Origin of the sequence: Haloterrigena salina JCM 13891 (assembly GCF_000337495.1) — an archaeon.
In the GTDB taxonomy this organism is placed as follows: domain Archaea; phylum Halobacteriota; class Halobacteria; order Halobacteriales; family Natrialbaceae; genus Haloterrigena; species Haloterrigena salina.
Map to the genome: position 1 here is coordinate 1 of NZ_AOIS01000057.1, position 115,343 is coordinate 115,343.

Consider the following 115,343-nt stretch of genomic DNA (forward strand, 5'->3'; position numbering starts at 1 on the left):
GAGCTCCACGTGCCCTTCGGCGGCTACAAGGATTCCTCGACGAATACCTACCGCGAGCAGGGCGATGCGGGACTTGACTTCTTCACGTCGACGAAGACGGTCTACCTAAACTACTGACCCGTCGTCGACCCCTCCCGTAGCGCGCGGTTCGAGTTCGGATCTTCTCGGCGATCGATTCGCTGCTCGACTCGACGTCGTCACCGTTCGGTATCGGTTAACCGGTCCTCAAGGGTCCCGTCCCGGAACGGGCGCGATTTTCTTGTTCCTGGTGCACCGACTGTACTGAGGAGGATGGGATGGTCCTTACTCGACCCCCTTTCCCCACGGACTGTCTTCGGTGCAGATGTCAGTATTCGACGCCGGTTGATCGAGGGCTCGTCTATCGCTGGCTTTGTATCGTCACGCGAAACGATCGATCGCCGGTTCTCGTCGGCAAAACGACGCTAAGATCCACTGACTTCGAGGTACCTATGCCGTGCGGGGTCAGTTTTAGCCGATGGGTTTATGTTGGACGCAATACTTCCTGCTATTATGTCATTGCCAGTCGAGCAGGTGCGGAGCCGTCTCCGTGGCGTTGCTGTCGGTCTTCTGACACCATTTGACGACGACCTCGAGATCGAACACGAGAAAATCGCGGAAAACGCACGGGAGCTGTACGACGAGGGAATACGGACGTTTCTGGCGACCGCGAACATCAGCGAGTACCACTCGCTGTCGGCGAGCGAGCGCGTCGACGTCGCCGAGACGAGCGTCGAGGCGCTCCCGTCGGACGCCTGCGTCCTCGCGGGTGTCGGCGGCAGCACGCACAACGCCACGGAACTGATTGAGGCGTACGATCGCATCGACGTCGACGCGATGATGATCATGCCGCCGGATCACACCTATCTCCACGAGAAGGGACTACTGGAGTACTATCGTAACCTCGCCTCGGCGACGGAGACGCCGCTCGTTCCCTACGTCCGCGGCTTCGATCCATCCGTCGACTACCTCACCAGCCTCACCCGCGTCGAGGGCGTCGTCGGGATCAAGTACGCGCTGAAGGATCCGGTCAAGCTCGGCGCGGCCGTCGAGGCCGGCGCCGACGACGTCGTCTGGGTCGACGGTCTCGCGGAACCCTACGCCGTCTCGTACTGGGCGGAGGNGCCGTCGAGGCCGGCGCCGACGACGTCGTCTGGGTCGACGGTCTCGCGGAACCCTACGCCGTCTCGTACTGGGCGGAGGGCGCGGAGGGATTCTCCGCGGGCGTCAGCAACTTCCGCCCGGAGATCGGGCTCGAACTGTTCGACGCGCTCTCCGAGGGCGACTGGGAGCGCGCCTGTGAACTTCGGAACATCTGCCTGCCCTTCCAGAACTTCCGGGACGAAACCGGGCAGGACAACGCGATTGCCGGCGCAATCAGCGTCTCGGCGGTCAAGAAAGGACTCGAACTCGCCGGTCTCCACGGCGGCAACGTCCGCGAACCGATCCGCACGCTCCAGCCCGAAGAGGAGCGGAAGGCCGAACGGCTCTACAACCAACTTGACGACGACATCGAATCCCTCATCAACTAACTCGAGATCCCCGAAGCGAACAGCGGCTGAGAGGAGAGTGTTTCCAAGCGCCTTCGTTTTGCAGCCAGTGTGAGTTCGTCACGAGACGAGGGCGAGCCAATCTTGTCGCTGTGCAGAACTGCTCACGTCTGGTAGCTGCTACTCGCTAGCACGTCCGGGTTCGATCCGTACGACGGCACGCGATCACCACCATTTCGTTCCTCAGGGAGGAACGGTTTCAGCCGCAATCAACGAAATGGACGCCGATCGAGTTCACACGGCGGTTGCTCCACGGCTTGTGATACGACGCTGGAGACCGCCTTTATCCTTGTTTCCTCCTAATTCTTCGCTGGACGGGTAGTGATTAGTGCCGAAAGCTATCGGAATCGATCCTTGCCGTTTGTCATTGTCACTTTGAAACGGCCTTTTCGACACTTCGTGTTCGGCCATCAGGAATCGTTAGCTTCAGTCGTCCCTCGGCCATATTTCGAGCGAATTGTTATTGGTTTATATCATACTCCGGCGGCGGTTCATACTCGGATCGGATCAGTTACGTTCTATTCGCATTTTCCTTCCGAGATCAATTACGAACGTACTACTGTAAACGTCCCGTGTAGGAGAACTGATCGTGGACTTGGCTGGATCGGATTCTCGCCACAATTCAACGAGAACCGTCCACTGGTATCGGCCTGATCGGAGTGGACGATGTAAACGGAGACGAAACAATCCTCGAGGACGCACAGTAGAGCGAGGTGATGACTGGAAGCGAACGCGCCGAGTCCATGTCCAAGCGGGTGGAGGAGATGAGTCCCACCCTCACGACCCGGGCTCAGACAGCCGGGAGCAACCCGAGATATCGATGTGGTAGTTGCTCGCATCGTCGTATTTGTGGTGCACGTGTGCTGCGGACGAAATTCCTGCCTACTTTAGTTCCGTTCTGAATTAGCACAGGTGACCGGATATCTGGGACTCAAAACACTCTTGAAAAGAACAACGTTCTCCGCAGTAGCGTCGGTTTGATGCCGGCATAGTGCCAGTCGTCCCACGACCTGCCGTAGAAGTTTCCGCACCACTTTCCATCGGTGTACGCTCCGATCCCACCAGGTGGTTTGCTGTTATTGGGGACGAAACCGATGCTTTCAGCGATTCGATTGCGATAGGCCTCCAGGTATCCCGTCCACTCCCGCTACTGACCATCGTCGATAGCGGAATGATATCAGTCATTCGACCCGAGATACCAAGAATAGATAGATTATCTCGTCGAGAACAACGTTTACTATAAATTTCGAAGAACCGTTTAACCGCTTCGTCGAACTTCGTGTCTCGCCACGTAAACCCGCGGCTCGCCAAGCTGTAGTCACAGCCGTAGCCGCCGAAGGCTCGATCGAACTGTTCTTCGTCATTATAGCTGTTTCTGTCCGCATTGCCGAAGTAAAGGTGGGCGAACCGCTCGGTCCGATCGACGTCGATCCCGTCGTCCGGCGTTGACTACGCCTCAAGGTTCCCCTTCGAGTCCAGAATCTCGGTGAAGAGGTCGACGAACAGCGACGTCCGCTTGGGATAGCCGTCGTCGGTCGTCTCCTCGAGCGGCGCGTTCTCGAGGTTCGTCACTAGATCCGGCGTGTGTGGAAGTCTCCCGACGACCTCGCGGACCTCGAACGTGATCGCGTTCTCGTCGTCCGTATCGAGCCACGCGGCCGCGCTCTGCTTGTCGGTGTACTCGATAGTGTACGTCTCCCCGCCGGCCAACTCGACGATGTGGTCCATGGAGCCGATCTCGAGGCTGTGGTCGTCGCGCTCTAGGTAGAGCGTCCCGTCGTCGATCCGCGGTTCGTATCGGGGTTGGTCCGTCATTGTGTGGTAACTGAAGCCATAGGGCACGGAGACATAAATGATGTGTTCTTTCCCGTTTCTTGTCCCGGCTCGATCCGACGACGGACCTCGAGTCACCGAAAAAAGATCGATCGTCCGCGGCCGAACGGTTCCTTGCGCGCAGATCGGTCGGTCCGCGCCCGACTCCAATCGTACCGCGACTCTTCGCCCGTGTGATTGGGCCCCGACTATTCGACGTCGCGTGCTTTTGCGCGCAGCCAGGCGTGCGTCCCGTTCTGTGGAACGTCCAGCCGCCGCCGATTGACCTTGAGGCCAGGATAGCCGCCAACCTCCTCCTGACTGTCGATGTACGAGCCGTCGCCGGAACGGAGTTGCTCGAGAACGCGCTCGTCGTGGGCGGTGCGATCGGCCGGCCGCGCGCCGACGTTCTCGAGATTGTGTGCGACGACGTCGTCCGAACCGAGGACCTCGAGGTCCTCGGGCCAGAGCGGCCGCGAGTCGAGTCGCGTGATCCCGTCGCCGACCATCGGGTTGTCGCCGCCCTCGAGGACGTTGTCGGCGACGTACGCGTCGCCGTCGCCGAAGACGTTGGGTTGGTCGCTGACCGGCCGCCGGAAGACGTTCCCTTCGATGCTCGCTTTCGTGTCGGGATCCATCCACGCGCCGTCACGGTAGTGGTACATGACGTTGTTCGCGACGACGGTTCGGTTCCCCTCCTTGAGGCGCGGATTCCGATCGTAGTTGTGCGCCCAGACGTTGCCTGCGAGCGCGACGTTCTCCGCGTTGTTACCGATCAGCGAGCCGTAGCCGTGGTCCCCCTTGTGGTGGGTCGCGTCCTGCAGCGGCTCGGCGATCAGGCAGTTCGAGACCGTCGTGTTCTCGGTGTCGTAGCCGACCGAGAGGTTCTCGTCGACCGCCCACGTCGTCGTGCAGTGGTCGATGACGTTGTTCTCGGTTCGATCCCCCGTTCTGATCCCGTCGGGCTCCCAGTCGCTCTCCTCGGTCAGGTTGGCGTCGCCCGGCCGGACCCGCAGATGCTGGACGACGCAATCGTCCGCGTCGATCCAGAGATCGCCGTGCGTGAGCGTGATGCCCGGCGAGGGGGCCGTCTGTCCCGCGAGGTAGAGTTCGTCGTTGACCACCGTCAGGCGCTGCTCCTCGAGATCGATCACGCCGCTGGTCTCGAAGACGATCAGGCGCGGCCCGTCGACCCCGACTGCGGCCGACAGCTGGCGTCGCGTCGGTTCGGTAATTTTGATGATGGGCGTGTCGTCGTCCAGCCACGGCGCCGGATCCGCGAATCCGTCGGCGAGATCGACGTGCGACGCGCTTCGCGGCCCGTTCCGGACCGTCCGGCCGTTCGACCGACCGGGCGTCCCGATCGTTCTGATCGACCCGGTCGTCCGATCGCCGTCGCTCGTCTCGATGACCGCGCGGTACTCGTAGTACCGCCTGCTCGTGAGACCGTCGAGGCGGACGCTGAACGCTCCCGGTTCCTCGAGCGTTCGCGCGGCGGTCGCCGTCCAGGACTCGGTCGGCACCTTCCGGTACTCGACGTAGCAGTCGGCCGACTCGGCGCCGCCCAGATCGGTCAGTTCGCCGCGTACCGTCGCCCCCGTGGCCGTCACGTCGGTCGCGTCGCCAGTCGAGACGAACGGAACGCCTTCTTCGACGTCGACGCTTCCGGCGACGTCGACGTCGCCGATATCGCGGTTGGCGGTCGGTTCGAGTCCCGTCAGATCCCGCAGTTCGGCCGTACAGAGCGTGCCGACGTTGTGACTCGTCACGGGGAGGCCGACGTACGCGTCGTCGCTCAACTCCACGTGTTCCGCGTCGACGTCGGCGATCAGCGTCCAGTTCTCCCCGTCGTTCGAGCCGTACGCCTCGAAGATGTCGCCGCTCCGCCGCAGGCGCAGCCACTCGGCCTCGAGGCTCCCGCCCTCGACCTCGCTCTCGTCTTCACCGCCCGACGTCGTGCTGAGCGTATCGCCGCCCGCGTCCGGCCGCCACTGGAGCGACGCCTTGCCATCGGGCGTCCGCCGGAGCATCACGTTCTTCGCCGCGGGATCCAGCGACTCCCGGATCATGATGCCGGTCTTCGCATTCGGATCCGTGTTCTCGAGGGTGGTGTTTCGTACCTGTACGTCGACGTCTCCGCTAACGGCATCGTAGTAGTAGTGGAACGCGTCTGCCGCACTCCAGATGTCCGCACCGCCGCCGCGAATCGTGATGATTGTCGCCGCTGTGGCTGTACCGCTGGTAACCGCCGCTGCCGTCAGTCCGAGGCTTCCCGCACCGATCGCTCGCAGGAAGGATCGTCGCTTGTGTGTCATGGTATTACACCACTCGGGACGACAATATATTCAGTTATAGGCCTTTCTTCTATTACTATACACTTCCAAAAGTATACTAATGACTATTACCGAAGACGAATCGAGAAATGTCCCTTCTGTGGCAAACGTGACTGATACTTCGTCGCGATCTCGACACAACGAACGTGGATCCATCCCGTACTCGGGTTACGAGAACTTGGTGTTGAGTTCGATGACGTTGGCTGCTCGCTGGACGCTCTCGGCGAGTTCACCGTGGAGGTAGTCGTCCGTGATCCGACTGGCTGGGCCGCTGACACTGACGGCGCCGACGACCGACGTCCCGCTCCGGACGGGCGCGGCCACACACCGGAGCCCCTCGATGTTCTCCTCGTCGTCGATCGCATACCCTCGCTCGGCGATTTCCTCGAGTTCCTCGTAGAGACGGGCCGGGTCCGTGATCGTTTTCGGCGTCTTCCGCTCGAACGCCGCCTCGGTGACGATCTCCTCTTGCCTGCTGGAGGGAAGAAATGAAAGGATAGACTTCCCGAGCGAGGTCGAGTACATTGGTTGTTTCCCGCCGACGCGCGAGGCCGTCTCGACGGCCTGATTCCCCTTCGCCTTGTAGAGGTACGACACCTGGCCGTGTTCCTCGAGTCCGAACTGCGCGATCTCCCCCGTTTCGTCCGCCAGCTCGTCGACTGCGTCGACGATCACGTCGTAGTTGGCGACCTGATCGCGAACGTCGTTGGCCATGTCCAACACCTGGAGGCTCAGCCGGTAGCCATTCGTTTCCCGAACGATGATCTCCTCGTTTTCGAGGGTCCGGAGGTGATTGTGGATCGTGCTCTTCGAGTGGCCGAGTTCGTCGGCGAGTTCGGTGACGCTGGGCCGATCATTCTTCCGAACGGCATCGAGAACGGTAAAGGCAATCTCGACTGATTTGATCCGGGATCCGGTTCGGTTGCGGGGGGTATTTGTCATATCGGAACATAGCGGGTTTTAGCTACATAAATCTGTTCTCCAGAGGCGAACCCTGTTCTCGTCACATTCACTGGGTTCCGAGCAAGGAAAATCGCTCGCTCGGTCCCACGGCGCAGTGTTTTTCCGCGCGTTATGGGTTGTGACACTCCCTATCGGGGGGTATGCTGTCCCAGACCATTGTCGAACGGTCGACCGGTCGTCACCGATCGACTCTCTGTGGCCCGATCCAGTATTTTCCACACGCGAACACCGGCTACTCTCCCGAATACCGGACCATCTCCGTCTGGCGATGCGATATAGGATCCAAACAATCATTATGCATTATTGAAGCTTTCTCCCGTTTACATCTGTATGATCGTCACAGAAGGCACTACTCTGTTTATCAAAGTACGATTGTAAAATTCGGCGGGTGGGAACCGGCTGTTGTCCGATCCGGCGCCGCGGGGAGTATCGGTACTATTCGTCTCGCCGAGCGAACCGTTCGAACGCGCTCGCGAGACCGATTCGAACGCGCTCACCGTACGTCGTTGCGGCTGCGACCGGGTGGCCACCGAGCGGTCTCGAATCAGGATCGCTGGTACCTCGACGTCAAGCACGGCGTCGTAGACCTGCCGTCCGCGGACCGTTTCCAGGTCGTCAGGCCGGAGAGGGCGCCGGGAGACCATCCTGATGCCGTCCCCGTTTCCGGTCACCGGTATCGACGACGGATCGGTCTCGTGGGACGCGATGTAGGCCGTTATCGGCCCCTTCGCGTCGGTATCGGTCGTACCGGTGACGGCTTCGCCTGCGGACGTGCGCGGCCCAGCACGGTAGTAGTTCTCGTCGATGCTGGCGATCGTCTCGTCGCCGATGTCGACACCGGGGTTGAGCGCGTGTCCGAAATGAGATCCCGCATTGTTCGCGACGACCGAATTTGTTCCCCTCTTGCGTCGCAGGTGGCGATCAACCGAGTTCGTCCGGAGGTCCCCCGCGACGGCGACCCGCTTGCTTCGATCTGTCACCAGCGTCCCGTAGGCGTGGGATTCCTTCGTGAATCGAGTCGTTCAGGCACCCCGTGACGAGGTTGTTACTGAACGCGATGTCGAGTTTCTCGGGGCCGCCGTTGGTCGAGACGCTCTCGTCGGCCCACCCGTTCACCGAGCACTGATCGACGCCGCTGCCCTCGAGGATGCCGATTCAGGGTCCACATCGGTCGATCGCATCCCGGAGCGGTCCCTCGTCGGCGCCCTCGAGGTCGTCATCCAATACGTCTTGAGCTCGGTTTCCGCGAGCCACGCGGCGTCGGCGAACCCGTCGGTCGCACCGACGTGAGAATTCGCCAATGAACTACCCGTTCTCAAACCTTCGTGGGACGATACCGCACTACACTGTTCGATTCCGATCGATCCTGATCGAATACTAACCGAGCACCCAAGTGACCGCTCCCGTACTGGGAGAGTACGATGGGTTCGACACTGGCCGACGAGTGCCTCGAGACCGTTCGCCGTCACATCGACGCGGCGTTGACGGCCGGACGCGACCGGTACGGCGAGCGGGAAACGCCGCTGCTCGCCGACGCGATCGATCCCGACGCCGAGGAGGCGGTCGCCTACGACGCCCGCGACGTCGCCGCGGATCGGCGCCTCTCGAACGTGGCGACCCAGCAGGAGTTCCTCCGGACCCTCGTCGCCCTCAGCCGGATCGACGGCGACGAGCGCTACCGGGACGCGGCCGTCGAAATCGTCGACTGGTTCCTCGAGCACCTCACGGACTCCCGGGGCCTCCCCTACTGGGGCGGCCACGTGGCCTACGACCTCGAGGCGGACGCGCTGGCGACGAACAAGGACGGGCCGCACGAACTGAAGTTCGAGTATCCATTCTACGACCTGTTCTGGGAGGTGGACCCGAAAGCGACGCGACGCTTCGTCGAGGCGTTCTGGGACGCTCACGTCTACGACTGGTCGATCCTCGATTTCAACCGTCACGGCGACCTCAACGAGTGGCGTAACGACGAGTACGACTACGCCGACGGGGAGACGAGCGATTTCCCGTCGGCGGCCGGCGCAGCGATCGACGATCCGTGGGACCGCGCGTACGAGGGCGGCGACGTCTTCTTCTGGGGCGACGGGCTGACCTTCGTCAACACCGGGAGCGACCTCTACTACGCCGCGGGTCGGCTGGCCGAACTCGACGGCGACGCCGGCGATGACGCTGATCGCGGCACCGATGGTGGCGACGGTGACGGCACCCTCGACGGACCGCTACGCTGGGCCCGGAATCTGGCCCGCCGCTATGTCGAGACCCGCGGGGAGACGGGCATCAGCGGCTACCAGTTCAGCCAACACCCAAGTTACTGCAACGGGCCGGAGATCCGGGGCGATCGCGCCCAGTACCAGTTCGCGCCGTACGTCCACGGCGACCACCGCGTCTACGAGGGGACGCTGTTCCGCCCGCGCCCGATCGTCCAGCGCCGCCAGCTCGAGCTCGGCGAGCGCCTCGGCGACCGCGGCCGGGAATTCACGCGGTGGGCCCTCGAGGAACTCCGCGCGTGGCGCGAGGCGGCCTACAGACCGGAGCGAAACGAGTTCGAGCCGATGCTGACCGACGGGCGCAGCCTGGAGGGGTTCGTCGTCCGCCGCGAGGGTTATTTCGGGCCCAAGGGTCGCGTCATCGGCCCGATCGAGGCCGACGCGGACTTCCTCTGGACGTACGCGACGGTCTCCCGGGCAACGGGCGACCGGATCTGCTGGCGGACGGCCCGCCACATCGCGCGAGGACTGGACCTGGGTGATATCGGCGCGCTCGGCGGTACGGACGAGCACGGAGACGCGGCGGGCGACGGCGTCGTTCTCGAGTCTAACCCCGTCCTCGAGACCGATCCCGATCTCGATCCTACCCCCGATTGCGACGATTTCCGGGCGGTGTACGCGCTGCTGGAACTTCACCGGGCGACGGGGCGCGACGCCTACCGCGACGCCGCGGCGCGCGTCGGCGAGAATTGTCTCGAGGCGCGCACGAACGACGACGGGCTGTTCGTCGACGGCGAGGGACGGATCGTCCTCGAGGATCCGGTCCCGCTGGCGCTGTTGCACCTGGCGGCGGCGCTGCGCGGCGATGATCGCGGGAAGCTCCCGACGCCGGTCGGCGATCGACGATCGCCAGAGGGCGGCGTGTAGGGCTGGGCCGGGGACGACCGGAGGTCCGAGAGCCGGCAGAATCGTCACCTAATGCCAACCCTTTTGCCGCGTACCGTCCGTGCGAGAGACGTATGCACCAACTCGGTAGCCGTTCGATCGAAGAGCCCCCTCGCGTGAAGATCGGATACGTCGGGGGCGGCAGCCAGGGGTGGGCCCACACCCTCATCAACGATCTCGCCCAGTGCGGGGACGTCGCCGGATCGGTGGCGCTGTACGATGTCGACCACGAGGCCGCGATGAAGAACGCCGAACTCGGCAACCGGGTCGTCGAACGCGAGGACGCCGACGGCGACTGGACCTTCGAGGCCTACCGCGAGCTGGACGACGCGCTCGCGGACGCCGACTTCGTCGTCTGCTCGATCCAGGATCCCCCGGAAGAGACGTTCGTTCACGACATCGACGTTCCCAAGGAGTACGGCATCCACCAGCCGGTCGCCGACACCGTCGGCCCCGGCGGGATCCTGCGCTCGATGCGGGCGATTCCTCAGTACCGCGAAATCGCGGCGACGGTTCGCGAGCAGTGTCCCGACGCCTGGGTCGTCAACTACACGAACCCGATGACCGTCTGCACGCGGGCGCTCTACGAGGAGTACCCCGACGTCAACGCGATCGGGCTCTGCCACGAGGTGTTCAAGTTCCAGGAGCAGTTTGCCGACATCGCCGAGCGGTACGTCGACGACGCCGAGGACGTCGCCCGCGAGGAGATCCACGTCACCGTCAAGGGGATCAACCACTTCACGTGGATCGACGAGGCCCGGTGGCGCGACACTGATCTGTTCGGCTACCTCGAGGCCGAACTCGAGGAGCGCAAACCGCTGAAGGACTTCGAACCGGGCTCGATGGCCGACGCGTCCTACTGGGTCAACAACTACAACGTCGCCTTCGACCTCTACGACCGCTTCGGCCTGCTCGGCGCGGCCGGCGACCGCCACCTCGTCGAGTTCGTCCCGTGGTACCTCCAGCTCGACGACCCCGAGGGTCTCCATCGGTGGGGGATCCGGTTCACGCCGAGTTCGGCCCGTCTTCCCGTCGACGACGGGCCGACGCAGACCGAGCGGTACCTCTCTGGCGACGAGGCGTTCGAGTTCTACGAATCCGGCGAGGAGGCCGTCGACATCTTCCGCGCCCTGCTGGGACTCGAGCCCGTCGAGACCCACCTGAACTACCCCAACGAGGGGCAGGTCGCGGGACTTCCCGAGGGCGCCGTCGTCGAAACGAACGCGTTGCTCACCGGCGACGACGTCTCGCCGCTGGCCGCCGGCTCGCTCCCCCGCGAGATTCGATCGATGGTGATGACCCACGTGAACAATCAGGAGACGCTCGTCGAAGCCGGATTCGAGGGCGACCTCGATCGGGCGTTCCGGGCGTTCCTCAACGATCCCCTCGTCTCGATCGAACGCGACGCCGCCGCGGACCTCTTCGCCGAACTCGTCGACCGCGAACGCGACTACCTCGAGGCGTGGGACCTCGAGGACGCCGACGTCCTCGCGACGTCTCGCTGAGCGCAGCTTCGACCGCAGCCACAACGGGAACGGCCATTACGACAGTTAGGCGGAGTCCGGTGACGACTCCACGCTCGAGGTCAACACCGCCTCGCTAGTATCGCACCTGTGTTGCCATCGTTTCGGCGGGCGGCCGCCATCTCGTCCGCCGGTTCGCCGTCGCCACCGAGGAGCGGAATCGCCGGCCGGCGGCGAACCGCCGACGACGCAACGTTTATTTCCGTACTCCGAAATACCCAGACGATGGCAGGACCTGACACGGACGGATTCGACATCCGCGAGTACGGCGCGACCGGCGACTCGGACGAGCCCGATACCGAGGCGATCCAGGCGGCGCTCGACGAGTGCGCCGAGTCCGGTGGGACGGTGTACGTCCCGTCGGGCACGTACGTGACCGGCCCGCTCCGGGTCGGCGACCGGACGACCCTGTATCTGGACGCGGGGGCGACGCTCCAGTTCGTCGGCGACTACGAGGCGTTCCCGACGGTCCAGAGCCGCTGGGAGGGGTGGAACCAGTACGGCTTCCACCCGTGTTTGCTCGTCGACGACGCCGAGAACGTCTCGATCACCGGCCGCGGGACGATCGACGGCGGCGGCGAGTACTGGTGGCAGTTCTACGACGCCCCCGAGTCGGAGATCCCCGACGGGCTCCAGGAGCGACTGGCCGAATTCGAGGAGAAAAACGAGAAACAGGACGACGTCAGCAGCTTCACCCATCGGCCGCCGCTGTTCCAGATCTACGGCTCGGAGAACGTCTCCGTTTCGGGCGTGACCCTCGAGAACTCGCCGTTCTGGAACACCCACGTCGTCTACTCCGAGAACGTCACGATCACCGACGTCAATATCGCGAACCCGGCGGACGCCCCGAACGGCGACGGGATCGACATCGACTCCTCGCGGTACGTCCGGATCAGCGACACGTACATCAACGCTGGCGACGACGCGATCTGCATCAAGTCCGGGAAGAACGCCGAGGGGCGGGAGGTCGGCGAACCGGCGTCCCAGATCACCGTCACCAACTGTACGGTCGAGGCCGGTCACGGCGGCGTCGTCATCGGCAGCGAGATGTCCGGCGACGTCCGCGACGTGACGGTCACCAACTGCACGTTCACCGACACGGACCGCGGCGTCCGGATCAAGACCGCGCGCAACCGCGGCGGCGTCGTCGAGGACCTCCGGTTCGACAATATCGTCATGCGGCGGATCGCCTGCCCGTTCACCATCAACGGCTACTACTTCATGCCCCTCGACAGCGATTCCGAACCGGTCGACGAGGGGACGCCGATGGTTCGGAACGTTTCCTTTACCAACATCACCGCCCGTCAGGTCGAGACCGCCGGCTTCTTCGCCGGCCTCCCGGAGCAGTACTTCGAGGGAATCTCCTTTAGTGACGTGCAGATCGACGCCACCCGATCGCTGGACGCGACGGACCTCGATCCCGCGATGGCCTACGACTACGAGCAGACCCACGCCCTGTTCTGCAAGTCAATCGCCGACATCTCGTTCACCGACGTTCGGATTCGAACGCCCGGTAGTCCGGCCATGCAGTTCGAGGACACTGAGGACGTGACGATCGACGGCCTGCGGGTCCCGGACGACCAGGACGCGCCCGTCGTCTCCCTGACGAACGTCGGCCGAACTCGAGTCCGCGGCTGTGCGCCCCAGTCGGAATCAGAGGGCCCGTTCCTCGAGGCCAGCGGACCGAAAACGCGCGAAATTTCGCTCGCCGGCAACCACGGATCGCTGGCCGACGACGTCGACATCGCCGACGACAGCGATGCGACGTTCGAGCGCCCCTGAACGCGACCGCCGACTCAAAACCAGCCGGTTGTGACGGATATTGGATCGGCGCGTCTCACATATTGCAACGCTGATACGCTTATTATTCTATCCCGCTGGAGAGATGTATCGCTGATCGTCCGATCAGCGCGTGTCCGTCCGCCTTCGACTCGGGATCGGCGACCGCGATAGCGACTCGCGACCTCGAACCGTACAATTCGATCGTCGAGAACGTTGGTAACTGTGATTCCCGTTTTCTATACACACGCCGGAATTCATCACCATGAATCGAGGTTAGAATAATGAATAGGTGGGAGAGATGCCCGTCGACTCCGGAACCTGATATCGCCGCTCGGCCGCTCGCACCGACTTCGAGTTCGAGTCCCCTCTCATCGAGTCCACCGTTCTCAACCCGGTTTCTGCTCCCGACTGTCGATCGCACCGTTTCTCGGTTCGGACTGTCGCGCGTGTCCGACTGACATCATACCTATCAATAACAGACACATACACTCGAGATGATTATTCGTCGAGCGAGGCGGGCGACTCGAGCGTCTTGACAAATCCCGAAGCGGAACGCGCTGACCCCGACGATCGCTGCCGGCCCCGTCCATTGCGGTGGTCGGTCTCGAGACGGACGTGGCTGCGCGAACGAACCCTTCGATGCCCACACCGACGAGGGCGGGAACTTCGTCGACACGGCCGCCGAGTACGACGACGGGCGGGCCGAGCGGTGGACCGGCAACTGGCTCGCGGACCGTGTGACCCTCGAGGACCTGCGGGGGTCGAGCGAACAAAACAATTATAGTCGGTTTGCCTGTATGCGTGACTACGACATGGTCGATTCATCAGCAGCAGATCTCCGCGTCGGACTCGTCGGGCTCGGGAGCCTCGGCGTCCGACTCGGACGACAGTTCGAGGCCGTGCCCGACGCCGAACTGGCCGCGATCGCCGACGTCAGCGAGGCGAACCTGGCTGAGGCGGGCGACGAACTCGAGGTCCCGTCCTCGAACCAGTTCCTCGATTACGAGACGATGCTCGACGAGGTCGACCTCGACGCGGCGGCGATCGCCACGCCGAACGGGCTCCACTACGACCAGACCGTCGCAGCGCTCGAGCGCGATCTCCACGTCCTCTGCGAGAAGCCGCTGGCGACGAACCTCGAGGACGCCCGCGATCTGTACCGGCGCGATCGGGAGACCGATCGGGTGATGATGCTGGGCTATCAGCGACACCTAAATCCGGCGTTCATCAACGCCCGCCAGCGGTGGGCGGAGGGCGACGCCGAGCCGACGTTCATTACCGGTGAGATCACCCACGACTGGCGGTCGTACTACGAGAACATGGACGACTGGCGGATGGATCCCGCCCTGAGCGGCGGCGGCCACCTGCTGAACGTCGGCTCGCACGTCATCGACGCGATCCTCTGGGTGACCGGCCTCACGCCGACCCACGTCAATGCCAACGTCGAGTTCCACGACGACGAGCAGCTCTTCGACACGCAGTCCTCGATCACCATCGAGTTCGACAACGGGGCGATCGCCAACTTCTCCGACACCGGAATCGTCGCGTGTACCCGGGAACACATCCACATCTGGGACGACGACGGCGCCGTCTACCTCGAGGGTCGGGAGTGGGACGAGCGCACCGGCTACACGATCGACGCCGAGGGCACCGAACACGACCGCCACCTCGACTACCACGGCCGCGAGACCAAGGCCGAGGCGTTTACCGAGTCCGTCCTCGAGGGCACCGAGCCGCCGATCTCGGTCCGGGACGCGTTCCGGACGCTGGTCGTGACGATGGCCGCCTACGAGTCCGGTCGTGCGGACGAGCGCATCGATCTCGCGGAGCGGTATTCGTTCGTCGGCGACGGCCTGCTCGACTGAATCGATTCCTTCTCTTTGCCGTCCGTTTCGTCCGTCGCGACCGATTCTCCGCGAATCGATCCTGCGAGCGTCGCCGACATTCCGATCGATTTCCACAGTAAATCCCATTATTGTTCAAAGATAATGGTCTATTATCATGTCTCCTAGCAAGATTTATTTGGGGAGCGGAATATTTCGTGGTGGGATATGAACGTAGTCTGGTCAGCGGAGGCGGTTCGGGGTGAGTAGCGACCGGTCGATCGGGGGACGGATCGCTCGGACGATCACGCCGTCGGTCGTTCGACGGCGGTTCGCGTACAAACTGGGCGTGTTGCTGTTCGTCGTCGTCGTCGTGCTCGCGCTCGTCGGCGGCGTCGGGTACGTCCGTGCGAACAACTCCGTCGAGGAGAACGCGGATCAACAGATGGAGTCGGTAGCGTCGATCCAGAGCGACGGGACCGGCGACTGGATCCAAGAGCTGAAACGCCAGACGAGCGCGTTAGCCACCGACGACGAACTCGCAGCGGACGACCCCGAGACCATCGAGGGGCAGTTAATCGCTAGATCGAACAATATGCCCCAATCGGTCAGGGAAATCCACGTGATCGACCGCGAGCAGGGGGCGCTCGTCGCTTCCCATTCCAAGGGCTCGAGCGGGGAAACGCTCGACGAGATCGACGAACCGTGGGCGAACGCCTCGCAGTATCAGGACATCAGCGATTCGGTGTACCAGGTGGACATGAGCGAAACCTCGTACGAGGCCGCCGACGGTCGCGCCGTTTACTTCTCCACGCCGGTGATGGGCGACGAGGACAGGGTCGTCGTCCTCGTGGGCGGGATCAAAGAGCAGGTGCTGGGACTCCACCAGCCGTTCGAGGAGCAACAGACGACGATCGTCAGCGACGACGACGTCTCGGTTATCGCCGGGGCCGAGGACGCGCCGCTCCCGGCCGAGGTTCGCAACGGCGAGGCCCAGCCGGGCATCGAGTCGATCGAGACGATCGAAAGCGACTCGCACGTCCACGCGGTCACGTCGATCGTCGGCACCGACTGGCTGCTGGTCACGACGGTCCCGAAATCGGTCGCGTTCCAGACCGCAAACATCGTCGGTCAGTCCATGCTCGGCGTCGTCGGCGTCGGGCTGATCGCGCTATTCGGGATCACCATCGTCATCGGGCGCCAGACGTCGGGACCACTCACGCGCCTGCGAGACAAGGCCCGGACGATGGAGCAGGGCCAGCTCGATGTGAATCTGGAGACGTCCCGGATCGACGAGATCGGACAGCTCTACGACGGGTTCGGCTCGATGCGCGACGCGTTGCGCGACCAGATTCGCGAGGCCGAAACGGCCCGGGAGACGGCCGAAACGGCGAAACAGGAGACCCAGCGCACCAACGAGCAACTGGAACGCAAAGCCGACGAGTACAGTCGGGTCATGCGCGAGTGCGCCCGGGGCGATCTCACGCAGCGGATGGATCCCGACAGCGACAACGACGCGATGGAGTCGATCGCCCGGGAGTTCAACGAGATGATCGGCGCCATCGAGGAGGCGACCGCACGCGTCAAGCAGTTCGCCGCGGAGGTCGCGGCCGCCAGCGAGGAGGTGACCGCCAGCTCCGAAGAGGTCAGGAACGCCAGCGAGCAGGTGACGGAGTCCGTCCAGCGCATCTCCGACGGCGCGGAGCGCCAGCACGAACACGTCCAGGAGGCGACGAGCGAACTGAACACGCTCTCCTCGACGACCGAGGAAATCGCGTCCTCCTCCGACGCCGTGGCGGACATCGCTGAACGGACCGCGACGGCCGGGGACCGCGGTCGAGAGGCGGCCAACCAGGCCGCCGAGGAGATGACCGTCGTCGCCGACGACACCGACGACGTCGTCGAGCAGTTCGAGCGCCTCGAGCGGGAGATCGAACAGATCGACGAACTGACCGAGTTCATCGACGAGATCGCCGAGCAGACCAACATGCTCGCGCTCAACGCTAACATCGAGGCCTCCAGAACGCACGGCGACGGCGGCGACGGGTTCGGCGCCGTCGCCAAGGAGGTCAAGCAGCTCTCCCAGGAGACGCGGGAGGCGACCGACGAGATCGAACAGCAGTTGGCCAGCCTGCAGGCGGCGGCCGACGACGCCGCGACGGTCGTCGGGCGAACGAGCGAGCAGGTCACCAAGAGCGTCGACACCGTCGAGGAGGCCGTCGAGGCCTTAGCGGAGATCCCACCTACGCCGAACGGACAAACGAGGGCATCCAGGAGATCAGCGCGGCCACCGACGATCAGGCCGTCGCCGTCAGCGAGACGGCCAGCGTGGTCGACGACGTCGCGATGATCAGCGAGCAGACGTCCCAGGAGACGGAATCCGTCGCCGCCTCCGCCGAGGAACAGACGTCGGCGCTGACCCAGGTGTCACACAACGCCAGCCGACTGGCCGAACAGGCCGGACAGCTGAGCAACACCCTCGACCGGTTCGACACGACGGTCGACGTCGCGGACGAGGGGGTCGTCGCCGACGACCTGCAGAACGTCGAGACCGACACCGCCGTCGACGACGAGGCGACCGACGACCGCGAGGAGTCCGCGGACAACGTGTTCGAGTACGTCTCCGACGATGAGACCGACGAGACGGCCGCGGACGCCGGTGCCGACCGGGACGGGCAGTCGAATCCCGCGCCCGACGAGTAGGCGACCCGCCGGACGATCGGTTCCGGTGGACCCAAGGTCCGCCCGCCCGTTTCGTTCGACCGTGACTCGAGGAGGCTCGTATCAGACGTTCGTTTGTTCGGCCGGGAGCGGCGGCGACGGTATCGTCGCCGCGACGGTGGCTCCTGACGGAACGCTGACCGAACGGGCGCGCACGCCCGCGCCGGATCCGATGTTTCTGGCGCTCCGTCCCGACGGGGAGACCCTCTACGCCGTCGAGCGCGTCGACGGCGGGCGCGTGTCGGCCTACCGAATCGACGCCGAGACCGGCGGACTCACGCGGCTCAACGGTCGCTCGAGCGAGGGCGGCGCACCATGTTACGTCAGCGTCGACGCGGCCGGCCGGTACACGTTCGTCGCGAACTATCAGGGTGGGACCGTAGCGGCGTATCCGCTCGCGGACGACGGTCGGCTCGGCGAGGTCGCCGACGTCGTCGCCCACGAAGGCTCCGGACCCGACCCGGAGCGCCAGGCGGCTCCGCACCCGCACGCGATCGTTCCCGGCCCGGAGCACCGGTTCCGGTACGCGCCGGACCTCGGGACCGACCGCATCGAGATCTACCGCTCCGACGAGTCGGCCCCGCTCCGGTCGGCCGAGTCGGGACCGGCGACCGCTCGTGCGGGGGCGGGACCGCGTCATATCGCCTTCCATCCGACCGAACCCTACTGTTACGTCGTCGACGAACTCGAGTCGACGGTGACCGCGTACGAGCGCGACGCCGAGACCGGCGGGCTCGCAACGATTGATCGGACGAGCACCCTACCGGCCGCGTTCGACGGAGCCAACGAGCCAGCCGACGTTCACGTCCATCCGTCCGGTCGGTGGGTGTACGTCTCCAACCGGGGCCACGACAGCGTCGCCGTCTTCGCGGTCGACGCGTCGACGGGTCGCCTCGAGCCCCTCGTATACGAACCGACACGCGGGGAGACGCCCCGCGACATCGCGCTCGCTCCCGACGGCGAGGTGCTCCTCGCGAGCAACCAGCACGGCGACAGGGTCGCGAGCTTCGCGATCGACGAGACCGGACGCCTCGAGCCGCTCGCGGAATTCGACGTGCCGAAACCGGTCTGTGCGACGTTCCTCGAGTCGGCGTGACACGGGGGAGTTAGGTGTGCTCCTGCAGGTCGCGCACTTCGTCGACGCGCACGGGTCGATCGAGTTCCGCCGAGGCGTAGGCGGCGAGGACGACCTCAACGGCGTCGCGGGCGTCCCGACCGCTGACGATCGGGTCCCGGTCCTCGCGGACCGCCCCGACGAAGTCCCGAATCTGTCCCTCGAGTCCCGTCCCACAGGGCGGTTCGACGAGGTCGGGCTCGACTTCGTCGTCCTCGAGGACGAACGTCCCCGAGTTGTACGAGCCCTCGGTGCCGTTCAGTTCGACGCGCTCTCGGCCGCCGCGAACGCCGGTCGTGGCCGCGACCGTGCCGCGCGCGCCGTTCTCGAAGCGGAGGGAGACGACCGCGACGTCCTCGCACTCCATCTCGTGGGCCATCGTTTCGGTGTCGGCGGTCACGCGCTCGATCCCGCCGGTCAGCCACTGGAGCAGGTCGACGAAGTGGATCGCCTGCTGCATGAGGACGCCGCCGTCGAGGTCGCGCTGGCCGTGCCAGTGGTCCTCGTAGTAGCGCTGCGGTCGGTGCCACTTGACGGCCGTGTCGGCGAGAATTAGGTCGCCGAACCGTCCCTCCTCGACCCACTGCCGGGCGGTCCACCGCTCGGGCGTGAACCGGCGCTGGAAGATCCCGCCGAGCCGGACGTCATTACGATCGGCGGCCTCGATCATCCGGTCGACGCGCTCGAGGTAGACGTCGAGCGGTTTCTCCGAGAGAACGTGAATCCCGGCCTCGGCGGCGGCGACCGCGATTTCGGCGTGGGTCCCCGAAGGCGTACAGATACTGACCGCATCGAGGCTCTCGTCCGCGAACAGTTCCTCGTAGTCGGTGTATGCCGTCGCGCCGTAGGCCGTCGCGAACGGCGCGATCGACTCCTCGCTTCGGGCCGTGCCTGCGACGACCTCGGCGCCGTCGACGGCTTCGACCGCGTCCGCGTGGTTGCTGCCGTACCCCGTCGCTCCGACAATCCCGTATCTGACGGTTTCCATGCGATACCGTCCCGACTGTTCGGTCGCACTTCAAGTTTGGTCTCAGTGGACCGATCGGTGCGCGACACCGAGGGGTCGCACCACAGGCACTACAGGGGTGGGCCCCTCGCGGCCGCTCTCGCCTGCTGCGGCGTCAAGGTTTATTCCCACGGCCGTTCCACGGGATGACATGGAATCGTTCGAATCCGACGACGGACACGTGATCGTCCGTCTCGACCGCGGCGACATGGTCCTCGAGTCGATCGAGCGGGCCTGCGAGGACCACGACGTCGACACCGGTGCCGTCGTCACTGGTATCGGCACGTTCAGCACGCTGAACATCCACTACGTCGATCGGACGGACCTCCCCGAGGACCAGTCCGACCGCAACGTCGACCTCGAACTCGAGGGCGCCTGGGAGGTCACCGACGTCAACGGCGTCATCGCGGACGGCGACCCCCACCTTCACGTGACCGCGTTCGACGGCGACCGGACCGTCGGCGGCCACCTGGAGGAGGGCTGCGAGATCAACGTCCTCGGCGAGATAACGATCCGGAAAATCGACGGGCTCTCCCTGGAGCGGCGGCCGGGCGATCGAAACGTGTCGCAGCTCGCCCGGCGCTGATGGTGCGGTTCGATTCGCTGCGAATCGGCGTGGAGCGGAGTCGGTCGTTTTCGCCCGTCGACGTTACCGATCGCGAACGCAGCGGTAGAGCAGTATCGATCGAGTATGAGACGCCGCCTCGGGTCGCGGACTCACCGTCGCCGCCACCAGATGATGCTGTAGAGTCCCAGTCCGACGAGGATCAGTCCGGATCCCCAGACGGCGAAGATCGCCGCCCAGATCCCCATCAGCTGGCCGTCTCCCGACCCCCACGTGATCCCGTTCAGCACTGCGCCCAGCGCGACGAAGACGGCGCCCGCCGCCGTGAGTCGCAGTAGAACGGAGTCGAAGATCGAATCGAAGACCGTTTCTCGAACCCGAGACGTCGTTTCCGGATCGTTCGCTCGTTGCGTGGAACCCATTACCACGATCTTCGCGTCTCCTGTATAAATTAGTTAGGGTTCGATGGTCCCGCTTCGACCGGCGGGATCGTCGGTGTGCGTGATGGGGATTTTGCCGGAAAACGAAGGTTGGTGTGGAGAACACCGAAACGACTAGTCCGAATGCCGACAGCGCATCGTAACTACGTTGATGGTGAGTGGGTCGAATCGCGTTCCGGAGAGACGTTCGAGGTACTGAACCCCGCGAACACGACCGAGGNAGTGGGTCGAATCGCGTTCCGGAGAGACGTTCGAGGTACTGAACCCCGCGAACACGACCGAGGTCGTCGGCGAGTTCCAGTCGTCGACGTCCGAAGACGCCGAGGAGGCGGTCGAGGCCGCGGTCGCCGCCGAGGACGAGTGGGCGTCGACGCCCGGTCCGGAACGAGGAGCGATCCTCAAGGAAACCGCCCAGATCCTCGAGGACCAGAAGGAGGATCTGACCGAGACGCTGACCCGGGAGGAGGGGAAGACGCTCGGCGAAGCCGGCGGCGAGGTCCAGCGCGCGATCGATATCTTCTACTACTACGCACAGAAGGCCAGCGACCTCGGGGGTACGGTCAAGTCCCCGAGCGGCGAGGACAAAAATCTCTACACGAAGAAAGAGCCGCTGGGCACCGCCGCGCTGATCACGCCGTGGAACTACCCCNGGTCAAGTCCCCGAGCGGCGAGGACAAAAATCTCTACACGAAGAAAGAGCCGCTGGGCACCGCCGCGCTGATCACGCCGTGGAACTACCCCATCGCGATCCCGGCCTGGAAGCTCGCCCCCGCGCTGGCCGCGGGTAATACGGCCGTCCTCAAGCCCGCCTCGGCGGCGCCAACCGTCTCTTGGAAGCTAATCGAGGCGCTCGACGACGCGGGACTGCCCGCCGGCGTCGCGAACTACGTCACCGGCTCCGGGAGCGAAGTCGGCGGCGTGCTGACCGACCACGAGGGCGTCGACGCGGTCTCGTTCACCGGGAGNTCGAGGCGCTCGACGACGCGGGACTGCCCGCCGGCGTCGCGAACTACGTCACCGGCTCCGGGAGCGAAGTCGGCGGCGTGCTGACCGACCACGAGGGCGTCGACGCGGTCTCGTTCACCGGGAGTACGCAGGTCGGGACCGCCGTCGCCCAGGCCGCTGCGGACGACCTCAAACGCGTTCAGTGCGAGATGGGCGGGAAGAACCCGACGGTCGTCATGCCCAGCGCCGACGTCGACGAGGCCGTCGACATCGTCGGTGCCGGCGCGTTCGGGACGACCGGTCAGTCCTGTACCGCGGCCTCCCGCGCGATCGTTCACGAAGACGTCTACGACGAGTTCGTCGCCGCCATCGCCGACTACGCCGAAACCCTCGAGGTCGGGCCGGGCGTGGACGATCCGGACATGGGTCCCCACGTGACCGAGAGCGAACTCGAGGGCACGCTCGAGTACATCGACGTCGCCAAAGACGAGGGCGCGGAACTGGTCGCCGGCGGCGACGCGCTCACCGAGGGCGAGTACGCTGACGGCTACTACGTCGAGCCGACGGTCTTCTCGGACGTGGAAAACGACATGCGCATCGCCCAGGAAGAGGTCTTCGGGCCGGTGCTGGCCGTGTTGAAGGTCAGCAGCTTCGAGGAGGGCCTCGAGCTCGCTAACGACGTCGACTACGGCCTCTCGGCGAGCATCGTCACGGACGATCTCACCGAAGCGAACCAGTTCGTCGAGAACGTCGAGTCGGGCGTCGCGAAGGTCAACGAGAAGACCACCGGCCTCGAGCTCCACGTGCCCTTCGGCGGCTACAAGGATTCCTCGACGAATACCTACCGCGAGCAGGGCGATGCGGGACTTGACTTCTTCACGTCGACGAAGACGGTCTACCTAAACTACTGACCCGNGAGCTCCACGTGCCCTTCGGCGGCTACAAGGATTCCTCGACGAATACCTACCGCGAGCAGGGCGATGCGGGACTTGACTTCTTCACGTCGACGAAGACGGTCTACCTAAACTACTGACCCGCCGTCGACCCCTCCCGTGGCGCGCAGTTCGAGTTCGGTTCTTCTCGGCGATCGACTCGTCGTTCGGTTCGACGCCGGCATCGTTCGGTATCGGTCGATCGGTCGCTCGATTCGGTCGTCTCGGCTCGAGGCGGCGACGTTCTCGATACGACGGCGCCCGTTCACGCGCTGACCGGACCGCTGTCGTGCGATCGGCTCCGCCGGCGATCAGCGGACTGACAGAACGGTACAGAATCACTGACTCTCGTTAGAGAACGAACCGCGTGTTCTAGGGAACGCCCGCGACGAGCGAGACGACCGCGATCCCGCAGTTTCGCGGCTCGAGCCCGATCCTCACTCGTCTTCGAGGTAGGCTGGCGGGACGATCCCGGGCTGGCCGAGTCGGAGCCGGTCGCCGACCTCGATCTCCTCGATGATTCGGGGGTACTCGAAGGTCGTCGCGGCCGCCGAGAGCGCGCCGGTATCGGCCTGGATCGACCGCCAGCGCCGCGAGTGCTCCGGCACCAGCCGATCGATCTCGAGGGCGTTGGCGGCCTCCACGATTTCCTGGGCGTCGTTGTACAGTTTCCGACGCTCGACCTCGCCATCCATCCTGATGCGGCCGCTGGTGCCGTAGGAGAGCATCCCCACGTCGACGTCGAACTCCGCGCCGATCTCGCGGAACGCCTCGCAGGGACGGTTGTCGCCGCCGTGGAAGATCGTCCCCTCCTCGTGTTCGAGCACGTAGGTGACGCTGCCGTCAGCGTCGGGGTCGCGGCCGTCCCGAACGTGAATCGTCAGGTCGCCGACCGCGTAGCTGTCGCCGGGTTCGACGACCGTCTGCTGGTCGTCCACGATCTCGCTCACGTCGTGGTTCTCGTAACACTCGGCCGGCGCGTGGACCGAACCGCCGTGGTCCAGCAGCGGCCCGAACGACGGCGGCCAGAAGTGATCGCGGTGGTCGTGCGTACAGAACACGGCGTCGCAGGCGTCGGCCCACTGCGGCTCCATCGGCACCGGTGGTATCCGGGCGACGTACTCGCGGTCCCGCTCGGTGCTGAAGTAGGGATCGATGTAGACGGCGGTCTCGGGGGTTCTGATCGCCCAGCCGGCCACGCCGAGGAACCACAGCGAGACGCCGTCGACGTCGGCGCCGTTGATCTCCTCGCGGATCCACCACTCGCCCCAGTCGCTGTCGATCGTCATCGAGCCACCCGATACTGCGCGCTGTCGGTTTCGCTCGCACGGTCCATGCGGAACGGATCCCCTCGCGAGAGCCTAAACCTTTCGACGCCGTTCGGGCCGGCACCGTCGCTACTCCGGCGGCGCGTCCCACTCCTCGCCGTCGTCCTGCGGATCGTAGCCGATCCGCGCGCGAGCGTGCTCGAGGTCGTACCAGCGCCGGCGGTTGTCGCTGACGCCGCTGAAGATGTCGAACTCGACGCTGTCGTCCCGCAGACAGCAGTCGATCTGGTGGGCGAAGTCCCGGCGGGACTGCCAGGTCGCCTTCATCCGCGCGACCTGCTCCTCGTACTCGTCGCTGCCGCACTCCCAGTCGCCCTCCTCGACGCCGATTTCGGCGTCGCCGTAGGGGTGGTCGTACTCCTCGCTGCGGACGCTACAGATCCGGAGCGCGTAGAACTGTTTCGGGTACTCGCAGTCCTCGATGTAGTACCGCCCGAGGTCCTCGCCGAAGCTCTTGGAGGCGCCGTAGTAGGAGTCGGGGCGAACGGGGTCGGTGTGATCGATGACGAGGTCGTGATCCCGCTCGTAGATCTCGGGGGCGTTCTCGATCTCGTACATCCCCATTACGTGGTTGGTCGAGCCGAAGATCACGGACTCGACCTCGGCCTCACGGGCGGCCTCGAGGACGTTGTACATGCCAACGATGTTGGGCCGGAAGATGTCGGTCCAGTCGCCGTCGGTGTAGGGGTAGGCCGCAAGGTGGACGACGGCGTCCTGTCCCTCGCAGGCCTCGCGGAGCGTCTCGTAGTCCGCGACGTCGCCGACGACCGTCTCGTACTCGGCGTATGGGCCTTCCTCGCGGTCGGAGCGATTGAAGTAGGTGAACTCGTACCGATCGTCGTCGTGCAAGTGATCGATGATCGCGGTGCCACACCGGCCGTACGAACCGGTCACTAGTACGTCCATACGTCTACCCCTTCCCCGGAGACCATCAAAATATCGGTCGCATGGCGGGATTCACTCGGTGCGAGCGGCCGCCGGTGCGGTTCGCGATCGGCCGTCGGTGCGGGCCGCGCTCACTCCATCAGGACGGTCACCGGTCCGTCGAAGTTCAGCAGAACGCGCTGGGCGAGGTCGCCGAAGATCGCCTTCCCGGTCGGCGAGCGCTTCTGGCCGACGAGGAACGCGTGATCGCAGGCCAGCCGCTCGGCCGCTGAGAGGATCTCGTCGTCGAGGTCGCCCTCCTCGGTGATGATCGTCTCGATCCGAACGTCGATGTTCGGGTCGACGTCGCTGAGGACGTCCGTGCTGAATTCCTCGGCGAACTTCCGGGTCATCGCCGTCGCGTCGGTCTCCTCGAATTTGGTCCCCTCCATCCGCTCGACCCACTCGATCGCGTCGTTTCCCTCCTCGGCCGCTTCGGGCGTCGTCCACGCCAGCACGACCAGTTCCGCGTTCCCGTTCTTGGCGAACTCGCCGGCTTCGGCGAGGAGTCGTCTGTGAGCCTCGGTGTCGTCGATAACGACGAGCGCACGTTGCATACCACGCACCTCGTCCGGCAGTCTGATAAAGCTACCTCCGATCGGGGCCCACGGAACACTCGCGAAACGGCGTTTGCTCCGCTCTCAGTCGTCCGCTTCGGCCGCCTCCGCTTCCTCGCCGTCGCCGGTCTGGGACGCCCAGAGATCGGCGTACGCGCCGCCATCCTCGACCAGTTCCCGATGGGTGCCGGTCTCGATCACGTCGCCGTCTTCCATGACGACGATGCGATCCGCGTTCCGGATCGTCGACAGGCGGTGGGCGATGACGAACGCGGTCCGATCCGCCGTGAGTTCGTCGAGGTTGCGCTGGATGAGGTTCTCGGTCTCCGTGTCGACGTCGCTGGTCGCCTCGTCGAGGACGATGATATCGGGATCGTTGAGGACCGTCCGCGCGATCGAGACGCGCTGGCGCTGGCCGCCGGAGAGCTTGACTCCGCGTTCGCCGACCATCGTGTCGTACCCCTCCGGGAGCTCCGTGATGAACCGGTGGGCGCCGGCGGCCATCGCCGCGTTCCGGATTCGCGCCTCGACGTCCTCAGGTACCTCGCCGGGATCTGCCTCGAGAACGGTCTTGAACGCCTCGCCGTCGCCGTACGCGATGTTCTCGCGGATCGTCCCGGAGAACATGTACGGGTCCTGCTCGACGACGCCGATCCGGTCGCGGAGCGTCTGCAGCGAGTACGTCCGGACGTCGTCGCCGTCGATTCGCACCGTGCCCGAATCGACGTCGTAGAACCGCATCGGGAGCTTCAGGAGCGTCGACTTGCCGGAGCCGCTGGTCCCCGCGAAGCCGATCGTCTCGCCGGCCTCGACCTCGAGGTCGATCCCCTCGAGAATTCGTTCGCCGCCGTCCGAGTAGCTGAACGTGACGTCCTCGAAGGCGACGTCGCCGTCGAGAGAGACCGGATCGGTCCCGTCCGTCGGCGACTGGATGTCGGCCTCGTAGCCCAGCACGCCGAAGACGCGCTCGGCGCTGGATTTGGCCTTCTGGTAGTTGTTCGCGGTCTTGCCGATCCGGGTCATCGGGCCGTCGAGCTGCTGGAGGTAGACGAAGAAGGCGACGAACGCGCCGGTCGACAGCCCGCCGGCGGTGATCGCGTCCCGGCCGCCGACGATGAGGATCGTGACGAACATCGCTCCGACGATCAGGCGCAGGGACGCGAAGAACGCCTTTCGGACCGTGATCGCGTCGATCTTCTCGTCGCGGTAGCCGCGACTCTGCTCGGCGACCCGCCGGTTCTCGACCTCGTAGCGGTCGAACGACTTCACGATCGCCGCGCCGCCGAGGTTGTTCGCCAGCCGCGTGTTCAGTCGCGCGACGAGTTCGCGGATGCGCTTGTACTTGGGTTCGATCCAGATGATGAACTTGGCCGTCACGAGCGCGATGATCGGGACCGGGAGTAACACCAGGGCGGCGAGCCGCGGCGCCGTGTACAGCATGTAGCCGCCGACGAGCGTGAGGATCATCACCGCCTCCGTGATCTGGCGGATCTCGACGTTGAAAAAGTCTTCCAGACGGTTGATATCGCTGTTCAGGATCGACATCATCCCGCCGGTCTGGTGGTTGTTGAAGAAATCCAGCGAGAGCCGCTGCATGTGGTCGTAGGTATCCAGACGGAGATCGTGTTGCAGCCGCTGGGCGGTCGTCTGGAAGAAGTACCGGGAGCAGTAGTGGCTGACCGCCTGCACGAGGTAGGCGATTACCGTGAGCCCGCCGAGGTAGTACAGGAGGTTCAGCCGCTGGTCGACCCGCTCCGCCGGCACCGGTTCGGACGGAACGAGCCCGACGACGGCGAGGATCCCGTCTCCTGTCCCCGACTGCGTGACGACCAGATCGATCGCGGCCGCGATCATCAGCGCCGGGAACAGCCGCGCCGCGCGGTTGATCATCGTCGAAACGACGCCGACGGCCAGCGGCACCCAGTAGGGGAGGGCATACCGGAAGGCGTCCAGCATCGGGTTCCCGTCGACCTCGTCCCGAATGTCCTCGAAGCTTCCGTGTGCGTCTGATGAATCCATGCGTTGGTGGCCTCACGCTCCAGTTCCCGGTCAAATAAGGGGCCGTGAAACGGAAACGTTCGCTCCCTTCACGCATATTGTCGTATCGGCGAGAGTAGAGCTTCGAGAGTCGAGGACGGACGCCGGGTCTGCGGCCTCCGTCAGCGACGATCCGCCGCTACCGGCTCCGGCTCAGTCGGCGCGGTAGCGCTCCAGCGCGTCCCGATCGATCTCGATCCCCAGCCCCGGCTCCTGCGGGACGTCGATCGTGCCGCCGGCGGGATCGAACGGCGTCTCGAGCAACTCGCTGCGCATCGGGTTTTCGCTGCGGTCGAACTCGATCAGCATCGGTTCGGGGACGTTGCGCGTGTGAGGGTAGTTCGAGATGCTGGCGGCGAACTGCACCGCGGCGGCCATGCCGACGGCGCTGTTCCAGATGTGGGGTCTGACGGCGACGTTCTCGGTCGAGGCCATGCCGGCGATCAACCGCGCCTCCGAGAGGCCGCCACAGCGGCCCAGGTTCGGCTGGGCGATGTCGACCGTCCGGTCGTCGATCAGTTCCTTGAACTCGAACCGGCCGTAGTGGGCCTCGCCGGCGGCGATCGGGATATCGATCTTCCCACGCAGTTCGCGGTAGCCCGACGCGTTTTCCGGCGGGACGGGCTCTTCGATCCAGGTCACGTCGTACTCCTCGATGGCCCGCGCGGACTTGACGGCCTGGTGGGGCCGGTAGTTGCCGTTCATGTCGACCATCAGGTCGGCGTCGTCGCCCAGGATCTCCCGCGCCGTGCGCACGCGCTCGGCGTCGGACTCGGGGTCGGCACCGATCTTGATCTTCGCGGCGGTAAAGCCCTCCTCGACGGCCTCGCGAATCGGCTCCTCGATCGGCCGGTCGGCCTCGGTGTAGTACATCGTCGAGGCGTAGGGCGTCAGCTCCTCACAGCGCGTGCCGCCGAGCAGCCGGTGGACCGGCCGGCCGACGCTCTGCCCGATGATGTCCCAGCACGCGACGTCGATCGCGCTGACGGCGCTCTGGACGACGACGTCGCCGCCGAAGTGGTACGGATCGGTGTAGGAGTTCTCGGCGAGCGATTCGACCTCGAAGGGGTCCATGCCGACGACGTCGTCGGCGAACATCGTCTCGATCGTCGCGGTCGCCATCGGTCCCGGGGCGAACGCCTCGCCCCAGCCGACGGTCCCGCCGTCGGTCTCGAGGCGCACCAGCGTCGTCCCGCGGTCGGTTCCGAACCCTCTCGCGTCGCCGAGCCCCGCTCCGTCGGGCAACGAGTGTGCGAGCGGAATCGCCTGAACGTCCGTGATCTCCATAGCGAATCCGACAGACTCGCGTCCAATATAGCTTGCGCTGCCTCGAGCGTCCGGCGACGGAGCCGCCGGAGCGACTCGAGGGGCGGGGATACATTTATCACCGCAGTTCGTCGTAGTACCGACCACGACATGCCCAGAGCTAGCCTTAGCGAGCGCTTCCAGGACGTCGCCTTCACCACCGCCGTCCCGTTCGGCGACGACGGATCGGACGTGCTGGTCGACGCCCTCGCGGACAACCTCGCGAAACAGTACGATGCCGGCGCGCGCCTGTTTATCCCCTGTGGCAACACCGGCGAGTACTACTCGCTGACCGACGAGGAGCGGATCGAGATCGTCGAGACCCACGTCGAGGCGACCGGCGACGAGGCGACGATCGCCGGCGGCGTCGCCGGAAGTCTCGCGGAGGTGAAACGACTCGCCGACGCCTACGAGGACGCCGGGGCGGACGCGATCATGGTGATGCACCCCGACCACACCTACCTGCACCGGCGCGGGCTGGCGAACTACTACCACCGGATCTGCGACGCGACCGACCTCGGCGTCGTCATCTACAAGCGCGGCCCGGAGGTCCCCCGCGAGGTCCTCGTCGACCTCTCCGAGCGCGAGAACGTGGTCGCGGTGAAGTTCGCGGTCAACGACATCAAGGAGTTCTCCCAGACCGTCGCCGACGCTCCGGGTGAGGTCACGTGGGTCAACGGTATCGCCGAGCGATACGCACTTTCCTTCGCCATCGAAGGGGCGGAGGGATACACTACCGGTCTCGGTAACTTCGCGCCGGAGGCAACGCTGGCGCTGTTCGACGCCGTCGAGGACGAGAACTGGGAGCGAGCCCGATCGATCCAGCGGCTGCTCCGTCCGATCGAGGACCTCCGCGAGGAGCCCGGCGAGGGCAACGCGCTCTCCGGCGCGAACAACGTCTCCGTCGTCAAACGCGGGATGGACCTCGCCGGCTACACGGGCGGTTCCCTTCGCGATCCGCTGGTCGACCTCTCCGCGGACGACGCGTCGCGTCTCGAGGAGCACTACGAAACCCTGCAGTCGGCGCCGCTGCTGGAAGCGGCCTGAGAACGGGGGTGCAGCGATAGCCGACGGCCGGCCCCCTCCGAGAAAAGCGTCATTCCGCGGCTTACTCGTCGTCGTAGTGGAACTCCGTCCACGGCCCGTCGACGAACGGGTACTCCTCGAGGACGTCGAGGTCGACGTCGACGCCGAGTCCGGGGCCGTCGGGGACCGTCAGGTGCCCGTCCTCGATGGCCGGCTGGCCCTCGATGATGTCGTAGGCGAGTTCGAACGGGTACATGCCGGGATCGATCTCCGCGTCCGGGAGCGCCGGATCCTCCTCGAAGACGGGGTACTCGAGCAGTCGCACGTCCGGCGCCGCGGCGACGAGGTGGGCGTTGGCCTGCAGTCCGAGCCAGGTGCCGAAGTTGTGCGGGACGAATTCGACGTCGCGGCCGTCGCAGTACTCGATGGCGCCCCGGCAGCCGGTAAAGCCCTCGTGGTGGCGCACGTCGCCCTGCAGGAAGTCGACCGCGCCGGTCTCGCCGAGTTCGACCAGTCCGGCCGGCGACTCCTCGCTCTCCCCGCCGGCCAGCGGCGCGCCGGTTTCGGCGAGTTCGACGTACCCCGCGTGGTCGTCTGGCTCGACCGGCTCCTCGATCCAGTAGGCGCCCCGCTCGGCGGCGTGTGCGACCAGTTCGCGGACGGTGTCGCGGCCGTAGGCCTCGCCGAGCTTCCACCACGTGTGGACGTCGAGCATGATCTCGATGTCGTCGACCGCGTCGGCGAGCAGGTCGACCGTCCGCCGGTCACCGTCGGGCCCGATCCCGGGTCGGTACTTGTAGCCGAAGAAGCCCAGCTCCTCGAGCGCCTCGGCCTGTTCGACGTATCCCTCCGGCTCCATGTACATCCCGGCGCTGGCGTACAGCGGTAGCTCGGTCGTCGGCTCGGTGCCGTACTCGTCGGCCAGCAGTTCGTAGATCGGCGCGCCGAGTTCCTTTCCGCGGATGTCGTACAGCGCGACGTCGACGGCCGAAATCGCCTCCGTCCGGAGGTGGGCCGGCAGATTCGTCTCGCCGATCAGCTCGTGAGCGTCGGTGATCTCGTCGATCGACTCGCCCTCGAGCGCGCCGGCGACGGACTCCTCGACGACGTCGGCGAACGTCCCCTGCGAGTCGCCCTCGAAGTACTCGCGCATCGCGGAACTGCTCGCGCCCGCCGTCGCGAACCCGTGTTGCCCGTCTCGGGTCTCCACGACGACGAGGACGACGTCCCGTTTGCGAAGGCGTCGGACGCCGCCGTGAAACGGCCGTTCCTGTACCGGATCGATCGGTGAGGACAGAGCGTACCCGCTGACGTTAGCGATATCCATATCCGCCCTATTTTCACCCGACCGTATAAATCATCCGAGTGACTGACATGGAGTCTCGGTCGTGGAGACGACGGGAATCGGTTCCGACGCCTCGGTGCGTGACATCGTCCGAGTACCGACCGCCGCTACTGGGCCATCGTACGGAGGTGATCGGTCGATGGACGCCTCTCCGCGGAACCTGTTATTGAGATCACGAGAAGAGCGGATTTTGTTCCCGCCACGGGAACTGGGGAGTCGTTCGGACGGATTCCGTCGAACGAAAGGTACACCGTTCGGATCGCCGCCAGCGAGGTCAGCCGAACCGCTGAAAGCGGTCGAACCGGCGAATTTCGGGGGATTTGAGCCATTCGCGAACAACGAACGCGCCACTGGAAGTCTCCCGCAACGGTCGTCAAGTTTCGGATCGGAACGCCGAGTTATCCGCGGTGCAGACCCGTTTTACCCTCGTGAGCGACGCTTCCAAGGGGTCGATGCCGACCTGCGAGAAATAGCCCTGTTCGAGATTTCCCTGCTGCGAATCGACCGGTCTCGGGCATCGTGAGCCGTTTCGATCCGGTTTTCGTCGATGGAACCGTCCCTCTGTCGATCGACTGGGCCGCGGTATCGATTCACACACTATATATTTACATCCATACTGTTGTAATTCTACCTTACAGCCATACGGCTGTAACTTTCCCGAATGGGGAACGGATACGCCACGAGCAAACGGTGAAACTGTCCTCGAGGCGCTCCCTCGTCACCGGGACGAGCCGAACGTTTTTACTGGCTAATAGTGTCTTTCCAACCGAACGTGCTGAAAGACGAATTTCGAGACCTCAAGGAACAGATTTCGGGTGGGATCATCCCCACGACGGCGAACCCGTGGACGCCCGACTACGAACTGGCCAAAGACAACCTCCGCTGACACGTCGACGATCTTGTTTCCGTCGACGGCATCGAAGCGGTCATCGCCAACGTCCACACCGGCGAGGCGAAGATGCAAGGCGTGTTCGAGCACGACACCGTCCTGCCGCCACAGGAGCAGATCGATCACGAGGAACGGGAGGAACTCCGCCAGCTCCTCGAGGACCTCGATCGACTGTAATCGGCCTTGCCGTTTGGTATCGGTCACGTCCGACGGTCTGACGGGAGGAGACGACTCCTCGAGAGACGGTCGGTCGGGTTCCGAGCGGCCACCACCGACCCGCGATACCCGTCACACTGTGCCCAGCGATGGGACACTTCCGGGTTCCGTTCCGATAGTGGACCACGAAGCCAGAAATGATGTTATTTTAATTATAATAAAATTTAACACCAGTAGCGTTGGCGCAAATCTCATGGTTGATACCAATGCTCGAGAGAGCAGACGGCCGGTAGTGCGCAGACGAATGATCGGCCTCGTCGGCACGGGATTGCTCGGCACAGTAGCGGGCTATAGCGGCGACGGAAAGGCGAGTTCCGGGACGAGTGGAGCGACGGACTGTTCCGCGAGCGACGAGTACGATATCGTCGTCGCACAGGACGGCAGCGGCGACTACGAGACGGTCCAAGCCGCCATCGACGCAGTTCCGTCGGACACGTCCGAGGAGACGCGGGTGTACATCAAGGAGGGACGCTACAAAGAGAAGCTAGAGCTCCCCGCCGACCGGACCGACGTGACGTTTATCGGTGAGAGCGTCGAGGAGACGGTGCTGACGTACGACGATCACGCCGACAAGATCGGCGACGATGGCGAGGAGATCGGGACGAGCGGGTCGTCGAGCTTCTTCGTCTACGGATCGGACTTCACCGCGAAGAACATTACCTTCGAGAACGCCGCTCCCGACGTCGCCCAGGCCGTCGCGATTCGCATCAAGGCCGACCGAGTCGCCTTCGAGAACTGCCGCTTCATCGGCAATCAGGACACCCTCTATAACTTCGGTCGCAGGACGCGCCAGTACTTCGAGGACTGCTACATCGAAGGCGACGTGGACTTCATCTTCGGTCGCGCGACGGCGTTCTTCGAGGACTGCGAGATCCGCTGTAAGGACGAGGGATTTATCGCAGCGCCCGCGCAGCCGGAAAACGTAGCGCACGGATTCGTGTTCAGGGACTGCGACGTGGTCGGCGACGCGCCGAGCGAGACCGTCTACCTCGGCCGACCGTGGGAGCCGTACGGACAGACCGTCTACATCGACTGTGACCTCGGCGACCACATCCGACCGCAGGGCTGGGAACCGTGGGACGAACCGGAGCACGGCGACAAGACGAAGACGGCCTTCTTCGCGGAGTACGACAATTCCGGTCCGGGGTACACGCCCGATCAGCGCGCGGACTGGAGCCACCAGCTCAGCGAAACGGAGGCCGAGCAGTACACGATCGAGGCCGTCCTCGACGGCTGGGACCCCCAGAGCCGTCTCGAGAAACGGTAATCGTCACGCTCGAGGACAGAGGACTTATCCCGGATCACCTGAAACGAACCGCACATGCCACTACAGGTCACGGTCTGGAACGAGAACGTCCACGAACTTGAGGAGCCCGAGGTCGCCGAGCGGTATCCCGACGGCATTCACGGGGCCATCGCGGACGCGGTGGACGGCGACGACCGCACCGTCCGGACAGCCACGCTGCAGGAACCGGAACACGGCCTGACCGAAGATGTCCTCGCGAACACCGACGTCCTGCTCTGGTGGTCGCACTGCGCCAACGACGAGGTGGCCGACGAGGTCGCCGACCGCGTCGTCGACCGCGTCCACGAGGGGATGGGCTTCGTCCCGGTCCACTCCGGGAAGAACTCCAAGCCGTTCAAACGGCTGATGGGAACCACCTGTAACATCAAGTACCGCCACGGCGGCGAGACCGAACGGATCTGGACCGCCGACCCCGGCCACCCGATCGCCGACGGCCTTGAGGAGTCGTTCGAGGTCCCCTCGACGGAGATGTACGGCGAGCCCTTCGACATCCCGGAACCCGACCGGACCGTCTTCATCTCGTGGTTCGAGGGCGGCGAGGTGTTCCGCTCGGGCGTCTGTTACCGTCGCGGCCGCGGCCGGATCTTCGCGTTCCGGCCGGGCCACGAGGAGTACCCGATCTTCTTCCAGGACGAGATCCGGACGGTGCTCGACAACGCCGTCGCTTGGGCGGCGCCGACGGAGGGGGCCGACGCCGTCTGGGGCGAGGTCGAACCGAAGGAATCGCTGGACGACTAGCGCCGCTGCTCGAGCGCAACCGAATATCGACGCGTTCTCAACCCCTCGTTGCTGCGATCGTCCAGCGAGTCGAGGGCCGCATTTTTGCGACGCGCTCGGTAGAGCCACGACCCTCGATACTGCCGTGAGCGTTTAGCGATGAGCAACCCGGAATCAGTCGCTGAGACGCATGCGTAATCTTTTCTGTAACTCTGTAATCGGTTGTTGTGGTGTAGCATGAAACAAACGCGAAGAACGTACCTGAAAGAGACGGCAGTATCGACACTGATCGGTGCAGGAGCGCTCGCCGGCCTCTCCGGGTCGGCCACGGCACAAGCGGCCGGGTCCCACTTCGGCCCTGAATCCGGCTTTGCGGACACGTCGTGGCTCGAGAGCGAGGACGTACAGGTGTTCGCGATCACGGAACCGACGCGCGAAGCTGTCGAGGAAGCGTTCCACGCCGACGGACCGCGCTTGGTCGTCTTCGAGACGAGCGGGACCATCGACCTCGGCGGAAACGATCTAGCGATTTCCGAGGACTACTGCTGGGTGGCCGGACAGACGGCGCCTTCGCCCGGTATCACGTTCGTCAACGGCCAGTTCCAAGTCGACGCCGACAGCTGCGTCGTCCAGCACATCCGCTCGCGGATCGGTCCCGGCTCCGACGGCTCGATCCAGAGCAACGACTCGTTCAACACCGCAGACGACACCCAGAACAACGTCGTCGACCACGTCACCGCCTCGTGGGGTACCGACGAGTGTCTCTCCGTCGGCTACGACACGCAGGATACGACGGTGACGAACTGCCTGGTCTACGAGGGACTGTACGATCCCTACGGCGACGAGGCCGACCACAACTACGGGAGCCTGATCGGCGACGGCGCCGAGAATGTCACCCTCGCTGGCAACGTCTGGGCGAAGGTCCGCGGCCGCGTCCCCCGGTTAAAGGGCGGCACCCGCAGCGTCCTCGCGAACAACCTGATGTACTTCTTCAACGAGGCGACCAACATGGACGGGGACTCGGAGGCCTCGATCGTCGGCAATCTCTACGTTCCCCAGGACATCGAGGACACGCCCATCGAGGACGGCAACGCCTACCTCGAGGACAACGTCACGGAGCCGAGTTCGACGCCGCTGACTGGCGGGACCAACGAACTGTCGAGTCCCCCGCTGTGGCCGAGCAGTCTCGACGCGATGCCGTCCTCGCGGGTCGAAGCACACAATTTGGTTCACGCGGGCGCACGACCCGCCGACCGCACCGCCAACGACGACCGAATCGTTCAGGAGATCCGCGACCGCGCGGGCAACGACCGGCTCGACGATCCCTACGAATACTGGCTTGCTCACCCCGACGACGTCGGCGGCTATCCCGAACTTCCCGTGAATACCCACTCGCTTACCGTCCCCGAGTCGGGGCGTCGACAGTGGCTCGCGGCGAAGGCACGACGTGTCGAGCGGGGTGCGTCGCCGTCCGACACGGGCGGAAGATCCGGTAACGGTTCCGACGTCTAGCCCGGGAATAACGCCACCGATAGCATCGCCGAGACACTTCTCCGGGTATCACAGTAACCGTCGTCCATTTGACTCACCGCTCGCCGACGCCGTCCGGGGCGAGGTTGAACCGAAGGAACCGCTGGACGACTAGCGCCGTCGCTCGTGATCGGCGCCGGCGTCGAGGTGCGGCACTTTTTGTTGTGTTGGCTCACCTTCTGCAGAGACCCCGTCTGGACAGGGGTATCGCCGCTCCTGTCCGTTCCCAGACGAACCGACCCCTCCCGTTAGCAGTGACACGCCTCGCGTCGCTCTCGCTACTGCAGTTCTATCCCCCGACATTATTACTATATTTATATTATTCTAACATGGAAAGTTACTTACGAGTGATTGCACTTGTTGTGTCTGGGTAGCATGAAACAGACACGACGCACCTACCTGAAAGGAACGGCGGCATCGGCACTGATCGGCATCGGCGCGCTTAGCGGCCTCTCCGGTTCGGCGGCGGCGGAATCGAACTTCGGCCTCGAGACCGGCTTCGCGGATACGTCGTGGTTCAACGACGACGTCGACGTACACACGGTCACCGAACCGACGCGGAGCGCGGTCGAATCGGCGTTCAGTGCCAGCGGACCGCGCGTGGTCGTTTTCGAGACGAGCGGGACCATCGACCTCGGCGGGAACGACTTGGCGATCACCGAGGACTACTGCTGGGTGGCCGGTCAGACCGCGCCCTCGCCCGGGATCACGTTCATCAACGGGCAGGTCCGGATCAACGCGAACAACTGCGTCGTCCAGCACATCCGCTCGCGGATCGGTCCTGGCTCGGGTGGCTCAATTCAGAGCAACGATGCGTTCAACACCGCCGACGGCACGCAGAACAACGTCGTCGATCACGTCAGCGCCTCGTGGGGGACTGACGAGTGTCTCTCCGTCGGCTACGACACGCAGGATACGACGGTGACCAACTGCCTCATCTACGAGGGGCTGTACGACCCCTACGGCGACGAGGCGGACCACAACTACGCCACGCTGATCGGCAACGGAGCCTCGAACGTCACGTTCGTGGGCAACGTCTGGGCCAAAACCCGTGCCCGTATTCCGCGACTCAAGAGCGATACCGAGACGGTCATCGTCAACAACCTCGCGTACTTCTTCGACGAATCGGCCAACGCCGACAGTTCCGCAGTCACCAGCTTCGTCGGCAACGTCTACACTGGTCTGACCGATACCGGTGACGCCGTCCTCGAGGGCAGTCCTACGGCCTACCACGCCGACAACGTCACGGCCGATCCGCCCCTCGACGGTCAGTCGTTCGCGGAGGTCGAAAGCGAGAGCTCGCCGCCGCTGTGGCCCAGCGGTCTCAGCGAGATGCCGTCGGGTGACGTCGAGAGCCACAACCTCGCCAACGCCGGGGCGCGGCCGGCCGACCGAACGGGTAACGACGCACGGATCGTCCAGGAAATCGCCGACCGCGCCGGTAACGATCGGCTCGACTCGCCGTACGACTACTGGATCGGCCACCATGACGAGGTGGGCGGCTATCCGGAGCTACCGGTGAACACCCACTCGCTCGACGTCCCCGACAGCGGCCTCCGCGACTGGCTCGCCGGCTGGGCCCAAGCCGTCGAGGACGGGAGTTCGCCGCCCGACGGCGGGAGCGGCGGAGACGACGGGAGCAGCAGCGGTCCGATCTCGACGGGCACCTACGAGATCGCCAACGTCAACAGCGGTCAGTTGCTCGAGGTCGCCGACGCCTCGACTGCGAACGGCGCGAACGTCCAGCAGTGGTCCGTGACCGGGAGTGCCACGCAGCAGTGGTACGTCGAGGATACCGGGAACGGCGAGTACATCCTCGAGAACGTCAACAGCGGTCTCCGTCTCGAGGTCGCCGACGCCTCGACCGCGGACGGCGCGAACGTCCAGCAGTACGCCGACTCCGGCTGTGACTGCCAGCGGTGGCGCATCAACGACGAAGGCAACGGCGAGTACACGCTCGAGGCGGTCCACAGCGGCAAACTCGCCGACGTGGAAGGGGCGTCGACCAGCGACGGGGCGAACGTGCTCCAGTGGCCCGACAACGGCAGCGCGAACCAGCGCTGGACGTTCGACTCGGTGTAGGGCGACGAGGCGACGGCCTCGGTACGCGCCGACGAACGGACGCGCTGGCACTGCGACGCCCGTCGAACCGTATCGATATCCGCTCTAACTCTATCTTATTAAATTATAACTAATTTTCCTAGAAAAATTTTTGTAATATTGCCTGTATTGTGGTGTTGGTGTCAATAGATGACCCAGAACAGACGTACGTTCCTTCGTGCACTCGGAGCAGGTAGCATCGGTACCGCCGCCGTGAGCGGCCCCGCCGTCGGCCAATCGAGCGAGATCACGGTCGAGGGCGGCGGCTCGGACATCTGGAACGACGCGGACGAGTTCCACTACTACTTCACGGACGTCGGCGCGAACTTCGACGCGGCCGTCAGGGTCGATAGTGTCGAGGACACCGACGAGTACGCTAAAGCAGGACTGATGCTCAGGGAGTCGCTCGACGCGGACGCGAAGAACGTGATGGCTCGGACGACCCCGGACCACACGACCCTCCAGTGGCGACCGACGGCCGGCGGCGACTCGACGAGTCTCACGTCCGACGCCGGCGAGGGCGAGAGCGAACTCGACGGCGGGACGATCGACGCCGCCTGGCAGCGACTCGTCCGGAACGGCGACACGATCCGGGCGTACGCCTCGGAGGACGGGACGAACTGGACGCTCGTGGCGGAGCTCTCGCTGTCGTTCGGCGAGAGCGCCTTCCTCGGGTTAGCGGTTACGAGCCACAACACCGGGACGCTCTGCGAGGCGACGTTCTCGAATCTCGCCGGCGTCGCACCCGTAGAGAGCCGGGACGTCGGCGACGTCGACGTCGCCGGGAGCGCGTCCGGACGCAGCTCCGGAGAGACCGGCCCGCTGATCGTGACGGGTTCGGCGACGGACGTCACCTCGTCGTCTGCGACGGTCTCGAGTACGGTCTCCTCGCTCGGCGGGGCTTCGTCGGTCACCGTCGCCGTCGAGTACCGCGAGTCCGGCGGATCGTGGACGACGTCCGCGCCGGACACCGTCACCGAACCGGGCGCGGTCGACGTGGCGCTGACCGGACTCTCGCCCGAGACCGACTACGAGTACCGCGCCGTCGCCGAGGCGAGCGACGGTGGGTCCGACAGCGGAGCGATCGCCTCGTTTACGACCCCCGAAGTGGATACGAATCCGAGCGTTACCACCGGCGCGGTAGTCGACACCGCCTCGTCGTCGGCGACGCTCTCGGGAACGCTCGAGGCCCTCGGCGGACAGGCCGCCGAGGCGCTGGTCTCGTTCGAGTACCGCGAGACCGGAGCCGAAGCGTGGAACGCATCGGGGGGCCGGTCGCTCTCCGAACCCGGCGAGTTCGAGACCACGATCTACGGCCTCGCATCGGAGACGGAGTACGAGTTCCGCGCGATCGTCGAAGCCGACGACGGCGACACCGACGCGGGGTCAACGGCGACGTTCTCGACGACGGCGGCCACCGGAACCGGCGGGGGCTCGCACTTCGATCTCGAGGACGGGTTCGCGGACGCGGACTGGTTCGACGATAGCGTCGAGGTGATCAAGGTCGGTGCGGACTTCGACGAGATCGAGGCCGCCTTCACGAAAGACAGCAAACGCCTGATCGTCTTCGAGGAGAGCGGCGTGATCGATTTGGCGGGCGCGGACCTCTCGATCACCTACGGCGACTGCTGGGTCGCCGGTCAGACCGCGCCCTCGCCTGGCATCACGTTCATCAACGGGATGGTTCAGGTCGAACAGGACAACACCGTCGTCGAACACATCCGCGTCCTCCGCGGCGACAGGTCCGGCGGGGAGGGCACAGACCCGATGAACAGCCGCGACGGGGCCAACAACGTCATCTTCAACCACTGTTCGGTGTTCTGGGGCCGCGACGAGAACATGTCGATCGGCTACGACTCGACCGACACGACGATCGCGAACTGCATGATCGCGGAGGGCCTCGAGGATCCCGAGGAAAACTCCAACGGGACGCTGGTCGGCGACGGCGCCGACAACGTCGCCATTCTGGGAACGATCTACGCCAAGAACAACGACCGCAATCCGCGATTGAAGTCCGGCACGCGGACCGTCGTCGTCAACGGCCTCAATTTCTATCACGACAAGGCCATCTGGATCGACGACGGCGCCGAGGCGGCGGTCGTCGGCAACGCTTACATCCACCGGTTTAGCTTCAGAGATCCGCTCGTCTTCGGCGACGGCAGCGTTTACATGGACGACAACTACGTCGCGGATCCGCCCCTCGACGGGCGACCGTTCTCGGACGTCGGCACGTCACTCGACTCGCCGCCGCTGTGGCCGAGCGGCCTCGAGGCGTTGCCCGCCGGGGACGTCGAGAGTCACAACAAGACGTTCGCCGGCGCGAGACCCGCCGACCGAATCTCTCAGGAGGAGAAGATCGTCCAACAGATCACGGACCGCTGGGGATCGCTGGACGTCGATCCGAACGAAGAAAACGCCGGGCTCTCCGACATTCCCGACAGCGTCGCGGAAGCCGGCGGCTACCCCGATCACGGCGGCACCACGCACACGCTCGAGGTTCCCGACAGCGGCCTGCGCGAGTGGCTCGAGGGGTGGGCCGTCGCCGTCGAGGAGGGCGGCTCGCCTCCCTGATTCGGGAGTAACTGCGAATCGACCGAAGGCGGCGATTCTCACTTCAATCACCGCTCGCCGACGCTGCCGTCGGCCCGATGGCCCGGTGAGCGGTCGAAGCCGAGGTCGGTTCCCGCGAGTTCGCGGACGCGACCCTCGTCGACGTCGATTCCGAGTCCCGGCTCTGCCGGCAGGTCCAGGTAGCCGTCGGTCGGCTCGAAGAGGTCGTCGTTCTCGACGTAGCGCATCGCGTCCTCGTCGCCGACGACCACCTGCTCCTGTATCAGCGCGTTCGGCGCGGCCGCGTCGACGTGCAGCGAGGCGACCAGCGCCAGCGGGCCGATGGGGCAGTGGGGCGCGATCGCGGCGTCGTAGGTCTCGGCCATGTCGGCGATCTTCTTCGTCTCGGTGATCCCACCGGCGCTCGAGACGTCCGGCTGGACGACGTCGACCGCGTCGGCCTCGAGGAGCGGCCGGAACTCGTCTCGCGCGTAGAGGCGCTCGCCGGTCGCGATCGGTATCGTCGTCCCCTCGGCGATCCGGGGCAGTGCGTGGTCGTGCTCGGGGGTGATCGGCTCCTCGACGAACATCGGCTGGAACTCCTCGAGGGCCGTCGCCAGTCGGCGGGCCATCGCCTTCGAGGCGCGGCCGTGGAAGTCCAGCGCGACGTCGATCTCGGGGCCGACGGCGTCGCGGACCGCGCCAACGATTTCGCGCGCTTCGTCGACGGCCGCCGGCGTATCGATGATCTCGAGACCGCCAGTGGGAACCAGCTTCACGGCGGTGTAGCCCGCTTCGACGTGCTCGCGCGCTTCGTCGGCGGCCGCGGCCGCCGGATCCGCCACGTCGTCGGCGTCGTGGGCCCTGACGTGCTGGTAGAGCCGAACCCGATCGCGTGCCGGACCGCCGAGCAGTTCGTAGACCGGCATCCCGGCGGCCTTTCCCTTCAGGTCCCACAGCGCTTCGTCGATGCCGGCGATGGCGCTCATGTGGACCGGTCCGCTGCGGTAGAAGCTGCTTCGGTACATCGCCTGCCAGAGGTACTCGATTCGACTCGGGTCCTCGCCGAGGACGTACTGGTGCATCAGCTGATCGACCGCGCTCCGGGTCGCCGGTTCGCTGTCGCCCGCGAAGTGCCACTTGGTGTAGACCTCGCCCCAGCCGACGCGCCCGTCGTTCGTCTCGAGTTTGAGGAACTGCCATCGCGGCGGCACTGCGTAGAGCTCGTAGTCTGTAACGTGCATCCAGTGTGGGATGTGACCGGTTCGCTCTTGAACGTTCCGACGATTCGAGGGCCGAGAGCTGCTCCGCTCGGTTTCGACCGTCGCCGACACTCGGCTGCAGGCCGCTACTCGCCGGCCGAGCTATCGGCCGCCCAGCGCACGCCGTTTCGCAGGAGCGCCCGCGTCCCGTCGGCGGTGATCGCCGGCCGAGCTATCGGCCGCCCAGCGCACGCCGTTTCGCAGGAGCGCCCGCGTCCCGTCGGCGGTGATCGCCGGCCGATCGTGCCCGAGCGAACAGTAGAACACGCGTCCGTCACCGTACTCTTTCACCCACGAGACCGGCATGTCCTCGATTTCGGGATGGTCCATCCTCGCGAGCACCGTGAGGTCGTCGTCGCACTCGAGGACGTACGGCTCGTCCCAGACGCGGAAGTCCTCGAGGTCGGCCGAGACGGGGTGGTGGCTGTAGACGACGTTCACGTCGAACGCCCCCTGCGCCGGATGGGTGAGGAAGTGGCCGCCGATCAGCTCCCGGAGTTCGGGCGCGGGTTCGTCCCGATTCTCCCCGTCGACAGTCGTCAGGTCCGACGCGGAGTGAACGCCCGCGTAACCGTTGCCCGCGTCCACGAACGACAGGAGGCCCTCGCGCTGCGCGTCGGTGAGCGTGCTGTCGGTCGTGTAATCGACGAGGACGTCGTAGCCGTCGAGATCGGTCAACGCGTCCCGGTCGGTCGTCAGCTCGGCCTCGATGCCGGCCGGGGCGAGCGCGTCCTCGAGCAGCGGTCCCATTCGTTCGAATCGGTGAAACGGGAACCGGTTCCCGCCCACGATCAGCGCTCGTTTGTCGGTTTGCATACCTTCGGAGAACAGTCCAGCGCACTTATTTCTACTTCCTCGAGGGACGATTCAATTCGGATGCGACCGGTCACCCCGATACCCGAGCGCGCCGTTTTCCGGCCGCCGATGCAGAGCGGTCTCGACCGAATTCTTTTTCCATAACATTACCGAGACGGAACGTATGGATCCAGTTCGAACGGGCGTTCTCGGTTGCGGCACGATCAGCGACGCATACTTTGAGGCGGACGACCGCTTCGATGGGTTCGACATCGTCGCCTGCGCCGATCTCGACGCGGAGCGAGCGCGGGAGACGGCCGACGAGTACGGCCTGCGAGCGTCCGATCCCGACGAGCTACTCGCTGCCGACGACGTCGAACTGATCGTCAATCTGACGCCGCCGTCGGTTCACCGCGAGACGTGTCGCGACGCCTTACGGGCGGGCAAGCACGTCTACGTCGAGAAGCCACTGGCCGCCAGCTTCGGAGACGCCGAAGCGATTCTCGAGACGGCGGCGGCGGAGGGGGTACTGGTCGGATCGGCTCCGGACACCGTGCTGGGCGCGGGGTTACAGACCGCCCGCTCTGTCATCGACGACGGGCGAATCGGCCGACCGGTGGGCGCAACGGCCGTCTGGACGTCGGGCGGACACGAGAGCTGGCATCCGTCGCCCGACCTCTACTACCGGCGCGGCGGCGGTCCGCTCTTCGACATGGGTCCCTACTACGTGACCGCGCTCGTCTCCCTGCTCGGCCCCGCCAGTCGGGTCACCGGATCGACCGCCCGCACGTTCGAACGGCGGACGATTACGAGCGACCCCCGCCACGGAGAGACCATCGACGTCGAGGTCCCGACCCACGAGTCCGGCGTTATCGATTTCGCCGACGGGGCGGTCGCGAACGTCCTGACGAGCTTCGACGCGCCCGGTCGATCGACCTTCGGCTCCCCCGCGTTCGAAATCTACGGGACCGAGGGGACGCTCCAGCTCCCGGATCCGAACCGATTCGAGGGACCCGTTCGGATTCGCTCGGCGGACGAGACGACGACGGACATTGAGCCGACCCACGAGTACACCGCCGGCCGGGGGGCCGGCGTCGCGGATCTCGCGGCCGCCGTCCGGGGCGACTGGTGCCACCGAACGAGCGGCGCCCTCGCCGAGCACGTCCTCGAGATCCTCGACGGGATACGCGCCGCCTCGGACGACGGCGCCCACGTCTCCCTCGAGACGAGCGTCGAGCGTCCCGACCCGCTGCCGCCGACGTTCCCGGAGTCGATCGGGAACTGACCGATCGCGGCCACCGGGTCGGTCAACTCGTGACGGGGCGGAGTTGTCTCGAACCGAACACCGTTTTCGAAAACTGGATAGCCGCGCGGAGGGTAAGCAACAGAAAATGTATATAGTAGCTAACCGCACTGTGTTCTTGTAACGCATGAAATTCGGGATTTTCCCCATCGAAGGCGGAAGTCGATGGACGGGCGTCGTCGAGCAGTGCCAGGTGGCCGAAGAGGTCGGGTTCGAGACCTGCTGGGTCAACGATCACCAGGCCACGGAGGGCGACAACTACTGGCCCGCGCCGCTGACGCGCCTGACCAGCATCGCGGAGGGAACCGAGGACCTCGAGCTCGTGACGAGCGTGCTGATCCTGCCGTTGTACAAGCCGGTCGAGGTCGCCCAGCGCGCGGCGATGCTCGATAACATCTCCGACGGCCGGCTGACCCTGGGCGTCGGGCTCGGTTACGTCGAGGAGGAGTTCGAAGCGTTCGACGTCCCGATGGACGAGCGCGCGGGTCGGATGATCGAGGGCGTCCAGTTCATCAAGGAGTTCTTCGAGTCCGACGGCCCCATCTCATACGACTGCCCGTTCTTCTCAGTCGAAGACTGGCAGCCGCTCCCCGACACGGTCCAACAGCCCCGACCCGAAGTCTGGATCGGCGGCTGGGGCGACAAGCAGATCGGCCGCTCCGTGAAGTTCTCCGACGCGTGGGTGCCCGGCGTCGTCGCCGACCTCGCCACCGTCGAGGACCGGAAGGAACTCCAGAAAGAACGCGTCGCGGAGGCCGACCAGGACTGGGAGGGGATGTCCCACCCGCTGATGCGCGAGGCCGTCATCGCCGAGACCGAAGAGGAGGTCATGGAGCGCAAGGAGTACCTCCACACGACCTACCTCGACGAGTACGGCGGCGAGTTCTCCCACCCGCTGATGAACGCCGACAGCGTCGAGGACTTCGAGGAACTCGCCGACGACCGCTTCATCTACGGCACGCCCGAGCAGATCGTCGAGCAGATCGAAGCCATTCAGGAGCGGTTCCCCCTGAACGAACTCACTCTGCGCTTCCACCACTCCGGCATGCCCAAGGACCTCGTCGAGGACCAGATCCGCCTGTTCGGTGAGGAGGTCATCCCCGAGTTCAATTAGGCGGCTCCGTCGACCGGCTCCTCCCGAACCGTCCCGTATCGTCGCCGTCCGTCGCGGGCGGCGTCCGCACCGAATCCTTCGTCCCGCGAGTCCCGCGAACGGCTCTAGCTGCCCCATCAGGGCGTGATTCCCCGCTCGTCGTGGTGCGACGGGACAGGTCAGTCAGTACCAATGCTTATATATTTCAACCCGATTACCACTAGCTGAATGTCGTCCGAGCAGCTCACCGTCCACCTGATCGGGGATTCCACCATAGCCGAGAAAGAGGCCAGCGCTCGCCCCGAAACGGGCTGGGGAATGCCGTTCGCCGACCGCTTCGATGACTCGGTGACGGTGGAAAACCACGCCCGCAACGGGCGCAGCACCCGTACCTTCCTCGAGGAGGGCCGTTGGGAGCCGGCCGTTCGCGACCTGACCGAGACCCACTACGTGTTCGTCCAGTTCGGCCACAACGACGAGGTCCCCTCGAAAGAACAGTACACGACCGAAGCGGAGTTCACCGCCAACCTCGAGACGTTCGTCGACGAGACGCGCGAGTGCGGGGCGTCGCCGGTGTTGCTCACGCCCATCGCGCGCCGTCACTTCGACGAATCGGGGATCCCGAAAGACACGCATCAGACCTATTCGGAGCTAACCCGGGAGGTCGCTCGCGATCGGGACGTGCCGCTCATCGACGCGGACGAACGGAGTCGGTCGCTCCTGCGCGAGCTGGGTCCGGAGGCGTCGAAATCCCTCTACCTTCACCTGTCGCCGGGCGAACACTCCAACTATCCCGACGGCGCGACCGACGACACGCACTTCAGCGAGTACGGGGCTCGACGGATGGCCGAACTGGTCCTCGACGGGATCGAAGAACTGAACCTCGAGCTGGCGTCCCGCGTCGTCCCGGCCGATCGGTGAGCGGTCCGCGCCGAGCGCTCGAGTCGTGCGTTTCTCCGCCGCCTTCCAGCCTCGAGAGCGCAACTCTACGCGAGAGCTACTCATCGGGACCCCAGGCGTCGGCCATCCAGCCGCCGTCGGCGCGGAGGACCTCCCCGGTGATGTAGTGGTCGCCGCCGGCGAGGAAGCGAACGCAGTTCGCGACCTCCTCCATCGTTCCGAACCGGCCGAGGGGCGCCCGCCGGTGGACGTCCTCGTCGGTGTAGCCGGCCGCGTCCTGGGTCTGTTCGGTGATGTCCGTGCGGATGAACCCCGGCGCGAGCGCGTTCACCTGGATGTCGTGGTCCGCCAGCTCGGTCGCGAAGACCCTGGTCAGGTTGTCCACGCCGGCCTTCGAGGCGCAGTAGGGGGCCCGCTGTGCGAACCCCTGCTGGCCGATCATGCTGCTGATGTTGACGATCTGTCCGCCAGTCTCCTGTTCGACCATCCGCTGGCCCGCGGCTTGCATTCCGAAGAAGACGCCGGTCAGGTTCACTTCGATCACGTGCCGCCAGTCGTCGGGATTCATCTCGAGGGCGGGAGCGATCACCGTGTTCCCGGCGTTGTTCACCATGACGTCGAGCGAGCCGAACGCGTCGACGGCGCCGTCGACGAGGGCCTGCACCTCGTCGCGGTCGCTGACGTCCGCTTCGATCCCGACGGCGGTCCCGCCGTCGGCGACGATCTCCTCGGCGACGGCCTCGGCGCGGGCGCCGTCTCGGGAGTTCACGACGACGTTCGCGCCCTCCGACGCGAAGCGCTCCGCGAGTGCCTTGCCGATCCCCTTGCTCGAGCCGGTGACGATGACGGTGCTGTCGTCCATACGATATCGTACTCGTCTCGGAACGTCGGTAAAACGTTTGTCACACCTTCGCGATCCGACGGGCTCTCGATCGTCGTCCCGGACCGATCCGCTTCGGTAGTGACGCCGCGACAGCGTCCGCGTTGGCGAGTCGCCGCGAGGCTATTCGCGTCGCGATCGCCTCCGCCACTAAATTATAAATAGAGCTTCGTGTAACTGCTGCTCGTGGTGCAAGATAACGATTCACAAGACAGTGGACCCTGTCGACGAGACGTCCTCAAATACGGCGCCGCGGGCGGCACAGCGCTCGCCGCCGGCTGCCTCGGCGGGAGCAGTAGCACGGATCGGTTCCGCGTCTTCGACCCGGAGACGAGCGGGACGCTCCCGTCCCAGCGTCACTGCAACCCCTACAACCCGACCCAGCGCGGGACGTGGCATCCGGGGGCGCTCATCCACGACCGCCCCGTGATATACAGTCCGGCGGAGGACGAGGTCTACCCCCTGATCGCGACCGACTGGGAGATGGCCGACGACACCACGCTGGAGTTCACGTTCAGCGACGAGTGGACCTGGCACAACGGCGATCAGCTCGTCGCCGACGACTGGGTCATGCAACTGCAGATGGCGCTTGCAATGCTGGAGTTCCAGGCCGAGGATGGCGAGCGACCGCACCAGTTCCTCGAGTCCGTCGAGGCGCCCGACGAGTACACAGCGCGGGTTAGCCTCCACGATCCGCTCTCGGAGACGGTCGCGGTCCAGAACGCCACCGCCGCCATCTTCGGCGACGAGGCTCGCGGGATCTTCACCAAACACGACGACGACCAGTGGAGCGAGTGGCACAGCCAGCTCATGGAGGCCGACGACTCCGAAATGGAGACCCTCGTCGGCGAACTCACGTCGGAGTCGTATCCGATGGTCGAAGACGTAGTGGGGAACGGTCCGTTCCAGGTCGCCGACATCGGGGACAACGTCATGGTCTTCGAGAAGTACGAGGACCACCCGAACGCCGACAACATCAACTTCAGCGAGTTCTCGATCCACCTCTACGAGAACGACATCCCCACCCAGCCGTACGTCAACGGCGAGGTCGACGGCGCACACAACGAGTTCCCCGTGAAGGACGACGTCAAGAGCCAACTCCCCGACGGGCACACGCTCGTCAGGGAAAACCTGTCGACCAACAAGTTGCTTACCTTCAACTGCGGGCACGACGTCTCCTACGACACGCCCTTCTCGAACGCGAACGTGCGCAAGGCGGTCTGTCACGTCTTCGATCGTCAGCAGGTCGTCTCGGTCCTCGAGGGCGTCAATCAGGTGTTCGACTGGCCGCCGTGTCGCGTCCCGGGAACCACGCTAGAGGACGGTTCCCACGACGCCGCGGAGTGGATTCAGGACTTCACCAAGTACGGCCAGAACGACACCGAACGCGCCGCCGAACTCCTCGAGGAGGAGGGCTACACGCTCGAGGACGGCGAGTGGTATACGCCCGACGGCGAACGCTTCGAGATCGACATCATGAACGGCTCCAAGCAGAAGCACATCGGCGTTCTCAAGGACAATCTGAACGAGTTCGGCATCGCGACGAACCAGGAGCAGGTCGACGACGCGACGTTCGACGAACGTCGCCACGCCGGCGAGTACGACATGATGCCCGATACGTCGTCCGCCAACGGCGTCCGGGCGATGTGGGCGCTGGATCTGGTGCCAGGCTGGCTCCAGTCGATCACGCACTTCGATCCCGAAGCGGAAATCCCGATGCCCGTCGGCGACCCCGACGGCTCGGAGGGGACGAAGACGATCAACGTCGAGGAGCACATTCGGGAGTGGCAGATCACCGACGACGACCAGTACCACAGGGAACTGCTGTGGTGGTGGAACCAGACGGTTCCGCAGATGGAGGCGATGTTCCAGCCCGATGCCGGCGCCTACAACGGCGACAACTGGACGATCGACGGCCCGGACGGCATCGTCCACGGCGTCGACGACGCGCTCTACCTCGTCACCAAGACGGACGAGGCGACGATGGAGTACACGGGCTGACTTCGGCGTTCGCCGACTCGAGTGACATCCCGCCGGACCGACACAGTCGGTATATCGGTCGCAGTTTCGAGTCGACACACCCCTCCGATTCGAACCCGCTCGACTCCGCGCACGCCAGCAGTTCGGTCCTCTCTTCGGACGAGTACGGGTACTACCGGATAGTATCGGACGACCGGCTGCTGAACCGGCCATCTATCACTGAAAATAATCATTGAATATATGTGTCCTGACTGCTATGGCTATCGAGTATGCTGGAAGGTAACAGCTGGTGGAGTAGCGATCAGAATCGACGAGACGTGCTCAAGTACAGCGCTGCGGGTGGAACGGCCCTCGTTGCCGGCTGTCTCGGCGGGAGCAGTAGCACGGATCGGTTCCGCGTCTTCGACCCGCAGTCGAGCGGGACGCTGCCGTCGGAGCGTCACTGCAACCCCTTCAACCCGTCCCAACGCGGGACGTGGCATCCGGGGGCGCTCATCTTCGACCGCCCCGCTATCCACAGTCCGGCGAAAGACGAGGTCTATCCCCTCGTTGCAACCGACTGGGAGATGGCCGACGACACCACGCTGGAGTTCACGTTCAGCGAGGATTGGACTTGGCACAACGGCGATCAACTCATCGCCGACGACTGGGTCATGCAACTACAGATGGCGCTTGCAATCCTCGAGTACCAGGCCGAGGACGGGGAGCGACCGCACCAGTTCATCGAGTCCGCCGAGGCGCCCGACGAGCGGACGGCGCGGATCGACCTTCACGACCCGCTCTCGGGGACGGTCGCGGTTCAGAACGCTATCGCCGATTTCGTCGGCGACGAGAGCCGCGGCATCTTCACCAAACACGACGACGACCAGTGGAGCGAATGGCACCAGCGGCTCCAGGAGGCCGACGACTCCGAGATGGAGACCCTCCTCGAGGAACTCACGTCGGAGTCGTACCCCCTGCTCGAGGACGCGGTCGGGAACGGCCCGTTCCAGGTCGCCGATATCGGTGACAACGTCATGGTCTTCGAGAAGTACGAGGACCATCCGAACGCCGACAACATCAACTTCAGCGAGTACTCGATGCACCTCTACGAGAACAACAACCCGACCCAGCCGTACGCCAACGACGAGGTCGACGCCGCACACACGCAGTTCCCCGTCGAGGACGACGTCAAGAGCCAACTCCCCGAGGGACACACGCTCATCAAGGAGAGCTTCTCGACGAACAAGCTGTTCTCGTTCAACTGCGGTCACGACGTTTCTTACGACACGCCCCTCTCGAGTGCGAACGTACGCAAAGCGGTCTGTCACGTCTTCGATCGCGACCAGGTCAAACAGGTCCTCGAGGGCGTCAATCGGATGTTCGACTGGCCGTCGTGTCGCGTCCCCGGCAACGTGTTGGACAGCGGTTCTCACGAGGCCGCGGAGTGGATCCAGGACTTCACCGAGTACGGCCAGAACGACACCGAACGCGCCGCCGAACTCCTCGAACAGGAGGGATTCGAGCGCGACGGCGGCGAGTGGTACACGCCGGACGGTGACCGGTTCGAGATCGACGTCCTGGGGGGAACCAAACGGAAGGAGTTCGGCGTTCTCAAGGACAATCTAAACGAGTTCGGCATCGCGACGAACCAGGAGGAGGTCGACGACGCGACGCTCTCCGAGCGCCGGCAGAACGGCGAGTTCGACATCGTGCCCGACGGCTCCTCGGCCAACGGCGTCCGGGCGATGTGGGCGCTGGATCTGGTGCCGGGCTGGCTCCAGCAGATCACGCACTTCGATCCCGAAGCGGAGATTCCGATGCCCGTCGGCGACCCCGAGGGCTCGAGCGGGACGAAGACGATCAACGTCGAGGAGCACATCCGGGAGTGGCAGATCACCGACGACGATCAGTACCACAAGGAGCTGATGTGGTGGTGGAACCAGACGGTTCCGCAGATGGAAACGATGTATCAACCCGACGCCGGCGCCTACAACGCCGACAACTGGGAACTCGACGCGCCCGACGACATCATCGACGGGACCGAGGACGCGCTGTACCTCATCCCGAAGATGAACGAGGCGACGATGGAGTACACGGGCTGATCGGGGTCCGTCGCCCGAACCTTCGTCGCCCCATCATGATCGACGGCTCGGTTTCAGGGGTGACTCCGTCCCCGTCGTCGCGAATTCGTTCGAAGGACGCCGGACGGCAGGTCGGCCCCGGTTCCGAACGTGTCCGGATCGCTGACGGACCGCAGCGATCGAGCGCGTGATAAACTGGCTCGTCAGCCGCTGGAAACCATCTAATGGTTAATTATATATATCGCCTTCTATGACTAGGGAGTATGCCAGAGGGTAACAACTGGCGGAACAGCGGTCCTAGCCGACGAGATGTCCTGAAATACAGCGCTGTGGGGGGTACAGCTCTCGTTGCTGGATGTCTGGGTGGGAGCGGTAGCACAGATCGATTTCGAGTGTTCGACGCGGAGACGAGCGGGACGCTGCCATCGCAGCGTCACTGCAACCCCTACAAGCCGACCCAGCGCGGGACGTGGCATCCGGGGGCGCTCATCTTCGATCGGCCCGTGATGTACAGCCCGGCGGAGGACGCAGTCTATCCGCTGATCGCGACCGACTGGGAGATGGCCGACGACACCACGCTGGAGATGACGTTCAGCGAGGATTGGACCTGGCACAACGGCGACGACCTCACCGCCGAGGACTGGGTCATGCAGCTGCAGATGTCCCTCGCGATTCTCGAGTACCAGGCCGAGGACGGGGAGCGTCCGCACCAGTTCCTCGAGTCCGTCGAGGCACCCGACGAGTACACAGCGCGGATCAATCTCCACGATCCGCTCTCGGAGACAGTCGCAGTCCAGAACGCCACCGCAGGCCTCGTCGGCGACGAGGCTCGCGGGATCTTCACCAACTCCTCCGACGACCAGTGGAGCGAGTGGCACAGCCAAGTCATGGAGGCCGACGACTCCGAAATGGATTCCATCCTCGAGGAACTCACGACGGAGTCGTACCCGCTGCTCGAGGACGCGAACGGGAACGGTCCGTTCCAGGTCGCCGATATCGGGGACAACGCCATGGTCTTCGAGAAGTACGAGGACCACCCGAACGCCGACAACATCAACTTCAGCGAGTACTCGTTCCACCTCTACGAGAACAACAACCCGACGCAGCCCTACGCCAACGGCGAGGTCGACGCCGCGCACTCCCAGTTCCCCGTCGAGGACGACGTCAAGAGCCAACTTCCCGAGGGACACACGCTTATCAAGGAGAGCTTCTCGACGAACAAGCTGTTCACGTTCAACTGCGGCTACGACGTCTCCTACGACACGCCGTTCTCGAATGCGAACGTGCGCAAGGCGGTCTGTCACGTCTTCGACCGACAGCAGGTCACCCAGGTCCTCGAGGGCGTCAACCGAATGTTCGACTGGGCGCCGTGTCGCGTCCCCGGCAACGTGCTGGACAGCGGTTCCCACGACGCCGCGGACTGGGTCCAGGACTTCACCAAGTACGGCCAGAACGACACCGAACGCGCCGCCGAACTCCTCGAGGAGGAGGGCTACACGCTCGAGGATGGACAGTGGTACACGCCGGACGGCGAGGAGTTCGAGATCAATATCATGAACGGCTCCGAGCGGAAGGACTTCGGCGTTCTCAAGGACAATCTGAACGAGTTCGGTATCAAGACGAACCAGGAGCAGGTCGACGACGCGACGTTCGACGAACGCCGACAGAACGGCGAGTACGACATGATGCCCGACGGTTCGTCCGCGAACGGGATCCGCGCGCTGTGGGCGCTGGACCTCGTGCCGAACTGGGTCCAGTCGATCTCTCACTTCAACCCCGAGGCGGAAATCCCGATGCCCGTCGGCGACCCCGACGGCTCCGAGGGGACGAAGACGATCAACGTCGAGGAGCACATCCGGGAGTGGCAGGTCACCGACGACGACCAGTACCACAAGGAACTGATGTGGTGGTGGAACCAAACGGTTCCGCAGATGGAAGTGATGTTCCAGCCTGACGCCGGTGCTTACAACGCCGACAACTGGGAACTCGACGCGCCCGACGGCATCATCGACGGGACCGAGGACGCGCTGTACCTCATCCCCAAGACGGACGAGGCGAGCATGGAGTACATCGGCTAACGCCGTGTCGACGCCGACCGCGACGACGACAATAGTTCCCGCAGACCAAGATTTAAGAGCGTCTCGGCGAACTAGCCCATATGGGATTCCTTCGGTCCGTTTCGCAAGTCGTTCTCGGTGTCAATTTCCTGTTCTTGGTACTGCTCGGGTTCTCGTTTCTCTTCCTCGAGCCAGGGACGGGTCCGTACGTCGTCGCAGTACTCACGCTCATTCCCGTCGTCCTCTCGCTCGTCGCGAGCGTCGCGGTGATCTATACCGGCTGGGATCCGTTCTAGTCAGCGGTCGTGACCGGCGTTCGATCCGGCTGCCACTGGGAGTCCGATAGCTGTCGGGACGGTGGAAAATAGTCCAATCGAACAGACAATCGTTTTTTCGTACTGAGTTCCTGCCGATTCCTATCAAATTCCGATGACGATGGGAAACCTTGATAATGAATGATTCTGAATAAATACGCGTCCACTATGGTAACGATAGACTGGCGTATCAGGAGGCTCGGGCAAGCGGTGTTCACGGTGTGGGCCGTGATTACGCTCTCATTCGCATTGGTACGGATGTTGCCCGGGAACATGATGGGTGCAATGATTACCAGACTGGCCCGACAGGGTATCAACCCGGCACGGGCCCGTGAACTCGTCGAATACCGGATGACTATCGATCCCGATGCGCCGCTCTTGCCCGCGTACCTTTCCTACGTTTCGGAAACGCTGCAGGGGAATCTGGGACAGTCCGTCTTCTACAGTCGGCCAGTCGTGGACGTCCTCGCGGAGGCCCTTCCGTGGACGCTGTTCGTCCTGAGCTGGGCGGTGTTCATCAGCTTCTTTATCGGCATTTCCATCGGTGCGCTGATGGCGTACTGGGAGGGCGGAAAGCTGGACATCGGGCTGACGTCGTACGCCGTCCTGATGGGGTCGATCCCGTTCTACGTGCTCGCGATCCTCCTGTTGATCTTCCTGTCGTACCGACTGGGCTGGTTCCCCACCGGCGGTCGCCAGCCGATCGCTACCGATCCGGGATTCAATCTGACGTACATCAGCGGTATCGTCACCCACGCTGCACTACCGGTCCTCTCCATGCTCGTCGCCTCCGGCGTCGCCTCGCTGGGGATGCGCGGGAACAGTATTCGCGTCCTCGGTGAGGACTACCTCCGCGTCGCCCGTCTCCGCGGTCTCTCGGACATCACGATTTCCACCCAGTACGTCGCCCGCAACGCCGTCCTGCCGATGTACACGACGCTGCTGATCAGCATCGGCGAGATGTTCGGCGGCTCGATCGTGTTGGAGCAGGTGTTCCAGTACCGCGGGGTCGGCTGGTACATGCTGTCCGCCACCCACCAGCGCGACTACCCGCTCATGATGGGCGGATTCATGGTCATCACGGTGGCGATGGTTATCGCCCTGCTGCTGGCCGACCTGACCTACGGATACGTCGACCCGCGAGCACGGAGGTCACAATGACGCGACATTCAGAGACACCAACGGACGACGACGAACGGATGGATTTCGAGGACGCGATCGTCAGCGACTCCGAGGCGAGCGCCGACGAGCGGATCGAGACCGACGGCGGCGTCGGCACGCCCTTCGAGGTCGTCTCCGAGTACGAGGAGACGCGCCGCGACCGCTACCGCAAGCTATACGACGCGTACGTCCACGCGCCGATCTCCATCATCTGGCGCGATTGGCGCGCTCGAATCGGCTTCACGATCGTCGCGATCTACCTGTTGATGGGGACCGTCGGACCGCTATTCGTCGAGCCGACGAGCGTGACCGAAGGTCCAGCGCTCGCCGCGCCGTTCGAGACCATGGAGTACCCCCTCGGGACGGACAACCAGGGACGCGACCTGCTCTCCCAGACGGTCCACTCGACGTCGACGATTCTCAAGATGGTCCTCTCGGGTGCGGTGTTCACCGTCGGCATCGGGACGATCATCGGATCCATCGCCGGCTACAAGGGCGGCATGACCGACACGGTCCTGAGTTCGATCACCGACGTGTTCATCAACATCCCCGGCTTCCCGCTCGTGATGGTGCTGGGACTCATGTTCGACGACCAAATTCTCGGCAACCCGTTCGCGATCGGCGTGTTGCTGAGCATCGCATCGTGGGGCGGACTCGCCCGGGCGATCAGATCGCAGATGCTCACGCTCCGGGAGGAGTCGTTCGTCGAGGCCTCGCAGGCGATGGGAATCGGGACGTCGACGATCGTCTTCAAGGAGATCGTTCCGCACCTGATGCCGTTCGTGGTGATCAACCTCACGAACGCCGGTCGGAAGGTCATCTTCGAAGCGGTCGCCCTGTACTACCTCGGGATCCTCCCCTTCCAGGACCTGAACTGGGGAAGCATCCTGAACCAGGCCTACGGGGCGAACGCGCACGCCCGTCCCGACGCGATCCACTGGTTCCTGGTCCCCATGTTCGCGATCGTGTTCATCTCTGTGGGACTGACCCTGCTCGGGCAGTCCTTAGACCGTGTGTTCAACCCCCGCGTCCGGGCCCGACACGAGAAGACGACCGCCGACGTCGAGGGCGACGGCGACGGCGAAACGCAGACGCAAGATGCGATGGGTGTCTAACATGACTGTTTCCGAAACCGACTACCAACCCGAACCGAAACAAGGCGATTCGATCCTCGAGATCCGCAACGCGTCCGTCACGTTCGACATGGACCGCGGCGAATCGCGCGTTCTCGACGACGTCGACCTGGATATCGAGCGAAACGAGATCCTCGGCGTCGTCGGCGAGAGCGGCAGCGGCAAATCGATGCTCGCGTCGGCGCTGCTCGACGCGATCGTCGACCCGGGCGTCCTCTACGGGGACATCACGTACCACCCCCCGGACGGCAGCCCGATCGACATCCTCGATCTCGACAAGCAGGGGCTCAAGGAACTCCGCTGGGAGGAGATTTCGATGGTGTTCCAGGGGGCGATGAGTTCGTTCAACCCCGTCCGCAAGATCCGAACCCACTTCGTCGAGACGCTCGACGCCCACGACTACGATATCGACGAGGGGATAGAACGGACGGAGGGCATTCTCGAGGACCTGTATCTGGACCCCGATCGCGTCCTCGATTCCTACCCGCACGAGCTGTCGGGCGGGATGAAACAGCGTGCGCTCATCGCGCTCTCGCTGGTGCTCGAGCCGGAGGTGCTGGTGATGGACGAGCCGACGGCCGCGCTGGACCTGCTGATGCAGCGGTCGATCATCTCGCTGATCCAGGAGATCAAGGAGGAGTACGATCTGACGATCGTCTTCATCACCCACGACCTGCCGCTGGTCGCGGACATCGCCGATCGGATCGGCGTCCTCTACGCCTTCGAGTTCGTCGAACTCGGACCGACCGGCGAGATCCTCGAGAACGCCGCCCATCCCTACACGCGACTCCTGTTGAAATCGACGCCGAACCTCGAGGCACCGATCGAGACGATGCAGCCGGTCGAGGGGTCGGCACCGGACCCGGTGAACGTTCCGTCGGGCTGTTCGTTCCACAGGCGGTGTCCGCTGGCCACCCAGGAGTGTCGGGACGTCGATCCCGGCCCGTACGACGCCGGCGGGAGCCACGTCTCCCACTGTCACCACTGGGAGTCGGCCCGCGAGGAGATCCCGATGTCGTACGACCTCAAGGAGATCGACACCGGATCCGAGTCGGCGAAGATCGGCAAGGGAGACACGGCCTCGCGGACCGCGTCGGCCGAGCCGGTCGTCTCGCTCGACGACGTCGAGGTCCATTTCGAGAAGGAGAAGGGCTTCCTCGACATGTTCGACGAGCCCGACGTCGTCGAGGCCGTCGACGGCGTCTCGATGGATATCTACGAGAGGGACGTGGTCGTCCTCGTCGGCGAGTCCGGCTGCGGCAAGACCACGCTGGGGAAGACGGCGGTCGGGCTCCAGGAGCCGACTGGCGGCAGCGTCAACTACCGCGGTCACGACATCTGGGACGTCAAGGCGGGCGACGGCGACGGCTCGATCTCGTGGGACGAAATCCGCCGATCGCTCCAGATCGTCCACCAGGACCCTGGGAGCGCCCTGAACCCTCACCGCCGCGTCAAGGCGAGCCTCGAGGCCCCGCTCAAGCGCTGGAACGACGACCTCGACGGGAACGACCGCAAGCAGCGCATCCTGAGCCTGCTCGAGCACGTCGGGATGTCGCCGCCGGAGGACTACATCGATCGCTACCCTCACCAGCTGTCGGGCGGCGAACAACAGCGCGTCGCGCTGATCCGTGCGATGCTGATGAACCCCGACGTGATCATGGCCGACGAGCCGGTCAGCGCGCTGGACGTCTCCCTGCGCGTCGAGATGATGGACCTCATGATCCAGCTTCAGGACACGTTCAACACATCGTACCTGTTCGTCTCCCACGACCTCTCGAACGCGCGGTACATCGCCGAGAAGACCGGCGGTCGGATCGGCGTCGTCTACCTCGGCCGGCTGGTCGAGATCGGCCCGCCGGACGAGATCATCCACAACCCCCAGCACCCCTACACGAAGGCGCTGTGCTGGGCGACGCCGGAACTCGGCGCCGACAACGACGACGACGAGTCGCCGATCCGCGAGATCGACATTCCCGACCCGACGAACCCGCCGAGCGGCTGTCGCTACCACACGCGCTGTGCCAAGGCCCGCGAGGTCTGTCGGCAACAGGACCCGGGGGCGTTCGACATTCCCGACGACGACTTACACGAGGCCGCGTGTTTCCGCGTCCTGGACGACCACGAGTACTGGGACAGCGAGTCGATCACCGAGGAGGACGAACTGGTCGCACAGGGCGACGACTGACCGCTGTCGGACGGTCTCGGCTCGAGAATAGCCGTCCACCGTTCGATCGACCTTTTCGTTCTGCGCCGGTTTTCGCGCCGATTCACTGACCGAGAGGAGCCGCTCCTCGCCTCGTCTCGCCTCAGATCGACGGCCCGACGCGCGTGATCGCAAAGGACGTTACGCCGTGGCGCTCCGAACGCGTCGGCTCGCCGTCGAGGACCCCTCGCAGCGTCGCCAGCAGTTCGCCGGGCGTCGTTTCGCCGGCGAACGCGTCGAGATCGTCGCGCAGCGCCGCATACGTGTCGCGATCGCCGGTGACCGTGAGCACCGGAACGATCGGGTGGCCGGTGGGGATCCCGTCGGCGGTGACGTGGATCACGACCTGCGCGCCGGCGGCGGCCAGCGCCGTGGCCGCCTCGTCGAACGCCGACGGCGCGTCGACCAGTGCGACGCCGGTCTCGTGGGCGGCCCGCTCTCCGTACTCGAGGACGTCCCGAACGGGTCGGTCGCCCCAGAGCCGTCTCACCCGCTCCGGCGTCGCGTCCGCGGCGCGCTTTCGCGTCGCGGTGACAGCCGCCGGCGAGTCGTACGCGCGGTCGGTTACGCCGTCGAAGCGCTCCCGCGCGTCGGCCGTGGCGACCCGCTCCCGAACGGCGCCGACATGGGCGTGGATCCGTTCGTTGCCCGCGACCAGGGCGCGGCCCCCGGCGTCGACGATCCGCTCGACGACGCGGCCGACGAGCGGGTCCGCCGACTCCAGCGACGAGGGCCGACAGTCGCTGCTGACGACGCCGATCGTCGCCGCCTCGAGACCGACCCGCTCGCGCTCCGTCTCGGCCTGCGCCCTGAGGGCCGTCGCGCGACCGATCCCCGCCTCGCGACACGCGTCGGTACCGCCCTCGCGCTGGATCGCGATCTCCTCGACCGGAACCCCCCGGTCGGCGATCGATCCGGCGAGGCGGTCGCTCTGGACCGTCTCGCAGCCGAGTCCGACGGCGAGCGCGCCGGCGACGTTCGGATTCGCCGCCACACCGACCAGCGTCCGCTCGGTCCGCTCGCTGTCGTCGCCCAGTTGCCCGCAGCCGTGGTCGTGGGGCGCGCTCACGGCGCCGGGAACCGCGTCGGCGATCCGGTCGGCGACCGTGTGCGAGCAGATGACCGACGGTACCACCAGTACGCGGTTCCGGACGCCGACGCCGTCGCGGTCCCGATCGTAGACCTCGAATCCGGTTCCCGCGCCGGGTTCGGTCGCCGCGGCGTTCCCGGTCGCCGAGTCCGTCTCCGCGTCGGCGTCGCGCTCTCGAGTCACGCCGATCCCTCCGCCAGATCGCCGCGGCCGCGGTTGCTCTCGCAGTTGTGGGTGTGCACCCACTCGCCCGGCTCGATCCGCTCGGTGGCGCTACCGATGACCTCTCCGTACTTGGCGATCGGCTCGCCGGCGTCGATCGCCGTCACGGCGAGCTTGTGGCCGAACGCGATCGGTTCGGCGACCTCGAGGACCGTTCGATCGTCCGGCAAGTCCTCGGTTTCGATAGTGCGGCCGGCCTCGAGGTCGGTGATTGCCGTCGCAACGGTGTCGCCGTCGGCCAGCAGCACCGCCGCGTCGTCGAGCACGACGCCCTTCACGTCGGATCACCCAGCGACGCCAGCTCCCGCGGCTGGAGTTCGTTGATCGCGAACTCGGCCATCCCGCGACGTTCGGCCTCGGTTCGGGTGCCGTCGGCGACCGACAGCAGCGTCTCGTAGACGCGCTCGCCGACGGCCTCGACCGACTCGCCGTCCAGGACCGTGCTGGCGTCGACGTCCATGTTGGTCGCCATTCGATCCGACGTCTGGGGGTTGCCGGTGACCTTGATCACCGGCGCGATCGGGTTCCCGGTCGTGCTGCCGCGGCCGGTGGTGAAGGCGATCACCTGCGCGCCGCCGGCGACCTTGCCGACGACGCTCTCGACGTCGTAGCCGGGCGTGTCCATCACGACCAGTCCGCCGCCGACTGGAAGCGGATCGGCGTAGTCGACGACGTCGCGGATCGGCGTCGTGCCGCCCTTCGCGATTGCGCCCAGGCTCTTCTCCTCGATGGTCGTCAGCCCGCCCTCCTGGTTGCCCGGCGTCGGCTGGGTCCCCCTGAGGTCGACGCCCATCAGGTCGGCGACGGACTCGCGCCTGTCGACGCACTCCAGGAGTCGCTCGCGGACCGATTCGTCGACGCAGCGCTCCGCGAGGACGTGCTCGGCGCCGATGAACTCCGGCGTCTCGCTGAAGCAGCTCGTTCCGCCGGCCTCGACGAGCCGGTCGCAGGCGTTTCCCACCGCGGGGTTGGCCGCGATCCCGCTGGTGGCGTCGCTGCCGCCGCACTCGACGCCGAAGACGAGTTCGCTCGCGTCCGCGCTCTCGAGGCGAGCGCGCGCTGCCTCCTCGAGGAGCGCGTCGACGGCCTCGCGGCCGCGGTCGATGGCCGCGCGCGTGCCGCCGGCGTCGCGAATCGACAGCGTCTCGACCGGCGTGTCGCCCGCCGCGATTTCGTCGGCGATCGCCGATGCGCCGGCGGCCTCGGTTCCCAGTTCGACCACGAGCGCGCCGCCGACGTTCGGGTTGCGGCCGATTCCGGCGAGCACTCGTTCGGTGCGTCTGCGAGCCGGCTCCGGCTGCTCGGTTCCCATCTGGTGGGGCGTCGCCGTCACGCGCGGTCCGCCGTCGGCCGCGATCCGATCGGCGACCGCACTCGCCGCGACCGACGTCGGCAGGACGGCGACCCGGTTTCGGACGCCGATCCGTCCGTCGGCACGTCTGTACCCGGAAAACGTTTCCATACGCGTTCTTCCAGCGGAATCGGCATTATTCTTCTGCCGAGCGTCCGACGGCCCGTCCCGGCGCTCGCTCCGAGAGGCTGACGGCTATCGTCCGTCGCCGAGCAATTGGCGATTTCGAGGGTGCTGTGAAGGCTCGTTCCGCCGTCCTCGACCGAAACCAGTCGCGAAAGATCGGCTTTAGGCGATGGATTTATATTATTCGCAATACATCGAAATGCTATGTCATTGCCAGCCGAGCAGGTACGGAGCCGTCTCCGTGGCGTTGCTGTCGGTCTGTTGACGCCGTTTGACGACGACCTCGAGATCGAACACGAGAAAATCGCGGAAAACGCACAGGAGCTGTACGACGAGGGGATCCGGACGTTTCTGGCGACCGCGAACATCAGCGAGTACCACTCGCTGTCGGCGAGTGAGCGCGTCGACGTCGCCGAGACAAGCGTCGAGGCGCTCCCGTCGGACGCCTGCGTCCTCGCAGGCGTCGGCGGCAGCACGCACAACGCCATGGAACTGATTGAGGCGTACGATCGCATCGACGTCGACGCGATGATGATCATGCCGCCGGACCACACATATCTCCACGAACAGGGGCTGCTGGAGTACTATCGCGACCTTGCGTCCGTGACGGAGTCGCCGCTCGTCCCCTACGTCCGCGGCTTCGATCCGTCCGTCGACTATCTCACCAGCCTCACCCGCGTCGACGGTGTCGTCGGGATCAAGTACGCGCTGAAGGATCCGGTCAAGCTCGGCGCAGCCGTCGAGGCCGGCGCCGACGACGTCGTCTGGGTCGACGGTCTCGCGGAACCCTACGCCGTCTCGTACTGGGCGGAGGGCGCCGAGGGCTTCTCCGCGGGCGTCAGCAACTTCCGCCCAGAGATCGGACTCGAACTGTTCGACGCGCTCTCCGAGGGCGACTGGGAGCGCGCCTGCGAACTCCGGAACATCTGTCTGCCCTTCCAGAACTTCCGGGACGAAACCGGGCAGGACAACGCGATCGCCGGCGCGATCAGCGTCTCGGCGGTCAAGAAAGGGCTCGAACTCGCCGGCCTCCACGGCGGTAACGTCCGCGAACCGATCCGCACGCTCCAGCCTGAAGAGGAGCGGAAGGCCGAACGGCTCTACAACCAACTCGAGGACGACATCGAATCCCTCATCAACTAACTCGAGATCCCCGAAGCGAACAGCGGTTGGTAGTACCGCATTTCCAAGCGCCTCCATTTCGCAGCTAACAGAGTCGTTCACCGGACGAGTATGAGTCGCTCCCACGGCATTCGGGATCGATCATCAGTAGTTAGTTCCGTAGAAGGGAACAAATTCTGTCGCGATTGACACGCCCGGTTCCATCCGGACTCACACGATGATGGCCGCACGACCCACCGGTCGCCGCCGAAGAGAGCCACTATTCCTCGTCTCCGGCGACGTATCCGCAGAACTGGCCGGTAGCTGCCGTCTCGAGCCGACGAGTTCGATGCGTCGATGGTCACCACTTCTGATTCGAGACAGCGTCTTCGGCAACTTGAATTCGCGTATCGGGAATCCGCAGTATTAGGCCCTCTTCGTGCAGTTACCGCGCGTATCGCCGTCGAGAAATTCCACACGAGAGCTCGATTCGACCTCGATTCGGGTCGTTTGCCACCAACTCGCATATTCCCACCTCCACTTTTGACAACAGTACGAGTGTAATTGTTCCCGGTGTGAGAACCCATCACGACCCCGGTTCGTAACGACTCTCCCCGGTAACTCGTCGAGAACTACCTGACGACGTCGAATCGAGCGAAGAAACCGATGCGAACGGGCCCGGAACGGTCCACTGGGGCTGATGGCGTTTCGACCGACGCGATGAACGGTTGGAACTCGCGGAACTCGAACCCGTTATCGCCGACCACCGGTGCGTTGATGCTCATCCGACGGCGGTCTCGAGGCCGCTCCGTACTCGTTTCGTCTACTTGGCTGGTTCGACGGGCTCTCGGGAGGGGTGTGTCGAGCGCCGTTATGGGGGCGATCGCACGGATTTATCACCGAACCGGTCAACGGTGACCGTGCATGAAGGAGTACACGGTCAATCGAACGACGGTCGACGTTCCCCTTGCTGGAACGGTTTCCGGGACGCCCTGGGCGGACGCGGCTGCGTTCCGCATCGACAAATTCTCCTGGCACGACGGCGGGCCGAAACCCCTCACGACGGGGCGGGCTCTCTACGACGACCGAGCGATCTATCTGCAGTATCAAGTCGAGGACACCGACATCGCCGCCTCGGTGACCGAACTCAACGGCCCGACCTACCGAGACAGTTCGGTCGAGTTCTTCGCCGATCCGACCCCGGACGACGACTCGCGGTACTTCAACTTCGAGCCCAACTGCTGTGGTCAGTTCAAACTCGCCTGGCAGGAACGCGACTGGGAAGCGCGCGGAATCGGCCGCAATCTCGTCTCGAGCGACGTCGCCGCGACCGTCGACGTGGAGACGTCCGTTCCCGGCCCGACGAAAGATCCCCAGCCGGACGACAAGGAGTGGTGGCTCGCCGCCGCTATCCCTTTCGACACGCTCGAGGCGCTCACCGGCGTGACCCTCGCGCCGACTTCGGGGACAGAGTGGCGCGGAAACTTCTACCGGAGTGGCGTCCCGACCGCACAGAAGGCGACGTGGAACCCGATCGCAAAACCGGAGCCGGACTACCACTCGCCGGAGTACTTCGGTCGGATTCGATTCGAGTAGCGGCGTCGATGGCTCGAGCGCACCGCTGCGGTTGTGAACGACCGACGGCATTTATGCCGCTGCACCGCCGTAGTCGCACGCAATGACGCCGACAGACCCCGAGGGCGGCCCGCCGACCGCGGCCGGTAGCGAACAGCTCTACGACGCGCTGGTCGACGCCGGGATCGACCTCCTCGTCGGACTCCCCGGAACGCAGACGCTGCCGCTGGATCGAACCGTCGACCGGCGCGACGACATCCGGTACGTGATGGCCCGCCACGAGACCGCGATCCCCCACGTCGCGTGGGGGCACTACGAGGCCGGCGGCGACGTCGCCGCGACGCTGACCGTCCCCGGCCCCGGCGATACGAACGCGATGCACGGGCTGAAGAACGCGCTCGACGACCGCGTTCCGCTGATCCACATCGCCGCGGACGCCGATCCCGCGGACCGCGGGAAGGGACCGATCCACGAGATCGAACCCGACACGTTCGACAACGTCGTCAAGGAGAACTACGCCATCGAGCGTCCGACCGAGTTCCACCGCGCGGTCCGTTCGGGGATCGAGACCGCGCTGGCGCCGCCGAGCGGTCCGGTCCGACTCGGCGTCCCGAAGCCGCTCCTCGACGCCGAGTTCCGCTCGCCGCCGGTGACGATCGATCCGCCGACGAGCCGGTTCGACGGCGACGCGGAGTACGAGACCGCGCGGCGACTGCTCGCCGACGCCGAGCGACCGATCGTCTACCTCGGCGTCGGCGCTCGCCGAACGGGCGATCCGGAATCGATCCGCACCCTCGTCGAAACGCTCGACGCCGCCGTCGTCGCCTCCTACAAGGGCAAGGGCGTCTTCCCGGAAGACGATCCGCGCTGGCTCGGCGTGACGAGCAGTCACCTCCCGGCGGGAGCGATACGTGCGCTCGAGGCCGCCGACGTCGTGCTCGCGCTCGGCGCCCGGTTCGACGGCGTGGTGACCGCCGACTGGTCGCTACCCATGGGCGAGACGCTCGTCCACGTCACCCTCGACTCGAGCCGGATCGACGTCGCCTACGAATCGGACGTGGCGATCGTCGACGACGTCGGCGGCGCGGTCGATCGGCTTCGAGACGGCTTGGGATCCCGAGAGCGACCCGACGGCGCCTGGGACGGGGCGGCCGTCGGCCGACGCGTCCGCGCGGAGTACGATGACCGGCTCGAGGACCGCGGCCTGCTCGAGGACGACGCGCCGATCGCGACGGCGGGTGCGCTTCGGACCCTCCGCGAGGCGTTGCCCCGCGAGACCGTCGTGACGACGGATATCGGCGGCTTCCGGCTCTGGGCCAAGCAGACCTTCGCGACGAACGAGCCGGAGACCTACGTCACGTCCGGCTCCTGGGCGGGGATGGGCGTCGGGATCCCGGCCGCCATCGGCGCGAAACTCGCCAGACCGGAACGGCCGGTCGTCGCGCTGACGGGCGACGGCGGGGCCATGATGTGCCTGCAGGAACTGCACACGGCCGCGGCGTACGATCTGGACGTGCTCACGATCCTCTTCAACAACGAGGACTACGGGATCATCAGCAAGTCGCCCGCCATCGACCAGTACGCCGAGGGTCACCGATTCGAGTGGTCTTCGCCCGATTTCGCCGCGATCGCCGAGGGATTCGGCTGTCGGGGCCAGACGGTGCGGACGCTCTCGGGGCTCGAGGACGCCGTCGACGCCGCGCTCGCGCGGGCTGACGGACCGGAACTGATCGACGTGCGCGTCGATCCGGACGAGCCGACGGCCGCGGCGTTCGCCGACTACGACTCCGAACTGGAGTTCTGAACGACTCGCGCGGAACCCGACCGCGCTCGCGTGGTTCGCCGTTCCGTTCGATCGAGCGACTCCGCCGTTCTCGACTGACGGTTTCCTCGAGCCGTGCAGCTATATTGTTCCGTACAACTAAACCAAATTCTCTATACGTAGTTGAATAGTGTATAATGGATCCTCACGATATATGCTACTATAATTGGAACATTCCCGTACTATCTGCCCTAACTAATGTTATGTATATGTACTGTCTGGATACAGTTATATATCTCTAACTTCGGTTCCGTAGATTCACTCTCGGAAACAGAATCTAATTTAGTATTACAGAACACTTTCGCGGGACTGGGGGCCATCGCTGTCGCTCCGTCGCGTACTCGGTCCCGAACGCGGCGCCTACGCGCGGTTGATTGAATCGCGATCACGGGTGGGAGGGCTCGGAACGATGATGCGCCGCGAAATAGGTCCGTCGATACCGCACGTCCCCCGGCAGCCAACCCCACGTTTATCACACGTACGGTCCGATATCATACCGACGAGCATGACGGCTCTCTTTACGCACACCAGCGACGACTGCGAATCGCGGGCGGCCGTTCGTCTCGACCCCTCGCGGCAGGGGGAGACGGTGAACCCCGAACTCTACTCGAAGTTCGGCGAACACCTCTACACGCCCCGGAACGTGACGAACGTCCTCGAGGCACAGACCCTGTACAATCCCACGTTCGGCTCCTGGAAGTTCGGGAGCCAGCAGTACGGTCCGGACGGCGGCAACAGCGCCGCCTTCGATCCCGACGAGATCGACGATCGGATCGACACGTACGCCGAGACGCACGGGATTCCGGACGCGGAACGGCTCCGAACGGCCTATCGCGACGGGACGGCGCTGTGGTGGTTTCCGTACGGGAATCCGGACGCGGTCCGGACGAGCCCCGACGTCGGAACGGCCGACGACCGCGCACAGCGGTTCGAGATCGGATCGACGGACGACTACGCCGGACTCGCCCAGTGGTGTCACCTGCCGATCCACCGCACGAACGCCTTCGAGGGGCAGGTAACGCTTCGCGCCGCCGCGGAGACGCCGGTCCGGCTCGCGGTCCACGACGTCGATCCCGACGACGGAACGCTCGGGTCTGTCCTCGCGGAAACCAGCGTGCCCACTCGAACCGACGACCGAACCGTTGACTTCTCGCTGGAGCTGCCGCAGGGCGAGCTCGAGGAGTCGGAGCGACTGTTCGGATTCAGCGTGACAACGCGGACGGCGGCGAACGTCGTCGTCGACCGGGTCTGCTGTTACCCCGACGATCACGTCGCCACGGCCGACCCCGAAATCGTCGACCTGCTCGCCGACCTGAACCTCTCCGTGCTCCGGTGGCCCGGCGGCAACTTCGTCTCGGGCTACCACTGGCGGGACGGCGTCGGCCCGATCGAGGAGCGGCCGACCGAGCCGAATCCGGCGTGGGACGCCCTCGAGACGAACCTCTTCGGCACCGACGAGTTCGTCGCGCTCTGTGCGGCGGTCGGCTGCGAGCCGATGATCTGCGTCAACGCCGGCAGCGGAACGCCCGAGGAGGCGGCTCGGTGGGTGGAGTACTGCAACGGTTCGACCGACACCGAGATGGGCGCGCTGCGGGCCGAACACGGCCATCCCGAACCGTACGACGTGACCTACTGGGAGATCGGCAACGAACTCTACGGCTCGTGGCAGATCGGCTGGACGACGCCGACGGGCAACGCCGATCGCTTTCGCCGATTCAAGGCGGCGATGGAGGCCGTCGACGACTCGATCGAGGTGATGGCCTGTGGGAACCGCCACACCGACTGGAACGAGCCGCTCTACGAGGAACTCGAGCCGACCGACTGGCTCACCGACCACGTCCTCCTCGAGTGCCACGCCGATCCGGAGACCGACCCGGTCGAACTGTTCAACGCGCACTCGGGCTTCGCGAGCCAACTCCGCGAGGAGTACGAGGCGGTCGCCGCCGCCTGCCGGGACGCCGGACTCGAGGACGTCCGACAGGCGATCACGGAACTGCAGCTGTTCACCCGCTTCGACGAGCGCGAGGACGACGAGGCGGACGAAGGTGCGACGGCGAGCGGGGAGAGCGCGGACCAGCGGTTGAGTCGAGAGACGCTCCCGACGAACAAGAGCGTCACCGAGGCCGTCTTCGACGCCACGATCATCCACGAGTGCATCCGGAGCGGAACCGTCGACATGGTGACTCACTCCGGCGTCGGGAACCACGGCGGCGGCCTCCGGAAGTCCCAGGGGCGAGTGTGGGCCGATCCCTGCTACTACGGCCAGCAACTCGAGTCCGGACTCGTCGGCGGCACTCCGATCGGCGTCGACGTCACGTCTCACACCTTCTTGACCGAAACCGCGTGGGGGACGGAGACGAGCCGGTGGTTCGGCGAACTCGAGCCCGTGACCGACGAACCCGCGATCGACGCGATGGCGGTGACCGACGCCGACGAGCACGATCTCGCGGTCGTGCTCGTCCACTGTGATGCGGGGGCAGACGCCATCGAGGTTACCGTCTCGGGCGGCCCGCTGGAATCGCTCGACGAGGTGACGGTCGATCGACTCTCGGCGGAGACGATGTACGACACGAACACGCTCGAGGAGCCCGAGAAAATCGCGCCGACCACCGACAGAGCGGCGGTCGAGGACGGGACCGTCACGGTATCGCTCCCGGCGTACTCGGTGGTTCGGCTGACCGGAGACCGCGACCGCGATCAGGACTGACGGCACGTCGGCGTCGCCACGAACTAGGTTTCGTCGAGAAACCCGAACGGCTTCCAGCCGAAGTAGAGCCCTGCCCCGGCGATGAGGATCATGACTCCCTGTACGCTCAGCGCCATGATCGATATCACGCGACCCTCCGATCCGGGCTCCTGAAACGGGAACAACGCGAGCAGAATGACCGCAAGCGTCAGGGTGATCGAGAGGAGCGCCCGGAAGACGGCTTCGCTCGTATCCATTGGCTCCCTATTTCGGCGACGCCGTAATAGAAGTACTGGAACGGGGGAGAATGAGCGGCCCGCTACTGAACCGGCTCGTCCTCGAGTGCGGTCGGTTCGGACTCAGTTCCGGACGGCTCGTCCTCGAGTTTCGGGCTGTCCCAGTACTCGTGGTCGTCGATCTCACGGAAGCAGGTTACCGTGTGGTCCTCGTCGCCGTCGACCGCCACCGCTTCGGGTGTGTTCCCTTTGCAGGCCTCACGCGCCTTGGGACACCGCGTGTGGAACCGACAGCCCGACGGCGGGTTTCGGGGGTCCGGAACGTCGATCTTCCGGAGGGGCGATTCGGTCTCGTCGTCGATGTCCGGGTCGAGGTTCGGCGTCGCCCACACCAGCGCCTTGGTGTAGGGGTGTTTCGGGTTCTCCAGCACCTCGTCGATGGGGCCGAGTTCGACGAGTTCGCCGAGGTACATGATACCGATACGGCCGTCGGATTTCCCGGCGACGTAGCTGGCGTTCGAGAGGTTGTGGCTGATGAACAGGAAGGACGTGTTGAACTCCTCCTGTAACTCGAGCATGAGGTCCATCATGTCGATCCGGAGGGAGACGTCCAGCGCGCTCACCGCCTCGTCGGCGAGGATGAGGTCGGGGTTCATCAACAGCGCGCGGATCAGCGCGACGCGTTGCTTCTCGCCGCCCGAAAGCTGGTGTGGGAACCGCTTGGCGTAGTCTTCCGGCGGGGACATGCCGACCCGCGAGATCATTTCGTTGATTCGCTCCCGCCGTTCGAACGAGTCCATCTCCGGATGCCGAAGTTTGAGCGGGGCCGCGAGGGAGTGTTGCACCGTCTTGTTCGGATTGAGGGACGCGCCTGGATCCTGCGGGATGATCTGGAGGGACTGACGGATCTCGTCGTGCGGAATCTCGACGTTTCCGTCCTTGTCCTTGGCCTTCCAGATATCCTGCCCTCTGTAGGTCACCGAGCCGCTGGTCGGCCGCTGGACGCCGATGGCGGTCTTTCCGAGGGTCGACTTCCCGCAACCGCTTTCGCCGACCAGCGCGACGACGTCGTTCTCGGGAATGTCCAGCGAGATGCCGTCGACGGCTTTGACGATCTCGGTCTCGCCCCTGAGCTGGGAGAGGAGCGATTGCTCGGATTCGAAGTGTACTTCCACGTCCTGTAGCGAGACGACGTGATCCTCACTCATTGACCTTCACCTCCTGAAGGGTCAGCGGAACCGTCTCGGGGACCTTCTCGACGTAATGACACGCCGCGACGTGCCCGTCCTCCGGAGTGTCCGACTCGAGGGGCGGATCGTCGCGCTCGCAAGTCGCGTCGGCCAGCGGACAGCGCGGATGGTACGAACACCCGTTCGGTACCGACACCGGATCCGGCGCCGCGCCCTCGATCGGTCGCATCTGCTCGCGGGGCGTCTCCAGGTTCGGCGTCGAGTTGAGCAACGCTCGCGTGTAGGGGTGTTTCGCTTCCGTTAGCACCTCGTATGCGGGGCCGACTTCGACGAATTCGAAGGCATAGAGGACTGCGATCCGGTCGGCGAGGTTCGCGACCAGCGGCAGGTCGTGGGTGATGAAGACGATCGTCAGGTCGCGCTCGTCTGCGATCTGTCTGATCAGCCGGATGATGCTGCGCTGCATCAGCAGGTCCAGCGCGGCCGTCGGCTCGTCCATCACCAGCACCTCCGGCTCGAGCACCAGTGAGAGCGCGATGAGCGCGCGCTGGCTCATTCCGCCCGACAGTTCGTGCGGGTAGGAGTCTAACACCTGTTCGGACTCGAGGTAGAGATCCGCGAGGAGTTCTTCGGCGCGTTCCATCCCCTCTTCGACGTCGTAGTCGTGGACGGCCAGGGTTTCCCGGAAGTGGTCTCCGATCGACATCGTCGGGTTGAACGAACTCATCGCGCCCTGGAATACCATCGAGATCTCCTCCCACCGAACCTGCTTGACCTGCTCCTGAGAGAGGTTGAGGAGATCGATGGCCTCCCCCGATTCGGGGTGGAAGGTGATGTCGCCGGTGAGGACACCGGGATCGACGACGGCGTCGAGCAGCGCGGAGGCGAACATCGATTTCCCGCTCCCGCTTTCCCCGACGACGCCGAGGACTTCACCCCGGTCGACGTCGATATTCACTTCGTTCAGTACTTTCGATTCCCCCCGTTCCATGTCGAACGAGACAGTTGTGTCTCGCACCTCGAAGATCGGATCGTCGACGGTTTTCGTGCGTTTTCGCTGCATTGTTATTCCTCGTAGGGCGCAGTGTCATCGACCGCCTCCGCGTGGCGCGCCCGGATACGCGGATTGAACAGTTTCTCGGTTCCCTGTGCGAACAGCACCAACCCGAACGAGAGGCCGACGATCGCTATCATCGGGAAGACTAGCCAGTAAATGCCATCTAGCGAGTAGATCGCCGCGTTGGTAAAGGCCTCGTTGAGCGTGATCCCCCAGTTATTCGAGAAGCCGCTGAGGAACCCGAGGTAGAACAGCGCGACTGAACCGAAGATGACCCCGCGCGCGGAGTTGACGAAGTTGATCAGCACGTAGGGCATGATGTTCGGCAGGACGTCGTCCACGATGATTTTCGGCGTGGACGCACCCATGATTCGGGAGACCTCGACGTAGGAGTGGTCCCTGATCGAGAGCACCTGCGACCGGATCGACCGCGCGAGTCCGGCCCACGAGTTGATCACGAGGAAGATGCCGATCAGATACGGACTCTCCGGTTCGAAGACGGCGATCAGGAGGATGATCAGGGGCAAGCCGGGAATGGTCATGGCGATGTCCGAGAGGGTGGTGAGCACGCTATCGATGATCCCTCCTTTGTAGCCCGAGACGGTTCCGACGATCGTCGCCACGACCGTCGAGAACACCGCGCCGGCCAGAATCATCTTCAGCACCGGCGGTGTCGAGTAGACGATCTCCGAGAGGAGACTCGCACCAATTTTGTTCGTTCCGAGCGGATACGACATGCTCTGGAAGGGACCCGCCAGTTGCGGTCCCTGTCCCTGCGTCGGTGCGGGAACGAGGTAGGGACCGACCGTCCCCATCAGCACGTAAAACAGGATGATGAGCGAGCCGGTCTTCGTTCGCCAGTCGTTCCAGGCGATCCGTAGCGGGGCGAGGACGGCTACGTCGAGCCATTCCTTGTATAGTTCCGAACGGGTCGCCGCTGATCCGTCACTCGTGCTGTCGCGGTCGTCGGTCGCGTCGAACGTTGAATTGGTTTCAGCCATCGAATGTCACCTCTCAGTAGGCCTCCTTGCCTTCTCCCGCGCTGACTCGCGGATCGATCAGCCCGTAGGTGAGATCCGCGATCAGGATACAGATCAGAACGGCGGCGGTGATGACGATGAAGATCCCCATCATGAGCGGGTAATCGCGGGCGTGGATCCCCTGCAGGAGGTAGTTTCCGAGACCGGGGTAGGCGAAGATCTGTTCCAGGATGACCGATCCACCGAACATGAATCCGACGGAGATCATCAGGTTGGTGTACATCGGTAGCAGCGCGTTCCGACCGACGTACCGGACCGCGATTCGGCGTCCGGGGACGCCACGGAGGTGTGCCACCCGGATGTAGTCCTCCCCGATCTCTTGGATCGAGTTTCCTCGCATCGTGATCGCGACCCCGCCGAATCCAGTGAGGACGAGGGACGCGACCGGAAGCGCCGCGTGGTAGAATACGTCGGCGATAAAGATGGGTGTCAGCCCCGGCTCTAACCCGACGGCGTAGTTCCCCGACTGCGGGAAGATACTCAGCTGGATGGAGAAGACGTACACCAGAAGCAGCGCCGCGACGTAGTAGGGGACAGAGTTGACGAACATCGAGAGGACCGTCGACCCGGTATCGAACCGACTGCCCTCTCGGTACGCCATGACCGCGCCGAGCACGATACCGACCGCGAACGTGAGCAGGATCGCTATCGTGAGCAGGAAGATCGTCCACGGGGCGGCCTTGATGATGAGCGAGTTGACGCTCTGGCCGGCGAACGACACTGATTGCCCCAGATTCCCCTGGAGGATGTTCGTAACGTAATCGAAGTACTGAACGTACACCGGAGTCGAGGGATCGAAGTTCGTGTACGCCTCGGTCAGCGAGTTGATTTCGGACATACTCACGCCCTCCGAGCCTCGATTCCGCATGACGCGTGCTCTGATGTAGTCCGCCGGTCCGCCCGGCATTGCCCGTATTAGTCCAAACGTCACCGTGATTACCGCGACGAACGTAACGAATGCTTGTCCAAGCCGCTTGAGTATGTACATTAATTTACGTATATGTGGCGAGTGTTACCTTATAATAATTCCGTTTTAGCTGACCAACTGGTTAAAACCGGTGACTGATCAGTTACTTGGCCTGCATATCACCGTTCCGCGGGAACCACCAGAGAGGCCACTTCGACTGGTACTTCTCAGAGTCCGGGTCCGGAACCTCCCAGTCGTCCGTGTAGAACCAGACCGGGTCATTGATCTCGTTGAGCTGGAGCATGGGAACCGTCTGGTTCGTGATCCACGCGAGTTCGTCGGTGATTGCGGTCGCTTCCTCCTCGTCTTGTGCGACAAGTAACTCCTCCATCAGTCCGCGCGGGTCGACCGACTGGAGTTCGCCGTCGGGTTCGCCCATCGGTGGGGCCTCGAGGTTCTCGGGATCGAGGTTCATGAACTCCGTGTCGATGTTGTAGTACATGTCGAAGACGTAGTACGGACTGGATCGCTGGAGCGTCCACCCCGTCGACGCCACCTTGTAGTTGCCTGCTGTGTAGTGGTCGGCCCAGTACGTCGATTCCTCGATCCGCTGCAGTTCGGCGCCGATACCCTCGTTCTCGAGGTTATCGACGATCGTCTGGTAGACCGGATGCCAGTCGGTGAGTCCCGCGGGGACCTTGATCGTCATCTCGAACGGATCGCCGTTGGGACGGTACCAAGTGTCGTCGTCCTTCTGGTACCCTTCCCCGCGGAGCAGTTCCCGACCGCGCTCCGGATCGTCGTACCGGTAGAGCTGTTCGGCCATCTCATCGGAAACTTTGTTCTCCCACCGGTTGCTCGGTTCGTTCTGGCCGTCGATGTTCCCGACGAGGCCGCTCGGCGCCTCGACCGGCTGTCCGAGCCGACCGTAGTTGTCCGCACAGGCCTGCCTGTCGATGAACTCGCTGACGGCCTGTCGAACCCGGATGTTACTGAAGTCGTCGTCCTCGTGGTTGAAGGGCAGCGAGTGTCCCCACAGCGCGGGCAACTGCGCGTTCAGGAGGTCGTCGGGCGCCTGTTCGAAGACCGTTTCCGGTGCGGAGTAGTTCCGAATCCCGTCGACCTCGCCGCCGAGAAGCACGCTCGCGGTGTCGGTCGAAACCTTGCGGAGCTCCCAGTTCTTCCAATTGATGTTGTCCGCGTCGGGGTGGTGTTCGTACAGGCTCATCTTGAGGTGACGGTTGTCCCGTTCCTCGAACTGGAAGGGACCGTTCCCCTTCACCTTCTCCTCGTCGAACGAGTCGTTACGGAGATCGTTCCGAATGTCGGCGATCTCGTCGTCGGTCGTCGCGTCCTCCCACCGCTCGACGTAGTCCTTGTACAGTCGGAACGGCGTCTCGAGCCAGTAGTAGTTCAGGCCGTCTCGGAACAGGTTCTTGTTGATCGTTCCGTCGAGGGTGAGTTCGACGGACTTGTCGCCGTCCCGCTGGATGTCCGTCCAGAGCGTCGACATCGTGTCCCCGATGATCGCGTCGGTGACGAGTTTCGTGTAGAGGTCGTCGGCGTTGACCGGGTCGCCTGGATCGCCGTTGTGCCACGTGAGATCGTCTCGAACCTTCAGAACTGCGGTATCACCCTCGAACTCCTCGATGTTCACTGCGTACGACTCGAACGTTCCGTCGTTGATGAAGTACCGTTGCAGCTGGTCGCTCTGCATCGCATGCGAGAACGGATGCTGCAGATTGAGATGGTTGAACTGATAGTTCGTCGGATCCACCGTTATCGGTTCGACGAACGTTTCACCATCTCCTTCGACACCCCCGAGACAACCGGCCATCGCCATCGCGCCTCCCATTGCTGCGCCGCGAAGGAGATGTCTGCGCGAGATCGATTGCCGGTTCGACTTACCCAATTTTCCCTTGCCATGTGATGGCATAGGAACTCATTCATATTACGGGATAAAAAACATTATGGAGACGTTGTACCATTGACGAATTGGTATTTCAACCGCCGTTGGAAATCGATCGTTTCCTATTGTGTGATAAAACACGAAAAACTAATTTTCCGCGTGTTGCGGACGGATAGCAAAACGACGCAGTCCCGCTGCCGGTTTTAGCCCCTACACCGAATCCCTACCGCTTCTACGCGCTAATTAGGGGTCTCGAACAGATGGCACTAATAGAAATCCCCTCTCACTCTATCTGTTTATTGTTCTGTATATCTACATAGAAGTAGTATAGAACCAGAGTGGAATTCACCGTATCGCTAGTCCGGCCGATCCCTCGTCCTGACGGGACCGACGTGGTATCGGTGTAGCCGTCTCGAGCGGCAACGTCCGCTTCGTCCCGTCGCCTTCGACAACTCTCTCAAGAGACGTTGTGACAAACGATACCGCCCGGCCTCACTCGACGGTCCCCGTCGAGAACAGGAGACTCGTTCTGTGTACGAACACTCGCATTCTCTTCTCAGCTAGAACGGCGATCAATCGAGAGCGACCGACGATCACCCGCGTCAGTTTCGGGTTCGAACGACTCCCCGGCGAAGTCTATCTAACGGAAGTCTCATCCGGGGACCGCTCGAGGCGCAGGCGTGTTCCGGGACCACCGACCGCTAGTTCGCTACTGTCGAGTATGCCGATCCGCCGCGGCGATGAGCAAACCGGCTAGATCGGGCGATCGTATCGATCGCTTCTCCGTCTCCGGTACATCGCAGAACAAAACACCTTTGACCGCATTCGCTTATAGGTCGATAACGCCCGTGACTCGGTTTCCGAATCCGCTCCGTCTGGTGATCCTCTACATCGGTCTCGCGCTCGCGCGGGCCGGTCTCATCGACCGCGACCGCGCCGTCCAGACGACCATCCTCGCGTGGCCGCGGATCGTTACCGGGATCGCTCGGATGTCGAAAAACGCCGTCGACGTGGCGATGGTCGGCGTGGCGGTCGGCACCGCCGCCGTCGCCGGCGTCGGCTTCGCCGGACCGTTCTGGGGACTCGCCTTCGCGATCGGGGGCGGCGTCGCCGGCGGCGCTATCGCGCTCGTCTCCCAGCGGTACGGGGCGGACGCCACCGAGGAACTGGGACTCGCCGTCCGCTCGAGCACGCTGCTCATCGTCGTGTTGAGCGTCCCGGTCACGGTCGCGTTCTGGTTCGTTCCGCACGAACTCATCTCGGTGCTGAGCAGCAACGAGCGGGCGATCGAGTACGGAGCGACGTACCTGCAAGTCGTCGGGTTCGGCATCCCCTTCGCGGGACTAAACCTCGTCGGAAGCCGGACGCTCGTCGGCGCCGACAACTCCTACATCGCGATGCAGGTTCGGGCCGGCGGGGCCCTCGCCAACATCGGCCTGAACGCCGTGTTCATCTTCGGATTCGGCTGGGGCGTCGCTGGCGCGGCGCTCGGGACGGTCCTCTCGAACGTCGTCGTGACGGCGACGTTCGCGATCGGGATCAGCCGCGGTCGCTTCCCCGGGATCGGCGAGTTTCCCGTCCAGGTGGATCCGCTGGGAACGTATCTCGACCCCGGGACGATCCGCGATCTGATCCGGATCGGACTCCCGATCGGCGCCCGGAACCTCGTCTGGACCGTCGCCGAGTTCCCGATGCTCTCCATCCTCGATATCTTCGGGGAGAACACCGTCGCCGCGTTCGTCATCGCTCGCCGCATCTGGGGCATCATGAACGCGCCCGGCTGGGGGTTCGGACTCGCGTCCTCCAGCTTGGTAGGGCAGGCCCTCGGACGCAACGACGAGGCGACTGCCGAAGCGTACGGACGCGACATCATCCGCTTCGCGGTGGCGACGTACGCCCTCTCCGCGATCCTCATCGCGCTGTTCGCCGAGCAGATCGTCGTGCTGTTCGCAAGCGACTCGACGAGTCCGGAGATACCGATCGCAGTCGACCTCATCTACGCCGCCTGTGCCGCGGTCGTCTTCCAGGGCGTCTCCGGCGCCGCTGCCGGGCCCCTCGATGCGAGCGGCGACACGCGGATCCCGTTTGCCAGCCAATTCCTGGGGATGTTCCTCGGTTCGATTCCGCTCGCGTACCTCGGCGCGACGACCGCGCTCGGATACTGGGGACTGTACCTCGCGTTCACCGCGGAGACGACGATTCCCGCCGCGATCAACTACTGGCGGTTCCGGACCGATAAGTGGAAATCCATCAGCGAAGCGTATCGGCCCGATGTCGCGGCCGGCGACGACTGAGACGCGACGGCGGTCGTTCGTTTCGCGCCATCGCAATCGAGAGTCACCCGTTCTCTTCGAGGAGCGTACGGGTGTCGATAGCGGGACCGAACGGGTCTACACGCCGGCGGGGATTCGAAATAGGTTCTCGATCGCTCCCGACTGCGGTTTTGAGCCGGATAGACAGCACGGTCGGACACACTGTCAACAGATAACGAAAGACACGGGCAGTACACTTATTTTGATGACTACTCAAGACGGGGGCATGGATCACGCACTCGTCGTCATCGACGATACGGACGCCCACCGAGAACTGCTCGCGGAAGCCGGCCAGCTCGCTCACGACACGGGCGCGAAGTTGACCGTGCTCGCGTGGATCACGCCGGATCAGGTCAACGAGACGGCGGACAACCTGGAAGTGATCGAGCAGATGGAGGGGACGTCGTACAGCGAGCCGGACTCGAGTTCCACTGCGGAGCAGTTCGCCCAACAGATCGCCGAGGAGGTGTTCGACTCGTTCGACGAGTCGCTCGAGTACGCCACCGACGGCATCGTCGTCGAGGAGAGCGAGCGCGCCGACGAAGTCATCGCCACCGCGGAGGACCTCGGCAGCGACCACCTCTTCGTCGTCGGCCGGCGCCGGTCGCCGACCGGGAAAGCGCTGTTCGGCGACTTCGCCCAGCGCATCCTGCTCAACTTCGACGGCACCGTGACGATCAAGATGAACTGATCTCCTGCAGATTCCGCTTTTTCGTCGAAAAGAGATACTACCGTTCAGAACTCCTCGAGTCCCTTCGAAATCGTTCGAATCGTTCGAAACCTCGAGCGCGGAGCGTCGGGTTACTGGATCGAGATTCCAGCGACCGTCGACGCCGGCAGCTCGGCGATCAGCGCGCCGCTGTCGACCGACACGTCGAGTTCCTCGGCGGTGAACTCCTCGGCGTTGTCGGCGTCGACCTCGGCGTCGGCGTCGTGGTCCGCGAACAGCAACTCGGCCTCGACGGTCGCCGAGTCGAGGTCCACGCCCTCGAGGGTGACCTCGATCGTCTTCTCCTCGCGGCAGTCGAGGTTCGTGACGGTCACGTAGGTTTCGTCGTCGTCGACCGACGCGGACGCGCCGACGAGCGGCAGTTCGCGCTCCTCGTCGTCGTCGGCGAGTTCGCGCGCCGGCGTGTCGACCGACGTCTGCACGGCCTCGCTCCCCTTGTGCGGCGCGTACAGGTCGAAGACGCGGTAGGTGGGACGCGCCCAGGCCTCGTCCTCGTCGGTCTCGATGAGACACTGCAGGACGTTGACCGTCTGTGCGATGTTCGTCATCGTCAGGACGTCGCTGTGGTGGTTGAAGACGTCCAGAACGGCCGCTGCGGAGAGCGCGTCGAGGACGGTCCCCGGCTGCTCGAGCCCGTTGTCGGCCGTCGCCTCGGGATGCCAGGTCCCCCACTCGTCGATGATGACGCCGATGTCGCGGGTCGTCGCGACGGCGTTGATCGCGCCGGCCATCCGCTCGATGTGCCGTTCCATCTCGAGGGCCTCGACGAGCATGCGGTCGTACTGGTCCTCGTCGGCCTCGTCGACGTTCATCCCGCGGCCGTAGTAGTGGTGCAGCGTGATGTGGTCGAGCGGGAACTCCACGCCCCATCGGGACTGGTTGATCTCCTCGAGGAAGCGTCGGTTCCACTCGTGGCCCTCGTAGCCACAAGCGATGAGTTCGATGTCGTGGTCGAACATCAGGTTCGACTGGGTACCGACGTAGGTGGCGTACCGGCGGTACTCGCGGGCGTACTGCTCGGGCGACATCTGGCCGCCACAGCCCCAGTTCTCGTTGCCGAGACCCCAGTACTTGACGCCGTAGGGCTCCTCGTGACCGTTCTCGCGTCGCCGGTCGGCGAGTTCGGTGTCGCCGTCGTAGTTGCAGTACTCGACCCAGTTGGCGGCCTCCTGCGGGGTTCCCGAACCGACGTTGGCCGCGAGGTACGGCTCCGTGTCGATTCGCTCGCAGAGTTCCAGGAACTCGTCGGTTCCGAAGGCGTTTGACTCCTCGGGGAGGTCCTCGGGGCCCTGCGCCCAGAAGAGGTTCCGGCGACGCGGTCGCTCCTCCTGGGGACCGACGCCGTCTTCCCAGTGGTAGTCGTCGGCGAAACAGCCGCCGGGCCAGCGAAGAACTGGAATCTCGAGGTCGGCGAGGAGTTCGACGACGTCCTCCCGGTACCCGTCCTCGTCGGCGCTGTCGCTGGTCCAGAGACCCTCGTAAACACATCGTCCGAGGTGTTCGGAGAAGTGACCGTGGACCTCGGGTTCGATGCGGTCGATATCCGCTGCAGTATGAACTGTGATCCGTGCGTTAGCCATCCACACTTCCCTTTCCGTTAAAGTGTTATAAGTTCCCCGGTTTATGTCACGCTAAACCCGGCAAAACCCGCAGTGCGGGGATACCGACCGGCGGTTGAAGACTGCAATTGCGGTATTCGGCGGCCGGTCGCGACCGCGTTATCGCCCGGTACGCCGAGGGACGAACGAGAGTCGCTGCGACGAAGCGCCAAACGATCCGCTCTTTCGGCCGATTGAACTCGTCACGGAGTACCAAACTATTTGACGGATCGGGTTCGAGAATCACCGAGACAGTGTCCAACAGAGAACACCGATTGGAGGGGTATCGTGATGCAGTCGAATGGCCGTTGGTCCGTCTCTTCGTCCGCTTTAGCCGGGAGCGGCGTCACTGGTTCTCGATCGGACTCCTCGCCGGCTTGTTCGAGCGGACCGCGTCGTTGGTCCCGCCGTTCGTTCTCGGCGTCGCCATCGACGCCGTGTTCAACCAGACGACGGGGTACGATCTTCCGCTCGTGCCGGACGGAATCGTTCCGTCGACGACGGAGGGACAGCTCTGGTTCTCGTTTGCGCTTATCTTCGGGTGTTACGTACTCACGGCGCTGCTGGCGACGGTGCGGATGCTCTCGGTTGACTACTTCTCCCACCACCTGATGCACGTCGTTCGCACGTCCACCTACGACAAGATGCAACAGCTGGACGTCCGCTTCTTCGACGGTCACGAGAAGGGCGAACTCATGAGCATCCTGAACAACGACATCTCCAACTTCGAGCAGTTCTTCGACGACGCGCTCACCCGGGCGGTCCGGATCGGGACGGTCCTCCTGGGAATCACCGGGATACTCGTCTACCTGAACTGGCAGCTCGCGATCGTGACGCTGGGGGCGGTCCCCTTGCTCACCGCGTTCACGCTGTGGTTCATGCGCCGGGTCGAGCCGGTCTACGACCGGATTCGATCGAGCGTCGGCGGCATGAACACCCGCCTCGAGAACAACCTCGGCGGGATCCACCTCATCAAGACGATGACGACGGAGTCCTACGAGTCCGACCGCGTCACGGACGTCTCCTACCGTTACTTCGATACGAACTGGCAGCGGATCAAGCTCAACACGCTGTACCATCCGGGGAGTAACTTCATCACGAACGCGTCGTTCGCGGCGACGTTCATCATCGGCGGCTACTGGGTCGTCATCGGGCCGCCGCCGCTGTTCAGCGGGACGCTCACCGTCGGCTCGCTCGTCACCTTCCTCTTTATGAGCCAGCGGTTTACCGGTCCGCTCAAGCAGATCGCACTCATCATCGAGCAGTACGAGAACGCCCGCGCGTCCGGCAAACGCGTCGTCGGTCTCATGGACATGCCCGTCGCCATCGAGGACCGCGAGGACGCGACGGAGCTGACCGACGTCGACGGCCGCGTCGAGTACGACGACGTGAGCTTCGCCTACGACCCCGACGAGGAGTACGTCCTCGAGGACATCTCGTTCGATGTCGACCCGGGTGAGACGGTCGCGTTCGTCGGGCCGACCGGCGCGGGTAAGTCAACTGTCGTCCGCCTCCTCATGCGGATGTACGAGACCGACGAAGGGGCGGTCAGGATCGACGGTAACGACGTCCGCGATGTGACGCTGGCGAGTCTCCGGGAGACGATCGGCTACGTCAGTCAGAACAACTACCTCTTCGGCGGCACCGTCAGGGAGAACATCGCGTACGGAACCTTCGACGCGACCGACGAGGAGGTCGTCGCGGCCGCCGAGTCCGCACAGGCCCACGCCTTCATCGAGGAGCTTCCGGACGGCTACGACACGCAGGTCGGCGAGGAAGGCGTCAAGCTCTCGGGCGGCCAGCGCCAGCGGATCGCACTCGCGCGTATCATCCTCTCGAATCCGGAGATCCTCGTCCTGGACGAGGCGACCAGCGACGTCGACACCGAGACGGAGATGCTCATCCAGCGATCGATCGAGGAGATCACCGCCGACAGGACGACGTTCGTCATCGCCCACCGACTGTCGACGGTCCGCGACGCCGACACCATCCTCGTCCTCGACGACGGGGAGATCGTCGAGCGAGGGAGCCACGGCGCGTTGCTCGAGCGGGACGGGCTCTACGCGAACCTCTGGAAGGTTCAGGCGGGCGAGATCAACGAGCTCCCGGAAACGTTCGTCGAGCGCATCACGCAGAACAACTGAGGCGAGCCGAGGCCGGGTCGACGGCCGCTACGACCGGAGCCAGACTCGCATCGCTCCCGGGTCGCGGTTGTCCCACGCGTAGTAGGGGACCGCCGTGAACTCGGTCCGTTCTCGAGCCGTCTCGTCGGCCGGCCGGTACAGTTCGCCGTCCCAGCCCTGCCGGTCCGGCACGCTCGCCTCGCCCTCGATGACCGTGACGCCCTCGAGCAGATCCGGTCGATGCGCCGTCGAGGTCGGCTCCGGGTCCTCGTACTGGTGGAGCGGCCGGTCGTTGTCGACCGCCTCGAGGCAGTAGACGAGCGGCCCGCGTTTGAGGGCGACGCGACCGGCGTCGTCAGCCACCTCGGGATGGACTTCCAGCCGCGTGACCGTCTGCTCGAAGGTCAGCTCGATCCGGTCGTCGTCCCACTCCCGTTCGATCTCGAGGTAGCCCTCGGACGGCGTCTCGACAGACTCGCCGTTTACCGTCACCGTCGACGACTCGGCCCAATCCGGGATGCGGAGGCGGAGCGGCACCGACGCTCCGTCGGCGTCGATGTCGACGGTGACCTCGTCCGATCACGGGAGGGCGCTGTCCTGCGATAGTTCGACGCTCGCGCTGTCGACCGTCGTTTCGACGCTACTGCCGAGGTACTGATTGACGTAGATCGCCGAGTCCCGCTGGCTGTAGACGTATTCGCCCAGCGACGCGAGCAGCCGGGCCGCGTTCGGCGGACAGCACGCGCAGGTGAACCAACCCTTGCGGTGGTGGTCCCCGTCGCTCTCCAAGGGGTTCTCGTAGAAAAACTCGGTCCCGTCGAGCGAGACGCCGGCGAGGAATCCGTTGTACAGCGTCCGCTCGATGAGGTCCGCGTACTTCGCCTCGCCGGAGAGTTCGAACAGCCGCTGGTTCCAGTAGACGCTCCCGATCGCGGCGCAGGTCTCGGCGTAGGCGTCGTTTCTGAGGTCGTAGTCAGTCGTGAACCCCTCGTGGGCCTCCTCGGGACCGAGCCTGCCGGGACGTACATCCGCTTCGTCGTCATGTTCGTCCAGAGGCGCTCGAGGGACTCGATCAACTCGTCTTCGCCCGTCTCGATGGCGAGGTCCGTCGCGGCCGCGAACAGGTACATCGCCCTGACGGAGTGGCCTTCGACGGTCTCCTGTTCTCGGAGCGGCTCGTGGGCCTGAGCGTAGCGCCCGTCGTACGAGCCGTCTTCGTGGGTGAAGACGTCCCGTGCGGCGGAAATGACCTCGCCGTCGTCGTACTCGGCGCCGCCGAGCGTCTCCGGGTTGTCGATCTCCCAGGCCAGGCGGTCTTCCTTCCCGCGCAGGTCGATGAAGTACTTCGCGAGGTCGAGATACCGCGTCTCGTCGGTGACCCGGTAGAGCTTCAGGAGCGCCAGTTCGATCTCCTCGTGGCCGGGAACGCCCTCGACCTCGTCGCCGAAAACGTCGTCGACGAGGTCTGCGACGTCGATCGCTACCTCGAGTAGCGTTTCCTTTTCCGTCGCCCTGTAGTGGGCGACCGCGGCCTCGATGAGATGCCCGGCGCAGTAGAGTTCGTGCATCATGTGAAGGTTCGTCCACCGGTTCTCGGGCTCGACGAGGGAGAAGTACGTGTTCAGGTAGCCGTCCGGCTGCTGTGCGTCGGCGATCAGCGAGATCACCTCGTCGACCTTCGCCTCCAGTTCGGGATCCTCGCGCTGAGAGAGCACGTACGAGGCGGCCTCGATCCACTTGTACGCGTCCGTATCCTGAAACCACATCCCCTGAAACCCGCCGGACTCCCCGGCGGCGACGCGCCGGAAGTTCTCGAGCGTTCCGGACTCCTCGAGCTGGTCGTACTGATGGCTGATCGTTACGTCCCTGTCTCCCGTCGCGGCGACCAAAAGTCGTCGTCGATCGCGACCTCGGAGAGCGAAATTCCGTCGCTAACTGTATCTCGTGGACCCATGCGTGTAGTTCCCACCCGTTCGTGTCGGCCAGTTGGTGATAAAGGTTGTCGAAACAACAGGGCGGCTCCGGAGAGCGAAACGCTGTGCGTGAGAGTCTGAACTCGAGCGCTTGAGGGAGTCGCGGACACGTACACGAGCGCCGATCGGCGACGAGACGTGGATCGCGGTATTCGCCGTCGAGCCCGTCCGTTCGCTCACGCTGGGCCCGCACGGCGCAGCGAACCAGTGGGTGTGGTGCTGTGGGCACGCTCGTTCTGCCGTCGGGCCGAAACTACCGGTCATGCGACTGTAACGTTCCGTATAGCCCAATGCCATTCTGTATATTCGAACGACCATCTCTAAAACTGGATACGTCGTAGTAACAGTTACCAAGGCCCAGTTCGAACCGGTGGGCCGCTACAGCGGCGAATAACGCAGTGTCTCTTTGTCACACAGCGGTTCGAATACCGGAATAGCGGGGCTATTTACAATAGTACTACTGTAATACAACGCTATTTGCCTCGGCGATACGACGTTCCGTATAGTTGAAAACTGTTCTCTATATCCAGCAAACTGGGCACTTCTGGAGAACGGTGTACTGTCTGTCCCTACGGCAGCGATACCGACCACTGCCGTTCACTGATAGAGAAGCTTCGGCGAACCCTTGAGAAAGCGGCGCGTCTCAACCAGAACAAAAATTATATTGGTTCGGTGCATAGGGAAACCATGGCAGAACCGAAACACCCGGTCCGAACGGTCGACAGGGCGATGGAGATCGTGGAGATCATCCAGGAACTCGACGGCGCGGGCGTCTCCGAGATCGCCGAGCAGGTCGATATCGGCAAAAGCGCGGTTCACAACCACCTGAACACGCTCGTGAACAGGGAGTACCTCGTCAAGGAGGGCGACGAGTACCAGATCGGCCTCTCGTTTCTCGGCCTCGGCGCGTACGCTCGAGACCGGACCCAGATCTACGAGACCGCCCGGTCCGAGATCGACAAACTCGCCAACGAAACCGGCGAGTTGGCGAACCTCCTCGTCGAGAAAAACGGGATGGGAATCTACCTCTACCAGGCGCAGGGCCAAAACGCTGTGGAGCTCGATACGCACGAGGGCAAGCAGGTCAGGCTGCACTGCACCGGACTGGGCAAGTCGATCCTCGCCTTCCGACCCCGCGACGAAGTCACCGAGATCCTCGACAAGCACGGGATGCCCAAGATGACCGAGCAGACGATCACGGACCGCGACCAGCTGTTCAACGAACTCGACCAGATCCGAGAGCAGAAGTATGCGGTCGACAACGAGGAGCGCCTCGCCGGCCTCTGCTGTGTCTCCGCGCCCATTACGAACGGGGAAGAACGGAGCATCGGCGCCATCAGCGTCGCCTGTCCGGTCCACCGGATCAGCGAGGAGCGGTTCTACGAGGAGCTTCCGGACGCCGTCCTCGGCACCGCGAACGTCATCGAACTCGAGCACAACTACTCGTAACCCTCTGTCTCCGGACCGTTTCTCGCCGGCCGTTTCCGCGTTCGATACCGCTTCGCGCGGAGATATCTTGAAGTGATCGCGGCGACACGAACGGAGTATGACCCGACTCGAACGCGTCGCGGACACGCAAAACGACACGGGCGAAGGACCGCTGTGGCACCCCGACGAAGGCTGTTTGTTCTGGGTCGATATCCCCGCGGGCGAACTGTATCGGTTCGATCCGGACGCCGAAACGCACACGCTCGCGTACGAAACCGACGGCGACCAGCCGATCGGCGGCTTCACGATCCAGACCGACGGCTCGCTGCTGCTCTTCGGAAACGGTCGAGTCAGTCGCTGGCAGCCGGGTTCGGAATCGGCGACGCTCGTCACCGACGTCGACGCCGACACGCGCTTCAACGACGTCATCGCGGATCCCGAGGGGCGGGTGTTCTGCGGGACGATGCCCGGCGAGGACTCGCTGGGCGATCTCTACCGGCTCGACGTCGACGCGACCGTCACGACCGTCGTCGAAGACGTCGACATCGCGAACGGCATGGGCTTTACCGCCGATCTCGAGACGTTCTACTTCACCGAGTCGGAGGCTCGTCGGATCTACGCGTTCGACTACGACCGGGAGACCGGCGGGCTCTCGAACCGACGGACGTTCGTCGAGACGCCCGCTGCCGACGGGATTCCGGACGGGCTGACCGTCGACGGGGACGACTACGTCTGGTCGGCGCGGTGGAACGGCGGTCGCGCGGTTCGGTACGATCCGACCGGCGACCCGGTCGACCGGCTCACCGTTCCCGCACGCAAAGTCTCCTCGGTCACCTTCGCCGGCCCCGAATACGACGACCTGTACCTGACGACGGCGCTCGAGGGCGGCGACCGGGAGGCAGAAGGCGACGGCGCCGGCGCGCTCTTCCGAGCGACGGGGCTCGAGACCGGCGGCAGCGAGGCGTTCCGGTCGCGAATCAAAACGGAGTAAATCGAAGGGCCGGACGCGGTCAGAACGCGCTGTCGGCGAAGCCGCCGTCGATCGTGACGATCTCGCCGGTCACGAACGAACTGGCGTCGCTGCCGAGGTAGATCGCCGCGCCGACGATCTCCTCGCGCTCGGCGACCCGACCGAGCGGGGTTCGCTCGTCGATGCGCTCGCGCTTCTCGGTTCCTTCGGCGTACGTTTCCGCGTTCTGTGGCGTGATGACGAAGCCCGGCGCGATCGCGTTGACTCTGATGTCGGGCGACAGTTCCTTCGCGGACGCGCGGGTGAAGGCCTCGACGCCGCCCTTAGCGGCGGTGTACGCCGGCAGGTTCGCCATCGAGAGCCGAGCCGTCAGCGAGGAGATATTGATGATCGACCCGCCCTCGTCCATCGCCGGCGCGAAGGCCTGGGTCACCCGGCGGACGCCGTCGAGCGCGACGTCGGTGACGAAATCCCAGTCCTCGTCGGAGATATCCTGGACCGACTCCCGGGAAATTGCTCCCTGCGAGGCGACGACGACGTCGACGCCGCCGAGTTCGTCGACGGCCGTCTCGCGGACGGCCTCGAGCGAGCCGGCGTCGGTGACGTCGCAGGTGACCCGCGCCGTCTCGACGCCGCGGTCTTCGATCTCCGCCGCGGTTTCGTTGACTTTCTCCTCGCTGCGACTCGTCGCGATGACGTCGGCGCCCTCCTCGGCGAAGCCGAGGGCGATCGCCTGTCCGATCCCGCTCGTCCCGCCGATGACGACGGCTCGTTTGCCACTGACGGTCACCGGGCTGTGTTGGTAATCGACCATACGGCAAGCGAGACCGTGCGCCCTCATTACGTTTACCCTCTCGAGCGAGCCCGGCGGTGAGCGCGGAGAGCGGACGGCCGATAGCGATCGACGGGAGCCGCCGATCGCATCCGTCGGCGATTCGTCGCCGAGGGATCGGGAACGGCGTCGTTCAGATAAGCGGGCTAAGACCGGAATAGAACGGACCCTTCCCCCTTTTCGCAAAAACACTTTTACGTCTCCTTAGCCTCAGGCCTGAGCAACACATGAGCAATGCATCCCGATCGATAGAGACTGCCGTGTCGACGAAAGTCATCCAGCGTGTTGCGGCAGTCACGGACCGAACGGTGACCGAGTTACCGCCCTTATACGAGACGATCGATCCGGAGGCACTCGACGCCGTTATCGATTCGGCCGCGACGGACGAGTCAGCGCTGGAGTGCCAATTCACGTACTCGGGGTGTCAGGTTAGTATCACTGGATCCGGGGCCGTTCTCGTCGAAAGAGAGGGCTGTTAGCACGAGCCGAGGTCGTCGTGACTGCTAGTCATCGGGAGCGCAGATCTCGATTTCAGCCGAACTCGTCACGTTCTCTGCGCAGGGTTGTCGGCAAACCCCACAGAATTATAACTGCGGGCGAACGATGCGGTACCATGCGTGGATTAGCCAAGACTAGTCGCAGCCAGGGAGGCATGGAACTTATCGAGCGTGACCGTCCGGAACCGGAACCGGATGAGGCGCTGATCGAAGTCGATTACGCGGGTCTCTGTGGCAGCGACGCCGGTATCTACGAGTTCGAATCCGCCTTCGAGCGGATGACCATGCCGACCGTCATCGGCCACGAGTACTCGGGTCGCGTCGTTGAGGTCGGCGACGCCGTGACGAAGTTCTCGGTCGGCGACCGGGTCGTCGAGCGGCCGATCCGCGGCTGCGGCGACTGCTACCAGTGCGAGATCGGCGAGTCGAACGTCTGCCAGAACTCGGTCATCACGGGCGTGGACCACGACGGCGCCTACGAGCCCTACATCGCCGTCCCGGAGGACGCGCTCCACCCCGTTCCCGACGGCGTCGAACAGCAACACGCGGCGATGGTCGAACCGACCAGCATCGCTACCCGCGCTGTCATCCAGAACTCCCGCGTGCGTGCCGGGACGCGAGTCCTCGTCGAGGGGCCCGGCCCGATCGGGCTCCTCACCGCCCAGGTCGCCCGCGCACAGGGCGGCGAGGTCGTCGTCAGCGGCGTCGGCCAGGACGCCGAGTACCGCCTCCCGCTCGCCGAAGAACTCGGCTTCGAGACGCTCAACATCGCCGACGATGATCTCGACGCCGCCCGCGAGGAACTGACCGACGGCATCGGCTACGACGTCGTCTTCGACACGACGGGCCACCCGTCGGGGCTACCGTCGGCCGTCGACGAGGTCCGGAAGGGCGGCCAGATCGTCCTCATCGGACAGACCGGCGAGACGACGATGCCCTACTCGCCGCTCGTCCGCTCGGAAATCGACCTGCAGTGTTCCTACGCGTCGAAATACGAGGACTTCGAGAACGCGCTGCGCCTGATCGACACGGGCGACGTCGACGCCGAGACGTTCATCGACGACCGGTTCTCGCTGTTGGACGCCGACGAAGCCTTCGAGACGTTCGTCGGCGGCGGCACCTGCAAGCCCGTCTTCGACGTCTCAGTACTTCGCGACTGAGAACCCCTCGGGATTTTTTCTCGTCGGACGCGACCGTCCGAGACGGAAGTTTTAGTAGTGCCTGTTGTAATCTACCACTGTAGATGGATTACAGACAGCTGTCCGATCCGAACGCAGAGTACACGATGCGAGACCTCTCCTCGGAGACGATGGAGATTACCAACTCTCGCGGGCCGCGCGACGTCGAGATCACGGACGTTCAGACGACCATCGTCGACGGGAACTACCCGTGGACGCTGGTCCGCGTGTACACCGACGCCGGCATCGTCGGCAACGGCGAATCCTACTGGGGCGCGGGCGAACGGGAGATCATCGAGCGCATGGCGCCGTTCCTCGAGGGCGAAAACCCGCTCGACATCGACCGACTCTACGAGCACCTCGTCCAGAAGCTCTCCGGCGAGGGATCGATCTCCGGCAAGGCGATTTCCGCGATTTCGGGCATCGAACTCGCGCTGCACGACGTCGCCGGCAAGATCCTCGAGGTGCCGGCCTACCAGCTGCTGGGCGGCAAGTACCGCGACGAGATGCGGATGTACTGCGACTGCCACACTGAGGAGGAGGCCGACCCCGACGCCTGCGCCGACGAGGCTGAACGCGTCGTCGAGGACCTGGGTTACGACTCCCTGAAGTTCGACCTCGACGTTCCCTCGGGCCACGAGAAGGACCGCGCGAACCGCCACCTCCGGAACCCGGAGATCGAACACAAGGCCGAAATCGTCGAGAAGGTCACCGAGCGCGTCGGCGACCGCGCCGACGTCGCCTTCGACTGTCACTGGTCGTTCAGCGCCGGCAGCGCACACCGCCTCGCCGAGCGCTTAGAGGAGTACGACGTCTGGTGGCTCGAAGACCCGATCCCGCCGGAGAACCACGACGTGCAGGAGGAGGTCACCAAGCGGACGTCGACGCCGATCACGGTCGGCGAGAACGTCTACCGCAACCACGGCAACCGTCGCCTCCTCGAGAACCAGGCCGTCGACATCGTCGCGCCCGACGTGCCTCGCGTCGGCGGCATGCGCCAGACGCGGAAGATCGCCGACCTCGCGGACATGTACTACGTGCCGGTCGCGATGCACAACGTCTCCTCGCCGATCGGGACGATGGCGAGCATCCACGTCGGCGCGGCGATCCCGAACTCGCTGGCCGTCGAGTACCACTCCTACGAACTCGGCTGGTGGTCGGACCTCGTCGAGGAGGACATTATCGAGAACGGCTACGCCGAAGTGCCGGAGAAGCCGGGCCTCGGCCTCACGCTCGACCTCGACGCCGTCGAGGAGCATCTGGCTGACGGCGCCGAGATGTTCGACGAGGCGTGAGCTTCGTCGAACTCGCTGAGATTCACTCAGCAGTTGGCTGACGCGGTGTGAGCCGTCGTCGAACTCTCCGAGCGTTGTCTCACGCTGTCCCATAGCAACATCGTGTCCGCAACGCTTCGATCCGGTGGGCCGAGAGAACGCGGGAGCGGGACGAAGTGAGGTGGTAGTCGAGAATCGACGACTCCCGTCGACGGCGGCTTCCGCTGTCTCTGACGTTTTCTGGCGCTTGTTCGTCTGCCAGCGACTGCTCGAGCGCTCCGCTGTGTCGATTCGGTACGCGATCGGCTAGTCACGTCGATCGCACGATCGGCAACGACGGTACGACGAAAGACGGCGAAAACGAGTCGGTGCTTACGCCAGCGGAAGGATCGTCGAGAACACGAGCGTGCTCAGCAGGCCGACGATCCCGATGAGGGTGGTCGCGACGGTCCACGTCTTCAGCGTCTCGGCTTGCGTGAGACCGCCGATTTCCTTGACGATCCAGAAGCCGCTGTCGTTGTACCACGAACAGAACGACGCCCCGGCACCGATGGACATGACGAGGTACGCGGTGTTAACGTCGAGTCCGCTCGCTAGCGGCCCCATGATGCCGGCGGTCGTGACGATCGCGACCGTCGCCGACCCCTGAACGAGACGGACGCCCGCGGCGATCACCCACGCCGTCACGAGCAGTCCGAGACCGATCCCTTCCAGCCCGTTCGCGATGTACTCGCCGGCGCCGGCCGCCTGGAGCATCGCACCGAATGCGCCGCCGGCGGCGGTGATGGCGGCGATGTTACCGCCGCTCTTGAGCGCGTCCGTGAGTTCGTCGGAGAACGTATCGCTGTCGAGATCGCTCATCCGGTAGTACGTAAACGCCGCCGCGAGTGCGGCCACCGTGAGCGCGAGGTTCGGGTCTCCGAAGAAGCCCGTGATACCGCCTACCGCCGCGTCCTCTCCGAGGACCGTCTGCGTCGTCGTGTCCGCGGTCACGAGGAGGACGGCGAGCAGAATCGGGAGCAGTGACTCGAGCAATCCGGGGAGCTGACTCGTTTCGACCTCGTTTTGCTCCTCGAGTTCTTCGACCGTCGTCCCCATCGTGTCTCGGAGCGGGATTTCGATTCGCTTGTTGATCCAGTACCCGTAGCCCAGTCCCGAGATGAGCGCGGTCGGAAAACCGACGAGGACGCCGACCGCAATAGTGCTTCCGAGGTTGGCGCCCACCTCGTCGACGGCGAGCAGCGGTCCGGGGGTCGGCGGAACGAAGCCGTGCGTGACCACGCCGGCGGCGCCCATGGCGACGATGTACAGCGCGTAGTTCTTGCCGTCGCGTGCGCGAGCGGATCGCGCCAGCGGCGCGAGCAGGTAGAAGACGTTGTCGAAGAACACGGGAATGGACATGATGAAACTGCTGCCGAACAGCGAAATCTCCGTGTTGTCCTTGCCGAAGACGCTCGTGAACGCCCGAACGATCCGATTGGCGGCGCCGCTTTCGACCATCGCTTTGCCGATGATCGCCGCCATCAGGATGGGAATACCGATGCCGGCCATGTTGTTACCGAACGCCGTCGCGAACTCTCCGGGCACGTCGGCGAACGCGATCGCCGGCGCGACGATGCCGACCGTAAATCCGGCGACGACGAGCGAAACGAACGCCGGGAGGTCGAGGACGACCAGCAGTAGGAGGATCGCAACGATTCCTACGATAACTGCGACCAGTGGCGCGTGCCCACCGAGCTGTAATACCGTATTGTTTATCATCATGATACGGTCTCTCATCATCCTTCTTTATTTTTTTGTGTGTTTCAGATTCAATTCGCTGTGACATAATCAGCGAGCATGAGCGAATTTCCGACAGTAGAGCGACGTTCGGACGTAATCGCGGTGGTTTCGGTCGATCACGAGGGCTCATCTCCGAGTGGCGACGATAGCAGTGGGCTCGAGGAGACGGCGTCGAGGAGACGGCGGAACGAGCCGTCGTCGCGATTAGTGGTCAGTACGCAGTCCTCGCAGCGCCATCGTTCGATCGTCGAAATACGGTTCAGTCGGTGCTACAGCACTGATTCGGGGAAATAGGTATCGAACGTCGAGCCCGTTCGCAGCCGACGTCAGTCGCAAGTTGCATCGTTCGACTGAGAGTACATCGGTCCACGCGGATGACGCGGCGTTGCGCCCCGTCAGCCGGTCAGTAGTTGTCGTAGACCGTCTTGCTGATCTGGTAGAAGTCCAGTCCGGCGTCGCCCTGCTCGCGGTAGGTCTCGCTCGAGGAGTCCTTCATGCCGCCGAAGGGGACGTGCAGCTCGAGGCCGGTGGTCTTCTCGTTGATCTTGACGACGCCCGCTTCGACCTCCTCGACGAAGCGGTTCGCCTCGGTGTGGTCGTCCGTGACGACGCTGGCCGAGAGGCCGAAGTCGACGTCGTTGGCAACCTCGACGCCCTCGTCGAAGTCGCTCACGGGGATCACTGCGAGGACCGGCCCGAAGACCTCCTCCTGGGCGAGGCGCATGTCGTTGTCCACGTCGGAGAAGACAGCGGGCTCGACAAAGTAGCCCTCGCGGTCGAGTTCGTTCCCGCCGCACTCGAGGGTCGCGCCTTCGTCCTCGGCGATGTCGACGTACTCGAGGGTGCTCTCGAGTTCGGACTCGCTGACGTGGGGCCCCATGCCGGGATCGTCCAGCCCGTGGCCGTGGTCGATGGCCTCGGCTCGCTCGACGATCGCCTCGACGAACTCGTCGTAGACGTCCTCGTGGACGATCGCGCGGGACGCGGCCGTACACGCCTGCCCGGTGACGCCGAACGCGCCCGCGGAGACGATATCGGCCGCTTCCTCGACGTCCGCGCTGTCGGTGACGAGGGTGGGGTTCTTGCCGCCCATCTCCAGCTGGACGCGCTTGCCGTCTTCGGTCGCGGTGTCGTAGACCGCGTTGCCGACCTGCGTGCTGCCGGTAAAGGAGACGGCGTCGACCGCGGAGTGACCGGCGATCGCGTCGCCGACCGTGCTGCCCGGGCCGGTGACGACGTTGATGACGCCGTCGGGGAGGCCGGCCTCCTCGAGGGCGGACGCCATCTCGTGGACGACGCCGGGTGCCAGCGTCGCCGGCTTGATGACGATCGTGTTACCCGCGGCCAGCGCGGGCGCGATCTTCCAGGCCGGGATGGCGATGGGGTAGTTCCACGGCGTGATCAGTCCGGCGACGCCGAGCGGTTCGTTCTTCGTGTAGAGGTTGGTGTTGCGGGCGCTGGAGCTTTTGACCGTGCCGCCGAGGTCGCTGGCTTTGGCGCCGTAGTAGTGGAAGATGTCGATCGCTCGCTGTACCTCGCCGGCGGCCTCGCTCCAGGTCTTGCCCTCCTCGCGGACGAGGAGTTCGGTGAGGTCATCCTTGCGGTCGGCGAGCAGCGAGCCGGTTTCGGTGAGGATTCGCCCGCGCTCGGGGCCGGGGGTCGTCCCCCAGTCGTCGCTCGCCGCGTCGGCGGCCTCGATGGCGCGCTCCGTGTCCTCGGCGTCGGACTGGGGATAGGTCGCCACGACTTCCTCCGGGCTCGCCGGATCCGTCGTTTCGAAGGTTTCGCCGGTGTGCGATTCGGTCCACTCGCCGTCGATGTAATTCTGGCGGTCGTCAGGCATACACCCGTAGTTCGGACTATGGTCTGATAACGTTTTGTGATTCGACGAGAGCCGTCCCGACATCTGCCACGGACGGGAGTTTTATTACCAAGAAGCAACTTTGACTGCTCATGCGGTATCATCGCCTTCCCGATGGAGACGGGTATAGACTGATTGCCGACGATGGAGACGCTGCCTACGATCTGACGGCGGTTAAGCCTCGTCTCGATGAATTTACTGAACTCGCCGCGGCGGCGAACGTCGCCGATACGGACGTCGACGAGCTCGCGGAAACGCTCGTGGAAACCGCGCCGACGGTCGACCGCGAGGCCTTAGCCGACAGCGCGCTGCCGATCGTCCCCGACGAGGTCTGGGCGGCCGGCGTCACCTACGAGATCAGCGAGGAGGCCCGCGAGGCCGAAAGCGGCATGCCGGAGATGTACGTGCAGGTCTACGAGGCCGAGCGACCGGAGATCTTCTTCAAGGCGACGCCGAGTCGAACCGTCGGGCCCGACGAACCGGTCGGCATCCGCGCTGACTCGGCCTGGGACGTTCCGGAGCCGGAGCTGGGGATCGTCCTCTACGACGGCGAGATCGTCGGCTACACGATCGGCAACGACATGAGCAGCCGCTCGATCGAGGGTGAGAACCCGCTCTACCTCCCGCAGGCGAAGGTGTACGACAAGTGCTGTTCGATCGGCCCCTGCATCGCGTCGGCCGAAAGCGTCGGCGACCCCCACGAGCTGACGATGACGATGGAGATCAGCCGCGACGGGGAGACGCTCTACGAGGGCGAAACCTCGACCGGCGAGATGGACCGCTCCTGCGAGGAGCTCGTCGAGTACTGGTGCGATCACAACTCTGTCCCGCAGAACGGCGTTCTCCTCACCGGAACGTCGCTCGTCCCGGACGACGGGTTCACGCTCCGTCCGGACGACGAGGTGCGCATCGAGATCGACCGGATCGGCGAACTCGTGAACACGGTCGTCGAAGTATGAATCGCCTCGAGGGCACGTCGGCGAACCGACTCGACGGGATCTGAACGAGCCGAGAAAGCGCGTACAAGCGACCGCAAACATCGTTTTGGACAATGGTAACTATCACATTCATCGGCGCCGGGAGTGTCGTGTTCGCGAAGAACCTGATGACGGATATCTTCTCGTTCGAGCGCCTGCGAGACAGCACGATCACGTTGATGGATATCGATCCACAGCGGTTGGATCGGGCCGCCGAGATCGGCGAGGCCATCGTCGATTCCCACGACCTCCCGGGGGAGATCCGCGCGACGACCGATCGGCGCGAGGCCCTCGAGGGCGCCGACTACGTCTTCAACATGATCAACGTCGGCGGCGAGGAACCGTTCGAGAACGAGATCAGGATTCCCGAGGAGTACGGGGTCGAGCAGGCCGTCGGCGACACGCTCGGTCCCGGCGGCGTCTTCCGTTCGCTGCGAACCGCTCCGACGGTGCTCGATATCGCTCGGGATATGGAGGAACTCTGTCCCGACGCGCTCTTGCTGAACTACACGAACCCGATGGCGATCCTCTGTTGGGCGGTCGACGAGGCGACCGATACCGACGTGGTGGGGCTCTGTCACAGCGTCCAGCACACGACCGCGGCCATCGGCCGGTATCTCGACGTCCCGAGCGAGGAGCTCCAACACTGGGTCGCCGGCATCAACCACATGGCGTGGTACCTCGAGCTGGAACACGAGGGCGAGGACTGTTACCCGGCCCTGCGCGACGCCGCGGACGATCCCGACATCTACGCGCAGGACCCGGTCCGGTTCGACGTGATGGACCACTTCGGGGCGTTCATCACGGAATCGAGCCACCACCTGAGCGAGTACCTCCCGTACTTCCGGACGGACCGGGACGTCATCGACGAGCTGACGCCCGAAGAGGAGTTCGGCCACTACACGATCGAGTGGATGCCGACGGGACGGTATCTTGAGCACTGGCGCTCCTACCAGCCGGACCTCGAGGGGGAACTCGAGATCGACGAGGACGACGTCGCGCTCGAGCGCTCCCCCGAGTACGGCTCGCGACTCGTCCACTCGATCGAGACCGACGAGGAGCGACGCATGAATCTCAACGTCCGGAACGACACCGGCGCGATTGCGAACCTCCCGGACGAATCGTGCGTTGAGGTGCCGTGTCTGATCGACGGACGGGGGATCCACCCCTGCTCCGTCGGCGACCTGCCGTCCCAGCTCGCGGCGCTGAACCGGACGAACATCGCCGTTCAGGAACGGGCGGTGACCGCGATACTCGAGCGAGACGAGACCGCGCTGCGCCAGGCCGTGAAGCTCGATCCGCTCACGGCGGCCGCGCTCGATCTCGAGGCGATCGACGAGATGGTCGACGATCTGCTGGCCGCGAACGCTGAGTATCTGCCCGACCTGAACTGAACTGACGCTCCCGATCGGTCGCCTCTCGACGATTCTGCGGCCGTTCACCGATTGAGGCCCGCTCGTACGTCGATACGGACGTCAGTAACGAGCGGCTCCCGAGAAGAACGCGGCCACCGCGCGACCGACCGGGTGCCGACGGGACGGTAACACTCATTACGGGCAACTCGAGTCTAGTACAAAATGCACGCTCGACGAAGGTCCGACGGGACGGCGAACCGGTCGAGCCGCTGGACCGACCGACCGCAGTCGCGTCACTGCCGGCCGGGCGGTCAGTCAGCGACTCGTATCGGAGACGGTGAGACGACTGCGACCGCCTGTTGGAAACCGACGCGACCGTTCGCCTCACGGGTGCGACGATGAACACGTCGGACGACATCCGTTCGGTCCACCACGGGCTCGGGGTCGCGTTCAGATCCGCGTACGACAACAGCAGTACGATGGTCGTCGTCAGCCTCCTCTGGGTCGTCGCATCCCTCCCGCTCATCACCATCGGGCCGGCCACGCTCGCCGCCTACAAGGCCGTGCTGACGCTCCGCGAAGAGGGCGAGATCGACCGCGACGCGGTCTCCTCTACCCTTTCACAGCACTGGCACAACTCGGTGCTGCTCAGCGGCGTGCTCGTCGCCTTCGCGGCCGTCACCGTCGGCTACGCCACCAACTACATTCTGACGGGAGCCGTGCAGTCGGGCGCCCTCGCGGTCGTCGCGTGCTACTTGACCGCTCACCTCAGCGCCGTGCTCGTCGTGGCGTTCGTCCGTTTAGCGGAGGGAAATGCGGTCTACGACGCGGTTACGAGCGGCTACTCTTGGACCGCCACCCACCCGTTCGACACCGTGCTCCTCGGCTTCGTCAGCATCGGGTTATTCGTCGTCAGCGTCGTTCTCACCGTTACCGTGTGTCTGGCGTTCCCGTTCCTGTTGTTCACGTTTCACGTCGCCGTCGTCGCCGAGCGTGAGCGGTGACGAAGAACGGCGCTGCGTAACGGGCCGTCGCGATCGGACGGCGTTGTCCTCGTGTTCTCGAAACGACGCGCGTTGCGCGTGTGGGGTGTCGACTTCGGTAGGATACCTACCGATCAGTCGTCCAGTTCGTGGCGGACGAACGTCACTGGACACGGCGAGGAGAGCATCACCGCTTGCGAGACGCTCCCGAAGACCGCTTTCCCAGTCGGGCTTCGGTTCCGGCCGCCGACGAATACGCGGTCGGCGTCGATCGATTCGGCGACCCTGACGATCTCCTCCTCCGCCTTCCCGATTTCGCCGCGAATCGTGTAGTCGACGCCGGCCTGCTCGAACTTCTCGATGAACTCGTGAATTGTCATATTCCGTCGAGCAACCACGTCCGCGTCGACGTCCTCTTCGGACGGGTCGAACTCCAGTTTCCGAGCCGTGTCGTCGAACTCGTCCGCCGAAAACACCTGCAGCAGGACGATCGTCGCGCCGGTTGGCTTCGCGACATCTATCGTCTCGCTCGCGAGGCGAGTCATTCGATCGCGGTCACCGGGACCGATTCCGATCAGTATCGTATTGAACGACATACGATACCATTTGTACAGGTATTCATAAATATTGCTCCAGAACCGGGTGACTCCGCTGTGATATGTGGCACTCCGCGATGCAGTTCGGAGCGACGAGCGAGATCGATCCGCCTCGACTCGAGTCGGTCTCAATCCACCCGATTAGGCCGTGATTCGTTCGGGTGACAACTGGACGCCGTCGCCGACCGCCAGCAGCGTTGACGGCCGATGCGGTTCGGCTACTTCGGTGAAAGACTATTGTATACAAATATTAATGGTGATACTGCGGTGACGAATGTATGAAGAATCCAGCGACCGGCGACGACTGTACGCGTAGAGAGCACCTGCAAGCGATCGGAGCGCTCGGTGCCGTCGGCCTCGGCACGGCCGGCGGCGTCCGCGTAACGAAAGCCCGCCAGAGTTCGGGTGATAAACACCGCGGAGACACGCTCTATTCTCCGCCGGAGGGAGCGCCGGCGCCGGGTGCGATGTACCCGCGCGTTGAACGCCTCGAGTTCAGTCCGGGCGGCAACGAGACGCTGCTCGCGACGTTCGAGTACTATCCGTCGATGAGCGGCGGTTCGGAACCGTACTTCCCGGTCTATCGGAGCACGGACGGAGGCCAGACGTGGTCGAAATTCTCGGAAATTCACGATCAGAGCGGCAAAGACTGGGGACTGCGGTACCAGCCGACGCTGTACGAACTCCCCGAGGAAACCGGACCGTGGCCGGCCGGGACGGTCCTCGCCGCCGGGAACGCGATTCCGACCCTCGACGATCCCGACCACGTCGAGGAGGGTGAAACCGGCGAACTCGGCGACACGAGTATCGACCTGTACGCGAGTACTGACCACGGGGAGTCGTGGGAGTACGTCAGCACCGTCGTAACCGGCGGCCCGGCGTACCCGCACGCGGGCCACAGCCCCGTGTGGGAGCCCGAACTACAGCTAGACGCGGACGGAAACCTCGTCTGTTACTTCGCCGACGAACGACAGGCGGACGACGACGGCTACAACCAACTCGTCGGCCTCAAGGCGTCGACCGACGGCGGTCGGACGTGGGAAGACGAGGAGTTCGTGACCGCGGTTCCGAACGGAACCGATCGGCCCGGTATGCCGGGCGTCGTCGAACTACCGAACGGCACCTACATGGCCGTCTACGAGGTCGTCGGCTCCGACACCGTGAACGGCGAAGTGAGGGTTAAAACGTCGCCTGACGGTCGCGACTGGGGCGACCCGACGGATCTCGGGCAACAGGTCCTCACCGACGACGGGCGGCGCTTCATCAACGGCCCGACGATCACGTGGACGTCGAGAGGCGGACCCGACGGGACGATTCTCGTCTCCGCCAAGCAACTGGTCGACGGGAACCGGGAACTGGCCGACGGCAACGGTGAGGTCCTCCTCGCCAACACGAACCTCGACGGGAGCGGCAGTTGGACCCCGGTCGAGGCGCCGCTGACCTTCGAAACGGAGAGCGAACTCGGCGGCCGGATTTTCGTCGGGTGGACGACGCCTATTCTCCCGTCCCCGAACGGCAAACAACTCCTCCAGATGACCTCGACCGCGATGAACGAGGACCTCTGCGAGATTCGGTACGCGGAGCGTCCGTTGAAGTTGAACAAGCTCTGAGAACGCGGGCTGGCTAGGCAACTGTTAGCATATCATTTATTTTCGGTCGTCAAGACGCCGGTTCGCGTTGCATTTCTCATTAGACTCTCGCCGATTCGCCGGCATCGCAACTGTCTCCGTGTGGCGCGAGGAAGAAGTGCCTCTCCTTGAGGTCGATCGTCTTTTACCGAATACCGTCCGTCGTAGAATCGAACACCCGCTCCCGTCGCGTTCCGGTTCGATCGAGGGAGAATCCGCCCAGTTCGTCGCTGCCGACTGACCGTGCCAACCGCCGAGTTACGCGGTGACTTCCTGCTTCTCGCGTTCCTCCGCTAGGATGTTTCGACCGTCGGATTTTCGGAACAGGTGGATGTCGTCCTCGTCGAAGGAGATGGTCAGCGAATCGTTCTCCTCGGGTTTCACGTCGCCGGGAACCCGGACTCGGCACTCGTCGATGCCCGCCATGTCGAGGTAGAGGTAGTTGTCCGAGCCCACGGGTTCGAGCACGTCGAGGAAGGCCTCGATGGCGTTCCGATCGGAGGGATCTGCGATGTAGATATCTTCGGGTCGAATCCCGAGCACGAGCGATTCCCCGTCCGAGGTCCGTTCTCGTACTCGCTCCGCGTACTCTTCGGAAATCTCGTATTGGAAGTCGGCTCCGACGAGCGTCGTTCCCTCGAGTTCGACGTCGAACGGGTTCATCGCGGGGCTGCCGACGAAGTCGGCAACGAAGAGGTTCTTGGGTTCGTTGTAGACTTCGTCGGGCGTCCCGATCTGTTGAACGTTCCCCTGATCGAGGATGGCGACGCGGTCGGACATCGTCATCGCTTCCTCTTGGTCGTGGGTGACGTAGATGAACGTAGTTCCGAGGTCCTCGTGGATGCGCTGGATTTCCGTCCGCATGTGGGCGCGGAGTTTCGCGTCCAGGTTCGACAGCGGCTCGTCCATGAGGAAGACTTCCGGATCGCGGACGATGGCGCGGCCGGTGGCAACCCGCTGCTGCTGGCCGCCGGAGAGGCTGCCGGGTTTCTTGTCGAGTTGGCCTTCGATGCCCATCATCTCGGCGGCGTCCTCGACGCGTTTTTGAACCTCGTCGTTGCTGAGGTCCGAGGTTAGCTTCAGCCCGTAGGCCATGTTATCCCGAACGGTCATGTGCGGGTAGAGCGCGTAGTTTTGGAACACCATGGCGACACCGCGGTCCTGGGGCTGGATGTTGTTGACGACGCGGTCGCCGATACGGATCTGGCCTTCGCTGATATCCTCGAGACCCGCGACCATCCGCAGCAGCGTCGACTTGCCCGACCCGGAGGGGCCGACGATGGTGAGGAATTCGCCATCCTTGATGTCGAAACTTACATCGTCGACTGCCACAATTTTCCCTTCGCCGTCGCTACTCCCGTCATAGAACTTTGACACGTTCTCAATACTAACACGACCCATGGGGTAGGATTACTTCTAACGTATAATAACCCTTTGGATAGGTCGGGTTTCGAGAACGGGCGGTGGCGAAAAGAGACGATACGTCGGGTCGTGAGCCGTCTCTACCGGATGCAGTACAGCCCGCGCGACGAACGCTGTAGCGTACCGACGCAACAGCGGGCCGTTCCGAGGCTCGTGCTCGGTGTGTGGCGATGAAAACTCCGTACTACTCATCGAAATTTACTATTCAGTGGATGATTGTCGGTCTCAGTGATACAACCATCCCCTCAATCACGAACATTTATCATGATGCAGCTATCCATGACTACTGGGAACAAGCATGACGAGTAACCGAATATCGTCGAAATCACGTCGTAGATTCATCAAATCTGCCGGTGTCGCGGGCACCGCCTCGATCGCTGGCTGTATCGGCGGCGGCTCCAGCGGCTACACCATCTCGTTCTGGGAACTATTCAGCGGTGGCGAAGGCCCCGTGATGGAGGATATCGTTCAGAAGTTCAACGATGAACAGCCGCTCGACGTGGACGAGGAGGTGACGATCGACCGCCAGCGGACGCCGTGGGATCAGTACTACAATAACCTGTACACGACGCTCGCTGGCGGTAGCGGACCTGATCTGGCGGTCATGCACGCAGCGTACCTGCGCGCGTGGAACAAAACCATTGTGCCGATGGACGACTACATCGATACCGGTGAAATCGAGGGCGATTACCTCGACAACCACTGGGACCTCGTGTCCGTTGAAGATGAGACTCGAGCGCTTCCGATGGACCTGCATCCGGTCGGGATGTACTACAACAAGGCGATCTTCGAGGAAGCGGGCCTCGATCCCGAATCCCCGCCAACGAACTGGGAGGAGTTCGAAGCCGCGGGGAACGCCATCGCCGAAGAAACCGATAAGTGGGCGTTCAGCCAGACCCCGTACAACGACGGCTTCGGGACGTGGCGAACGTGGAGTACGTTCGTCAAGCAGCAGGGCGGAGAGCTCTTCGACAGCGACTGGAACCCGACGTTCGACGGCCAGGCAGGCCAGAATACCTCCGAACTGTTCTGGGATATGACCGGCGATATGGAGTGGTCCCCCCAGACGACCGAGGCGGACTGGGGTGCAAACGCCTTCGAGAACGGGGATCTGGGCATGACGATGAACGGGACGTGGTACGTGGCCACCCTCGAGGAGTCGGACATCGATTGGGGCTTCTTCAAGCCGACCATCGCTCCCAACAAGACCCAAGATCAGGTCTGGACGGACGGGCACACGATCGTGATGCCCCGGAGCCAGGACCGCGACGACAAAAAATCCGAAATCGCGGCGGAGGTCGCCCACTGGTTGACGACGGAAAACCCCGAGTGGGGTGCCCGAGCAGGTCACCTGCCCGCCGCTGCCGACATCCGGGAATCTGAGGTGTTCCAAAACGCGTCGTTCTACGACAAAACCCTCAGTAAATACCTCGAGATGGCGGAAGAGGACATGTATTTCTACCACCCGAAGGTGCCGAACGGCGACCCCAACTCGGAGAGTTGGTACCAGTGGCTGCTCGACATGTGGGGCCACAACTACGCGAGCCCCGGAGAGGCGCTCGACGACGGCATCTCGATGGTCAATAAGGGCCTCGAGGAGTAACTGACGACCATGGGACTACGAAATCGTTTCACGACCGGTGAAAACGAACGCGCCCAGCAGACCGTATTCGGCGTTCGGAAAGAGACGGTCGAGGGAATCGCATGGTCGCTTCCGTATCTGGCGGTGTTCTCGGTGTTCCTCGTTTGGCCGGCGCTGAAGGGCTTCTACATGAGCCTTCATAACTGGGACCCGTTCGTTCCCTCCGAGTCCGAGTTCATCGGGCTCGAGAACTACATCGAGCTGTTCAACGATCCCGTCTTCTGGGACGCGATGAAGGGGACGATATACTTCGTCGCACTTTCCGTCCCGCTGCTCGTCCTCCTCGGACTGGGACTGGCGCTCGGCGTCAACAAGAACGTCAAGGGAAAAACCGTCCTCCGGGCGATTTACTTCAGTCCGTATATCCTTACCGTCGCGGTCGTCACGCTCATCTGGTCGGAAGTCTACTCCGAGGGATACGGCCTCATCAACTACTACCTCGGATTCGTCATGTCGGATCCGCCCGGCTGGCTGACGTCGACGAATTTAGCGATGCCGGCGCTCGCGTTCATGACCGTCTGGTGGCTGGTCGGGTTCAACTTCGTGATCTTCCTGGCTGCTCGCCAGGGCGTTCCGGAACGCCTCTACGAAGCGGCCAGACTCGACGGTGCGAGCACGTGGCGCGCGTTCAAAGACGTCACGCTCCCGCAGATGCGAAACTCCATTCTCTTCGTCGTCATCATTCAGTTCATTCTCCAGTTCCAGGTGTTCGCGCAGCCGTTCGTGTTGACCTCGGGTGGTCCGAGGGGCTCGACGGACACGCTGGTCTACTACCTCTACCGGAGCGCCTTCTCCCAGCACCAGTACGGCTACGGCGCCGCGATCGGCTACGTTCTCGTCATGATCCTCGTGGTCATCGCGCTTATCAACTTCAAGGTGATCGGAACCAATGACTGACGCTACCACAGAACAGACGAGCCGATTCGACGACGTTTCGCTACGGTCGCTTGGCACCCACGCGGTGCTGTACGGGGTCGCCCTCCTGATGGCGATTCCGTATCTGTACACGATCTCGCGGTCGTTCCAGCCGCGGCGGTACCTGACGGACCCGCAGCCGTATTGGATCCCGCCGGAAATCACGTTCGACCACTACCAGTACCTCCTGACGGAGTCATTGTTCGTCCAGTGGACGATCAACACGTTCGTTATCGCCGGCGGGGCGACGATCATCATCCTGGTCATCGACTCGATGATCGCGTTCTCGCTCACGCGACTCGACTGGCCCGGCCAGTCGATCGTCATGGGCGTTATCCTCGCGAGCTTCATGGTGCCGTACTACATGAACATCGTCCCGCTGTACACGGTCGTCTCCGATCTCGGCCTGGTGAACTCCTACTGGGGCGTGATCCTGCCGGCGGTCGCGAGTCCGCTCGGCGTCTTCCTCCTGTACCAGTTCTTCCGGGACATCCCCGATGAGTACGAGGAGGCCGCGCGCCTCGACGGGTTCTCGACGTTCCAGATCTACTACCGCATCATCCTGCCGCTGGCCAGACCTATCCTCGCCTCGCTGGCGCTGTTCATGTTCGTCTACAACTGGAACGCGTTCCTCTGGCCGCTGATCGTCCTCTCGGACGAGTCGGCGTACACGCTTCCCATCGGGCTGGTGAACCTCTACCAAGGGAACATCACGACGCCCGGCCTCCACATGGCCGTGACGGTGCTGGCGTCGCTTCCCCTGTTCGTCGTCTACCTCTTCTTCCAGGGGGAGATCGTCCGCGCCGTCCAAATTCAGGGGACCGGCACGACAGGGTAAGTGGTACCACCCAGACGTTCACTGGCTCCTGTTCCCGTTTTCACGCGGTGCCCGAACTGAACCGACGTTCCCGATCGGACCGTCACTCGACGCATTTTCCGTCCGTAAAACGTGACTCGCAGCGTCGTTACGCGACGCCGGAACCGCTTATAATCGCGCCGTGAGCGCCGCGGCTTATCTGGAGAGGGGCGTCGGCAACTCGAGGCGCAGCTCCTCGTCGACGGCCGCGTACTCCGCGGTGGGCCACGAGCCGGTATCGGTGACCACGTCGACGTCAGTCGGCGAGATCAGGGCGGTGTCCTCGGTCTTCGCCCCCTGGACGGTCGGGTTCCATGCGTACGGTGCGGGCGCTTCGACGGGCGCGTCGTCTTCCGGTGTTGCGATCCACTCCCGGCTCTCGAACCCGATCGAGCCGCCCTGGTGGTGGTGGTGCCACTCGCCCTCCCAGCCGACGGCCGCGTACGCCCGCTCGATCGCGGCGAAGACGTCGCTGGCGGTGCCGTCGTCGGCCGTCGCAGCGTCCCGCGTCGCCGCCATCGCCGTCGCCGCGACGCGGCTCGCGTCGTCGTGGCGCTCGCGCAGCCACGAGGGCGCGTCGAAGTTGACGGTTCGAGTGACGGCGATGTTGACGCCGCGCTCGACCGCGACGACGGTGAGCAGCGCGTAGTCGCCAAGCGGCTCGTCCGTCGGCGTGAAGTGACGGTGGCGCTGGGAGCGCTCGGCGCCGCCGACGAGGACGACGGGCGACTCGAGGCCCCGCTCCCAGAGTTCGTCCCGAAGGCGTCCCGCCGCGGTGCGCTCGGTGTCGTCCGGCGAGATCTCGCGGGCGACCGTTTCGACAGCGTCGGCGGTGGCTCGGCCGGCCCGCTCGAGGACCTGTCGGTCGCGATCGGTAAAGGGAAGCCGCAGCTGCGAGGCGTCGATCGACTCGAGCCCCGGCACCGTCGGGACGTCCGCACCGGCTCCGTCGCCGCTCGCACGTGCCACCGCCTCACCGAGCGAGGACTCGTGCCAGTCGAACGTCTCCACGGGCACTCCCGACGGGAGCTCCTCCTCGCGGAATCGATCGGCCTCGTTGTTCGACGTGAGCGCTCGCACCGCGTCGCCGTCGTAGCCGAGCGCGGCCACGCCGACGTCGGCCGCGCGATCGACGGTCGAGTTCCTGCCGTCGGTCAGCCACGCGAAGTTCGCCGGCCTGAGGAACCAGAGTTCGGACAGTTCCCGCTCGGTCATGTACTCGTCTAGGCGCGTCAGTTTCTGATCGCGTACCGCCGTCATATCCCTCGCAACGAGGGGCGGCCAATAAATCGTTGCGGATACAACTCGTTCGGGCCGCGGTCGACCAATCGGCCTCGAGGACGTACTGCGGGCCTGATCCGATCGCGATACCGCGGCTTCTCAGTACGGACGGCGGAGGAAGAGATATATGTGACCGTGGCGCAAACGATTATCGTGAATGATAGATTGTAACACGCGGTCCTCCCGGTGGACGAACTGCCCGCCCGAGCGTCGGATAACCACCCGCAGCCGGTTCGATAGTACGGACGCAGACCACCGATGACAGCTAGTTACCGGGAAACGAGAACGCTAAACGGACCGTGGGAGTTCGTCACCGACCCGACGTCCGACGGACGCGCCGATAACTGGGACGCTCCGGACGCGACCTGGCCCGATCGGCGTTGCACCGTCGACGTCCCCCACAGCTGGCAAGAGCGCGACGAGTACCGCGAGTACACCGGGACCGCCTGGTACCGCCGGTACACTGACCTTCCGCAACCCGACGGCGATCGAACGATCCTCCGGTTCGGCGCCGTCGACTACGAGGCGACGGTGTGGGTAAACGGCGAGCGAGTCGGGAAGCACCGCGGCGGCTATCTGCCCTTCGAGCTGGATATCACGGAGGCGGTGACCGACGGCGAGGACGCGATCGTCGTCGCGGTGACCGATCCCGACGATATCAGCGAGATCCCCCACGGCAAGCAGGGTGCACCGTGGTACCAGCGCGTCAGCGGGATCTGGCAGGACGTGACGGTGGCGACCGTCCCGACGCGGCGTGTCACCGACGTTCGCGCGACGCCGAATCTCGACGACGACACGGTACGGATCGATCTCGAGGCGGCGCCCGAGGACGCGGCCGACCTGACCGCCGCCGTGACGATCGAACGAGACGGAGCGGTAGTCGCGAGATCGAAGGTCGACGTAGACACGGGTTCGGGAACCGCGGTGCTGGCCATCGACGACCCCGAGTACTGGACGCCGGAGACGCCGGCGCTGTACGACATCGCCGTGGAACTGTCCCGCGACGGCGCGGTCGTCGATCGGTACGAGGACTACTTCGGCATGCGGAGCGTCGAGTCCCGCGACGGTCGCCTGTACCTCAACGGCGACCCGTTCTCCGTGCGAGGGGCGCTCGATCAGGGATATTACCCGGAGACGCTGTACCGGCTGTTCGACGACGACCTGTTCGAAGCCGAGATCCGCACGGCGAAGGACCTCGGGTTCAACCTGCTTCGCAAACACATCAAGCCGGCCCACCCCGACTTTCTGGAACTCGCGGACCGGCTCGGCCTCCTCGTCTGGGAGGAGCCCGCGAACCCGACGGTGCACACCGATCGCTCGAGGCGGGAGGTCCGCGAGCAGATCCGCGGCCTGATCGATCGGGACTACAATCGGCCCAGCGTGATCGTCTGGAGCCTCTACAACGAGGAGTGGGGGATCGGGAACCCACAGGGGCTCGACGACGAGACGTCGTTGTGGGAGGACGAAGCGAAACAGCGGTACCTCGCAGAGCTCTACGAATCGACCCGGGAACGGGATCCCACGCGGCTCGTCTGCGACAACTCCGGCTGGGCCCACGTCGCGACCGACGTGAACGACTACCACCGGTACTTCGTCAGCCCGGACCGCGCGGCCGCGTGGGAAGACGACCTCGAGTCGATGGCGTCCGCGCCGGCGGACAACTACGGCGCGACGGAGACCGATCCAGTGGACGCGCCCCGAATCGTCTCCGAGTTCGGAACGTGGGGGATGTGCGATCTGCCGGCGATCGAGGAGTACTACGGCGGCGAACCGCCGTGGTTCGACTACGAGTTCTTCGACGACCCGATCAAGCGTCCCGCAGGTGCGTACGATCGGTTCGAGGAATCGGCCCTCTCGGACGTCTTCGACGATTGGTCGGCGATGGCCGAGGCCTGGCAGCGTCGCGAGTTCCGCTCGATCAAGGACGTCATCGAACGGATGCGCGCCCGCGAGGACGTCGACGGATACGTACTCACGGAGCTCTCCGACATCGAGTGGGAGTTCAACGGAGTCCTGGACTACCGCCGCGAGGAGAAGGCATTCCACGACGATTTCGCTCGGATAAACGACGCGGTCCTCGTCAGCGTCGAGCCGAACGCTCACGCCATCGCGTCGGGCGGGACGCTGACCGCCGACGTAGTCGTCAGCAACGACACCACCGGCCCCGTTGAGGGGCCGCTCGAGTGGTCGGTCTTCGGAGAATCGGACACGGTCGACGTGGCACTCGACGGGTTCGGCGTCGAACGCATCGAAAACGCGATTGAGATCGATGTTCCGACCGTCGACGGCGTCCGCGAGGACGAACTGACGGTCTCGCTGCCGAGCGCGCCGACGAACAGGGAATCGATCACCGTCGTTCCCGACGCCGACCCCAGCGTCGACGGCGAGACGACGGTGTACACCGACGCCGAGGGGCTCGTTTCTGGACTGTCCGAAACCGGCTTCGAGGTCGCATCGAGCCTCGACGAGACCGTCGACGTGGCGCTGGTAATCCGTCCCGACGCCGCTGTTCGAGCGTACGTCGAAAGCGGTGGAACCGCCGTGGTCCTCCCCGACGAGAGCGGCCATATGGCGGACGAGGAGTTCTTCGAGTACCGAAGTTTGCCGGAGACGGAGAGCTGGAACCTCGTGGCGTCGCTGTTCTACTGCGCCGACGAGACCCTCGCCGAGTACGTGGGTACCGTCCCCGGCTGGGAACTGGACGGGCTCTACCCCTACGACGTGGTCGCCGACGTCTCGCCGGACGAGGTGTCGATCGGCTACGTCGAAGGCTGGATTGCAAACCGATCGGCGGCGGTCGCCGTTCGCGAGGTCGGCGACGGCCGCGTCGGTGCGTTCACGTTCCGGATCACGGACGCGTACGGCGCACAGCCCGTCGGGACGGCGACTCTCGCCGCACTCCTCGAGGACCTCGCGGCCGAGGAGCGCAGCTGAGGCCGCCCCTGTTTCCGTTCTAACCCCGAACGCTCGAGCGTCAGAGCTCGAGCGACTCGGCGGCGTAGCTGATCTCGCAGTGTTCGCCCTCGACGGACGTCGAGGTCAGCTGCAGGAGCCGGTCGCCGTCCGGCGACGGCAGTAACGGCGTCGTCCACCCAACCGTCTCGTGGCCGACGTCGATCGCATCCTCGAACCGGAGCGGCGCGGACACAGCCTCCCACGAGTCGAATTCGGAGAAATCGGTCGTTGCGAGGAGCGTCCGGCCGCTTCCAGGAGCCTGGTTCCCATCCGAATCGCGCAGCGTCTTCCCCGAGACGAGCACGGTCCCCTCGTCGCCGCCGGCAGGCGTCCACGTGATGTAGGGACCGTTCGTAAGCTGGTACCCCTCTTCCGTCCGCACCGGGGAGCCGATATCGGCCGGATCGCCCCAGTCGCGGCCGTCCGGCGACGTCTTGAGGAAGATCCCGCCCCCGTACTCCGGCCCGACGATCTCGAAGACCATCGCGTAGCGGCCGTCGGGGAGTTTCGTCACGACGGGCATGCCCGGGCGCTGCTCGCCGTCGGGTATCGCCGCGTCGAACGTCTCCTCGCCCCACGTTCGGCCGCCGTCGCCGGAGACGCGGTGGCCGACGAGTTGGTTGTACCCCTCCTCGCGGTGGCGTTCGTCGGCGAAGTAGCAGACGAGGTCCCCGTCGGCGTCGATCGCGAACTCGGGCTCCCAGACCGGCGTCGCGCCGACCCGCGGGACGGCTTTCCCGCCCGTCGCGACCGTGCTCACGTACGACCAGTTCCGGCCGCCGTCCTCGCTCGCGTAGACGTCGATTTTCGTCCGCGATCGGTCCTCCGGGATGGCGTTCCCCGCGGCCAGTATCGTCCCCGCCGACCAGGGTCCGATCGACTCGGGGAGTTCGAACAGCGTCGGCTGAAACCGGAGCCCCCACCCGTTCTGCGTGTCGCGGATCGCGGAGAACCGCGACCACGTTCGACCGCCGTCTTCGCTGCGGTAGAGCGGGAAGTACGGCTGCCCCGACTCGTCGTCGCCGGTCCCGTACTGCTCGAAGGTCGCGAGCAGCGTCTCGCCCTCGGCGCCGTCGCAGTCCAAGCGAACGACGCGAGGGTACATCGCGCCGGCGCCGGGAGCGTCCGGCGGTGGCGTGTAGAGCGCGTTCTCAGTTCGGTCCCCGTCGGTCGTCATCTGGTTCCCACCCGTCCCCTCGCAGTCGGTACTGCCGGATCGGTTCCGATCCGTTTACTCGGTTGACTCACGACATCTACATTCGTCTCCGATTACATAAATTCGCGTGATCTCGGCGACGGCTACCGACGATCGGGACTCGAGTCCGGGAGCCCTCGATCGGTCGAAGCAACAATTAAGTAACTGGTAACGACAGCATAGGATATGGGAAAAATTACGTACGACTTCTCCGACGAGACCGTGATCGTGACCGGCGGAACGTCCGGTATCGGCCGCGAAGTCGCTCGCCGATTCGGCGAGGCCGGCGCGACGGTGATCGTCGCGGACATCCGCGAAGAACCGAAGGAGGACGGCGAGTCGGCGCCGACCCACGAACTCGTCGAGGACAACGGCGGCCGAGCCGAGTTCGTCGAGACCGACGTCTCCGATCCGGAGGACGTCGGCGCGGTCGTCGAGGCCGCAAGGGAGTTCGGCGGCGTCGACGTGATGGTCAACAACGCCGGCATCTACCGCGAGGCGTCGCTCATCGAAACCGACGCCGACGCGTTCGATCAGGTGTTCGCGATCAACGTCCGCGGCGTCTTTGCCGGCTGTCGGGCGGCGGCTCGAGACATGCTCGACCGGGGGGAGCCGGGCTCGATCGTGAACACGGCCTCGATCAGCTCCGAGTACGCGCAGGTCGGCCACTCGATGTACGACGCCTCGAAGGGCGCGGTCATGATGCTCACCCGCGTCGCGGCACTCGAGCTCGCCCGCCACGACATCCGGGTCAACGCCGTCGCGCCGGGGATCATCGAAACGACGTTCGGCGCCGGCAACCCCGATTTCGACCGGGAGCTCGGCGACGGATTCATCCTCAACGACGCGGAGCTCCCGGATCTCAACGCCCAGGAGATCGATCCCGAGATTCCGATGGGCCACATGGGGACTCCCGAAGACCTCGCGGGATCGTACCTGTTCCTGGCCTCCGACGAGGCCGACTACATCACCGGCCACCTCCTGTACGTGGATGGCGGCTACCAGATCCTGTAATCGGTTCTTCTAGTCGATTCTGCGGACCGGAACGGGATTCCGAGCAGCCACCGTTCGCCGTCAGCCGAGGCGTGCGCCGTTCACAGGTCGTGTGACCCTCGGCCTCGAGACCAGGCTCCATCGAGCAGGTCGGACAGTGACGGCCCGCGACCCAGTCACTTTCGGGGACGGCGATCGCACTCGTTACCGTTGAGCCCCGACCACACGCCGTCGTCGCCGATCGTCGCGGGACGTCCGTGGTCGTTATCGACGAGTAACCGGACGACCGAGGCAGGGCCGACCTCGAGCGTGAGCGAGCCGTCACGGTCGACTGATTCGATGGCGGTGTCTACCGCGTAGACGTCCGGTTCCTCCCACGAGTCCTGGAAGTCGTGCGGAAGCGGTCGCTCGGACGCGGTCGCGCGGTGGCGGGTGATCGCCACCGACTTGCCGGCGTACTTCTCGGGGAGGTCGATCGTGACCTCGCTGTGGGTCCGAAGGTTTCGGTTCGTGAGGAAGACGCACAGTTCCTTGCCGCGCTTGTTCTGCATAGCGGCGGCGTCAACGTAGGGAACGTCCTCCATGCGGTCGATGCGCGGGCCGGTGTCGGGAATGGTCCGGCCGGCACCGTCGACGTCGGCGTCGACCGCGTGCCACTCGGCGTTGGTCTCGAACACCGCCGAGTAGAGGCCGAACACCGATCCCGCCGGCGCCAGCGGGTTCGGATCCGGCGGCGACTCGGTGAACTCCGGCGGGAACATGCGCACGGGGACCCACGTCTGAGAGGCCTCGACGACGGTCTCGCTCTGGCGGATGAACGAGTTGAGCATGCCCGCGATGTAGGAGCCGCCCGGCATCGTCTCCGGGCCGGGATACGGAGCGTCCTCGTCGACCGACGGGAAGAGCCCGTACTCGCCGACGTTGATCCGGAAGTCCTCGATGCCCGCCTCGGCGGCTTCGGTGCTGAGTTCGTCCATCAGGACGCCGAACTGGGTCGGGAACATGACCAGCACCTCGTTGTAGTCGATGGCGTCCGCGTCGTTCTCGTCGAACCACGCGTCCCGTGCCTCCTGGTCCTCGATCCCCCAGTTGTAGCGGTGCAGGTCCAACCCGTCGAGGCGGTCGCCCGACTCCTCGAACAGCGTGCTGTTCCACTCAGCCGGGTCCGGCGTGTTCGCCTCGTCGTAGCCCGGATCCATCCCGTCCGCGAGGATCGTTATCGAGTCGTCGACCGCCATCATCGCGTCGTAGTACTCGTTGAACCCGATGCGCTCCTCGGAGCCGCTCGCGTACTCCGAGGGGTCGGCCGTGTGTCCGCGCTGCCACGGTCCCCATACCTCGTTGCCGACCTCCCAGTGTTCGACGTCGTACGGCGACGGATGGCCGTTCTCGGCGCGCAGTGCTCCCATCTCCGTGTCCGTCGACCCGTTACAGTACTCGACCCAGTCGGCGGCGTCTTCGGGAAGGATCTGACGCTCCGAGGCCCACTCACCCGGATTATCCCACCAGCCGATGGTGAGCCGCGGCGTGAGATCGGCGATCTCGCATAGCTCGAGGTACTCGTCGAGGCCGAAGTAGTTCGGATCGACGCCGCCCCACGCGTGATTGAAGCGCATCGGCCGTTCGTCGAGCGGGCCGATCCCGTCGCGCCAGTTGTACTGGCTCGTGAAGTTCCCGCCCGGCCACTTCAGCCAGGTCGCGTTCTGCTCTCGCATCAGCTCGACGGTCGACGGGTTGAACTTCCCGTTGATCGCGTCGTCGGCCCCGAGCATGATCCAGTCGAGGTCGACGTGACCGCTTCCCTCAGCAGTGAACTCGAGGACGTACTCTCCGTAGGGGGTCTCGACGTCCGCGACCGATCCGGCGACGTATTGATCGCCGCTGGCCTCGGCCAGTTCGAGCGCGACCTCATGGCGGGTCCAGCCGTCGGTGACGTCGACGTCGGTGGTCGCGAGGGTCTCGCCGTCCAGCGTCGTGATGGCGGCGGTGACCGACTCGAGACCGTCGCCGCGCACCGAAAACGAGAGGTCGTAGCCCAGCGTGCGGAAGTCCGGGAGGACGATCTTCTGTGAGATCCCCCCGCGGGCGTCCTCGAGGGAGACCCGCTGGTAGTTCGTCGTATCGACGGCGGCGACGCCGCCCTCGCGCTGCTCGAAGGAGACGCCGGAGCCGTCAACGGGTTCCCACGGGAACGGGACGTTCTCGTGGCGGACGATCGAGTCGGGATCGAAGCGCGTCTTCGGCCCGAAGTGATCGTCTTCCGACCACGTTCTGGGATAGAACGAGTTGTTCTTGACGTGCTCGGAGTAGACGCCGGGGTAGATCGTGCCCGACTCGTAGTGCTCGCAGAGCCGGCCGAACAACTGGTCGGAAACCGCGTCTTCGGTTCGTTCCGAAAGATCCAGCGAGACGGTGTTCTGAATTCCCTCGCCGGACTCGGTGTGAGAATCGGCCGCCGCCGTTCCGGTCGCGGCACCGGCTACGACCATCGACTGGATCGTCAGGAAGCGTCGACGGGAGACGATCCCGCTACTGTCATCGGCGTCGGTACGACTGCCAGCGGACCTGTGGTTGTTACCACGAACCATGAAAACATTCTCCATTGCCATTCATTAAGTATTCTTCGAAAGTATCTGTTTTAGATATCATCGGGAGAAATAGTATCGAAGATACACGTCTTTGCCGTCGGTTTCCATCGGTTGTACACCCCTTCCGGCTGCGTGTTCCGATGACTACCATACGTATTCTGAACAGTCAGCATGTGATTGAAATATTCGAGCCGAGTCGTGAAATTGATTCGTTCTATCGAACGCTGTTCTCTCCGTACCCGCGTCGCGGCGATCGCGGTCGATCGAACGAAAAACGTCCCCTACGGCCGTCTAACCGACTGTGGGGCGAAACTAGCCGTTCTGAATTCGAGAGTGTTTCTCGAGGAGAGCGGAACGTCGCCATCGGCCTGGCCGACGTCGACCGACTGAAGACGGTCGCAGATCGCCGCGAGGTCTGCGGATTTCGACGATGGACCGTCAGATCTCTCGTCAGTTCTCGTTGTCGATACTATGAACAAAAAATTATTATGGACAGGTTCGAATGCCTAGTCCTGCATGGTTGATAGTCATGATCACGCAGGATTGAATCGACGAAACGTGTTGAAGACGATCGGCGCCGGTGCGCTCGGCGCGGGCGTCGTCGCGACGAGCGAGACGGCCGTCGCCGACGAGAGTTCGACTCATTACCACAATCCGGTCGGGCCGGTCGGGTTCGGCGACGTGACCGTTATTCAGGCCGGCGACGGTACCTACTACGCGTACGGGACCGAGACGCCCGAGGACATCGTTCCGATAGCGACTTCGGACGACCTGGTGAACTGGACGTACATCGATTCGGCGTTCGACAGCTACCCCGACTGGCGGGACGATCCGGACGCGGGGGTCTGGGCGCCCGACATCAACTACTACAACGGCCAGTACTACCTCTACTACTCCTACTCGACGTGGGGGAGTCAGAACAACCCCGGGATCGGCGTCGCGCTCTCGGACACGCCGGACGGCCCGTTCGTCGATCAGGGGCCGGTGTTCAGGGCCGAGGACCTCGGGATGACCAACTGCATCGACTCGGAGTTCCGCGTCGTCGACGGCACTCCCTACATGATCTGGGGGAGCTTCTACGGGTTCTACGGCGTCGAACTCACGAGCGACGGGATGGATTACGTCCCGGGGACGACGTTCCACCTGGCCGGTGACAACCGCGAAGGTCCGATGGTCATCGAAGAGAACGGCTACTACTACCTGTTCTACTCGACCGGCCACTGCTGCGAGGGGTACGACAGCACCTACGAGGTCGAGGTCGGCCGCTCCGAGTCGTTCTTCGGTCCCTACTACAACCAGAACGGGACCGACCTGCGCGACCTGAACGAGCACCGAAGCGGCGTGTCGGTCCTCAACGGAACGGACGAGTTCACCGGTCCGGGTCACAACACCGCGATTCGGGACGAGAACGGCGACTGGTGGATGCTCTACCACGTCGAGGCCACGGCGGACCGGGAGACACGAACCATGATGATCGATCGAATCCAGTGGGAGAACGGCTGGCCGGTCGTCGCCTGCGACGGGACGCCGAGCACGCAGAGCCCGATGCCGAGCACCGGCAGCTACGACTGCGGCAATGTCACCAGCGGCATCGGTATCAGCGAAGGAACCTACGCGATCACGAACGTCAACAGCGGCAAGCGCCTCGAAGTCGCCGGCGCCGGGACGAGCGACGGCGACAACGTCCAGCAGTACGCCGACACCGGCCACGCCTGCCAGCAGTGGGACGTGATCGAGACGGACGACCACGAGACGTTCCACCTTCGAAACGTCAACAGCGGCAAGCTCATGGAAGTGGCCGGCGCCGACACGAGCGACGGGGCGACCGTCCAACAGTACGCCGACACCGGGAACGCGACCCAGGACTGGCACATCATCGACAACGGCGACGGCACCTACCGCATCGAGAACGCGAACAGCGGAAAGGTCGCCGAGGTCAACGGTGCCTCGACCGACGACGGCGCCGACGTCATCCAGTGGTCGTGGAACGGCGGTGCGAACCAGCGGTGGACGTTCGATCTGGTGTAACGGCACCGATTCCGCGGACCCCGCGACGTCGCCGCGGATAGTCGTTTCCCGGCCTTGAGCCCTCTCCCTCCTCGAGACGCGTTCGTCTGACCGCGAGAACGGAAGAGACTCCCGAGCGCGACGAGGCGAGACGGCGTCCCGCCGCCGACCGCCGACCGGCCGGCTACCGCCGTCTTCCGGCCGCCGTGGCGCGTACGTTCACTCGATGTCGACCGGTTCGCCCCGCTCGGCGGACTCGTGGACGGCTTCGATGATCCGCATGTCCTGTAGGCCGTGGCGGCCGTCGGGGTAGATCTCGGCGTCGCCGAGGAGTCGGTCGGCGAAGTAGTCGAACTCCTCTTCCATCTCGCGTTCGGCGTCGAAGCTCTCGTGGTCGATCGTGACCGAGACGTCGCCCCGCGAGAGGTGCAGCGAACACTCGCCGTGGAAGGCGGGCCGGAGATCGATCTGTCCCTCCGTGCCCGTGATCTTGAGGTGGGTGTCCTCGTGGGCGTGCTGGCTCGACGTCGAGATCATCTGGACGTCGTCCTCGAAGACGAACAGCGACGAGGAGCGCTCGTCCGGCACGTCGTCGAACGCCTCGTGGTTCGAGACCATCTGGGACTGCACGCTGACGGGATCCCGGCGGAGCAGGAATCTGGTCGTGTTGATCGAGTAGATGCCGAGATCCATCACCGACGTCCCGTACCCGCTCAGGTCGGGATCGAGGCGCCACTGGTCCGGATCGGGGATCATCTCGAGCAGCGGTTGGCTGTTGTGCCCATAGACGGACACCGGCTCGCCGATAAAGCCGTCAGCGATCAGTTCGCGCGCCCGCTGGACCGCCGGATCGGTGTGCATTCGGTAGGCGATCATCAGTGGCACGTCCGCCGACTCGCAGGTCTCGACCAGCGACTCGGCGCGATCGACGGTCGCTTCCATCGGTTTCTCGCACAGAATCGCCTTGTCCAGTTCGGCCGCGGTCTCGGCGTACTCGAGGTGGTAGGCGTTCGGCGTCCCGATGTAGACGGCGTCGTACTCGTCGCTGGCCGCGCCGTCGTGGAACTCGTCGTAGCTGATCCCCTCCTGAACGTCGTTCTCCTCGGCGAGTCGCGAGGCCTTCTCCGTCGAACTGCTGACGAGGACCGTGACCTCGCCCAGATCGGAGGATTCGATCGCCGGAAGCGCGACGTCGATCGTCCACCAGCCCAGTCCGATGAGGGCGTATCTGACGGTTCCGTCGTCGGTCGTTTGCCACGTGCGGTCTTCGTAACTATCGATCCAATCGATCATGGCACACGGTAGTTCCCGATCCGATAAAAAACGCCCGGTAGGGCTGTGTAGCGGGGCACACAGCGATATCGTCACACCGGTCTCGACGACACCGACTCGAGAACGGTGGGTGCGTCTCGAGACTCCTGACCGAG

At 64.5% G+C, this 115,343-nt stretch carries 80 protein-coding genes and 3 pseudogenes; 48 read left to right on the forward strand and 35 right to left on the reverse strand.

Going from position 1 to position 115,343, the window contains the following annotated elements:
- Positions 1–531: 531 nt before the first annotated feature.
- Positions 532–1,550: pseudogene (locus tag C477_RS23080) on the forward strand (dihydrodipicolinate synthase family protein).
- 1,467 nt (positions 1,551–3,017) lie between these two features.
- Here the strand turns inward: C477_RS23080 and C477_RS16455 are convergent.
- The 4 genes from C477_RS16455 to C477_RS16470 all read right to left on the reverse strand — a co-directional run bounded on the left by C477_RS16455 (position 3,018) and on the right by C477_RS16470 (position 7,656).
- Complete coding sequence (locus C477_RS16455; protein WP_008895659.1) at positions 3,018–3,383, reverse strand: hypothetical protein; 366 nt, start codon at positions 3,381–3,383, stop codon at positions 3,018–3,020.
- A gap of 206 nt (positions 3,384–3,589) precedes the next feature.
- Positions 3,590–5,695 carry a hypothetical protein gene (locus C477_RS16460; RefSeq protein WP_008895660.1) on the reverse strand — a complete coding sequence of 702 codons (2,106 nt, stop codon included), beginning with the start codon at positions 5,693–5,695 and terminating at the stop codon, positions 3,590–3,592.
- A 186-nt stretch (positions 5,696–5,881) separates the two neighbouring features.
- Positions 5,882–6,655 carry an IclR family transcriptional regulator gene (locus tag C477_RS16465; protein WP_008895661.1) on the reverse strand — a complete coding sequence of 258 codons (774 nt, stop codon included), beginning with the start codon at positions 6,653–6,655 and terminating at the stop codon, positions 5,882–5,884.
- A gap of 341 nt (positions 6,656–6,996) precedes the next feature.
- Positions 6,997–7,656, reverse strand: a complete 660-nt coding sequence (locus tag C477_RS16470) for a hypothetical protein (RefSeq protein ID WP_008895662.1) — start codon at positions 7,654–7,656, stop codon at positions 6,997–6,999.
- 441 nt (positions 7,657–8,097) lie between these two features.
- Between C477_RS16470 and C477_RS16480 the strand changes: the two genes are divergently transcribed.
- From C477_RS16480 to C477_RS16510, 7 genes are all read left to right on the forward strand, one after another.
- A complete protein-coding gene (locus C477_RS16480) occupies positions 8,098–9,810 on the forward strand; it encodes a pectate lyase (RefSeq protein WP_008895664.1) in 1,713 nt (570 codons plus the stop codon).
- A gap of 92 nt (positions 9,811–9,902) precedes the next feature.
- A complete protein-coding gene (locus C477_RS16485; protein WP_049914613.1) occupies positions 9,903–11,333 on the forward strand; it encodes a family 4 glycosyl hydrolase in 1,431 nt (476 codons plus the stop codon).
- 243 nt (positions 11,334–11,576) lie between these two features.
- Positions 11,577–13,133, forward strand: a complete 1,557-nt coding sequence (locus tag C477_RS16490; protein ID WP_008895666.1) for a glycoside hydrolase family 28 protein — start codon at positions 11,577–11,579, stop codon at positions 13,131–13,133.
- 797 nt (positions 13,134–13,930) lie between these two features.
- Positions 13,931–14,998 carry a Gfo/Idh/MocA family protein gene (locus C477_RS16495; protein WP_008895667.1) on the forward strand — a complete coding sequence of 356 codons (1,068 nt, stop codon included), beginning with the start codon at positions 13,931–13,933 and terminating at the stop codon, positions 14,996–14,998.
- A gap of 220 nt (positions 14,999–15,218) precedes the next feature.
- Positions 15,219–17,306, forward strand: coding sequence for a methyl-accepting chemotaxis protein (locus tag C477_RS16500; protein WP_049914614.1), 2,088 nt, complete (start codon positions 15,219–15,221; stop codon positions 17,304–17,306).
- Complete coding sequence (locus tag C477_RS16505) at positions 17,285–17,659, forward strand: hypothetical protein (RefSeq protein ID WP_049914615.1); 375 nt, start codon at positions 17,285–17,287, stop codon at positions 17,657–17,659. The genes C477_RS16500 and C477_RS16505 overlap by 22 nt, the downstream gene beginning before the upstream one ends.
- A 61-nt stretch (positions 17,660–17,720) precedes the next feature.
- Entirely contained in the window at positions 17,721–18,773 is a 1,053-nt protein-coding gene (locus tag C477_RS16510; protein ID WP_008895668.1) for a lactonase family protein, read from the forward strand.
- A gap of 10 nt (positions 18,774–18,783) precedes the next feature.
- On the opposite strand, the gene C477_RS16515 is transcribed toward C477_RS16510, so the two are convergent.
- Complete coding sequence (locus C477_RS16515) at positions 18,784–19,779, reverse strand: Gfo/Idh/MocA family protein (RefSeq protein ID WP_008895669.1); 996 nt, start codon at positions 19,777–19,779, stop codon at positions 18,784–18,786.
- A gap of 169 nt (positions 19,780–19,948) precedes the next feature.
- Here C477_RS16515 and C477_RS16520 point away from each other — a divergent pair, with 169 nt between their 5' ends.
- Positions 19,949–20,383, forward strand: a complete 435-nt coding sequence (locus C477_RS16520) for a PPC domain-containing DNA-binding protein (RefSeq protein WP_008895670.1) — start codon at positions 19,949–19,951, stop codon at positions 20,381–20,383.
- A gap of 131 nt (positions 20,384–20,514) precedes the next feature.
- Here C477_RS16520 and C477_RS16525 read toward each other — a convergent pair whose 3' ends face one another.
- A complete protein-coding gene (locus C477_RS16525) occupies positions 20,515–20,784 on the reverse strand; it encodes a hypothetical protein (RefSeq protein ID WP_008895671.1) in 270 nt (89 codons plus the stop codon).
- Positions 20,785–21,025: 241 nt separating this feature from the next.
- Here C477_RS16525 and C477_RS24945 point away from each other — a divergent pair.
- Positions 21,026–22,658, forward strand: a pseudogene (locus C477_RS24945) (aldehyde dehydrogenase family protein); the annotation flags it as partial.
- Between the two features lie 458 nt (positions 22,659–23,116).
- On the opposite strand, the gene C477_RS16540 reads toward C477_RS24945, so the two are convergent.
- The 5 genes from C477_RS16540 to C477_RS16560 form a co-directional block, all read right to left on the reverse strand.
- Positions 23,117–23,968, reverse strand: a complete 852-nt coding sequence (locus C477_RS16540) for an MBL fold metallo-hydrolase (RefSeq protein WP_008895674.1) — start codon at positions 23,966–23,968, stop codon at positions 23,117–23,119.
- A 108-nt stretch (positions 23,969–24,076) separates the two neighbouring features.
- A complete protein-coding gene (locus tag C477_RS16545; RefSeq protein WP_049914616.1) occupies positions 24,077–24,913 on the reverse strand; it encodes an NAD-dependent epimerase/dehydratase family protein in 837 nt (278 codons plus the stop codon).
- Between the two features lie 110 nt (positions 24,914–25,023).
- Entirely contained in the window at positions 25,024–25,488 is a 465-nt protein-coding gene (locus C477_RS16550; RefSeq protein ID WP_008895676.1) for a universal stress protein, read from the reverse strand.
- Between the two features lie 84 nt (positions 25,489–25,572).
- Positions 25,573–27,507 (reverse strand): ABC transporter ATP-binding protein, encoded by a 1,935-nt coding sequence (locus C477_RS16555; protein ID WP_008895677.1) that lies wholly within the window; start codon positions 27,505–27,507, stop codon positions 25,573–25,575.
- Positions 27,508–27,678: 171 nt separating this feature from the next.
- Positions 27,679–28,812, reverse strand: a complete 1,134-nt coding sequence (locus C477_RS16560; RefSeq protein WP_008895678.1) for a mandelate racemase/muconate lactonizing enzyme family protein — start codon at positions 28,810–28,812, stop codon at positions 27,679–27,681.
- Positions 28,813–28,941: 129 nt separating this feature from the next.
- On the opposite strand from C477_RS16560, the gene C477_RS16565 reads away from it, so the two are divergent.
- Positions 28,942–29,877 carry a dihydrodipicolinate synthase family protein gene (locus C477_RS16565; RefSeq protein ID WP_008895679.1) on the forward strand — a complete coding sequence of 312 codons (936 nt, stop codon included), beginning with the start codon at positions 28,942–28,944 and terminating at the stop codon, positions 29,875–29,877.
- A gap of 61 nt (positions 29,878–29,938) precedes the next feature.
- Here C477_RS16565 and C477_RS16570 read toward each other — a convergent pair whose 3' ends face one another.
- Positions 29,939–31,183: a mandelate racemase/muconate lactonizing enzyme family protein gene (locus C477_RS16570; RefSeq protein WP_008895680.1), complete on the reverse strand. Its 1,245-nt coding sequence runs from the start codon at positions 31,181–31,183 to the stop codon at positions 29,939–29,941.
- A 1,316-nt stretch (positions 31,184–32,499) separates the two neighbouring features.
- On the opposite strand from C477_RS16570, the gene C477_RS16575 reads away from it, so the two are divergent.
- The 5 genes from C477_RS16575 to C477_RS16595 all read left to right on the forward strand — a co-directional run bounded on the left by C477_RS16575 (position 32,500) and on the right by C477_RS16595 (position 40,530).
- Positions 32,500–33,573 (forward strand): pectinesterase family protein, encoded by a 1,074-nt coding sequence (locus C477_RS16575; protein WP_049914617.1) that lies wholly within the window; start codon positions 32,500–32,502, stop codon positions 33,571–33,573.
- A gap of 54 nt (positions 33,574–33,627) precedes the next feature.
- Positions 33,628–34,350 carry a ThuA domain-containing protein gene (locus C477_RS16580; RefSeq protein ID WP_008895682.1) on the forward strand — a complete coding sequence of 241 codons (723 nt, stop codon included), beginning with the start codon at positions 33,628–33,630 and terminating at the stop codon, positions 34,348–34,350.
- A 216-nt stretch (positions 34,351–34,566) separates the two neighbouring features.
- The gene (locus tag C477_RS16585) at positions 34,567–35,841 is read left to right on the forward strand and encodes a pectate lyase family protein (protein ID WP_008895683.1); all 1,275 of its coding nucleotides are present in this window, start codon (positions 34,567–34,569) and stop codon (positions 35,839–35,841) included.
- Positions 35,842–36,234: 393 nt separating this feature from the next.
- The gene (locus C477_RS16590) at positions 36,235–37,941 is read left to right on the forward strand and encodes an RICIN domain-containing protein (protein WP_008895684.1); all 1,707 of its coding nucleotides are present in this window, start codon (positions 36,235–36,237) and stop codon (positions 37,939–37,941) included.
- A 168-nt stretch (positions 37,942–38,109) separates the two neighbouring features.
- Positions 38,110–40,530 (forward strand): DUF1349 domain-containing protein, encoded by a 2,421-nt coding sequence (locus C477_RS16595; protein ID WP_083870311.1) that lies wholly within the window; start codon positions 38,110–38,112, stop codon positions 40,528–40,530.
- Positions 40,531–40,577: 47 nt separating this feature from the next.
- Here C477_RS16595 and dgoD read toward each other — a convergent pair whose 3' ends face one another.
- Positions 40,578–41,753, reverse strand: coding sequence for a galactonate dehydratase (gene dgoD / locus C477_RS16600; protein ID WP_008895686.1), 1,176 nt, complete (start codon positions 41,751–41,753; stop codon positions 40,578–40,580).
- 120 nt (positions 41,754–41,873) lie between these two features.
- Positions 41,874–42,587, reverse strand: a complete 714-nt coding sequence (locus C477_RS16605) for a ThuA domain-containing protein (RefSeq protein ID WP_008895687.1) — start codon at positions 42,585–42,587, stop codon at positions 41,874–41,876.
- 163 nt (positions 42,588–42,750) lie between these two features.
- On the opposite strand from C477_RS16605, the gene C477_RS16610 reads away from it, so the two are divergent.
- The 3 genes from C477_RS16610 (at position 42,751) to C477_RS16620 (ending at position 45,883) form a co-directional block, all read left to right on the forward strand.
- Complete coding sequence (locus C477_RS16610; protein WP_008895688.1) at positions 42,751–43,851, forward strand: Gfo/Idh/MocA family protein; 1,101 nt, start codon at positions 42,751–42,753, stop codon at positions 43,849–43,851.
- Positions 43,852–43,996: 145 nt separating this feature from the next.
- Positions 43,997–44,983 carry an LLM class flavin-dependent oxidoreductase gene (locus C477_RS16615; RefSeq protein ID WP_008895689.1) on the forward strand — a complete coding sequence of 329 codons (987 nt, stop codon included), beginning with the start codon at positions 43,997–43,999 and terminating at the stop codon, positions 44,981–44,983.
- 207 nt (positions 44,984–45,190) lie between these two features.
- A complete protein-coding gene (locus C477_RS16620; RefSeq protein WP_008895690.1) occupies positions 45,191–45,883 on the forward strand; it encodes a rhamnogalacturonan acetylesterase in 693 nt (230 codons plus the stop codon).
- Between the two features lie 76 nt (positions 45,884–45,959).
- Here C477_RS16620 and C477_RS16625 read toward each other — a convergent pair whose 3' ends face one another.
- Positions 45,960–46,724 (reverse strand): SDR family NAD(P)-dependent oxidoreductase, encoded by a 765-nt coding sequence (locus tag C477_RS16625; protein WP_008895691.1) that lies wholly within the window; start codon positions 46,722–46,724, stop codon positions 45,960–45,962.
- Between the two features lie 207 nt (positions 46,725–46,931).
- Here C477_RS16625 and C477_RS16630 point away from each other — a divergent pair, with 207 nt between their 5' ends.
- From C477_RS16630 to C477_RS16660, 7 genes are all read left to right on the forward strand, one after another.
- The gene (locus C477_RS16630; RefSeq protein WP_008895692.1) at positions 46,932–48,743 is read left to right on the forward strand and encodes an ABC transporter substrate-binding protein; all 1,812 of its coding nucleotides are present in this window, start codon (positions 46,932–46,934) and stop codon (positions 48,741–48,743) included.
- A gap of 248 nt (positions 48,744–48,991) precedes the next feature.
- Complete coding sequence (locus tag C477_RS16635) at positions 48,992–50,806, forward strand: ABC transporter substrate-binding protein (RefSeq protein ID WP_008895693.1); 1,815 nt, start codon at positions 48,992–48,994, stop codon at positions 50,804–50,806.
- Between the two features lie 242 nt (positions 50,807–51,048).
- Positions 51,049–52,863: an ABC transporter substrate-binding protein gene (locus tag C477_RS16640; protein WP_049914618.1), complete on the forward strand. Its 1,815-nt coding sequence runs from the start codon at positions 51,049–51,051 to the stop codon at positions 52,861–52,863.
- An 80-nt stretch (positions 52,864–52,943) separates the two neighbouring features.
- Entirely contained in the window at positions 52,944–53,138 is a 195-nt protein-coding gene (locus C477_RS16645; RefSeq protein ID WP_008895695.1) for a hypothetical protein, read from the forward strand.
- A 186-nt stretch (positions 53,139–53,324) separates the two neighbouring features.
- The gene (locus C477_RS16650) at positions 53,325–54,317 is read left to right on the forward strand and encodes an ABC transporter permease (protein ID WP_193366270.1); all 993 of its coding nucleotides are present in this window, start codon (positions 53,325–53,327) and stop codon (positions 54,315–54,317) included.
- On the forward strand, positions 54,314–55,432 hold the full coding sequence (locus C477_RS16655) for an ABC transporter permease (protein WP_008895697.1): 1,119 nt from the start codon (positions 54,314–54,316) through the stop codon (positions 55,430–55,432). Before C477_RS16650 ends, C477_RS16655 begins: the two co-directional genes overlap by 4 nt.
- A 1-nt stretch (position 55,433) precedes the next feature.
- Complete coding sequence (locus tag C477_RS16660) at positions 55,434–57,635, forward strand: ABC transporter ATP-binding protein (RefSeq protein WP_008895698.1); 2,202 nt, start codon at positions 55,434–55,436, stop codon at positions 57,633–57,635.
- A 121-nt stretch (positions 57,636–57,756) separates the two neighbouring features.
- Here C477_RS16660 and C477_RS16665 read toward each other — a convergent pair whose 3' ends face one another.
- From C477_RS16665 to C477_RS16675, 3 genes are read right to left on the reverse strand one after another with little or no spacing between them, the layout of a single operon-like run.
- Complete coding sequence (locus tag C477_RS16665) at positions 57,757–58,926, reverse strand: UxaA family hydrolase (RefSeq protein ID WP_008895699.1); 1,170 nt, start codon at positions 58,924–58,926, stop codon at positions 57,757–57,759.
- Positions 58,923–59,243 carry a UxaA family hydrolase gene (locus C477_RS16670; protein ID WP_008895700.1) on the reverse strand — a complete coding sequence of 107 codons (321 nt, stop codon included), beginning with the start codon at positions 59,241–59,243 and terminating at the stop codon, positions 58,923–58,925. Before C477_RS16670 ends, C477_RS16665 begins: the two co-directional genes overlap by 4 nt.
- Entirely contained in the window at positions 59,240–60,427 is a 1,188-nt protein-coding gene (locus C477_RS16675; protein WP_008895701.1) for a UxaA family hydrolase, read from the reverse strand. Before C477_RS16675 ends, C477_RS16670 begins: the two co-directional genes overlap by 4 nt.
- Before the next feature lie 219 nt (positions 60,428–60,646).
- Between C477_RS16675 and C477_RS16680 the strand changes: the two genes are divergently transcribed.
- The 4 genes from C477_RS16680 to C477_RS16695 all read left to right on the forward strand — a co-directional run bounded on the left by C477_RS16680 (position 60,647) and on the right by C477_RS16695 (position 67,647).
- On the forward strand, positions 60,647–61,585 hold the full coding sequence (locus C477_RS16680) for a dihydrodipicolinate synthase family protein (protein ID WP_049914619.1): 939 nt from the start codon (positions 60,647–60,649) through the stop codon (positions 61,583–61,585).
- A gap of 882 nt (positions 61,586–62,467) precedes the next feature.
- Positions 62,468–63,139, forward strand: coding sequence for a carbohydrate-binding family 9-like protein (locus C477_RS16685; protein ID WP_008895703.1), 672 nt, complete (start codon positions 62,468–62,470; stop codon positions 63,137–63,139).
- A gap of 82 nt (positions 63,140–63,221) precedes the next feature.
- On the forward strand, positions 63,222–64,922 hold the full coding sequence (locus C477_RS16690; protein WP_008895704.1) for a thiamine pyrophosphate-binding protein: 1,701 nt from the start codon (positions 63,222–63,224) through the stop codon (positions 64,920–64,922).
- A gap of 523 nt (positions 64,923–65,445) precedes the next feature.
- Positions 65,446–67,647 (forward strand): alpha-L-arabinofuranosidase C-terminal domain-containing protein, encoded by a 2,202-nt coding sequence (locus C477_RS16695; protein ID WP_008895705.1) that lies wholly within the window; start codon positions 65,446–65,448, stop codon positions 67,645–67,647.
- Between the two features lie 23 nt (positions 67,648–67,670).
- On the opposite strand, the gene C477_RS16700 is transcribed toward C477_RS16695, so the two are convergent.
- The 6 genes from C477_RS16700 to C477_RS16725 form a co-directional block, all read right to left on the reverse strand.
- Positions 67,671–67,883 (reverse strand): hypothetical protein, encoded by a 213-nt coding sequence (locus C477_RS16700; RefSeq protein WP_008895706.1) that lies wholly within the window; start codon positions 67,881–67,883, stop codon positions 67,671–67,673.
- Between the two features lie 62 nt (positions 67,884–67,945).
- Positions 67,946–69,070 (reverse strand): ABC transporter ATP-binding protein, encoded by a 1,125-nt coding sequence (locus tag C477_RS24835; protein WP_008895707.1) that lies wholly within the window; start codon positions 69,068–69,070, stop codon positions 67,946–67,948.
- A complete protein-coding gene (locus C477_RS24840; protein WP_008895708.1) occupies positions 69,063–70,115 on the reverse strand; it encodes an ABC transporter ATP-binding protein in 1,053 nt (350 codons plus the stop codon). Before C477_RS24840 ends, C477_RS24835 begins: the two co-directional genes overlap by 8 nt.
- Positions 70,116–70,117: 2 nt before the next feature.
- Complete coding sequence (locus tag C477_RS16715) at positions 70,118–71,110, reverse strand: ABC transporter permease (RefSeq protein WP_008895709.1); 993 nt, start codon at positions 71,108–71,110, stop codon at positions 70,118–70,120.
- A gap of 13 nt (positions 71,111–71,123) precedes the next feature.
- On the reverse strand, positions 71,124–72,137 hold the full coding sequence (locus tag C477_RS16720; protein ID WP_049914620.1) for an ABC transporter permease: 1,014 nt from the start codon (positions 72,135–72,137) through the stop codon (positions 71,124–71,126).
- Between the two features lie 82 nt (positions 72,138–72,219).
- Positions 72,220–73,773 (reverse strand): ABC transporter substrate-binding protein, encoded by a 1,554-nt coding sequence (locus tag C477_RS16725; RefSeq protein WP_239641895.1) that lies wholly within the window; start codon positions 73,771–73,773, stop codon positions 72,220–72,222.
- Between the two features lie 1,040 nt (positions 73,774–74,813).
- Between C477_RS16725 and C477_RS16730 the strand changes: the two genes are divergently transcribed.
- Positions 74,814–76,259 carry an MATE family efflux transporter gene (locus C477_RS16730; protein WP_008895712.1) on the forward strand — a complete coding sequence of 482 codons (1,446 nt, stop codon included), beginning with the start codon at positions 74,814–74,816 and terminating at the stop codon, positions 76,257–76,259.
- A gap of 244 nt (positions 76,260–76,503) precedes the next feature.
- Positions 76,504–76,968 (forward strand): universal stress protein, encoded by a 465-nt coding sequence (locus tag C477_RS16735; RefSeq protein WP_008895713.1) that lies wholly within the window; start codon positions 76,504–76,506, stop codon positions 76,966–76,968.
- A gap of 110 nt (positions 76,969–77,078) precedes the next feature.
- Here C477_RS16735 and C477_RS16740 read toward each other — a convergent pair whose 3' ends face one another.
- The gene (locus C477_RS16740; RefSeq protein ID WP_008895714.1) at positions 77,079–78,587 is read right to left on the reverse strand and encodes an alpha-N-arabinofuranosidase; all 1,509 of its coding nucleotides are present in this window, start codon (positions 78,585–78,587) and stop codon (positions 77,079–77,081) included.
- A 272-nt stretch (positions 78,588–78,859) separates the two neighbouring features.
- On the opposite strand from C477_RS16740, the gene C477_RS16745 reads away from it, so the two are divergent.
- Positions 78,860–80,749 (forward strand): ABC transporter ATP-binding protein, encoded by a 1,890-nt coding sequence (locus tag C477_RS16745; RefSeq protein WP_049914622.1) that lies wholly within the window; start codon positions 78,860–78,862, stop codon positions 80,747–80,749.
- A 27-nt stretch (positions 80,750–80,776) separates the two neighbouring features.
- On the opposite strand, the pseudogene C477_RS24950 reads toward C477_RS16745, so the two are convergent.
- Positions 80,777–82,682: pseudogene (locus C477_RS24950) on the reverse strand (glycoside hydrolase family 127 protein).
- Positions 82,683–83,388: 706 nt separating this feature from the next.
- On the opposite strand from C477_RS24950, the gene C477_RS16755 reads away from it, so the two are divergent.
- Both C477_RS16755 and C477_RS16760 read left to right on the forward strand, forming a co-directional pair.
- Positions 83,389–84,150, forward strand: coding sequence for an IclR family transcriptional regulator (locus C477_RS16755; RefSeq protein WP_008895716.1), 762 nt, complete (start codon positions 83,389–83,391; stop codon positions 84,148–84,150).
- A gap of 97 nt (positions 84,151–84,247) precedes the next feature.
- The gene (locus C477_RS16760) at positions 84,248–85,120 is read left to right on the forward strand and encodes an SMP-30/gluconolactonase/LRE family protein (RefSeq protein WP_008895717.1); all 873 of its coding nucleotides are present in this window, start codon (positions 84,248–84,250) and stop codon (positions 85,118–85,120) included.
- A 19-nt stretch (positions 85,121–85,139) separates the two neighbouring features.
- On the opposite strand, the gene C477_RS16765 is transcribed toward C477_RS16760, so the two are convergent.
- A complete protein-coding gene (locus tag C477_RS16765) occupies positions 85,140–85,913 on the reverse strand; it encodes an SDR family NAD(P)-dependent oxidoreductase (protein ID WP_008895718.1) in 774 nt (257 codons plus the stop codon).
- A gap of 245 nt (positions 85,914–86,158) precedes the next feature.
- Here C477_RS16765 and C477_RS16770 point away from each other — a divergent pair, with 245 nt between their 5' ends.
- From C477_RS16770 to C477_RS16780, 3 genes are all read left to right on the forward strand, one after another.
- The gene (locus C477_RS16770) at positions 86,159–86,410 is read left to right on the forward strand and encodes a HalOD1 output domain-containing protein (RefSeq protein ID WP_049914623.1); all 252 of its coding nucleotides are present in this window, start codon (positions 86,159–86,161) and stop codon (positions 86,408–86,410) included.
- Between the two features lie 134 nt (positions 86,411–86,544).
- Positions 86,545–87,588, forward strand: coding sequence for a zinc-dependent alcohol dehydrogenase (locus tag C477_RS16775; protein ID WP_008895720.1), 1,044 nt, complete (start codon positions 86,545–86,547; stop codon positions 87,586–87,588).
- Between the two features lie 83 nt (positions 87,589–87,671).
- Positions 87,672–88,901 (forward strand): mandelate racemase/muconate lactonizing enzyme family protein, encoded by a 1,230-nt coding sequence (locus C477_RS16780; protein WP_008895721.1) that lies wholly within the window; start codon positions 87,672–87,674, stop codon positions 88,899–88,901.
- Positions 88,902–89,252: 351 nt separating this feature from the next.
- Here C477_RS16780 and C477_RS16785 read toward each other — a convergent pair whose 3' ends face one another.
- Both C477_RS16785 and xacF read right to left on the reverse strand, forming a co-directional pair.
- Positions 89,253–90,644: a GntP family permease gene (locus C477_RS16785; protein WP_008895722.1), complete on the reverse strand. Its 1,392-nt coding sequence runs from the start codon at positions 90,642–90,644 to the stop codon at positions 89,253–89,255.
- Between the two features lie 421 nt (positions 90,645–91,065).
- Positions 91,066–92,505: a 2,5-dioxovalerate dehydrogenase gene (gene xacF, locus C477_RS16790; protein ID WP_008895723.1), complete on the reverse strand. Its 1,440-nt coding sequence runs from the start codon at positions 92,503–92,505 to the stop codon at positions 91,066–91,068.
- A gap of 110 nt (positions 92,506–92,615) precedes the next feature.
- Between xacF and C477_RS16795 the strand changes: the two genes are divergently transcribed.
- The 3 genes from C477_RS16795 to C477_RS16805 all read left to right on the forward strand — a co-directional run bounded on the left by C477_RS16795 (position 92,616) and on the right by C477_RS16805 (position 95,859).
- Positions 92,616–93,482, forward strand: coding sequence for a fumarylacetoacetate hydrolase family protein (locus C477_RS16795; protein WP_008895724.1), 867 nt, complete (start codon positions 92,616–92,618; stop codon positions 93,480–93,482).
- Between the two features lie 92 nt (positions 93,483–93,574).
- A complete protein-coding gene (gene melA, locus C477_RS16800) occupies positions 93,575–94,894 on the forward strand; it encodes an alpha-galactosidase (RefSeq protein WP_008895725.1) in 1,320 nt (439 codons plus the stop codon).
- A 359-nt stretch (positions 94,895–95,253) separates the two neighbouring features.
- Positions 95,254–95,859: a DUF624 domain-containing protein gene (locus tag C477_RS16805; RefSeq protein WP_152423344.1), complete on the forward strand. Its 606-nt coding sequence runs from the start codon at positions 95,254–95,256 to the stop codon at positions 95,857–95,859.
- 113 nt (positions 95,860–95,972) lie between these two features.
- Here the strand turns inward: C477_RS16805 and C477_RS16810 are convergent, their stop codons facing one another.
- A complete protein-coding gene (locus C477_RS16810; protein WP_008895727.1) occupies positions 95,973–96,434 on the reverse strand; it encodes a universal stress protein in 462 nt (153 codons plus the stop codon).
- 278 nt (positions 96,435–96,712) lie between these two features.
- Between C477_RS16810 and C477_RS16815 the strand changes: the two genes are divergently transcribed.
- Positions 96,713–98,044, forward strand: a complete 1,332-nt coding sequence (locus C477_RS16815) for a sialidase family protein (protein ID WP_008895728.1) — start codon at positions 96,713–96,715, stop codon at positions 98,042–98,044.
- 276 nt (positions 98,045–98,320) lie between these two features.
- Here C477_RS16815 and C477_RS16820 read toward each other — a convergent pair whose 3' ends face one another.
- A complete protein-coding gene (locus C477_RS16820; RefSeq protein ID WP_049914624.1) occupies positions 98,321–99,463 on the reverse strand; it encodes an ABC transporter ATP-binding protein in 1,143 nt (380 codons plus the stop codon).
- 319 nt (positions 99,464–99,782) lie between these two features.
- Here C477_RS16820 and C477_RS16825 point away from each other — a divergent pair, with 319 nt between their 5' ends.
- Genes C477_RS16825 through C477_RS16835 form a run of 3 tightly spaced genes read left to right on the forward strand, consistent with a single transcriptional unit; the run spans position 99,783 to position 102,879 of the window.
- Entirely contained in the window at positions 99,783–101,087 is a 1,305-nt protein-coding gene (locus C477_RS16825; protein WP_049914625.1) for an ABC transporter substrate-binding protein, read from the forward strand.
- Between the two features lie 9 nt (positions 101,088–101,096).
- Positions 101,097–102,023 (forward strand): carbohydrate ABC transporter permease, encoded by a 927-nt coding sequence (locus C477_RS16830; RefSeq protein WP_008895731.1) that lies wholly within the window; start codon positions 101,097–101,099, stop codon positions 102,021–102,023.
- A complete protein-coding gene (locus tag C477_RS16835; protein WP_008895732.1) occupies positions 102,016–102,879 on the forward strand; it encodes a carbohydrate ABC transporter permease in 864 nt (287 codons plus the stop codon). The genes C477_RS16830 and C477_RS16835 overlap by 8 nt, the downstream gene beginning before the upstream one ends.
- A 174-nt stretch (positions 102,880–103,053) precedes the next feature.
- Here C477_RS16835 and C477_RS16840 read toward each other — a convergent pair whose 3' ends face one another.
- Entirely contained in the window at positions 103,054–104,157 is a 1,104-nt protein-coding gene (locus C477_RS16840) for a M24 family metallopeptidase (RefSeq protein WP_008895733.1), read from the reverse strand.
- 279 nt (positions 104,158–104,436) lie between these two features.
- On the opposite strand from C477_RS16840, the gene C477_RS16845 reads away from it, so the two are divergent.
- Positions 104,437–107,112: a glycoside hydrolase family 2 protein gene (locus tag C477_RS16845; RefSeq protein WP_008895734.1), complete on the forward strand. Its 2,676-nt coding sequence runs from the start codon at positions 104,437–104,439 to the stop codon at positions 107,110–107,112.
- Between the two features lie 40 nt (positions 107,113–107,152).
- Here C477_RS16845 and C477_RS16850 read toward each other — a convergent pair whose 3' ends face one another.
- Positions 107,153–108,310, reverse strand: coding sequence for a sialidase family protein (locus C477_RS16850; protein WP_008895735.1), 1,158 nt, complete (start codon positions 108,308–108,310; stop codon positions 107,153–107,155).
- A 204-nt stretch (positions 108,311–108,514) separates the two neighbouring features.
- On the opposite strand from C477_RS16850, the gene C477_RS16855 reads away from it, so the two are divergent.
- Positions 108,515–109,342, forward strand: coding sequence for an SDR family NAD(P)-dependent oxidoreductase (locus C477_RS16855; protein ID WP_008895736.1), 828 nt, complete (start codon positions 108,515–108,517; stop codon positions 109,340–109,342).
- Between the two features lie 155 nt (positions 109,343–109,497).
- Here C477_RS16855 and C477_RS16860 read toward each other — a convergent pair whose 3' ends face one another.
- Complete coding sequence (locus tag C477_RS16860; protein ID WP_239641896.1) at positions 109,498–111,909, reverse strand: alpha-L-arabinofuranosidase; 2,412 nt, start codon at positions 111,907–111,909, stop codon at positions 109,498–109,500.
- A gap of 516 nt (positions 111,910–112,425) precedes the next feature.
- Here C477_RS16860 and C477_RS16865 point away from each other — a divergent pair.
- Positions 112,426–113,937 carry a family 43 glycosylhydrolase gene (locus C477_RS16865; RefSeq protein WP_083870312.1) on the forward strand — a complete coding sequence of 504 codons (1,512 nt, stop codon included), beginning with the start codon at positions 112,426–112,428 and terminating at the stop codon, positions 113,935–113,937.
- 198 nt (positions 113,938–114,135) lie between these two features.
- Here C477_RS16865 and gfo6 read toward each other — a convergent pair whose 3' ends face one another.
- Complete coding sequence (gfo6, locus tag C477_RS16870; RefSeq protein WP_008895740.1) at positions 114,136–115,209, reverse strand: D-xylose 1-dehydrogenase Gfo6; 1,074 nt, start codon at positions 115,207–115,209, stop codon at positions 114,136–114,138.
- Positions 115,210–115,343: the final 134 nt, after the last annotated feature.

Excerpts from the sequence above, each read along its gene's own strand:
- C477_RS16455 (WP_008895659.1), bottom strand. The coding sequence starts at position 3,383 with ATGACGGACCAACCCCGATACGAACCGCGGATCGACGACGGGACGCTC.
- C477_RS16460 (WP_008895660.1), bottom strand. The coding sequence starts at position 5,695 with ATGACACACAAGCGACGATCCTTCCTGCGAGCGATCGGTGCGGGAAGC.
- C477_RS16465 (WP_008895661.1), bottom strand. The coding sequence starts at position 6,655 with ATGACAAATACCCCCCGCAACCGAACCGGATCCCGGATCAAATCAGTC.
- C477_RS16480 (WP_008895664.1), top strand. The coding sequence starts at position 8,098 with ATGGGTTCGACACTGGCCGACGAGTGCCTCGAGACCGTTCGCCGTCAC.
- C477_RS16485 (WP_049914613.1), top strand. The coding sequence starts at position 9,903 with ATGCACCAACTCGGTAGCCGTTCGATCGAAGAGCCCCCTCGCGTGAAG.
- C477_RS16490 (WP_008895666.1), top strand. The coding sequence starts at position 11,577 with ATGGCAGGACCTGACACGGACGGATTCGACATCCGCGAGTACGGCGCG.
- C477_RS16495 (WP_008895667.1), top strand. The coding sequence starts at position 13,931 with ATGCGTGACTACGACATGGTCGATTCATCAGCAGCAGATCTCCGCGTC.
- C477_RS16515 (WP_008895669.1), bottom strand. The coding sequence starts at position 19,779 with ATGGAAACCGTCAGATACGGGATTGTCGGAGCGACGGGGTACGGCAGC.
- C477_RS16520 (WP_008895670.1), top strand. The coding sequence starts at position 19,949 with ATGGAATCGTTCGAATCCGACGACGGACACGTGATCGTCCGTCTCGAC.
- C477_RS16525 (WP_008895671.1), bottom strand. The coding sequence starts at position 20,784 with ATGGGTTCCACGCAACGAGCGAACGATCCGGAAACGACGTCTCGGGTT.
- C477_RS16540 (WP_008895674.1), bottom strand. The coding sequence starts at position 23,968 with ATGACGATCGACAGCGACTGGGGCGAGTGGTGGATCCGCGAGGAGATC.
- C477_RS16545 (WP_049914616.1), bottom strand. The coding sequence starts at position 24,913 with ATGGACGTACTAGTGACCGGTTCGTACGGCCGGTGTGGCACCGCGATC.
- C477_RS16550 (WP_008895676.1), bottom strand. The coding sequence starts at position 25,488 with ATGCAACGTGCGCTCGTCGTTATCGACGACACCGAGGCTCACAGACGA.
- C477_RS16555 (WP_008895677.1), bottom strand. The coding sequence starts at position 27,507 with ATGGATTCATCAGACGCACACGGAAGCTTCGAGGACATTCGGGACGAG.
- C477_RS16560 (WP_008895678.1), bottom strand. The coding sequence starts at position 28,812 with ATGGAGATCACGGACGTTCAGGCGATTCCGCTCGCACACTCGTTGCCC.
- C477_RS16565 (WP_008895679.1), top strand. The coding sequence starts at position 28,942 with ATGCCCAGAGCTAGCCTTAGCGAGCGCTTCCAGGACGTCGCCTTCACC.
- C477_RS16570 (WP_008895680.1), bottom strand. The coding sequence starts at position 31,183 with ATGGATATCGCTAACGTCAGCGGGTACGCTCTGTCCTCACCGATCGAT.
- C477_RS16575 (WP_049914617.1), top strand. The coding sequence starts at position 32,500 with ATGGTTGATACCAATGCTCGAGAGAGCAGACGGCCGGTAGTGCGCAGA.
- C477_RS16580 (WP_008895682.1), top strand. The coding sequence starts at position 33,628 with ATGCCACTACAGGTCACGGTCTGGAACGAGAACGTCCACGAACTTGAG.
- C477_RS16585 (WP_008895683.1), top strand. The coding sequence starts at position 34,567 with ATGAAACAAACGCGAAGAACGTACCTGAAAGAGACGGCAGTATCGACA.
- C477_RS16590 (WP_008895684.1), top strand. The coding sequence starts at position 36,235 with ATGAAACAGACACGACGCACCTACCTGAAAGGAACGGCGGCATCGGCA.
- C477_RS16595 (WP_083870311.1), top strand. The coding sequence starts at position 38,110 with ATGACCCAGAACAGACGTACGTTCCTTCGTGCACTCGGAGCAGGTAGC.
- dgoD (WP_008895686.1), bottom strand. The coding sequence starts at position 41,753 with ATGCACGTTACAGACTACGAGCTCTACGCAGTGCCGCCGCGATGGCAG.
- C477_RS16605 (WP_008895687.1), bottom strand. The coding sequence starts at position 42,587 with ATGCAAACCGACAAACGAGCGCTGATCGTGGGCGGGAACCGGTTCCCG.
- C477_RS16610 (WP_008895688.1), top strand. The coding sequence starts at position 42,751 with ATGGATCCAGTTCGAACGGGCGTTCTCGGTTGCGGCACGATCAGCGAC.
- C477_RS16615 (WP_008895689.1), top strand. The coding sequence starts at position 43,997 with ATGAAATTCGGGATTTTCCCCATCGAAGGCGGAAGTCGATGGACGGGC.
- C477_RS16620 (WP_008895690.1), top strand. The coding sequence starts at position 45,191 with ATGTCGTCCGAGCAGCTCACCGTCCACCTGATCGGGGATTCCACCATA.
- C477_RS16625 (WP_008895691.1), bottom strand. The coding sequence starts at position 46,724 with ATGGACGACAGCACCGTCATCGTCACCGGCTCGAGCAAGGGGATCGGC.
- C477_RS16635 (WP_008895693.1), top strand. The coding sequence starts at position 48,992 with ATGCTGGAAGGTAACAGCTGGTGGAGTAGCGATCAGAATCGACGAGAC.
- C477_RS16640 (WP_049914618.1), top strand. The coding sequence starts at position 51,049 with ATGCCAGAGGGTAACAACTGGCGGAACAGCGGTCCTAGCCGACGAGAT.
- C477_RS16645 (WP_008895695.1), top strand. The coding sequence starts at position 52,944 with ATGGGATTCCTTCGGTCCGTTTCGCAAGTCGTTCTCGGTGTCAATTTC.
- C477_RS16650 (WP_193366270.1), top strand. The coding sequence starts at position 53,325 with ATGGTAACGATAGACTGGCGTATCAGGAGGCTCGGGCAAGCGGTGTTC.
- C477_RS16655 (WP_008895697.1), top strand. The coding sequence starts at position 54,314 with ATGACGCGACATTCAGAGACACCAACGGACGACGACGAACGGATGGAT.
- C477_RS16660 (WP_008895698.1), top strand. The coding sequence starts at position 55,434 with ATGACTGTTTCCGAAACCGACTACCAACCCGAACCGAAACAAGGCGAT.
- C477_RS16675 (WP_008895701.1), bottom strand. The coding sequence starts at position 60,427 with ATGGAAACGTTTTCCGGGTACAGACGTGCCGACGGACGGATCGGCGTC.
- C477_RS16680 (WP_049914619.1), top strand. The coding sequence starts at position 60,647 with ATGTCATTGCCAGCCGAGCAGGTACGGAGCCGTCTCCGTGGCGTTGCT.
- C477_RS16685 (WP_008895703.1), top strand. The coding sequence starts at position 62,468 with ATGAAGGAGTACACGGTCAATCGAACGACGGTCGACGTTCCCCTTGCT.
- C477_RS16690 (WP_008895704.1), top strand. The coding sequence starts at position 63,222 with ATGACGCCGACAGACCCCGAGGGCGGCCCGCCGACCGCGGCCGGTAGC.
- C477_RS16695 (WP_008895705.1), top strand. The coding sequence starts at position 65,446 with ATGACGGCTCTCTTTACGCACACCAGCGACGACTGCGAATCGCGGGCG.
- C477_RS16700 (WP_008895706.1), bottom strand. The coding sequence starts at position 67,883 with ATGGATACGAGCGAAGCCGTCTTCCGGGCGCTCCTCTCGATCACCCTG.
- C477_RS24835 (WP_008895707.1), bottom strand. The coding sequence starts at position 69,070 with ATGAGTGAGGATCACGTCGTCTCGCTACAGGACGTGGAAGTACACTTC.
- C477_RS24840 (WP_008895708.1), bottom strand. The coding sequence starts at position 70,115 with ATGCAGCGAAAACGCACGAAAACCGTCGACGATCCGATCTTCGAGGTG.
- C477_RS16715 (WP_008895709.1), bottom strand. The coding sequence starts at position 71,110 with ATGGCTGAAACCAATTCAACGTTCGACGCGACCGACGACCGCGACAGC.
- C477_RS16720 (WP_049914620.1), bottom strand. The coding sequence starts at position 72,137 with ATGTACATACTCAAGCGGCTTGGACAAGCATTCGTTACGTTCGTCGCG.
- C477_RS16725 (WP_239641895.1), bottom strand. The coding sequence starts at position 73,773 with ATGCAGAGCGACCAGCTGCAACGGTACTTCATCAACGACGGAACGTTC.
- C477_RS16735 (WP_008895713.1), top strand. The coding sequence starts at position 76,504 with ATGGATCACGCACTCGTCGTCATCGACGATACGGACGCCCACCGAGAA.
- C477_RS16740 (WP_008895714.1), bottom strand. The coding sequence starts at position 78,587 with ATGGCTAACGCACGGATCACAGTTCATACTGCAGCGGATATCGACCGC.
- C477_RS16755 (WP_008895716.1), top strand. The coding sequence starts at position 83,389 with ATGGCAGAACCGAAACACCCGGTCCGAACGGTCGACAGGGCGATGGAG.
- C477_RS16760 (WP_008895717.1), top strand. The coding sequence starts at position 84,248 with ATGACCCGACTCGAACGCGTCGCGGACACGCAAAACGACACGGGCGAA.
- C477_RS16765 (WP_008895718.1), bottom strand. The coding sequence starts at position 85,913 with ATGGTCGATTACCAACACAGCCCGGTGACCGTCAGTGGCAAACGAGCC.
- C477_RS16770 (WP_049914623.1), top strand. The coding sequence starts at position 86,159 with ATGAGCAATGCATCCCGATCGATAGAGACTGCCGTGTCGACGAAAGTC.
- C477_RS16775 (WP_008895720.1), top strand. The coding sequence starts at position 86,545 with ATGCGTGGATTAGCCAAGACTAGTCGCAGCCAGGGAGGCATGGAACTT.
- C477_RS16780 (WP_008895721.1), top strand. The coding sequence starts at position 87,672 with ATGGATTACAGACAGCTGTCCGATCCGAACGCAGAGTACACGATGCGA.
- C477_RS16785 (WP_008895722.1), bottom strand. The coding sequence starts at position 90,644 with ATGATGATAAACAATACGGTATTACAGCTCGGTGGGCACGCGCCACTG.
- xacF (WP_008895723.1), bottom strand. The coding sequence starts at position 92,505 with ATGCCTGACGACCGCCAGAATTACATCGACGGCGAGTGGACCGAATCG.
- C477_RS16795 (WP_008895724.1), top strand. The coding sequence starts at position 92,616 with ATGCGGTATCATCGCCTTCCCGATGGAGACGGGTATAGACTGATTGCC.
- melA (WP_008895725.1), top strand. The coding sequence starts at position 93,575 with ATGGTAACTATCACATTCATCGGCGCCGGGAGTGTCGTGTTCGCGAAG.
- C477_RS16805 (WP_152423344.1), top strand. The coding sequence starts at position 95,254 with ATGAACACGTCGGACGACATCCGTTCGGTCCACCACGGGCTCGGGGTC.
- C477_RS16810 (WP_008895727.1), bottom strand. The coding sequence starts at position 96,434 with ATGTCGTTCAATACGATACTGATCGGAATCGGTCCCGGTGACCGCGAT.
- C477_RS16815 (WP_008895728.1), top strand. The coding sequence starts at position 96,713 with ATGAAGAATCCAGCGACCGGCGACGACTGTACGCGTAGAGAGCACCTG.
- C477_RS16820 (WP_049914624.1), bottom strand. The coding sequence starts at position 99,463 with ATGGGTCGTGTTAGTATTGAGAACGTGTCAAAGTTCTATGACGGGAGT.
- C477_RS16825 (WP_049914625.1), top strand. The coding sequence starts at position 99,783 with ATGACGAGTAACCGAATATCGTCGAAATCACGTCGTAGATTCATCAAA.
- C477_RS16830 (WP_008895731.1), top strand. The coding sequence starts at position 101,097 with ATGGGACTACGAAATCGTTTCACGACCGGTGAAAACGAACGCGCCCAG.
- C477_RS16835 (WP_008895732.1), top strand. The coding sequence starts at position 102,016 with ATGACTGACGCTACCACAGAACAGACGAGCCGATTCGACGACGTTTCG.
- C477_RS16840 (WP_008895733.1), bottom strand. The coding sequence starts at position 104,157 with ATGACGGCGGTACGCGATCAGAAACTGACGCGCCTAGACGAGTACATG.
- C477_RS16845 (WP_008895734.1), top strand. The coding sequence starts at position 104,437 with ATGACAGCTAGTTACCGGGAAACGAGAACGCTAAACGGACCGTGGGAG.
- C477_RS16850 (WP_008895735.1), bottom strand. The coding sequence starts at position 108,310 with ATGACGACCGACGGGGACCGAACTGAGAACGCGCTCTACACGCCACCG.
- C477_RS16855 (WP_008895736.1), top strand. The coding sequence starts at position 108,515 with ATGGGAAAAATTACGTACGACTTCTCCGACGAGACCGTGATCGTGACC.
- C477_RS16860 (WP_239641896.1), bottom strand. The coding sequence starts at position 111,909 with ATGGTTCGTGGTAACAACCACAGGTCCGCTGGCAGTCGTACCGACGCC.
- C477_RS16865 (WP_083870312.1), top strand. The coding sequence starts at position 112,426 with ATGGTTGATAGTCATGATCACGCAGGATTGAATCGACGAAACGTGTTG.
- gfo6 (WP_008895740.1), bottom strand. The coding sequence starts at position 115,209 with ATGATCGATTGGATCGATAGTTACGAAGACCGCACGTGGCAAACGACC.